The sequence below is a fragment of the Comamonas brasiliensis genome, from assembly GCF_018292285.1.
GTDB lineage: Bacteria > Pseudomonadota > Gammaproteobacteria > Burkholderiales > Burkholderiaceae_C > Comamonas > Comamonas brasiliensis.
Genome location: NZ_JAANES010000004.1, coordinates 111,716 through 224,322 on the forward strand (window position 1 = coordinate 111,716; position 112,607 = coordinate 224,322).

Here is a 112,607-nt window from a genome sequence, read left to right on the forward strand (position 1 = left end):
TGGGCCAGAAGATGGACCTGCTCGAAGGCGGCATCCGCGTGCCGTTGCTGGCACGCTGGCCGGCGCGCATGACGTCCGGTGCCGTCTGCGACACGCCCAGCCTGACCATGGACTGGTCAGCCACCTTCCTGGCTGCAGCGGGCGTAGCCGCACATGCCGACTATCCGCTGGACGGCATCAGCCTGCTGCCCCTGATGCAGGATCAAGGCTGGATGCCCGAGCGCGACCTGGCCTGGCGCATGAAGCACCGCGAGCAAAAGGCCTTGATACGCGGCGACTGGAAATATCTGCAGATCGAAGGCATCGAGTACCTGTTCCACATCGGCAACGACCCGCGCGAGCGTGCCAATCTGCGCGATCGCGAGCCCCGGAAGCTGGCCGAGCTGCGCAGCGCCTGGGAGCATTGGAATCAGGACTTGCCGCCGATTCCCGAGGAAGCCAAGGTCTCGCTGGTATTCACCAAGGCAGACCTGCCGCAGGCCAGCTTCTGAGCGACGCGCAACCTGCAAGCCCATCGCCCTGGCGGTGGGCTTTTTTGCGCCTGCGCTCAAACAAAGAGCATGCACTCACTTGCAAATCACCTGTTTGGTGCAAAAAGCCGCGCAAAAGCCGGGCCATGGCGGTGCATCACAAAAACGCACCATCTTGGTGCAATCCATCCAGCCCACCAGCCAGGTGGCGAAAGTTGCGCTCAGTGATTGTGAAAATTCGTAGCTTTTTGTACCCGGCAGCTATGGCCCGCTGCCTGTTTTAGGCCGATGGCTGCGAACCGCGCCGCCGCGGCCGCAGAGACTGGCACGGTCTGTGCTTTGAGAGTTCATCCGAGATTTTTGCCACGAAATTTTCAAACCGGAGGAACCCTGAATGCCCAGTCCCGCTGCTAGCCGTTTCAAGACTTTCGCCAAGACCGCCGCCCTGGCCTGTGCCGTTGTCGCCCCCATGTGGGCTCATGCCCAGCTCTCCGCCAACGTTGCCCTGACCACCAACTACAAGTTCCGCGGTCAGGACCAGGACGCCAGCCGCACCAAGGCCATCAAGCCTGCGCTGCAAGGCGGCTTCGACTACACGTTCGGCGACAGCGGCTTCTACGTCGGCAACTGGAACTCCTCCGTGGACTGGCTGCCCGGCAACTCGCTGGAAACCGACTTCTACGGCGGCTACAAGTTCAAGGCCGCCGATGTGGACTGGGACGTGGGCCTGCTGACCTATGTCTATTCCGGCAATGCCAATGGCAACACCACCGAGATCTACGGCTCCGGCACCTATGGCCCGTTCACGGCCAAGTACTCGCACACGGTGTCCAAGGACTACTTCGGCTGGGCCGGCGCCAAGGCGGGCTCGGGTCTCAAGGGTCGCAACACCGGTTATCTGCAGTTCTCCTACAGCCAGGAAGTGATGCCCAAGGTGACACTGAAAGCATCAGTTGGTTACACCCATTTCTCCAGCGACATCAAGGACCTGGGCGTTCCCAACTATGTGGACTACAGCGTCGGTGGTGCCTATGACCTGGGCGACGGCTTCTCTGCAGCAGCTGCGGTGACCGGCGCCAACAAGAAGGCCTACTTCGGCGATGTGAACAAGGCGCGTCTGATTCTGACGCTCTCCAAGACTTTCTAATTTTTCAGGAGCCCGTCATGAAAATGGTGATCGCCATCATCAAACCCTTCAAGCTCGACGAAGTGCGTGAAGCTCTTTCCCAAATCGGTGTCCAAGGCATCACCGTGACCGAAGTCAAGGGCTTTGGCCGTCAGAAAGGTCACACCGAGCTGTACCGCGGTGCCGAGTACGTGGTGGACTTTCTGCCCAAGCTGAAGATCGAGGCCGCGATTGCCGACGATCTGGTGGACGCCGCCATCGACGCCATCGAGGGCGCGGCCCGCACCGGCAAGATCGGCGACGGCAAGATCTTTGTGCAGGCGCTGGAGCAGTCGATCCGTATCCGTACAGGAGAAACCGGCGACGCGGCCCTGTAAAGGCTCAGTCTCTCTGGAACCGTTTTGAGAAAGATTGCCATGACCAAGAAATTATTGAGTGCAGGCCTGGGACTGGGCCTGCTGGCTGCAAGCGCTGCTGGCTTTGCCCAGGAAGCCGCCACCGCTGCCGCCGCCGCAGCACCTGTGGCCGAAGCCGCAGCCGAGGCTGTTCCCACCCTGAGCGCCGGCGATACCGCCTGGATGCTGACCTCGACCATGCTGGTGATCCTGATGGTCATCCCCGGCCTGGCGCTGTTCTACGGCGGCCTGGTGCGCAGCAAGAACATGCTGTCCGTGCTGGCGCAGGTCTTCGTGATCTTTTCGCTGATCACCGTGCTGTGGGCCATCTACGGCTACTCGCTGGCCTTTGGCGGCGAGGGCAAGTTCTTCGCGGGCTTCGACAAGCTGTTCCTCATGGGCATCACGCCTGACACGCTGTCGTCCATGCTCAAGACCATCCCCGAATACGTGTTCGTGGCCTTCCAGTCCACCTTCGCGGCCATCACCGTGGCGCTGATCGTGGGTGCGTTCGCCGAGCGCATCAAGTTCGCGGCCGTGATCGTGTTCTCCGTGCTGTGGTTCACCTTCAGCTACATCCCCATGGCCCACATGGTGTGGGGCGGCGGTCTGCTGGGTGCCGATGGCGCACTGGACTTCGCTGGCGGCACCGTGGTGCACATCAACGCAGCCGTCGCCGGCCTGGTGGGTGCCTACATGCTGGGCAAGCGCATCGGCTTCGGCAAGGAAGCCCTGCCTCCTCACAGCCTGACGCTGACCATGGTGGGCGCTTCCCTGCTGTGGGTGGGCTGGTTCGGCTTCAACGCCGGCTCTGCCGGTGCCGCCAACGGCATTGCCGGCCTGGCCTTCATCAACACCATCCTGGCGACCGGCGCTGCCGCCATCTCCTGGATCGTGGCCGAAGCGCTGCTGCGCGGCAAGGCCTCCATGCTGGGCGCCGCCTCGGGTGCCGTGGCGGGTCTGGTGACCATCACGCCCGCCGCCGGCTTCGTCGGCCCCATGGGCTCCATCGTCATGGGCATCATCGCAGGCCCTCTGTGCTTCTGGGGCGTCTCCGGCCTGAAGCACCTGCTCAAGGTCGACGACGTCTGCGACGTGTTCGGCGTCCACGGTGTCGGCGGTATCCTGGGTGCCATCCTGACCGGCGTGTTCTGCGCCAAGGGCCTGGGCGGTATCGAGCCCGAGGGCTACAACATGGCCCATCAGCTGTGGGTGCAGGTCGAGAGCGTGCTGGTGACCATCGTCTGGTCCGGCGTGGTCTCTTACGTGGCCTACAAGATTGCCGATCTGACCGTGGGTCTGCGTGTCTCGGAAGAGTCCGAACGCCAAGGCCTGGACATCACTTCCCATGGCGAGGTGGCCTACACCCGCTAATCGGCAGGCTCTTCGCAAGTTCAGTTTCATTACGTTGCCCCGCAGTGCAAGCTGCGGGGCTTTTTTTATTCACGCCTGCTTTTCAAAAAAATCAAAGATCGGCCCTTCCTGCCCCGGGGGCGCCCCGGCTACCATGCAGGCCATGGATTCAGCCACCAGCCAAATCAATCAGCTCAGCGAGCGCATTCGCGCCGCTGCCAGTGACAAGACCCCGCTGCGCATCTGCGGCGGCGGCAGCAAGGACTTCTACGGCCTGCGCCTGCAGGGTGAGCCGCTGTCCACGCGCGCGCTCAGTGGCATCGTCAGCTACGAGCCCAGCGAGCTGGTGGTCACCGTGCGCGCCGGCACGCCGCTGGCCGAGCTGGAAGCGAGCCTGGCCGCCCAGGGCCAGTGCCTGGCCTTCGAGCCGCCGCACCTGGGTGCCGGCAGCACCGTGGGCGGCATGGTCGCCGCAGGCCTGTCGGGCCCGTCGCGCGCCAGCGTGGGCGCAGTGCGCGATTTCGTGCTGGGCCTGGAGATGATCAACGGTCAGGGCGAGCTGCTGCGCTATGGCGGCCAGGTCATGAAGAATGTGGCCGGCTATGACGTCTCACGCCTGATGGCGGGCAGCTGGGGAACGCTGGGCCTGATCACCGAGGTCAGCCTCAAGGTCCTGCCCATAGCTCCGGCTGAGGCCACGCTGCGCTTTGACGCCTGCAGCCAGATGCAGGCATTGGACTGGCTCAATCACTGGGGCGGTCAGCCGCTGCCGCTCAATGCCAGCAACTGGCTGGAAGAAGACGGCAAGGGCACGCTGTATCTACGCCTGCGCGGCGCCCGCGCGGCCGTGCAGGCCGCCACGCTGCGCCTGGGTGGCGAGCGGCTGGACAACGATGCCGTCGCCGCCGACTGGAGTGCCAGCCGCGATCTGAGCCTGCCCTGGTTCCAGCAGCGCGCTGCCAATCATTGTCTGTGGCGTCTGTCCGTTCCCGCGACCGCAGCACCGCTGCCATTGCCCGGCGATGCCGTCGGCCCCTTGATCGACTGGCATGGCGCACAGCGCTGGGTGCAGGCCCCGCGTTCGGCCGCCGCAGCCTTGCAGCAGCTGGCGCAGGCAGCCGGTGGTTCCGCCTCGCTTTTCAGGGCCGAGGAAGGCAGCCAGACAAGCGCCAATAGCGATCTCGACACGCATGCACAGGCCAGCCCTGCAGGCCGCACATCGGCACAGCTGCATGCCCGCCTCAAGCAGGCCTTCGACCCCGCCAGCATTCTCAATGTGAACCGTCTCTCGGCGCATTGGTAAGAACAAGGACAGCACCCCATGCAAACCAATCTCGCGCCCGAGTACCGTGCCACGCCAGAAGGCCAGGAGGCCGAAGCCATTTTGCGCAAATGCGTGCATTGCGGCTTCTGCACCGCCACCTGCCCCACTTACCAGACCCTGGGCGATGAGCTGGACGGCCCGCGTGGCCGCATCTATCTGATCAAGCAAGTGCTCGAAGGCCAGACGCCCACGCGGGCCACACAGCTGCACCTGGACCGCTGCCTGACCTGCCGCAACTGCGAATCCACCTGCCCCAGCGGCGTGCAGTACGGCCATCTGGTCGATATCGGCCGCAAGATCGTCGATGAACAGGTCGAGCGCCCCACGGGCGAGAAGCTGCAGCGCTGGCTGCTCAAGGAGGGCATGAACTCCCCGCTGTTCGCCCCCGCGTTGAAGCTGGGCCGCGCCGTCAAAGGCCTGCTGCCCGAGTCCCTGGGCGAAAAAATACCGGCAGCCCAGGATGCCGGGGCCTGGCCCGCGCGGGAACATGCGCGCAAGGTGCTGCTGCTGGCAGGCTGCGTGCAGCCTGCCATGATGCCGCGCATCAACTACGCCACGGCCCGCGTGCTGGACGCCGTGGGCGTGCAGACCGTGATTGCCGACAAGGCCGGTTGCTGCGGCGCGGTGAAATTCCACCTCAACGACCAGGACGGCGGCAAGGCCCAGATGCGCGCCAATATCGACGCCTGGTGGCCGCTGGTGGAACGCGGCGAAGTCGAGGCGATCGTGATGAACGCCTCGGGCTGTGGTGTCACCGTCAAGGAGTACGGCCATCTGCTGCGGCTGGAGCCGCAATACGCAGACAAGGCCGCGCGCATCAGCGCCTTGACCCGCGACCTCAGCGAATTGCTGCCCGACATGCTGCCCGAGCTGGTGGACAAGCTCAAGGACCGCATCACGGCGCCCCGGGCTCCCGTGGCCTACCACCCGCCCTGCACGCTGCAGCATGGGCAGAAACTGCGCGGCGGCGTGGAAGCGGGCCTGCGCGAGCTGGGGTTCGATCTGCGCGTGGCGCGCACCGAATCCCATCTGTGCTGCGGCTCTGCCGGCACCTACTCGGTGCTGCAGCCCGAAATCTCGCACCAGTTGCGCGACCGCAAGATCGCCGCACTGGACGAACCGTTCGCGCCCGAAAAACCCGCAGCGATTCTCTCGGCCAATATGGGCTGTATCGTCCATCTGCAAAACGGCACCGAGGTCCCGGTCATGCACTGGGTGGAGCTGCTGGATCAGGCGCTGGCCACCGGCTGACACCCCCGCATGCCACTGCAGTTTGCAATGCTGGCATGATTGGGGGTTTTGTTTTCCCAGGCCCACGGGCTTTGCCATGACTGAAATCGTGTCTGAATCACAAGAGCAGAAAGCCACGCAAGCGGCATCGCAGCACAGCGTGCAGGACTCGCAGCCCGGCTCACGCTCGCGCCGAGGCGGCCGTGGCCGCCAGAACCCGGCTCCTGCAGCCAAAGCCGCCCCGCAGGCCGCACGTCCTCAACACCCCTTGCTGGAGCAGCTGGCGCAGTGGCACCCGGCCCTGTTCGGCGAGCAACTGCTGCCCTTCAAGCGCGGCATCTTTGAAGACCTGCTGGCCGCCCACCCGGAGCTGGACAAGGACGCGCTCAAGAGCGCGCTGCAGCAGCACACCCGCTCCGGTCGCTATCTGGCGGCCATGGCCAGCGGCCAGCAGCGCCATGACCTGAGCGGCCAGCCCGTGGAGGCCACGCTGCCCGAGCATGTTCACCACGCGCTGATCGAAGTCTTCCGCCGCCGCCAGCAGCGCACGCAGGAAGACCTGACGCCCAAGCTGCGCAACCGTATCGTCGTCGCCTACGAAGCCTCCGGTCTCACGCGCGAGGATTACGCCGAGCGCGTGCAGGGCCGTGACGAAAAGACCAATGCGCTGGTGGCCGATGCGCTGGCCGAGGCCGACGCCCGTGCCGCCAAGGACGAAGCGCTGCTGCGCTCCTTCCAGCTCAGCGGCCAGACGTCGGAGCAGGAGTTCGCCGAGATGTACGGCATGAATCCGCGCCAGGTCGCCCAGCAGCTGGAACGCGCACGTCGCCGCCAGCAGAATATTCAATAAAAAATAGTTGCTGACGCCTATCAGATGGGCGCCAGCAGCTATTGATTTTGAATAGATCAGACCGCGCCGTAACCCATGACAGCCTTGGTTTCCAGGAAATCGCGGAAACCGTGCTCGCCCCATTCACGGCCATTGCCTGACTGCTTGTAGCCGCCGAACGGCGCATTGAAGTCAGGCCCCGCGCCGTTGAGGTGCACCATGCCTGTACGCAGTCGCGCGGCCACGCGGCGCGCACGCTCCAGGCTGCCCGATTGCACATAGCCCGAGAGGCCGTACACCGTGTCGTTGGCCATGCGGATGGCGTCTTCCTCGTCGTCGTAGGGAATCATCACCAGCACGGGACCGAAGATTTCCTCGCGCGCAATGGTCATGTCGTTGCTCACGTCGGCAAACACCGTGGGTTTGACAAAGTAGCCCCGGGTCAGCCCCTCGGGGCGGCCCGTACCGCCCGCCACCAGGGTCGCGCCCTCTTCAATGCCCTTGCGGATCAGGGCCTGGATCTTGCCCCATTGCGCCTCGCTGACCACGGGCCCCATGTGCATGCCCTCCGCCAGCGCATCAGCCACGGTCGCTGCTGCGGCGACGCTGCGCGCGATCTCCACGGCCTGACCATGCAGGGCGCGCGGCACGAACATGCGCGTGGGAGCATTGCAGCTCTGGCCCGAATTCATCAGCACCGCCTGCACGCCCTGGGTCACGGCCTTTTGCAGGTTGGCGTCGTCCAGCACGATATTGGCGGACTTGCCGCCCAGCTCCTGGGCCACGCGCTTGACGCTGTCGGCCGCGGCCTTGGCCACGGCAATGCCTGCGCGCGTGGAGCCGGTGAAAGTCATCATGTCTATGCCCGGGTGGGAGGACATGGCCTCGCCCACGCCGGGGCCGTCGCCGTTGACGAGGTTGAAGACGCCGGGCGGCACGCCCGCCTCGTGCAGCACCTCGGCCACAAGCAGGGCATTGAGCGGAGCGACTTCCGAAGGCTTGAGCACCATGGTGCAGCCAGCAGCCAGGGCCGGAGCGACCTTGCACATGATCTGGTTGATGGGCCAGTTCCAGGGCGTGATCATGCCGACCACACCCACGGGCTCGTGCACGACGGCCGTGCTGCCCTGCACCTGTTCGAAGGCGAAGTTCTTGAGGACCTCGATGGTGGAGCCCAGATGAGCTACCCCCATGGCGGCCTGCGCCGCCTTGGACAGCCACAGCGGCGCCCCCATCTCCTGCGAGATGGTCTGCACAAAGTCGCCGTAGCGGCGCTGGTAGACCTCCAGCACCTTGGCCAGCAGGGCCAGGCGCTCTTCGCGGCTGGTGCGCGAGTAGCTCTCGAAGGCGCGGCGTGCGGCGGCTACGGCCTTGTCCACGTCGGCGGCCGAGCCCATGCTGATGCGGGCGATGGCCTGCTCGCTGGAGGGATTGATGACGTCCAGGCTGCGCGGGCTGACCGGATTCACCCATTGGCCGTCGATGTAGAACTGCAGATGGTCTTGCATAAGGCTGTTTCCTTGGTATCGAGTCAAAAGAAGAGGTTTGCAATCTGGGCCCGCCGGTGCTGGCTCGGACGCACCGGCGGGCCGGCGTGGTGAAGTGCAGGCTTCAGGGCTTGGGCCGAATGGCGTCCGCCGTGCCCTGGATGAAGGCCTTGAGGGACTCCACGTCATCGCCCGACAGCTTGCCCGTGAAGTCCGGCATGCCGCGCGCCATCGCCGGGCCCTTGAAGACGAAGTTGGGCAGGTTCTCGATATAGCTCGCGTCCATATAGCCCAGATTGGGAATGTTGCCGCCACGGTCCACGCCCGGCACGCCGTGACAGAACACGCAGTTGGCTACATACAGCATGGTGCCGGCCTCGACCTTGGCGGGATCGTATTTCACGCCCTGCAGCAGCTGGCCTGCGCGCTGGGCCACGAACTCCGGCATCCTGGCCTTGCCGCCCACAACGAAGGTATAGACCGTGCCCGGGCCCTGGCGCTCGGTGGCGCGTGCAGCCAGACCGTAGACACCGCCCCAGCCTACGGCCACCGAGACATACTGCTTGCCATCCACCATATAGGTGCTGGGCGCTGCCACCACACCGGTGCCCGTGGGCGCTTCCCACAGCTTTTCACCGCTGGCCGCGTGATAGGCCACGAGGCGGCCATCAGCCGTACCCTGGAACACCACATTGCCCGCCGTGGTCAGCGTGCCGCCGTTCCAGGGCGAGACATGCTCCACGCTCCAGGCGGCCTTTTGCGCAACGGGGTCCCAGGCCAGCAGGCGACCAAAAGGCTTGCTCTTGGGCGGCTCGGCGTTGAAGAACTTGGCCGTGTTCCAGCCCGTGCCCGACTGGGGCTTGCCCGGTCCGGCCTGGTTGAACTCCCATTTCTTGTCGTCCATCAGGTTGACGGGCACGTTCTGCGCAGGCAGATACACCAGGCCCGTCTGCGGGTTGAAGGACATGGGGTGCCAGTTGTGCGCGCCATACGGGCCCGGCACCGCGTCCTGGGGCTTGCTGCCGTCGCGCGCTGCGGCAATGCCGATGGGCTTGCCCTGCTTGTCGTAGCCGCTGGCCCAGTTCACGGGCACGAAGTTCTTGGCCGAGATGAACTTGCCGTTGGTGCGGTCGAGCACGAAGAAGAAGCCGTTCTTGGGCGCATGCAGTATGACCTTGCGCGGCTTGCCGGCGATCTTGATGTCAGCCAGGATCATGGGCTGGGTGGAGGTGTAGTCCCAGTTGTCGCCCGGTGTTTCCTGATAGTGCCACTTGTATTTGCCGGTGTCGGGGTCCAGCGCCACGATGGAAGCTAGGTACAGGTTGTCGCCGCCCTTGGGGCTGCGCACCTTGTGCGACCAGGGCGAGCCATTGCCCGTGCCCACATACATGGTGTTGAGCTCGGCATCGAAGGTCATGCTGTCCCACATGGTGCCGCCGCCGCCGGCTTCCCACCATTTGCCGCTGGGGTCCCAGGTCCTGGCGGCGCGCTTCATGGACTCGTCCTCGAAAGGTTTGGACGGATCGCCGGGTACGCTGAACCAGCGCCATTTCTGCTCGCCGGTCTCGGCGTCATAGGCCGTGATATAGCCGCGCACGCCATATTCGGCGCCGCCGTTGCCGATGATGACCTTGCCCTTGAACACACGCGGCGCGCCGGTGATGGTCAGCGACCCCTTCTGCCCCTCAAAGGTATTCTTGTGCCAGACCTCCTTGCCGGTGGCGGCGTCCAGCGCGATCAGGCGGCCATCCCACGCACCCACATAGACCTTGCCCTTCCACAGCGCCACGCCGCGGTTGACGACGTCACAGCACCCCTTGAAGCCGGTGCTGCGGTCGATCTGCGGGTCATAGGTCCAGATCCTGTTGCCGGTGCGGGTGTCGATGGCATGCACCACGCTCCATGAGGCGCTGACGTACATGATGCCGTCCACCACGACAGGCGTGGCCTCCACGCCGCGCGTGGACTCGAGGTTGTACGACCATGCCAGGCCCAGGTCCTTGACGTTGGCGGCATTGATCTGATCAAGGCGACTGTAGCGGGTCTCGGCATAGTCCACGCCGATGGTGGGCCAGTCAGGCGTCTTGGCAGCATTGGCGCGGATGAAGGCGCCGTCGACGCGCTGCACGGCGGCAGCAGCCTGCGCTGCGGGGTCGGTTTGCGCGAAAGCCGCTGCGCTCCCCAGGCAGGCGGCCAGCATCCAGGCCATGCGGCCGGGCCATCCATGAGAGTTGCCGATCAGCCGTTTCATCGATGTCTCCTGTTGTGATTGCTATGCCGCAAAGCATGGTGTATCGCCTGTTTTTCTTCATGATCGGGATTTCCCCAGGCTCGAACTGTTCCATTGCGGAACACATTGACCGCTCCTGCGAACAGCCTGGACATGACATGAGCGTTGATGAGCCACGCGCGATGGACGCGCTACAGCAGTGCTTCTCGAGCACCGGTGCGGAGCGTGCCCTGCAGGCTCGCCGCCAGTTCTTCGAGGCCGGCATACGTCCCTCGGGCCTGGTCAGCGAGGCGGTCATCCAGTCCTGGCTGCGCAGCCAGCGCCAGCATTGCAATGGACGACGGCTGGCTCTGGCTCCCGTCAGCCCCAGCCGGCTGCATGCCACGCAGGAGCGCTGCCGCGGCCTGCTGCTCGCGCTGCAGCACGAGCTGCCGACCCTGGAGCAGGCCCTGGCGGGTACCGGCACACGCGTGATGCTGACGGACGACAAGGGCATCGTGCTCCATGTCTCCCCGACATCCATGCGGCCCCGTGACGAGCGGGTCGGCCTGAACATGTCCGAGCAGGCCATGGGAACGACCGCACCGGGCATCGTCGCCGCCACCGGCCAGGCTTGCACCGTCACCAACGGCGAGCACTATTTCGACGAGCTGCACGCCTTCCGCTGCGCAGCAGCACCGATACGCGACGTGCACGGCCGCCTGGCCGGGGTGCTCAACCTGATGGTGGAGGAGCAGCATTTCAGCTTCGACGCCAGTCCCGTGGTCGGCATGTACGCCACGACCATCGAAAACACCTTGCTGCAGGCGCAGTCGCACGAGCATCTGGTGCTGCGCTTTCAGGTGACGCCAACCTTGCTGCATACGCCGCTGCAGGCGCTGATGGGCGTGGCCGCCGATGGCCGCGTCGCCTGGATGAACGGCACCGCCGCCCAGCTCATCGGCCAGCCCGGGCATGCAGCGTGCAGCGCGCTGGAGCTGCTGGGCCATGATCTGCCGCGCTTGCTGCAACTGAGCGGCCAGCCCGGCCCCGCGCCGCTGCGCCTGGCCAGCGGCCTGGGCGTCTGGATGCAGGCGCATCTGCAAACTTCGCATGGCCTTGGCACGCACCTGGAGACCAGCAGCGTGGAAGACCTGGCCTGCCCCGTCGCCCCCGAAGCAACGCATGTCGCCGAGGCACCGCCTCTCGCAACGCTGCGCGAGCACGGCGCGCAGCTGATCAGGGAGACGCTGGACCAGCATGGCGGCAATGTCTCCCAGGCCGCGCGCGCCCTGGGCATCTCGCGCGGCACGCTGTACCGCCGTCTGCGCGGCGGTCGGGATGGGGCGTTCTGAGCCCATTCCCGACCCACTGCGCAAGACTCTTTTGCGTTCACCCAGGGTTACGCCCTACCCCGCACGGCCCCACAATCCTCGCCGCGCTGCACCAGCCTGCAGCCAAGGAGCTTTTGTATGTGGTTGGGTTTGTCGCTGTTTTATGTGGGTGCCGTGCTGTTTCTCAACGGCCTGTGGATGCTGGGCAAGATTGCCGACAAGGAAATCTGGGTCATCAACATCTTCACCGGCGTGGTGTCGCTATGCATTGGCCTGGCCAGCATCTTCGGCCCGGCGGCCGACGCGGCATCGGTCAAGAGCGGTGCGCTGACCCTGCTGTTCGCCTTCACCTATCTCTGGGTGGCTTTCAATCGCTTCAGCGGTGCCGACGGCCGGGGTCTGGGCTGGTTCAGCCTGTTCGTGGCGGTCACCGCCGTTCCCGTGGCCCTGGATACGCTGACCAGCGCCAGCTCGGGGCTGGACTGGTGGATGGGCGTCAACTGGGCTGCCTGGGCCTTGCTCTGGGCCTTGTTCTTCGCACTGCTGGCCCTGAGGAAGAGCATTGAGCGCCCCACGGGCTGGCTGTGCATCGCGCAAGGCGTGCTCACGGGCTGGGTGCCCGGATACCTGATCCTGGCCGGCAAGCTCCTGTAACCCGGCCAGCGCTCAGCTGCGGCGCGGCTCCCGCAGGATGCTCTGGTGTCGCTGCGGGCTACTTTCTCTGGATTCTGCCCAAGGTCGCCAGCAAGGCCGCGCCCATGATGAGGGCGCCACCGGCCAGCGTGCGCACCGAAAGCGCCTCATGGGCGATCAGCACCGAGGAGACGCTGGCAAACACCACTTCGCTGAGCATGACCACCGAAGTCACGCCCGAAGGCAGATGGGCGGCACCGAACTGCAGGGCCCAGTTGCCCAGCATCAGCAGCACGGCCAGACCCAGCGCCACCAGGACCCAGCTGCCGTCGAAGGCCGGAAAGCCAGGCACCACGCCCAGGCTGCTGGCGCTCAGGGCTGTCAGCAGGCCCATGCTCATGCAGCCGGCAAACATGGCCAGCATGCGGGCCTGGGCCGGAATGCCTTGAAAGCGGCGCAGCAGCACATTGGTCAACGCGAACATGAAGCCGCCAAACACGGCCAGCGCATCGGCCAGGGTCAGTCCGGCAAACAGCCCCGACAGCGAGGCATCGGCGGGCAGCAACACCAGCACCACACCGCCAAAGGCCAGCAACAGCCGCAGCAGCGCCATCGGCGTGGGCTTTTCGCCCAGCAGCTTCCAGGCCAGCAGTACCGCCCAGGCCGGCATGAGATAGAACAGCAGAATGACGCGCACCACGTCACCCACGGTCACTGCCCAGTTGAAGGCCACGTTGTTCAGGCCCGAGCTGGCCGCCAGCAGCAGGAGCACCGGGTATTGCCAGGCCTGCCTCAGGCTAGCCGGGCGCAGCGTCAGCAGACCAGCCAGCACCAGTGCATACATCAGTGCCGTGGCCCATAGCGGATGCAGGCCGGCCTCATGCATGAGACGAAACGGCCACCATGACAAGCCCCAGATCAGGGCATTGAGCAGCAGCGCAAATACAGGCAGTGGGCTATGCATAAAAAAGGCTTCTAACGCTTACTCTGCAAGCGTTAGAAGCTATTGATTGTGTAGTGAATGCAGCGCGCTGGCTGCAGGGTTTCAATGGCAATCGCGACGAGCGATGTCCAGCAGTTTCTCGACCTCTTGCGGGTGCTTTTTGCAGTTATTCCAGTGCCAGAGGCCGATCAGCACCATGGTAGCGGCGACCAGCAGACCGAATACCGTGATCGCACCAAAAGCAGTCAATCCCATTTTGGTGGACAGGCTGTAGAAACCGCCCATGGCCAGGATGGCCAGCTGCTCGTTGAAGTTCTGCACCGCAATCGAGCGACCCGCACCCATGAGGTTGTGGCCGCGGTGCTGCAGCAGCGCATTCATGGGCACGACCAGGAAGCCGCCCAGACCGCCAAGCAGAATGAGGAAGGGCACGGCCACCCAGAGATTGTCGATAAAGATCATGCAGACCACGAGCAGGCCCATGAGCACGCCCATGGGAATCACCCGCGTGGCATTGTCCAGGCGCATGCGCATGGAGGCCAGCACCGCACCGACGGCCGTGCCTATGGCCACCACCCCTACCAGGGCCGATGCCTGGGTAGTGCTGTAGCCCAGGGCCGCAGCGCCCCAGGCCAGCACGATGTAGCGCAAATTGCCCGATGCGCCCCAGAACAGCGTGGTCGTGGACAGCGAGATCTGGCCCAGCTTGTCGGCCCACAGGCGTTTGCTGCAGCGCCAGAAATCGGGCAGCAGGCCCAGCAGATTGGCAAGCAGGCTCTTGCTCGGGTCTTCACGTAGCGGACGCATGGCCACGCCTGTCAGCGGGATGTGCAGATTGAACCAGGCCGCCACGATGTAGATCAGGATCAGCACGGCAATCGCGGCCTCGGCCGGGCTATCCACGCCGGTGCTGAAATACGGGAAGTCAAAGCCCAGCAGATGCTCGGAAATGGTCGGCCCCACCAACTGGCCGCCCACCAGCACTCCCAAAATGATGGAGGTGATGGTCAGGCCCTCGATCCAGCCATTGGCCTTGACCAGCTGGGAGGCCGGCAGCAGCTCGGTCAGGATGCCGTACTTGGCCGGCGAATAGGCCGCTGCGCCCAGGCCGATGACGGCGTAGGCGATCAGCGGATGATGGCCGAAAAGCATCATCAGACAGCCCACCACCTTGATGGCGTTGCTGATGAACATGACCCGTCCCTTGGGCAAGGCGTCCGCAAAGGCTCCGACAAAGGGCGCCAGAACCACGTAGAACAGTGCGAACATGGGCACCAGGGCAGCACGTTGCCACTCGGGGGCACCATTGGCACGCAACAGCTCTACAGCGGTCACAAACAAGGCGTTGTCTGCCAGCGAGCTGAAAAACTGCGCTGACATGATGGTGTAGAAACCGCGCTTCATGAATTAGCTGTAACTGGCACCGGGCGGACCGATGCCAAGAAATAAGAGACCCCGTGGCAAGTGACTGGCGGTTATATCACGCAGGCTCCGGCTGACAGTGCCAGAATCCCACTGGTCTGATTGAGAAAAACCATGCCTCGTCCCATTACTGTCACCATCCATCCTGAAGCCGTTCGCCACAATCTGGAGCGGGTACGGCAAGCCGTCCCTGATGCCAAATTGTGGTCCGTGATCAAAGCCAACGCTTATGGCCACGGTATCGAAAACGTGTTTGAGGGGCTGCGAGCGACGGACGGTTTTGCCATGCTGGACCTGGATGAAGCCCAGCGCGTGCGCCAACTGGGCTGGCGAGGCCCCATCCTGCTGCTCGAAGGCGTGTTCGAGCTGCGCGACCTGGAAATCTGCTCGCGCCTCGGTATCTGGCATGCCGTGCACTGCGACGAACAGATCGACTGGCTGGCCGCCCACAAGACCCAGGTCGGCCACCGTGTATTCCTCAAGATGAACAGCGGCATGAACCGGCTGGGCTTTACACCCGAGCGTTTTCGTGCGGCTTATGCGCGGCTGAACGCCCTTCCCCAGGTCGACGAGATTTCGTTCATGACCCATTTCAGCGATGCCGACGTGGCACATGGCATCGACCATCAGCTCAAGGTCTTCCACGAAACCACGCTGGACCTGCCCGGCGAGCGCAGCATCAGCAACAGCGCCGCCACCTTGCTGTATGGCGATGAGAGCAATGTGCGCTGCGACTGGGTGCGCCCCGGCATCGTGCTCTACGGCAGCTCGCCCGACTTCCCCGCTCACGACGCGGCCCACTGGGGGCTTGAGCCGACCATGACGCTGTCGTCCAAAATCATAGGCATTCAGGAGCTGCAGCCGGGCGATACCGTGGGCTATGGCTCGCGCTTCCAGTGCGACGCTCCGCTGCGTCTGGGCGTGGTGGCCTGCGGCTATGCGGACGGCTATCCGCGCGTCTGCCCCACAGGTACGCCGGTGCTGGTGGAAGGTGTGCGCACCCGCACGCTGGGTCGCGTCAGCATGGACATGATGGCCGTGGACCTGAGCCCCGTGCCCAAGGCCAGACTGGGCAGCGAGGTCACGCTCTGGGGCCGCGCCAGCAATGGCGCCGTGCTGCCCATCGACGAGGTGGCCGCTGCCGCCGGCACGCTGGGCTATGAGCTGATGTGCGCCGTGGCTCCCCGCGTGCCCAAGCTGGTGGAAGGTGTGGGCAGGTAGGCCGCGGGCAGCGACTTCTTGATGAACTCAGAAGGCGTGCGACATGCCTGCGCCCAGCGAGGTGCTGCCGCCCTTGTGGTCCAGCCGCTGGTGGCCCAGGCTGAGGTATAGCGTGGTGCGTCTGGACAGCGCATGGTCTGCGCCCAGCGAATAGAACAGACGGGTATCGTCATCGAGCTTCTGCCGCCCCACGCCGGCCCTGAGCGTGGTCTGTGCGGCCAGCTTGTGCGTAGCACCGACCGAGAGCACGCGCGAGCGCCCCAGGCCCTGTGCCCTGCGGCTGTCGTCGGTCGAAGCCATCAGCGTCGTTTCGCCCAGTGTGGTGACGCCCAGCCGGTACTTGACGGCCCCGAACAAGGCCCGGTCGCCGCTGCCGTTGCGGTCAAGCGCCAGCAGCCCTGACAGCGGGCCACGGGCATATTCCAGCGATGCCGCATAGGGCTTGCCACCGCCCGCTCCCTGGGTACGCTCGGGCGATCCGCTCAGGTGCAGGGTGAAGCCGCCAAGCGTGGGCGAGTCATAGAAAATGCCGTTCGGCGTACGGCCGAATTCGGGCGCGCCGTTGTTGCTGACACGATCCGTGGGCGCGTAATAGAACCACTGGTACCAGGCCGAGGAGGCCACGCGATTGATATGGCCCCAGGGATCGAACTTCCAGTCATGGGCCCAGAGTGCCGACAACGCCCGCCCCAGGCGCACATGCCCCCAGTCGCCGCGCAGGCCGACGGTGGATTCACCGTGCCAGAAGGGCTTCTGCCCAAAGCCTTCGTTCAGACCGGTGTCCAGATCCAGCCGGTGGCTGAGGCGAAACGTGGTCTTGAGTCCGCCTCCCAGATCCTCGACACCCGAAAATGTGATGTGGCTGCGTTGAATCGTGCCCAGTTGTGCCGTGCCCTTGAAGTCGCGATAAATGCCCAGATCAAGCAGACCGCTGATCTGGACCTGGGAAGACTGGCCCCATGCCGCACCCAGCGCAAACATGCCCAGCGACGCGGCCAGACCTCGAGAAAAACCCATCAAAATCGCTCCTGGCTGCGAGGTTGAGAATCAAGAATCCGCACGCGCCCAAGCGCGATCGCACCACCGGCCCACGAATGGACCAGCGGTCGTAGAGTTCGGTTTGTTAACGGTCAAATCGACGAAGGCCAGGGCCTTGTGCGACCCTGGCCTGACAGTGCAGGCCCCGCCGCCCGGCAGTGTCAGCCTGCCAGCTCCTGCAGCGCCGCCAGCAGTTGGTTCACGTCCGCCTCGGTGTGCAACGCCGACAGGGCGATGCGAAGCCGTGCCGTGCCCACAGGCACGGTGGGGGGACGGATCGCCGGCACCCATAGGCCATGACGGCGCAACCCCTCCATAAGGCTGAGCGCAGCGTCGTTGCCGCCCACCACCAGCGCCTGCACGGCGGTGTCCGATGGCAAAAGCCGCCAGCCCTTGCCCTGCAACAAGGGCTGCAGACCCGCGCGCAACTGGGCGATACGGGCCTGCAACTGCAGGCGCAAGGCGCTCTCCTGCTCTATCAGCTGCAGACTGGTTTGCAATGCACGCGCCAGCATCGCGGGTGCAGCTGTCGCAAAGGTGTAGCTGCGCGTTTTCTGCAGCAGCCACTCGATCAGCAGTTCGTGCCCTGCCACAAAGGCGCCCGAGACGCCGGCCGCCTTGCTCAGCGTGGCCATGTACAGCACGCGTGGCGAAGCCTTGGCCCCCGTCATCCCTGCGGCCGCCAGACTGCCGCGGCCTTGCGGGCCGAGCACGCCGAAGCCGTGGGCATCGTCGAGCAGCAGCAGGGCGTCGTAACGTTCGCACAGCGCCAACAAACCCTCGATATCGGCCACATTGCCGTCCATGCTGAAGACGGCGTCACTCACCACCAGCTTGCGCTGCATCGGGCAGGCAGCCAGCAACTGCTCCAATGCGGCCAGGTCGCCATGCCCGAAACGGTGGATCTGCGCGCGCGACAGGCGGCAGCCATCGATCAGGCTGGCGTGGTTCAGAGCGTCCGAAAAAATGGCATCGTCCGCGCCCACCAGCGCCGGAATGATGCTGGCGTTGGTGGCGAACCCGGCATAGAAGTAAAGCGCACGCGGCAGCTGCACAAAGCGGGCCAGCTCCTCCTCCAGCGCGGCATTGGCCGTGCTATGTCCGTTGACCATGGGAGAGCCGCCCGAGCCCACGCCAAAGTCCTGCGCACCGGCGCAGGCCGCCTCAACCATGGCCGGGTGCTGGGCCAGCCCCAGATAGTCGTTGCTGCAGAACTGCAGCATGGGCTGCCCGTCGACCAGAATGCGCGCGCCTTGCAGGGGGGCCACGGTACGGCGGGTGCGGCGCAGCGCGGCGGCGTCCAGGGCAGCCAGCTGCCGTGGAATATCCTGCAGCCAGAAATTGGAAGATGTGGTCATTGCCATTCCTTGGGCAAAGAGAAACTGGTCAGGCGAGGATCGGGATTGGCCTGCCAGGGAATATCGGCCAGCAGCGGCGCACCAAGCCGTCCCAACTGGTTGCGCAGCCAGTCCATGTTTTCCTCCGGCACCAGCATCTGCGGCTCCACACGGCTGGCCACCCAGCCCGCCAGCGGCAAGCCGGCGGCGCGAATCGCCTCGGCGGTCAGCACCGCATGGTTCAGGCAACCGAGCTTGAGGCCCACCACCAGCACCACCGGCAGCTGCAGCGCCACGGCCAGATCGGCAATGCACAGAGTCTCGGACAGCGGCACGCGCCAGCCGCCCGCGCCCTCGACCACCACGGCATCGGCCTGCGCCGCCAATTGCCGGTAGGCGTCCAGAATCGGCGCCAGCGTCACCTCCACGCCCGCGCGCCGGGCCGCGATATGCGGCGACATGGGATCTGGCAGCAGCACGGGGTTGTCCAGCGCTGCCGGTACGGCCAGCGTGGAGGCAGCGCGCAGGGCCACCGTGTCTTCGTTGACCCAGCCGCCCTGCCCGTCGGGATCGGCGCCTGCGGCCACAGCCTTCATGCCCACCACGCGCGAATGATGGGCTGCCAGCGCGTGCAGCAGTGCGCAGCTGGCCAGGGTCTTGCCCACACCGGTATCGGTGCCCGTGACGAAACAGCCGATCATGCTTTTCCCTTCTTCGCGGCAAGCTCCGCTTCCTGCAGCAAGGTGGTGTTCAGCGCGGTCAGCGCGGCCTGACCCAGGTGGGTGATATCGGCATCGTCCAGCACATAGGGCGGCATGCAGTACAGCGTGCGTCCTATGGGGCGCAGCAGCAGGCCCAGGTCCAGCGCCGCTTGGTTGTAGCGCTGTGCAAAGTCCGGCAAGGAGGTATCGATGTCCCAGGCCCAGATCATTCCCTGCCGGCGCGCGTTGCTGACGCGGGGGTGAGCATTCAGCCCGGCGAATGCAGCACTGATTTTTTCAGCCAGTTGCCGGTTGGCAGCCAGCTGGTCCAGCTGCTCGAACAGCTCCAGCGTGGCCACGGCAGCGCGGCAGGCCAGCGGGTTGCCGGTATAGGAGTGCGAGTGCAGAAAGCCGCGCGCAGCATCGTCGTCATAAAAGGCGGCATAGACCTCATCGGTCGTCAGCACGGCAGACAAGGGCAGCGTGCCGCCCGTCAAGCCTTTGGACAGGCAGATGAAGTCCGGCCTGATACCTGCCTGCTGATGGGCAAACAGGCTGCCGGTACGGCCAAAGCCCACGGCGATCTCATCCACCACCAGATGCACCGAATAGCGATCGCACAGCGCCCGGGCCAGACGCAGGTATTCGGCGTCATGCATGGCCATGCCGGCGGCGCACTGCACCAGCGGCTCCAGAATCAGGGCAGCAGTCTCCTGGTGATGCGCTTGCAGCCAGGCCTCCAGGCCCTCAGCTGCGCGGCGCGCCACATCGGCAGCGGATTCGCCGGGTCTGGCCTGGCGTGCATCGGGGCTGGGCACGGTGGCCGACAGACGCACCAGAGGACCGTAGGCGTCGCGGAACAGCGCAATATCGGTCACCGACAGCGCGCCTACAGTCTCGCCGTGGTAGCCGCCGGCCAGACCCACGAAACGGTGCTTGGCAGGCTGCCCCTGGTTGCGCCAGTAATGCGCACTCATCTTCAGCGCGATTTCGGTGGCCGAAGCGCCGTCGCTGCCGTAGAACGCATGGCCCAGGCCGGTCAGGCCGGCCAGGCGCTCGGACAACTCGACCACGGGAGCGTGGGTGAAACCGGCCAGTATCACATGATCGAGCTTCTGCAACTGCTCGGTCAGCGCCGCCCGGATATGCGGATGCGAGTGACCGAACAGATTGACCCACCAGGAACTGATTCCGTCCAGATAGCGACGGCCATCGGTATCCACCAGCCAGGGACCGACGGCATGGTCGATGGCAATCGGCGGTGCGGCTTCGTGCCGCTTCATCTGGGTGCAAGGGTGCCAGACATGGCGCACGCTGCGGCCGGCAAGACTGTGGTCCATCAAAAACTCCTGAGGCGAATCACCGCCTTGCCAGATCGCAGGCACGGCAGGGCCCAACCTGCGCAAGATGCCAGGCTAGGCAATCCGGAAAGAGAAGCCCCGGCGCAATGGCCAGGGGAGATTCAGGGATCAGCTTGCGGCCGATGTCCCCAGGCCCTTGAGGCCCAGCTTGCGCATCAAGCTTGTATCGGCCTCCACATCGGGATTGCCGGTCACCAGCAGCTTGTCGCCGTAGAAGATGGAATTGGCTCCCGCCATGAAGCACAGGGTCTGCACGGCCTCGCCCAGTTGCTGGCGGCCCGCCGACAGGCGCACACGGGCCTTGGGCATGGTGATGCGCGCCACAGCGATCACACGCACGAAGTCCAGCGGGTCCACCGGCTCGCTGTCGGCCAGCGGCGTGCCGGGCACGGGCACCAGGCTGTTGATGGGCACGGACTCGGGATAGGGCTGCATGTTCGCGAGCTGGGCAATCAGGCCGGCACGGTGGACCTCGGTCTCGCCCATGCCGATGATGCCGCCGCAGCACACGCTGATGCCCGCATCGCGCACGGCCGCCAGCGTGTCCAGCCTGTCCTGGTACTGGCGCGTGCTGACCACATCCTTGTAGTACTCGGGCGCGGTATCGAGATTGTGGTTGTAGTAGTCGAGACCCGCATCGCGCAGCGATGCCGCCTGGTGCGGCTGCAACATGCCCAGCGTGGCACAGGTCTGCATGCCCAGTCCCTTCACGGCACCGATCAGCTCGTTCATCTTCTCGATGTCGCGGTCCTTGGGCGCGCGCCAGGCGGCGCCCATGCAAAAGCGGGTGGCTCCGGCATCCTGAGCGGCCTTGGCGGCGCGGGTGACTTCCTCCACGCTCATCAGCTTCTCGGCCTTCACTCCCGTATCGAACTCGGCCGACTGCGGGCAGTAGCCGCAGTTCTCGGGGCAGCCGCCGGTCTTGACGGACAGCAGGGTCGCCAGCTCGATCTCGCCGGCAGGCCAGTGCTCGCGATGCACGCTCTGGGCGCGGTGCAGCAAATCCAGAAATGGCATATCCAGCAAGGACTGCACTGCCTCCACGGGCCAGCGCTGCGCTTCGGGGGCCGCGACGGGCTTGGCCGGCGCATGCCAGTGCATGGTCTGACTGCCGCAGGCGGCGGCTTGCTGCGCGTCGGCTGCGCGCACTGGGTTGTCTTGCTCGGGCACGGAATAGGACATCGCGGTCTCTCCTCAATCGGGGGAATGCCGCGCATTTTGGGCAAAAAAATCAAGGATTTACAGAGCCCGCATGCAAATAGTTGCCCACCAAAGAGTTGCCGCAAGAAGCGCTATCTTTGAATGCCATTTCATTGCATTTGACAGATTTTCAGCGCACATTCGAAACAGCCAGCCATAACTTCCGTCAACTGCCGCCCTTGTGCACTCAATTCAGCACAACGCATCGGGTTCATGCGTTGAATTTCAACGAGGAAGAGCGTAGATATCGGCAAAAAACACAGTATTTGGCGGTTTTTACCCGAGCAAAGCCTGGATCAAGGCCTAAAACAGTGCCGTGCCGTCCGGGCAAAGGCGGACAAACACCCCAAACTGGCGGATTTAATTCCCTCAACTCTTGTTGGACATTCGCGCCGGGCGCAAAAAAGCCGCAGCAAGGCTGCGGCTGGAGGGCGAGAGGCTGGGGTTCAGAAAGCGTGAGCCATGCCCACGCCGAACGAAGTTCCAGAGTCGGCGCCGTACTCGTAGCTCTTGCGCCCCAGGCTGGCATAGAGCGTGGTGCGCTTGGACAGCGCGTAGTCGGCCCCCAGGGAATAGAAATGATTGGTCTGCTCCTGCATGCGCTGGCGGCCATAGCCGGCCTTCAGCGTGGTCTGCCCCATCTGGTAGGTGGCGCCCAGCGTCAGGGCCTTGGCAGAGAGTGCCGTCTGGGCCACGCGCGAATAGTCCCAGGCGGCCATCACGGCGGCCGCGCCAAAGCGGTATTTACCAGCCACGAAAGTGTCCTTGTCACCGCTGCCGTTGCGCTCAAAGGCCAGCATGCCGCTCAGGCTGTCAGAGTCGTAGTTAAGGGAGGCCGAATAGCCACGCCCCTCACGACGCAAGGTCAACGGCACCTCGCCTCGCTCCGGCGAGGCGCTCAGATGCAGGGTGAAGCCGCCCACCGTGGGCGAGTCGTAGAAGATGCCGTTGGCCATGCGCCCATATTCGGCCGAGCCATTGTTGCTGTAGCGGTCGGTAGGCGTGAGGTAGTGCCACTGGTACCAGGCCGGCGAGGAAATGCGGTTGAAATTGGCCCAGGGGTCGAACTTCCAGTCCTGTGACCACATGGCCGACAGGGCGCGACCCAGGCGCAGATGGCCAAAGCCGCCTTGCAGGCCCACCGTGGACTCGTCGTGCCAGAACGGCTTGCTGCCCTGATCCTCCAGACGCCCGGTGTCGATATCGAAACGCGCGCTCAGACGGAAGGTGGCCTTGAGACCGCCGCCCAGATCTTCCCAGCCCGCAATCGCGAGATTGCTGCGCTGGATCGTGCCGGCCTGGGCCGTGCCATCAAAGCCGCGATAGATGCCGCCGTCGATCAGACCGCCAATGCTGACGTTGGAGGACTGGGCTGCCGCAGGAAGCGCGGCAGACAAAAGAGTCAAACATGTGGAACAAGCAATGCCAGTACGCAAGCGCATGCCGGTGGTTCTCCTTGAATTGTGAAGTCACTGCCCCCGCAGCCAGCCTATGGCACAGCAGAAGACAGAGAAGGTCGAAGACCTGTGAGATGAGGCGATGACAGGCAGTCAGGCACTGCCTGATGCACTGAAGACAGCCGGAACATGGCTGGCAGCGGGGCTGCCAATTCCGACCCGAGCAGCCTGCTCAAAAAGCAGGCAACGAGACGCATTATGAAAGTCTGGCCTGCGCAGCGTCCAGTCCGTCGTCAGCTTGGTTCAGCCGCTGCGCGCCACGCCGGAAGCGGCCCAGATGCGATTCATCTCGCTGCAAAAAGGCTGGGCACAGGGTGCCAGACCCTGGTACTGACAGCCTTCGGTCATGCACAAATGCGAACGGTGCTCGCTGTTGCGGCGCGGCACAGGCAGGGCATTGGCAGCCTGGGCCGCTGCCATCATCAGCCAGGGATCGGACTTGTTCTGCAGCAGCTGCTGCACCTCCTGCGCCAGCGCCGGTGCGGGCATGGCCAGAGGCAGACCAGCCATCTGTGCCGGCGTCGCCTGAGCAGCGCTCGCCGTGACGGGCTGCAACTCCAGCCACAGCAATGCGCTGGTAGCCAGCGTGCTGGTCGCCGCCGGCGACTGCGGCTGCACCACCAGGGCAAGAGGACCGCTACTCAAGACACCCGGATCCGCCATGGGCAGGCGCAGGGCCGTCCCCGTTCCTTGGGCTGTCGGAATGCTTGCCGCACCCACAGCCTGCGCCCAGGCGGCAGGCACCTGCAATGTCAGGGAAAAGCTGCGCTCGCCTTGCGGCGTGACCAGCGTGCCTTGCTGCACCAGCCAGTTCTGCAGCTGGGGCAGACGCGGTGCGGCAGCGCCGCCAGCAGCGGTTGCAGCCATGCCCTGCTGCGCCTGCTCCAGCGCCACGGCCGCCGTGGGCGACAGGGCTGCAGCCGTCTGCAAAGCCGAGCTGGGCGGCTGCGCGCCAGAAACCGCAGCCTTCGCCAAGGCCTGCATCAGCGCAACCGATCCCTGCTGGCCGGCCAGCAGTTGCAAGGGCTGGGCCTGTCCCTGCAGGCTGACCTGAACCTGCGCGAGCAGGTTTTGCACAAACTGCTGCACGGCCGCTGGCAGGCCCTGACTGGGCCAGTTCGCCGCAGGCGCGCCGGGTTGGGCCTGCACCTGCAGGGCCAGTTGCGCAATCAGAAGTTCAAAGGCCTGGAGCTTGAGGTTCTGCAAGGTTTGCGGCGACCACTGCACGATGCTGGTCGCCGGGGGCGTCGCCGGAGCGGCGGGCAGCTGCTGCGCTGCGGGAAGATCCGGGACAGCGGCTGCAGCCACATTGCCGGCCTGCGCAGCCGCCTGCCCCGTGGGCACGGACACGGGCAGTACGGAGGCAACGGGTTGCAGTGGTGCAGTCATGCGGTCGTCGGTGGCGGGGCATCAAAGCCGGAATCAGGCCATTGTGCCCGCCCCTGCAGATAAGCATCGGAAAAAGAGCTGCCAGTGCTTGTGGCTCAAGCACCAGGGCTGCCCAGGGCTGCCCTGGTCGTGCCGGGGCCGCACGGTTCACGCCCGCGATCCGAAGCGCGGGTCAGGGGCGAACCATTCCGGGCGGAATCAGGCTTCGGCCGGGTAGAACAGCTTGCGCGTGGCCGTGGCCTGCACGGCCTTGGCAATGGCACCGATATGGTCGGGTGTGGTGCCGCAGCAGCCGCCCACGATATTGACCAGACCTTCGGCCGCGAATTCGTGCACCAGACGGCTGGTGATCTCGGGCGTTTCGTCAAAACCGGTGTCGCTCATGGGATTGGGCAGACCGGCATTGGGGTAGCAGCTGATGAAGGTGTCGGGAGCCGCCTTGGCCAGCTCCTGTACATAGGGACGCATCAGCGTGGCACCCAGCGCGCAGTTCAGGCCCACGGACAGCGGGTTGCTATGGCGCACGCTGTGCCAGAAGGCCGTCACGGTCTGTCCGCTCAGAATCCGGCCCGAGGCATCGGTGACCGTGCCGCTGATCATGATGGGCAGGCGCTCGCCGGTCTGCTCGAAGGCTTCGTCCACGGCAAACAGCGCGGCCTTGGCGTTGAGGGTGTCGAAGATGGTCTCGACCAGGATCACGTCGGCACCGCCTTCAATCAGCGCCAGCGTCTGCTCCAGATAGGCCTGGCGCAGCTGCTCGAAGGTGATGTTGCGCGCAGCCGGGTCGTTGACATCGGGGCTGATGGAGGCCGTCTTGGGCGTGGGGCCCAGGGCGCCGGCCACATAGCGCTTGTGATCGGGCGTGCTGTACTTGTCGCAGGCCGCACGCGCCAATTGCGCGCTCTTGAGGTTCATCTCATAGGCCAGATCGGCCATGTGATAGTCCTCCTGCGCAATCGTGGTCGCACCAAAGGTATTGGTCTCGATCAGATCGGCGCCGGCAGCCAGGTATTTCTCATGGATGTCGCGAATCACGTCGGGACGGGTCAGCGACAGCAGCTCGTTGTTGCCCTTGACGTCATAGGCGAAGTCCTTGAAGCGCTCGCCCACAGCGTCGGCGCCGGCATAACCTTCGCCGCGGTACTGCGCCTCGCCCAGCTTGAAACGCTGAATCATGGTGCCCATCGCACCGTCAAGAATGACGAGGCGCTTGGCAAGCGTTGCGGGCAGCTCCTGGGCTCGGGTGTAGGCGGGGGTGGGGTGCGACTGGCTCATAGACCGCCATTGTAGGAAAGCTGGCAGGCTTTGCCGGGCAGCCGGGCATTGCCCCGCCGCCAGCGCCTATTCCGATGGCTGGCCTGCCGGGTAGCGAGCCTTGGCCATGCGGAACGTCAGATTCCAGCGCTCATTGCCAAGCAGCGGGTGCTGGCCCGGCTTGAGCGGGGCGACGCCATGAAACACCAGGCGCGAAGACCCGCCCCAGACCAGCACATCGCCATGGGTGAGCGCAAGGCTGCGGGTGGGACTCTGGCGGGCCAGTCCGCCCCAGAGGAAACGGCAGGGTAAGCCAAGCGAGACCGAAACTATGGGCGCCGCAAAGTCATGCTCGTCCTGGTCACGGTGCAAGCCCATGCGCGCACCCGGCTGATAGCAGTTGATCAGGCAGGCATCGGGCGCAAAGCCCGGATAGCCGGCCAGCGCCGCGGCCCTGGCGGCCTGCTCGCCCAGAAAAGCGGGAATGGCAGGCCAGGGCTTGCCGGTCTGCGGATCGGCAGCGCTGTAGCGATAGCCCTGCAGATCCGAAATCCAACCCCAGCCGCCGGCGTTGGTGATCGCCACCGACATGAACTTGCCGCCGGGCACCTGCATGGTGCGAAACGCTGCCTGTGTCTGCAAGACCCTCACCTCGGCCACCCAGCGCTGCTCCTCGGCTGTCGCAAAGCCGCGCAGCAGCACGGCACCGTCATCAATGATTTCGGCGGGCAGTGGGTCGTCAGGGAACAGCGAAAGCGTCATTGCAACGCCATCATAGGCCTGGCCGGTGGCTGCCCCTCCCAGCCGCCAGCCAGCGCCTGATACAGCGCCACGGCGGCACGCAGGCCACGCACGCGGCTGTCGGCCGCAGCGTCCTGGGCCGCGTAGAGGTCGCGCTGTGCATCCAGCACCTCGTACAGGCCCACGCTGCCCAGGCGGTAGCGGCGCTGCGCGAGCTGCTCGGCCCGTGCACGCTGCTCGGCGGCCTGGGCCAGATGGGCGTCCTCGCTGCGGGTGCGTGCCAGACCCACCAGGGCGTTCTCGGTGTCCTCCAGCGCCAGCAGCACGGTTTGCTGGTACTGGGCCAGCGCGACCTGGGCACCGGCCTCGCTGGCAGCAATGCGCGCACGCACGCGGCCCACGTCGAGGAAAGACCAGTCCACGCCCAGGAACACGCTGCGGCTGGCGCTGCCGGCCTCGAACAGCGCTCCCGTGCTGGGAGCAGAGCTGCCCAGCAGACCGCCCAGCGACAGGCGCGGGAACAGCTCTGCCGTGGCCACGCCCACCCGCGCCGTGGCGGCATGCAGACGCGCCTCGGCGGCGGCCACATCGGGGCGACGGCGCAACAGCTCGGCGGGCGTGCCGGGAACGATGCTCTGCGGCAACTGCGGCAACGCCGCCGGCGCGTCCAGCGCCGCGATCAGAGCCTCGGGCACCTGGCCGGTGAGCACGGCCAGCCGGTGCTGGGCCACGGCGATCCGGGCCTGCAGCGCCGGAATGCGCGAGTGCGTGCTCTCCAGCTGCGCCTGGGCACGCGCCAGGTCGAAGTCGGTGCCGCTGCCATGCGCCAGCCGCAGCTGCACCAGGCGCAGCGTGTCCTGCTGATTGGCGGCATTGGCCTCGGCCAGATGCAGGCGCTGCTGCCAGCCGCGCAGATCGGCGTAGCCGGCCGCGACCTGGGCCGCAATGGCGACCTGCAGCGCAGCCAGATCGGCGGCACTGGCGCGCAGGTCGGCGCTGCCGGCCTCGATGTTGCGACGCACACGACCGAAGAGGTCCAGCTCCCAGCTCGCGTTGATGCCGGCGCTGTAGCTGCGCTGGCTGCGCGGCCCGCTTGGTGCCTGGCTTTCGCTGCGTCGTTGCTGCAGCGCCTGACCCGACAGGGTGAGCGTGGGGAACTGATCAAGGCGGCTTTCTCCCAGCAGGGCCTGGGCCGCATCGAGTCGCGCCAGTGCACCGCGCAGCTCCTGGTTGGCCCGCAGGGCCTGCTCTACCAGCTGCGTCAGTTGCTCATCCTGGAACTGGCGCCAGAACGCGGCATCGGAGCCGGTCTCGGGGGATGCCAGCTGCGGGAATGCAGACGGCTCGGTCCGCGCGAACTGCGCGCCGGCTGCGGGCAACTCGGGCGCGCGGAAATCGGGGCCGACCGCACAGCCTGCCAGCAGGGCCGAAAGGCCCGCCAAGGCACATGCCAGCGCATGCCGGCGCAGAGGTTTGCAGATCTCAGACATGGCTGCCCTCCAGGGATCCGGGTGAAACAGCAGAGGCCGGCTGGACGGGCGCGCGAGCCGCCAGCGAACGGCCCGACAGACGGCGCAGCGTGACGTAGAACACCGGCGTGAGGAAGAGGCCGAACAGGGTCACGCCCAGCATTCCCGAGAACACCGTCACGCCCGTGGCCGCCCGCACCTCGCTGCCCGCACCGCTGCCAATCAGCAAGGGCACGGCGCCCGCGATGAAGGCGATGGAGGTCATGACGATGGGTCGCAGCCGCAGACGGCAGGCCTGCAGCGCGGCATCGACTGTTGCCGAACCGCGCATCTCCAGCTCGCGTGCGAACTCCACGATCAGAATCGCGTTCTTGCAGGCCAGGCCCATGAGCACCACCAGGCCGACCTGCACGAAGACATTGTTGTCCCCCCCGGCCAGCCATACGCCAAACAGCGCCGCGCAGATGCACACAGGCACGATCAGGATCACGGCCAGCGGCAGGGTCCAGCTCTCGTAGAGCGCAGCCAGCACCAGAAACACCAGCATCACGGCGATCACGAAGACCACGGCTGCGGCATGGCTCTGCTCGACCTGCTGGTAGCTCAGATCCGTCCAGGCCAGCTCGATGCCGCGCGGCAGCGTGCGCTGCGCGATCTCCTGCAGCTTGGTCAGCACCTCGGCCGAGGACAGCAGGCGCGGATCGGAGTCGCCGATCAGGTCGGCGGCCGGAAAGCCGTTGTAGCGCAGCACCGGATCGGGTCCGTAGCTGGGCACCACGGTGACCATGGAGCCTATGGGCACCATCTCGCCGCGCGCGTTTCGCGTGCGCAGCTGGGCAATGTCCTCCACGGCCTGGCGGTAGTCGGCATCGGCCTGCAGCATCACGCGCCAGACGCGGCCGAAGGCGTTGAAGTCGTTGACGTAGACCGAGCCCAGATAGGCCTGCAGGGTCTGGAACAGGTCGGTCAGCGCCACACCCTGGGCCTTGGCCTTGATGCGGTCCACCTTCACTTCCAGCTGCGGGATGTTGGACTGGTAGCTGCTGACCGGGTAGGTCATGCCCGGTGTCTTGGCAATCTCGGCCTGAAAGGCCTCAAGCGCCTGCTGCAGCGCTGCATAGCCCAGGCCTGCGCGATCCTGCAGGAACAGCGAATAACCCGATCCGTTGCCCAGGCCCTGGATGGGCGGCGGCATCAGCGCATAGGCGAAACCGCCCTCGATCTGCGCGAACTTGGCGCCCAGCTCGGCATTGATGGCCTCGGCGCTGCGTGTGCGCTCGCCGAAGGGCTTCAGCATGATGTAGGAGCTGGTCAGATTGGGCGTGGTCGTGGACTGCAGCGCATTGAAGCCCGCGAAGGCGGCGACCATGTCCACGCCATCCACGCTCTTGGCCGTCTCCACCATCTGGCGCGTGAGCGCATCGGTACGGTTCAGCGACGCGCCCTCGGGCAGCTTGGCACCGGCAAACAGGTAGAGCTTGTCCTGCATGGGGATGAAGCCCCCGGGCACGGCGTGGAACAGCACGGCGGTGCCGGCCAGCAGTGCCGCATAGACCGCGAACACCAGGCCGCGTCGACGCAACGAGCGCCCCACCGAATTCTGGTAGCCGTGGGCGCTGCGATCGAAGAAGCGGTTGAAAGGCCGGAAGAACCAGCCCAGGCCCTTGTCGATGACGCGTGCCAGCGCGTCGCGCGGTGCGCCGTGCGGCTGCAGCAGCTTGGCCGCCAGTGCCGGCGACAGGGTCAGCGAGTTGATGGCCGAGATCACCGTGGAAATGGCGATGGTCACCGCGAACTGCTGGTAGAACTGGCCCGTGACGCCGCTGAGAAAGGCCATGGGCACGAAGACCGCGCACAGCACCAGGGCGATGGCGATGATGGGCCCGGATACCTCCTTCATGGCCAGATGGGCCGCCTCCTGCGGGCTGTGACCCTGCTCGATGTAGCGCTCCACGTTCTCGACTACGACGATGGCGTCGTCCACCACGATGCCGATCGCCAGCACCAGGCCGAACAGCGTCAGCGTGTTGATCGAGTAGCCCAGCAGGTACAGGCCCGCAAAAGTGCCGATGATGGACACGGGCACGGCCAGCAGCGGAATGATAGAGGCGCGCCAGGTCTGCAGAAAGACGATGACCACCAGCACCACCAGGATCACGGCTTCGATCAGCGTGCTCTGCACGGCCTTGATCGAGTCGCGCACAAAGACCGTGGGGTCCCAGACGGATTCGAAGGCCACGCCTTCGGGCAGGTCCTTGGAGAGCCGGTCCATGGCCGCGTAGACCTGCTCGGCCACGCCCAGCGCATTCGCGCCCGGCGACAGGAAGATGCCCACGGCAGCCATGTTCTTGGTGTCGCTCCACGAGCGCAGCGTGTAGTCGCTGGCGCCCAGCTCGATGCGCGCCACGTCGGCCAGACGCACGACCTGGCCGCCTTCGCCGCTCTTGAGCACGATGTCCCCGAACTCCTCGGCCGTCTTCAGCCGCCCGCGCACATTGATGGACAGCAGCTTGTCGGACTTTTGCGCACTGGGCTCGGCGCCCAACTGGCCGGCCGAGACCTGGATGTTCTGCTCGCGGATCGCGGCGATCACCTCGCCGGCCGTGAGCTGGCGTGCCGCCACCTTGTGCGGGTCCAGCCAGACACGCATCGCATAGTCGCCTGCGCCGTAGATGCCCACGTCGCCCACGCCGGGAATGCGCGCCAGCACATCCTTGATCTTGAGCGTGACATGGTTGCGCAGATACAGCGCATCATGCGCGCCGTCCCGGGATACCAGGCCCACGTACATCAGCGGCGTGGACGCCTGTTTCTGCGTGGTCACGCCGAACTGCCGCACCTCCTCGGGCAGCCGGCTCTGGGCCTGGCTGACACGGTTCTGCACGCGCACGGCTGCGGTGTCCGGGTCGATCTCGGGGCGGAAGGTGGCAACCACCTGCAGGCTGCCGTCCGAAGCCGCGACCGACTTCATGTACATCAAGCCTTCGACCCCGTTGATGGCTTCCTCCAGCGGCACGGCCACCGACTCGGCGACCTCCTTGGGATTGGCCCCCGGATAGGTGGCACGCACCACCACGCTGGGCGGCACGACCTCGGGATATTCGCCCACCGGCAGCTGCGGAATGGCCACCAGGCCGACGGCGAACATGATGATGGAGAGCACGACCGCGAAGATGGGCCGGTCTATGAAGAATTTGGAGAAGTCCATGGCACTCCCCCTTACTGCGCAGCGGCGGGCACGGGCTGCGCGGCCGCTGATACCACCGGCCTGGGATTGACGGGCATGCCGGGGTAGTAGATGCGCTGCACGCCGCCCACCACCAGCCGGTCACCCGCCGCCAGGCCTTTTTCCACCAGGCGCCGGCCATCGACCATGCGACCCAGCGTAAGGTCGCGGCGCTCGGCCAGATTGCCTTCGCCCACCACATAGACGTACTTGCGGTCCTGGTCGGTGAGCACGGCCTTGTCGTCGATCAGCAGCGCCTGGGTCTCGGCCTCCTGCCGCTCCGGGCCGCTTTGCATCTGCACGCGTGCGAACAGGCCTGGCGTCAGCATCCGGTCTGGGTTGGCCAGGCGCGCGCGCAGGCGCATGGTGCCCGTGCCCGGCTGGAGCTGGTTGTCGCTGAAGTCCAGCGTGCCCGCATGGGCAAAGCCGCTGTCGCCGACCAGGGCGACGCGCACCGCGCGGCCCCGGCCGCTCAGGCCGGCCTTCTGGTAGCGCAGAAAGCTGTGCTCGTCGGCATCGAAATACGCATACACCGGGTCCTGCGAGACCAGGGTGGTCAGCACGCTCTGGTCGGCCTGGGCCATATTGCCCACGGTCAGCAGGGCGCGGCTGGCACGGCCCGTGATGGGCGCACGCACCTCGGTGAAGTCGAGCTGCAGCCGTGCGGTGGCCAGCTCGGCCTCTGCCGCACGCACCTGGGCCGTGGCCTGGGCCAGCGTTGCGGCCCGCGTGTCGGCCTCCTCGCGCGAGACCGCATTCTCGGCCACCAGCTGGCGCGCACGCTGGTCCTGCGTCTGCGCCAGCCCGGCAGCGGCACGCGCGCGTTCGAGCTGGGCCTGGGCGCTGGCCAGGGCCGCGCGGTAGGGCCGCTGGTCGATCACGAACAGCAGCTGGCCCTTCTTCACCTCCTGGCCCTCGGCGAAGGCGATGCGCTCGATATAGCCGGACACGCGTGAGCGCAGCTGCACCGACTCCACGGCCTCGATGCGGCCGTTGAACTCGTCCCAGGGGCGGATGGCCTGCAAGGCGACCTCGGCCACCTGCACCTCGGGCGCGGGCGGCGGGCCGTTGCTGGCATGGGCATCACCCGCGCCGGAACGGCCGCAGCCGGAAAGCAGGGCCAGCGCCGCGAGGCCGCCGGCCAGCAGCAAGGGCCGCAGCGGCGGCGTGGAATGAACTGACATATGGACTCTCCCTGAATGAATGCGCCCGCCCTGCTGGCGGCAGCAGGCCTGACGGAACGACCGCCTCTGCCGATAAGACGCAGGAGCGGCCATGCTTGTGACAAGCATTGGCAGGTGGCTGGAAGAGATTCAAGAAAGATAGCTGCTATCGCCTTTCAATAAACAACTTCAGGCATAAAACCACCTGAAATCGTTTTTCATAAAGCGGATGCAGCTATGAATATCAGAAGAACTCCGACCAGCGCATGGGCCGTTGATTGCGGCTCCACCGGCTATCGATCACAATGGCGGCATTCTTCAAGTTCAAGTGAACTTGAAGTCAAGCTCCGGAGAAAGACATCATGAAAATTGAGGATGATCCGCTGATGAGCATCAGCGACTTCGCGCAGCGCAGCGGCGTCAACGCATCGGCATTGCGCTACTACGAGTCGCTGGGTCTGATCGAATCGGTGCGAAGCAGCAGCGGAAGGCGGCGCTACCACCGTTCGGGCCTGCGGCGCATCGCCTACATCGTGTTTGCGCAGCGCGTGGGATTCACGCTGGAGGAGATCGCCGCGCAGCTGGCGCGGCTGCCGACGCGGCATGTGCCCACGGGCGGCGACTGGCAGAAGATGTCGCGCATCTGGCAGCAGCGGCTGGACGAGCGCATCGACGAGCTGCAGCGCCTGCGCGACAGCCTCAACCAGTGCATAGGCTGCGGCTGTCTGTCGCTCAAGGTCTGCAGCATGTACAACCCCGGCGACCAATGCCAGCGCGGCGGCCCGGGGCCGCGCCGCTGGCTAGGCGACGAGCTGCAGGCCGAGGGCCACTAGCCTCGGCTCAGCGGCCGCTGGCTTGGGCGAAGGCCAGCACGGCCTGCAGCAGACGCTGCATGGTGGGCTGGATGCGCGCCGCGACCTCGGGCAGGTAGTCGAACGGCATCTGCTCCTGCATATAGCTGGACTGCGTCATCTCCAGCTGCACGGCGTGGAAGCCCTGCTCCGGCTGACCATAGTTGCGCGTGATGAAGCCGCCCTTGAAGCGGCCATTGAGCACGCTGGTGTGGTCCGGTGCCTGCCGTGCAATGTCCAGCAGCTGCTGGGCCAGTGCCGGCGCGCAGCTCTTGCCATCGGCGGTGCCCAGGTTCAGGTCGGGCAGCTTGCCCTCGAAAAAGCGCGGCAGCACCGAGCGAATGCTGTGCGCATCCCACAGCATGGCCACGCCATGCTGGCTCTTGATGCGATCGAGCTCGGCGCGCAGCTGCGCATGATAGGGCTGCCAGTAGAGTTCGCGGCGGCGCGCGACTTCGGCCTCGTCGGGCTCCAGGTCCTTGCTGGCATAGAGAGGCTCGCTGTCGAAGCCGTCGACCGGGCACAGCCCCGTCACGCTCTGGCCCGGATAGAGGCTGGCACCATCGGGCGGACGATTCAGATCGATGACATAGCGCGAGTGCGTGGCGGCCAGAATGGATGCGCCCAGTGCCTTGGCGAAGTCGTAGAGCTGCGGCATGTGCCAGTCGGTGTCATGGACTTCGCGCCCTTCGGGCGTGAGCTTGGCCGCAATGTCGGCCGGCACATGGGTGCCGGTATGCGGCATGGAAATCAGCAGCGGTGCCGTACCCTGGTGAAAGACAAAGGGTGCGATGGCTTGGCTCATGGAGCGTCTCTCTTCTGTCAAAAATCTGAATGCAGCCGCCCTCAGGCGTTCTGCAGCAATGCCTTGCGGGTCTGCACAAAGCCTTGCTGAGCGACTTCGTGCAGCGCATGGCGGCCTGCCTGCACGCGCTGCTGGCCGCGAACCCAGACATCGGCAATGGCCGAAGTGCGATGGCTGGCAAACACATGGGCCGCATGACCGCTGTCGGCAGGCAGCCCGTTGAGGGCCACATGGCGGGCATCGAGCACCACGAAGTCGGCCTGCTGGCCCACGGCCAGACCGGCAATGGCACGGCCCGAGGCCTGGGCACCGCCGGCAACCGCCTGCAAGGTCATGGAGGTCGCCACCTGGGGCTGGGCCCCGCCGCCAAGCACATTGCGCTGGCGCAGGCTCAGGCGCTGGCTGTATTCGAGCATCAGCAGCTCTTCGGCGGCATTCACCGAAGCATGGCTGTCCGAGCCAATGCCCCAGCGGCCGCCATGCCTGAGCCACAGCGGCATGTCGAAGATGCCGTCGCCGAGATTGGCTTCGGTGGTGGGACAGATGCCAGCCACGGCCGCGCTGCGTGCCGCGCCTGCATATTCCTCGGGCGTCATGTGCGTGGCATGGATCAGGCACCAGCGCGCATCGACGGGTGCATGGTCGAGCAGCCATTGCACGGGGCGCTGACCGCTCCAGGCCAGGCAGTCATCCACCTCCTGGGTCTGCTCTGCGATATGGATGTGCACCGGAGCCTTGGGCAGCATGGCGTGCAGGCCTGCGAGCACGGTCTTGAGGCTGTCCGGCGGCACGGCGCGCAGCGAGTGCGGAGCCAGGCCCAGAGCTGCCTGCTGCGCCCTGGTCACGGGCTCCAGTTGCTGCAGCAGGGAGAGCATGCTGTCCGTGCTGCGAATGAAGCGGGCCTGATCCTCGCGAGGCGGCAGGCCCCCGAAACCGCTGGTCTGATAGAGCACGGGCAGCAAGGTCATGCCGATGCCGGTCTTCTGCGCCGCACGCAGCAGCGCCAGGGACAGGCTGGCATCGTTGGCATAGGGCTTGCCACCGGCATCATGGTGCACATAGTGGAACTCGCACACCGAGGTGTAGCCCGCCTCCAGCATCTCCAGGTACAGCCAGGTCGCAATCGCCTCCAGCGCCTCGGGCGTCATGCGATTGGCAAAGCCGTACATCAGCTTGCGCCAGCTCCAGAAGCTGTCCTGCGCCTGACCGCGGAATTCGGTCAACCCGCCGAACGCGCGCTGGAAGGCGTGCGAGTGCAGATTGGGCATGCCCGGGATCAGTGGGCCGGCCGCCTTGGCGGCGTCCTCCGCCTCCCCGGCCTCGCCGCTTTGCGGGTCCACATCGGTCAGCACTTCGGTCAGCTGGCCGCTCTCGTTCCAGCTCAGCAGAACATTGCGCGCCCAACCCGTGGGCAGCAAGGCGTCTGCGGCAAACAAGGTACGCGAAATGGATGAGGATGCAGTCATGGTGATGGTCTCTGTGAGGCGAAAAAGATCAAACCGCGCAGCTCATGCAGTCACGCGCTCAGTCTGCTCCATCGCAGCGAGCAACGCCAGAACAAAACGCGCGTTGTCCTTCTCGGTACCTATGGATACGCGCAGAAAATTCTCGAAACCGGGCTCCTTCCAGGGCTTGACAATCACGCCCTGTCTGAGCAGCGCCTCCGTCACCGGAGCATTGGGACGACCCAGGTCGAGAAACAGAAAGTTGGTTACCGAAGGCGCAATGCGCAGGCCTTGCAGCGGCTGGCCCGGCTCTGCCAGCGCCAGCAGCTGTCTGCGCAGATCCTCGCGCAGCGCCACCGTGGTCGCCACGCCGCTGCGCATGTGCGCAGGATCGTTCCAGGCAGCCAGCGCCGCGCGCTGGGCTGCCATGTTCACGTTAAAGGGCGAGCGCACCTTGTCCATCAGGTTCACCAGCTCGGCGCTGTCGGCCATGCCGTAGCCCACGCGCAGGCCGGCCAGGCCCCAGGCCTTGGAGAAGGTGCGCAGCACGATCCAGGGTCCGACCCGCGCATCCAGCATGGCCAGCACATCGGGGTAGTCGTCGTCATGCAGCGCGTATTCGTAATAGGCCTCATCCACCACCAGCACGGTGTTGGCGGGCGTGGCCTCCAGCACCTGTGCAAACTGCGCCGCATCCATCATGCAGCCCACGGGGTTGGACGGGTTGGGCAGGAAGGCGATCTTGGGGGCCTTGGCCACGGCAGCGCACCAGGCGCCCAGATCGAAGCCCAGCTCCTCGTTCAGTTCGAGGAGCTCGACCTCCGCGCCCATCATCTTTGGATAGATTTCGTGCAGGCCGAACACGGGACGCTGGGTCACCACCAGATCGCCGGGAGCGAGAAAGACCTCGCAGAGAATCTTGATCAGGTCTTCCGAGCCGTCGCCGAACACCAGACGCCCGGCGGGCAGCCCGGTGCGCTCGGCAATGGCTTCGCGCAAGGCCGTGCAATTGGCATCGGGATAGTTACCCACATCGTTGGCCACCTCGGCAATCGCCCGGCGCACCGAGGCGCTGGCACCGAAGGGATTTTCATTGCTGGCCAGTCGCGCGATATCGGTCACGCCATAGCGCGCCCGTACCGCTTCATTGGACAGGCCGGCGTTGTACGCGGGCAGCGGGCGCACCTGGGCACGAGCCAGCGAAGCCACCAGGGAATTCGTCATAGATCAAACACCTTTCCGGGATTCATCAGGCCCATGGGATCGAGGGCCAGCTTGATAGCACGCATCGCCGCCAGCTCTGCGGGCGTGCGGCTGTTGCTCAGATAAGGCTTTTTGTGCAGGCCGATGCCGTGCTCCGCGGAGACACTGCCCTGCATCTCGCCCACGATGCGGTAGAGAAGCTCCTCCACCTGCTCGCATTCGCCGTTGACGGTCTTGCCATCCACCGAGACATGGAGATTGCCGTCGCCCACATGACCGAAGTACAGCGCCTGGTGACCAGGCCAGCGAGTGGCAAAGGCCTGCATGCAGGCTTCGGCAAAGCGACCGATGTCGGCCTGGGGCAGGCTCACATCGAAGTTGATTGCGGGATGCATATTGTTGTTGAGCTCGGCCGGTGCCTCGCGCAGCTTCCAAAGCTGCTGCACCTGGGCGCCCGACTGGGCCACGATGGCATCGAGCACCTCTCCGGCTTCCATGGCTTCCTCTAGCACCTGCTGCACATCGCCTTGCAGCTGCGCCTCGTCCTTGCCGTCCACATTGATCAGGGCCAGCAAGGGGTAGCGCTGCTCAAAAGGCGCAGCGAGCTTGAGCCAGGCCATGGAGGCCTGCACAAAGCTGTCCCACATCAGCTCATAGGCCGCGACGCTGTTGCCGAAGTGCGATTGCATGCGCTTGAGCACGGCCAGCGCCGAGTCGAAATCGGGCATGGCCACCAGCGTCGTAGCCGTGGCCTGCGGCGCAGGACGCAGGCGCAGCAGCACGCGCGTGATGATGCCCAGCGTGCCTTCGGCACCGATGAAGAACTGCTTGAGGTCGTAACCCGTGTTGTTCTTGATCATGGGGCGCAGCATGGGCAGCACCGTGCCGTCGGCCAGCACCACCTCCAGGCCCAGCACCTGCTCGCGCATCATGCCGTGCTGCAGCACGCCGTTGCCGCCCGCGTTGGTGGAGACATTGCCGCCGATCTGGCAGCTGCCGCGAGCGCCGAGATCCACGCCGAACACCATGCCGACATCGACGGCAGCCTCCTGCACGGCCTGCAGGGTGACGCCGGCCTGCACCTGCATCAACCCGGTCTGGGCATCGATGCCCTCGATGCGGTTCATGCGATCCAGCGACAGCGCGACAGCGCCCTCCGTAGGAACTGCGGCACCGGCCAGCCCGGTCAGCCCACCCTGCGGAACCACCGCAATCCTGTGGGCGCTGCACAGACGCATGATGGCGCTGACTTCCTCCGTGGTGCGTGGGCGCACCAGCGCCAGCGGCTGCTGGGGCGGCGTGCCGCTCCAGTCGGTGCGGCTACGCTCCGGCGTGTCCGTGCCGCGCAGCGCCACATCGGCGCCCAGGGTGGAAATCAGTTCATTGAGAAATTGTTCGTGAGACATCAGCAACCTTTCGCGCTCCCCGCTTCAGGCTTTGGCTTGCTGCGCAATCCGGCCCTGACGCACCACCGTACAGTCCGGCTTGCTGCCGAACCAATAGGCCAGCTCTGCAGCCCGCTGCACGGGCCAGAGCACGAAATTGGCGGGACGGCCCACGGCAATCAGGCCTTGCTCGTCCTGCAGGCCCAGAGCATGCGCAGCGTGCCTGGTGATGCCGGCCAAAGCCTCGGGAACCGTCAGACGGAACAGCGTGCAGGCCATATTGGCCATGAGCAGCAAGCTCAAGCACGGGGAGGTACCCGGATTGTGATCCGTAGAAACGGCCATCGGGACCTTGGCAGCCCTTAATTCCTCAATCGGAGGCACTTTGGTGTCGCGCAGCGTGTAGAAGGCCCCTGGCAGCAGCACGGCCACGGTACCGGCCTTCTTCATCTCGGTGATGCCGTGCTCGGACAGGTGCTCGATATGGTCGCAGGACAGCGCGCCATAGCGGGCCGCGAGGGCAGCACCCTCCATATTCGACAGCTGCTCGGCATGGAGCTTGACGGGCAGGCCCAATGCCTTGGCCGCCTCGAAGACCTGCTCGGTCTCGGCCAGCGAGAAGGCGATGCGTTCGCAGAACACATCGACGGCATCGACCAGGCCTTCGGCGGCCAGCGCCGGCAGCATGACCTGACAGACCAGATCCGTGTATTCCTGGCTGCGGCCCGCATACTCTGGCGGCAGCGCATGAGCCCCCAGAAAGGTGGTGCGCACGGTCACGGCACACAGCTCGCCCAGGCGCCTTGCGGCACGCAGCTGCTTGCGCTCGTGCTCCAGGGCCAGTCCGTAGCCCGACTTGATCTCTATGGCCGTCACGCCTTCGGCCAGCAACTGCTCCAGACGCGGCAGCGCCAGCGCCACCAGTTCGTCCTCCGAAGCCTCGCGCGTGGCCCTGACGCTGGAGACGATGCCGCCGCCGGCCCGGGCCACTTCCTCGTAGCTGGCCCCGGCCAGGCGCATGGCGAACTCGCCCGCGCGTTCGCCGCCATAGACCAGATGGGTGTGGCAGTCGATCAGGCCCGGCGTGGCTAGGCGCCCTGCGCCATCGTGCCTGGGCAGTGCCTGGTATTCGGCAGGCATGGCATCCTGCGGTCCCACCCAGACCATTCGGCCCTGCTGCACCACGATGCAGGCCAGCGTGCCTTCGGGAATATCCGCCACCTCGGAGACATACAGCTCCGGCGCCAGACGCAGGTTATGCCAGCAGCCGTCGGCGGAGACTGCGGGATGGGGATTAGCTTGCGCCATGGCGATGCTCCTCGTGTTCGATGACGACAATCCAGGCCATGAAATTCCTGATTTCATAGCTACCAGCGCCTGCCCCTTTTAACTTTTCAGATCAATCTTCATTGAAACGTCCGTTACAAAGGCGCAAGCTGCTCCTGTTTCAGGTGTGCGCTGTCAGGCTGACCAGGATCAGCCTGGCATCCTCGCCCTGCGCCACCAGCGGCTCGGCCCCTGTACTGCTCCACCACAGGCCCTGACCGGTCTCCAGTACCCGGCCGTCGGCAGCTTTCCAGCTGCCCTGCAGCACCATGCACAGACCCGCAGCGCTCAGCCCCGCCTCGGCCTGCCCGGCGAGCAGCTCCAGCCGTGCCGACCATTGTCCACGCCGGGTCATGACATTGAAATCGCTGGACGGCCCGCCCTGCAGATCGCAATCGAGAGCCGTATCGCCCGAAAAGGCGAAGGGCTGCCAACGATCAGTCAATGCGTGCTCGATCTGGCCCTGGACGCTGTGCAGCCGCACCCCGTCGCCATCGAGCAGCATGATCTGGCGGTCTATGCCCGGGAATGCCGAAAACGGGCCGGCCTGGGCAATCGTGGCCACGCTCACGCGCCAGCCAAAGCTGTCCATGCCCGCGCCCTGCGGCCAGCAGGCAATCTCGCGCGTACTGCCGCCCCCGTTCTTCCAAGGGCTGGGCGCAATCTGGTTCAGGTCAAAGCGTTGCATCGAAGACTGTTGTGAGTGAGACAGAAGCTCAAAAAACAAGCACGCCCCAGGTGCGGGACGCCCAGCAAGGGCCGTCCCGCAGCAAAGGGCGTCGTCCCCCTGGGGGGAAGCGGCGCAGCCGCTCAGGGGGGACGACGTTACTTAACCATCGGCAAGTTGAGCCCATGACGCTTGGACGCTTCCACGGCAATCTCGTAGCCTGCATCGGCATGGCGCATCACGCCGGTGGCGGGATCGTTCCAGAGCACGCGGTTCAGGCGGGCCGCAGCCTCGTCCGTACCATCGGCCACGATCACAACGCCGGCGTGTTGCGAGTAGCCCATGCCCACGCCACCGCCGTGGTGCAGGCTGACCCAGGTGGCGCCGCCCGCCGTGTTGAGCAGGGCGTTGAGCAGCGGCCAGTCGGAGACGGCGTCGGTGCCGTCCTTCATGGCTTCGGTCTCGCGGTTGGGGCTGGCCACCGAGCCGCAGTCCAGGTGGTCGCGGCCGATCACGATGGGCGCCTTGAGTTCGCCGTTCTTGACCATTTCATTGAAGGCCAGGGCCGCCTTGTGGCGCTCGCCCAGACCCAGCCAGCAGATGCGCGATGGCAGGCCCTGGAAGGCGATGCGTTCCTTGGCCATGTCCAGCCAGCGGTGGGTGTGCTTGTTCTCTGGGAACAGCTCCTTGATCTTGGCATCGGTCTTGTAGATGTCCTCGGGATCGCCCGACAGCGCCACCCAGCGGAACGGGCCCTTGCCTTCGCAGAACAGCGGACGGATGTAGGCGGGCACAAAGCCGGGGAAGTCGAAGGCGTTCTTCACACCTTCGTCCAGGGCCACCTGGCGGATGTTGTTGCCATAGTCCACCGTGGGAATGCCCATGGCCTGGAAGTCCAGCATGGCCTGAACATGCTGGGCGCAGCCCTGGGCGGCGGCCTTCTTGAGCGTGGGGTGCTGGCCGGGGTCGGCCGCAGCGGCGCTCCATTGCTCCACGGTCCAGCCCACGGGCAAATAGCCGTTGATCAGATCATGGGCGGAGGTCTGGTCGGTCACGATGTCGGGACGGATGCCTCCTGCCTTGGCGCGCCTGACCAGCTCGGGCAGGACTTCGGCCGCATTGCCCAGCAGCGCGATGGAGACGGCCTCGCCCTTTTCGGTGTGATGCTTGATCAGGGCCAGCGCGTCGTCGATATCCTTGGCCTGCTTGTCCACATAGCGGGTGCGCAGGCGGAAGTCGATGCTGGACTGCTTGCATTCGATAGCCAGCACGCAGGCGCCGGCCAGCACGCCGGCCAGCGGCTGGGCACCACCCATGCCGCCCAGGCCGGCGGTAAGAATCCACTTGCCGGTCAGGTCGTTGTTGTAGTGCTGGCGGCCGGCCTCGACAAAGGTTTCGAACGTGCCCTGCACGATGCCCTGGGCACCGATGTAGATCCAGCTGCCGGCCGTCATCTGGCCGTACATGAACAGGCCCTTCTGATCGAGCTCGTTGAACTTCTCCCAGTTGGCCCACTTGGGCACCAGGTTGGAGTTGGCCAGCAGCACGCGCGGCGCATCGGGGTGGGTCTTGAACACGCCCACGGGCTTGCCCGACTGGATCAGCAGCGATTCGTCGGCTTCGAGCTTCTTGAGCTGGGCCAGGATCTCGTCATAGCACTCCCAGTTGCGGGCCGCGCGGCCGATGCCGCCGTAGACGACGAGCGCCTTGGGATTCTCGGCCACATCCGGGTCCAGGTTGTTCTGGATCATGCGATAGGCCGCTTCGGCGAGCCAGTTCTTGCAGTGCAGCTCGCTACCGCGAGGAGCGCGGATTTCTCGGCTGGCGTCGTAGCGGGGGTCTTGCTTGGCCGCGCTGATGATGGCGTCGTTGGCGTTCATGGTCGTATCCTTCAAGAATGGGTGGGAGGATTCAGCCGGCTTGCACGGCGTAAGTGGCACCAGCAAAGTTCCTGTCTGCGCCTGTGGTAGCGGCAGGAGCCGGGCTGGGGTAAATCATCTGGCCGGGCACGTTCATGCTTCTCCTGGCCAGCGGGTAGTAGACGAGCGAGGTGACGATCAGGCTCACGATCCAGGAGATGTCGGCACCGTTCATGGCCTTGGCCAGCGGGCCCACATACATGGCCTGGTTGATGAAGGGAATCTGCACCACAACGCCCATCACATAGCAGGACAGGGCCGTCCAGTTGTAGGCGCCATAGCGGCCCTGGCTGTCATAGAGCGCCGGGATGTCCACTTTTTCCTTGGAGACCAGGTAGTAGTCCACCAGATTGACGGCGCTCCAGGGAACGAAGACGGTGAGCAGCAGCAGCACGAAATTCTTGAACGTGGCCAGGAAGTTGGAGCTGGCCAGCAGGGCCACCAGCACCGTCACCAGCACAAAGCCCAGGATGTAGAGCAGGCGCGATGTCGCGGTGAACTGCGTTTTCCGGTTGAAGGCGCTGACCGTTGTCAGCACGGTCATGAAGCCGCCATAGGCATTGAGGCAGTTCACGGTGAGCTTGCCGGTGACGATGACCAGGTAGATCACCACCGCCAGCGGGCCAGCCAGTTGGCCCATGAAGCCGACCTGGTTCTTGATGAAGTTGGCGCCCAGGGCGGCGACCAGCACACCGAAGGTCATGGCCAGCTGCGAGCTGATGACGCTTCCGCTGAACGTGGTCCAGAAGGTGGCGGCGGTCGAGGTCTTGGTGGGCAGATAGCGCGAATAATCGGCCACATAGGGGGCAAACGTCATCTGCCAGCCTGCCGACAGGGCCATGGCCGTGAGAAAGCTGACCCAGGTGAAAGGCTTCTGGCCGAACGCAGAGACCACATCGAACTGGTGGCACAGCTGCCAGGCCAGATAGCCAAAGCCCAGAATGCCGACCACGGTGGAAATGCGCCCCACCACATGGATGAGCCGGTAGCCCACCACGGCGACCAGGGCCGTGAGCGCACCGAAGATGATGATGCCGACCGCAGGGCTGTGGAAACCGAACATCAGATTGATGGCCTGACCCGAGAGCACGGTGCCCGTGGCGGCGAAGCCCACATACATCAGGATCACCAGCACCAGCGGCAGGGCCGCGCCCTTGACGCCGAACTGCACGCGGCTGGAGATCATCTGGGGCAGACCCAGACGCGGCCCCTGGGCCGAGTGCAGCGCCATGACGATGCCGCCGAGAATGTTGCCGATCAAAAGACCGAGGATGGCGGTCATGGCTTCGGCGCCGAACACCACGGCCAGGGCGCCGTCCACCACCGCCGTGATCTGCATGTTGGCACCGAACCAGAGAGTGAACTGGCTGGAGGGCGTGCCGTGGCGCTCGCTCTCCGGAACCATGTCGATGGTTCTGCTCTCGATGGCGCCAGAGGAACCCAGCGTTGCTGTATCAATACTCATGAAATTGCTCCGTCAATCCCTCTGGATGTCTCTTATATGTCCGAACAACTTTCAGTAATTTCCATAAAGTTGTCTATACGAATTTTGTGATTTACTCCTGCCAACGTCAATCATCTAGACAGCTTTTCTAATCCGAACAAACCCTATGTCGCGAACCGATACCACCGCCGCCGTACCTGCGTTCCAGCGCATCAAAGACCATGTGCTGCAGCAGATCCACAGTGGCGTATGGCAGGAAGGCCAGGCCATTCCCAGCGAGGCTGCGCTGGTCAAGCAGTTCAATGTGGCGCGCATGACCGTCAACCGTGCCTTGCGCGAGCTCAGCGACGAAAAGACACTGACGCGTGTCCAGGGCTCGGGCACCTTCGTTGCCCAGCAGAAGTACCAGGCCACTCTGGTCGAGCTGCGCAATATCGCCGACGAAATTGCGGCTCGCGGCCACCGCCATCGGGGGGAGCTGCAGCGTCTCGAGCGCAGTAAGGTCGACACCGCCCTGCTGCGCCAGTTCGAGCTGAACGCCGCCCCCCATCTGTTTCACTCCGTGGTCGTGCACTTCGAAAACGATGTCCCCATCCAGGTCGAAGACCGCTATGTGAACCCGGCCGTGGCTCCCGACTATCTGAGCCAGGACTTTGCAAGCCAGACGCCGAATGCCTATCTGGTGCGCGTGGCTCCGCTGCAGGGCGTGAGTTTCTCCATCGAGGCGAGCATGCCCACGCCAGAGGTGGCGGAGCTTTTGCGCATGGAGGTCACCGAACCCTGTCTGGTGCTGCGCCGCAGAACCCGCTCCCAGGGCCAGGTGGCCTCGGTTTCGGCCCTGTGGCACCCGGCATCGCGCTACCAGTTCGCGGGCAGCTTCTGACCCGCCGCCCCGGAAAGCGCTGCCGGAATGCTGCCCTGCCGCAGCGAGAACCGCTACTGCCCGATGCTTGCGGCGTGACGACATGGCGCTGGCTCAGGCCGCGTTGCTCGGCAGAATGCTCTGCAACACCTCGGGCCAGGCGGTTTCCAGCGCCCACAGTCGCATGATTTCGATATCGGGCGCCAGGTAGCGGTCCTTGTCCAGATAGGGCACCTGACTGCGGATCAGCGCGTACTGCTCCTCGATCAGCGGCGAGCTCTTGAGTCGGCGGTCGAAGTCCATGCCCTGGACTGCTGCCATGGCCTCCACACCCACGATCACCGCCGTGTTCCTGGCCATGTCGGCCAGGCGACGCGCACCATAGGTGGCCATGGAGACATGGTCTTCCTGGTTGGCCGAAGTGGGCAGACTGGTCACGCTGCTCGGGTGCGCCAGACACTGGTTTTCGGCCGCCAGGGCGGCTGCCGTGACCTGGGCAATCATGAAGCCCGAGTTGACGCCGCTGTCCTCGATCAGGAAGGCCGGCAGGCGCGACAGTCCGGTGTCCAGCAGCAAGGCCATGCGACGTTCGGAGATGGCGCCGATTTCAGCGATCGCCAGGGCCATGATGTCGGCCGCAAAGGCAACGGGTTCGGCATGGAAGTTGCCGCCCGAAATCACGTCGCCGTTGTCGAACACCAGCGGATTGTCCGAGGCGGCATTGGCTTCTATGACCAGCACGCGCGCAGCATGGCTGAGGTTGTCCAGACAGGCACCCATGACCTGCGGCACGCAGCGGATGGAATAGGGATCCTGCACACGTCCGCAATTGGGGTGCGAGGGATCGATGGCACTGCCGTCCAGCAGGGAGCGCACGGCGGCGGCCACGGCAATCTGCCCCAGCTGGCCTCTGGCCTCGTGAATGCGCGCATCGAAGGGCTTGATGGAGCCCTGTATGGCTTCCAGCGTCAGGCAACCGGCCACCAGGCCTGCGGCCAGAACGCTTTCAGCCTGGAACAGACCCGCCAGCGCCAGCGAGGTGGAGACCTGGGTGCCGTTGAGCAGTGCCAGCCCTTCCTTGGGGCCCAGCACAAAGGGCTCCAGGCCGATATGTTTCATGGCTTCGCGGCCGGAGACGAGCTTGCCGTCCACCTTGGCCTGCCCCTCGCCGATCAGCACGCAGGCCAGGTGCGACAGCGGCGCCAGATCGCCCGAAGCGCCCACCGAACCCTTGGAGGGAATCACGGGCAGGACATCGGCATTGGCCAAAGCCAGCAGCGCGTCCACCAGCGCTGTGCGGGCTCCCGAATGCCCGCGGGCCAGACTCACGGCCTTGGTGGCCAGCACCAGGCGCACCACATGGTCCGGCAGCGGATCACCCGTGCCCACGCTGTGCGAAAGCACCAGATTGCGCTGCAACTCGGCCAGACGCTCATGCGCGATCTTGGTCGAAGCCAGTTTGCCGAAACCGGTGTTGATGCCGTAGACCACCTGGTCTTCATCGACGATGTGCTGCACATGCGCTTCGGCCTTGCGCATGGCGCCATAGGCGGCCTGCGCCATGCTGAGCTGCACGCCGCCGTCCTGAATGCGGCGCAGCTGAGCCAGCGTGAGCTCGCCGGGATGCAGTTCCAGTTCGGAGTTCGAGAGCTCTTGGGTGGTGGTAGTGTTCATGGCTATACCTGTCTATACAGTCAAGAGAAACAAAAACGTACTGAGGGATTCAAGGGCCTGGCCGGGATCAGCCGCCGTGCACTGAATCGGTTCGGAAACGGCTACCGAGTCGGTAGCGCATGCCTGGATGCACGCAATGCACCCAGGTGATCGGGACGCCGCGCAGCCAGGTACGGCGCGTGAGCATCAGGCAAGGCTGGTCGATAGCCATCTGCAGCAGCCGGGCCTGTTCGGCCGTCGGCAAGATCGCATCGACCACATGTTCGATCTGGTCGTACTGCACATTGCGCACCAGATAGACCGAGGGCTGCACGGCAGAGAAATCCTGGTCCATGAAGTCAGGGACCAGGCGGGGGTTCACATAGCGGTCTTCGATCTGGACCGGCAGCTCGTTTTCGAAGTGCACGCCGTGCAGATGAAAGACCGAGGCGCCGACTGCAAGATCCAGCGCCGCAGCGACTTCGGGCGAGGCGGACTCGCGGCGCATGTCGAGCAGCTCGAAGCGGTGATCATGGCCGCGCTGGGTGATCTCTTCACCGATATTGGCAATGCGCAGCAGTGTCGATTGCGGCTTTTCTTCGGCCACGAAGGAGCCGACCCCCGCCACACGCACGATCACGCCCTGCTCGGCCAGCTCGCGCAGTGCGCGGTTCACCGTCATGCGCGCCACGCCGAACTCGTTGACCAGTTCCTGCTCGGAAGGCACGCGCGCACCGGCCGCCAGCGAGCCGTCGCCGATCTTGCGCAGTACATGGTCCTTGACCTGCTGATACAACGCGAGCGGCATCTGGGCTGCAGGAGCCGTTTTGCGCTGGGCAGGATCTCGGACATTCATGATGCAGGCCTCAGTGAGCAGCCGCAGCCAGTGACTCGGCGCGAATCTCTTCCGTCAACCGGGCCTTGAGCTCCATGAACTCGGGCGAGGTCTTGACGGTGTAATGCCGAGGGTGCGGCAGATGGACCGGAATGTCCGCCTTGATGCGGCCCGGACGCGCGCTGAACACGGCCACGCGATTGGCCATGAAGATGGCTTCATCGATATCGTGTGTCACGAACATCACCGTCTTGCGTTCGGCCTCCCAGATGCCCAGCAGCAATTCCTGCATCAGCACCCGGGTCTGGTTGTCCAGCGCACCGAAGGGCTCGTCCATGAGCAGGATCTTGGGGTCGTTGGCCAGCGCACGCGCGATCGCCGTGCGTTGCTGCATGCCGCCCGACAGCTGCTTGGGATAGTGATTCTCGAACCCGCGCAGGCCCACCTTGGCAATGAAGTAGTCGCTGCGCTCTTTCTGGACGGCTTCGCTCACACCTTTCTCGCGCAGCCCGAAGCGGATGTTCTGAGCCACGGTCAGCCAGGGGAACAAGGTATAGCTCTGAAACACCATGCCGCGGTCGGCACCGGGCTCCTGCACCAGCTTCCCGTCCAGCAGCACCTGCCCCGTCGTCGGGAAATCCAGACCCGCAACAATGCGCAGCATCGTCGATTTGCCGCAGCCGGAGGGCCCGAGAATGGTCACGAAATCGTTCTCCCGGACCTCGAAATCCACCGGCAGCAGCGCCTGTGTGCTGACGCCTTTGTGGCTGGTGAAGGTGCGCGAAACGCCTTGAATGGACAGCTGGTTCATCACAGGGAACTCCATTCGAACATGCGACGGTTGACGGTTTTGAAGATGAAATCCGACACCAGACCGATGAGCCCGATGATGATGATGCCGAAGATGATCTGTCCGGTATTGAGCAGTGCCTGACTGTCGGTGATCATGTGTCCGATGCCCGAGGACGAGCCGATCAGCTCGGCAACGATCACATAGGTCCAGGCCCAGCCCAGAACCAGGCGCAGGGTTTCAGCAATGCCCGGTGCGGCACCGGGAATCAGCACCCGCTTGACGATGCCGGTATTGCTGGCGCCCAGGGTATAGGCGGCCTCCACCAGGTCCTTGCGCGCACCGCCTACGGTCACGGCCACCATGAGGGTGATCTGGAACACGGAGCCGATGAAGATGACCAGCAGCTTCTGGGCCTCGCCCACGCCGGCCCAGAGGATCAGCAGCGGAATAAAGGCCGAGGCGGGCAGGTAGCGGCAGAACGAGACAAAGGGCTCGAAGAACGCCTCCACGGGCTTCCAGGCCCCCATGGCAATGCCCAGCGGCACGGCCACGATGCTGGCCAGGATGAAGCCGCCCATGACGCGCCATACGGTCATGCCAATGTCATGGTGAAAGTCGAACTCCGTGAACAGCAGAATGCCTTCGCGCAGCATCGTCAGCGGGCTGGCGAGAAAGGTCGGCGAGACCAGTCCGCCAAAAGTGACGGCCGACCAGATCAGCAGGAACAGCAGGAAGAAGCCTGTGCCCAGCAGCCATTTGGCCTTGGGGCTGACAGGCTCCAGAGGGGCCATATAGCGCCGGCGAGCCGGCCTCACGGAAGGCGATGCCACCTGAACCGATGCGGGTGATGCAGACTTGATAGAAGGTGATACCGCTTCCATGTGCAACCTCTTTGCGCTTACTTGATGAAGCTGGCGTCGTACATGACGCCGTAGTTCTCAGGAATGCTGCGAATCACGCCGGCTTCCTTGAGGATGGCGGCAGACTCCTTCATGAAAGGCAGCAGATCGCTGGCAAAGAACTTCTGGTTGGCCTCCTTGTCCGACCATTTCAGAAAGGCTGCCGACTTGCCGAACTGCTCGCCGCTTTGCTTGACGGCCGCGCCCATGATTTCGTAGCTCTTTTCCTTGTCGGAGTTGATCATGGCGATGGCATCGAAGTAGGACTGGGTCAGCGCCTTGGCGGCTGCCGTGTTGGCCTTGAGCCACTTGGGATCGCAGCCCACGGTATCCATCACCATCGGGTAGTCGATGGTGGTGGCCAGAATCTTGCCGGCGCTGGGGTTGGCGCGCACCGTGGAGAGATAGGGCTCATAGGTCATGGCCGCATCGTTCTGCCCGGAGACAAAGGCCTGGGCCGCAGGCTGGGGCTCCAGCGACACGGTCTTGATGTCCTTCATGGTCATGCCGTTCTTGTTCAGCATCCAGGCCAGACCGAAGTAGGGAGCCGTGCCCGGTGCGCTGACGGCGACGGTCTTGCCTTTCAGATCGGCGAAGTTCTTGACGTCGTTGCGCACGGCAATGCCATCTGCGCCATAGGACTTGTCCATCTGGAAGATCTGCACAATGGGCACGCCATTGGTGTTCCAGGCCACATGCGTCTCCACGGTGGTGGCGGCGCATTGCACGGCACCCGAGGCCAGAGCCAGATGCCGGTCCTTCTGGGGAATCATCTTGATTTCGACATTAAGGCCGTTCTTCTTGAAGATCCCGGCCTTGTCCGCAAGCGTCAGCGGCGCGAAGCCTGTCCATCCCGACATACCCAGGACGATCTTGGTCTCCTGAGCCGCTGCATGTTGTGCAGCAGACACTAGAACGGTTGCGGCTAATGCCAGTTGCCAGATTGGAACGCGACGTGTCGATTTCATGGGACTCTCCTCGGTCGATGCCAGAGCAGTTCGGTTGTTGATGCGGACTTCAAGCCTTGCACGACAGTGCAGACAGCGAAGTTTGCGATTGCTGATTGAACATGTATATACAGGCTTACCCGAGCGTCATAGTTGCCGCATTTCCCAGCTGTATAGACATGAGTCAACAATCCACAAGAGCAAGCTATGTGCCAACTCGCTCGCCCAGAGACCGCGTCCGCCGGCTCCTGAGGACGCGCACCAAAACAGCACCCGCGTTGCGCTAGTCGGGTGCAATCACGCTTTTTGCCACGGTCAGAAATGGTGCAATCAGCGCCGAAGCATTGCTCCTGGGTACCGACAGCACCACGGCCTGCTTGGCGACGCGGCCCTTGATTCTTTTGCAAACCAGCCGCTTGCCGTCGTGGGTTCGGTCGACCACCGGCCGCGTGGTCAGAACGCTGACGCCATGCCCGTTGGCGACCATGGAGCGGACAAGCTCTATCGACGCCAGTTCATAGTTCACCGTGGGAACCACGCCCGCTTCCCGAAACAGCGAGAGAAAGTACTCGCGGCTCTGCGGCAGGTTGATCAGCAGCAACGGCGACTGGGCCAGCTCCGCCAGGCTCACGCTGGGCGCCGCAGACAGGGCATGCCTGGCAGGCAGCAAGGCATAGGGCGGCAATGCGGCAACCGGGTGCATGGTCAGCAGAGGGCGGGCCAGGCCCAGGTCATATTGCAATGCGGCATGGATCTCCCCGCGCTCCACTTGCCGCGTCAGGGAGGCGATGTCCCCTTCGATCAGCTCAATGTCTATGGACGGGTGGCGCTTTTGCATCTGGGTGAGCAACTGCGGAATCCACAGCGCGCCCAAAGTGCTCAGAAAGCCCAGCCTCAGCGTGCCGGAAACCGCCTGCTTGCGTGGCTCCTGAAGCAGTTGCGCTGCTTCGAGCAGGCTCAGGGCCTCCCGGCTTCTGGCCAGCCCGGCCGCGGTCAGATCCAGCCCGACGGCATGTTTGCGCACGAACAGCTGCTCGCCCCATTGGGCTTCGAGGTCGGCAATCGCCTTGGAGATGGAGGGCTGTGAAACATTGATGGCAAGCGCCGCCCTGGCCGTGCTGCCGTGGCGTGCCGCAGCCACGAAGTACTCCAGCTGTCGCAGATTTATCTGAATCAATTTTTTGAATCCAGTGAATGGGAAATGAATATTTTCCATTGATTCATGTTTTGGGCAGCATGCAGACATCGCTTCAGATCAACAGCGGGAATCCCATGCCTGAATCCACCGAAAAAACTGCCTCCCGTCCGCTGGACGGCATCCGCATCCTCGACTTCACCCGGGTTCTGGCGGGCCCCATGTCCACGGCCTTGCTGGCCGATCTGGGCGCGGAAGTCGTGAAGGTGGAGCCGCCTCAGGGCGACGACTACCGCGCCATCGGCCCCATGAAGAACGGGCAAAGCGCCTTGTTCACGGTCATGAATCGCAACAAGCAAAGCCTGGTGCTGGACCTCAAGCATGCCGACGCGGTCGCCGTGGTGCATGAGCTGGCCCGGCAGGTCGACGTGGTGGTCGAGAACTTCAGGCCTGGCGTGGCCGAGCGCCTGGGCATCGGCCCCGAAACGCTGCGCGCCCTCAATCCCCGGCTGGTGTATGTCAGCGTCTCCGGCTTCGGCCAGACCGGCCCGCTGGCCCATCGCCCTGCCTACGACATCACTGTTCAGGCCATGAGCGGCCTGATGGAGGCCACCGGCGAGCCTCAAGGCGCGCCCACCCTGGTCGGCGAAGCGGTCAGCGATGTGGTTGCCGGCCTGTTTGCCTCCTGGGCGACACTGGCAGCCCTGCTGCAGGCGCAGAGAACCGGAGTCGGCCAGCATGTCGATGTCGCCATGTTCGACACCACGCTGAGCTTTCTGGCGACATCGATGTCGCGCTATCTATTCACCGGCCAGCCTGCGCGGCGTGTGGGCAACCGGCATCCGCTCTCGGCGCCGTTCGGCGTCTACAGGGCACGTGACGGCCATTACGCCCTGGCCGTGCTCAACAAGAAGCTGTTCGATGCCACCGCAGCCGCCATGGATCTGCCCGAGCTGGCCAGCGATCCGCGCTTTGCCAGCGACGAAGCCCGCTCGACCAACGAACCCGCCTTGCGCGCCGCGCTGGAGAGCTGGAGCACGCAGCACGATGTGGCCGATGTGGTCGCGCGGCTGGAGAGCGCAGGCGTTCCCGCTGCCCCCATCTGGAATATCGAGCAGGCCCTGAGTTCCGAGCAGATCCGCTCGCGTGGCCTGCTCTGCGAGGTCGAGGACGAACGCCTTCCGGGCCTGCGGCTGCCGACACAGCCCGTGCATTTCAACGGCGCTCTGCCCAATCGTGCGCAACGCGCACCGGCACTGGGCGAACACACGGAGCTGCTGCTGCAAAGCTGGCTCGGTCGCAGCACGGACGCCATTGCCGCCTTGCGCGAAGCAGGCGCCCTGGGTTGATTTTGATAGCAAGAAAACAAGGAGAGACCGCCATGTCAATGATTCGTCTGGGCGCGACCGAAGAAGATCAGGCCGTTGCCGATGCCGTTGCACGCTTTGCCGAGGAAACCCTGGCGCCCTTGGCCCAGGCCATGGACGAGGAAGCCTTTTCCGCCACGCGCCATGTGCCCGGCCTTTCCGCGCTGGGCGTGATGGGCATGAATCTGCCGGAGCGCTTCGGTGGGCCGGGCGTCACCCCCACCGCCATGCTGATGTCGCTGGTCGCCATCTCGCGTGCCTGTGCAGCGACCTCGTCCATGATCGGTGCCCACTACCTGGGCACGGATGCCGTTCTCATTGGCGGCGATGACAGCCAGCGTGAGCAATGGCTGCCGCGCTGCGCCAGCGGGGAATGGCTGGCGGCCTTCGCGTTGACCGAGCCGCGTGGCGGCTCTCACCCTGCAGACATGCGCACCCGGGCCGTGCGCGACGGCGACGACTATCTGATCACGGGCGTCAAGCACTTCATCTCGAATGCGGCAGAGGCCCGCTTCATGGTGGTCTTCGCCAAGACCGATGCGGAGGCTGCGGCACGCGGTGTCAGCGCCTTCATCGTGCCGCGCGAGCTGCCCGGCATACAGATTTCGTCGCCCGAAAAGCTCATGGGCATCCGCGGCGGCCATGCTTTTGAAGTTTCGCTGGACGGCGTACGCGTCCCGGCGGCCAATCGCCTCGGCGCCGAGGGCACCGGCTTCAAGACCGCCATGAAAGTGCTGGACAACAGCCGCCTGGACGTGGCGGCGACCTCTCTTGGCATCGCTGAGGCCGCGCTCAAGGCGGCGGCCGACTGGGCCAACCAGCGCCTGGTGGGCGGCGAACCGATCGCCAACAAGCAGGGCATACAGTTCAAGCTTGCCGACATGAAGCTGCGCCTGGAAGCTGCCTGGGGCCTGACCATGCAGGCCCTGGCATTGCGCCAGCAGGGCCAGCCCTTCACCCAGCAGTCGGCCATGGCCAAGCTGTTCGCCTCGGAGATGGTGAGCTTCGTGACCGACGAGGCGCTGCAGATCCATGGCGGCTACGGCTATACCCGTGAAATGCCGCTGGAGCGCTATGTGCGCGACGCCCGCATCCTGCGCATCTACGAAGGCTCTTCCGAGATTCAGCGCACCATCATCGCGCGCTCCGTATTGAACGCATAGAAAGGCGCAGCGGCATCCGGCCGGATTTGCTGGTGTAATCCACTCCATGGACAAACACTCTTCCATGTCGCTGCACGGGAAAATTCTCACCGAGATCGAACAGAACATTCTCAGTGGCCGCTGGCCGCCCGGCTATCGCATCCCGTCGGAGATGGAGCTGACCGTCCATTACCAATGCTCGCGCATGACGGTGAGCAAGGTGCTCAACAAGCTGGCAGAGGCCGGTCTGCTGGTGCGCAAGCGCAAGGCCGGAAGCTTTGTGACGCGCCCACAAACCAGCTCTGCCGTGCTCGAGATCCCCGATCTGCGCCAGGTGGTGCTGGGCATGGGGCAGGAGTATTCGAGCAGGCTGCTCGGCCGCACGCAGCGGCGCAGCACGCGCGAGGACATGGAGGCCATGCGCATGGTCCGGCCGGCCTCCATCGTCCATGTGCTGTGCCTGCACATGGCGGGATCCCGGCCGTTCTGTATCGAAGACCGCCTGATCAATCTCGAATCCGTGCCGGACGCCGAGCACGAGCCGTTCACCGAACACAGTCCCAGCTCCTGGATGGTCAACCATGTGCCCTGGAGCTCGGCCGAACATCGCATTCGCGCCGAGGCCGCCAGCGAGGAAACCGCCGGCCTGCTGGAGATCAAGCCCGGCTTTCCCTGCCTGGTGATCGACCGCCGCACCTGGACCGGGCAGCTGCCCATCACCTTTGTGCGCCTGACCTATCCCGCCGACCTCTACGAGCTGGATGCGCATTTTTCGCCCTCCACCATAGGGCAGGCCGGTTGATTGCGCATAACCCGGCCCGGGCAGCGCGTCGGGTCGCGGCGCACAATAGGGCCAGTCCTGATGCTTGCATCTGAGGTCAAATCCGCCTCAAACACATACACAGCAAGCGCTACCAGCTATCGATTCAAGAGTACCCGGTGTCTTCCGCGCAATCCATTCTGCAAGCCGTTTTTGGCTACGAGCAATTCCGTGGCCCCCAGCAGGCCATCGTCTCGCATGTCATCAACGGCGGCGATGCGCTGGTGCTCATGCCCACGGGCGGCGGCAAGTCGCTGTGCTATCAGGTCCCGGCCATTGCGCGCCAGCAGCTCGGCCATGGCGTGACGATCGTGGTCTCGCCGCTGATCGCGCTCATGCACGACCAGGTCGGCGCACTGCATGAGGCCGGCATCAGCGCCGCCTATCTGAACTCCACCCTGAGCTACGACGAGACGCAGGAGGTGGAGCTGCGCCTGCAAAGCGGCGACATCACCCTGCTCTACGCCGCGCCCGAGCGCCTCAACACACCGCGTTTTCTGGGTCTGCTCGACGACCTGCATGCCCAGGGCAAGCTGTCGCTGTTCGCCATCGACGAAGCGCATTGCGTGAGCCAGTGGGGACACGACTTCCGCCCCGAATACCGCGCGCTGAGCGTGCTGCACCAGCGCTATGCCGAGGTGCCGCGCATCGCGCTGACGGCCACTGCCGATGCGCTGACGCGCGCCGACATCATCGAGCGCCTGCAGCTGGAAGAAGCCCAGCATTTCATCAGCAGTTTCGACCGCCCGAACATCCGCTACAAGATCGCCGAGAAAAAGGACGTCAGCAACCAGCTGCTGCGCTTTATCGAGCGCGAGCACGAGGGCGAAGCCGGCGTGGTCTATTGCCAGTCGCGCAAGCGTGTCGAGGAGCTGGCCCAGACCCTGGTGCAAAACGGCATCAATGCCCTGCCCTATCACGCGGGCCTGCCCCAGGAAATGCGCCAGAACCATCAGGACCGTTTTCTGCGCGAAGAAGGCGTGGTGATGTGCGCCACGATTGCCTTCGGCATGGGCATCAACAAGCCCGATGTGCGCTTTGTGGCCCATGTGGACATGCCCAAGAACATCGAGGGCTACTACCAGGAAACCGGCCGTGCTGGCCGCGACGGCCTGCCCGCCGATGCCTGGATGGCTTACGGTCTCAGCGACGTGGTCAACCAGCGCCGCATGATCGACGAAAGCCCGGCCGAGGAACAGTTCAAGCAGGTGATGCGCGGCAAGCTCGATGCCCTGCTCGGTCTGGCCGAGGCCACGGACTGCCGCCGTGTGCGACTGCTGGCCTATTTTGGCGAGCAGTATGGACAGGAGCCGAGCCTGGATGGCAAGCCATTGCAGGCCGTTGCCCGCACCCATTGCGGCAACTGCGACAACTGCCTGGAGCCGCCCGCGCTCTGGGACGGCACGGATGCGGCGCGCAAGCTGCTGTCCACCATCTTCCGCGTGCACGAGGCCAGCGGCCTGACCTATGGTGCGGGTCACATCATGGACGTGCTGCGCGGCAAGGAGACGGACAAGGTCGCCCAGTACGGGCATGACAAGGTGTCCACCTTCGGCATCGGCAAGGAGTATTCGGAGCCGCAGCTGCGCGCCGTAATGCGCCAGTTGCTGGCCACGGGGGCCCTGGGCCTGCACAAGGTGGTGAGCGAGAACAGCGGCCATGTGTTTGACACCCTGTGTCTGGCCGCCGGCTCGCGTGCCGTGCTCAAGGGCGAGATACAGGTGCAGCTGCGCGAAGCCGTGGCCGCTTCACGCAGCAAGAAGCAGAGCAAGAAGTCTGCGGCCAATGCGGCGGCGGTCAATCTGGGCCCCGATGCACAGGTTCGCTTCATCAACCTCAAGGCCTGGCGCGCCGAAGTGGCCAAGTCTCACAATCTGCCGGCCTATGTGATCTTCCACGACGCCACGCTGGCATCGATTGCCGAACTCAATCCCCAGAGCCTGCAGGAGCTGCAGGGCGTGAGCGGCATGGGCACCAAGAAGCTCGATGCCTATGGAGCCGAGGTGCTGCGCGTGGTGGCCCTGGGCTGATCGGCCCGCCGCGGCGGCCTCCGCGCCACTTGGCCAGCCTGTGGCGACTCGGCCCCGGGGCCTTGGGCCTGCAGAAACCGCAGCGGGAGGGCTGCCATGCCGGTTTCAAGTCCTTGATGCCGCAGGAAGCCGGCAATAAGGACCTCTCCACAATTCCCACACAAATGCTCGACAGCCCGGAAATATTGCAAACGCACACTGCTGCCGCATACCGTTGACCGAATCCATTTTTGCGGAGCGCTTTCTGCTGTGATCAATACTGCCCAATTGCTGGCTGACGAAGCCAAATACTGCTCGTTTGGCGACACCGTCCACTACGTCAATCCTCCGAAGATCTTCACGGGCTGCGAAGGCAGCTATATGTACGACGATGCCGGCACGTCCTACCTCGATCTGCAGATGTGGTATTCAGCCGTCAACTTCGGCTACAAGAACAAGCGTCTTGAAGCCAAGATGATCGAACAGCTGCAGGAGCTGCCCCAGGTGGCCAGCCAGTATCTGCACCCCACCAAGATCGAACTGGCCAAGTTCATTGCCGAAGACGCCAAGGGCAAATGGGGCCATGACGGCCGCGTGCACTTCAACGTGGGCGGCGCGCAAGCCATCGAGGACTCGCTGAAGGTCGTGCGTAACGCCAGCGGCGGCAAGAGCCTGATGTTCGCGTTCGAAGGCGGCTACCACGGCCGTACGCTGGGTGCTTCCTCGATCACCTCCAGCTACCGCTATCGCCGCCGTTTCGGCCACTTCAGCGACCGAGCACAGTTCATCCCCTTCCCCTACCCCTTCCGTCGCCCCAAGGGCATGACGGCAGAGGAGTACGCGGAATCCATCGTGGCCGACTTCCGTCGCAAGTTCGAAAACGAATACCACGCGGTCTGGGACCCCAAGACCAACCAGTGCGAATACGCAGCCTTCTACATCGAGCCCATTCAGGGCACCGGTGGCTACGTGATTCCGCCGGCCAACTTCTTTACCGGCCTGAAGAAGGTACTGGACGACCACGGCGTACTGCTGGTGGTCGATGAAATCCAGATGGGCTTCTGGCGTACCGGCAAGCTGTGGTCGGTGGAAAACTTCGGCATCCAGCCCGATGTGCTGGTGTTTGCCAAGGCCCTGACCAATGGTCTGAATGCGCTGTCCGGCCTGTGGGCTCGCGAAGAGCTGATCAACCCCACGGTGTTCCCGCCCGGCTCCACCCACTCCACCTTTGCCTCCAACCCGCTGGGTACGGCCCTGGGCCTGGAAGTCATGAAGATGACCCACGAGATGGACTTCGGTCGTCAGGTGCGCGAATCGGGTGCCTACTTCCTCGAAGGCCTCAAGGAGCTGCAGAAGCGCCACAAGGAAATCGGCGATGTGGACGGTCTGGGCCTGGCACTGCGTGCCGAAATCTGCACCGAAGACGGCTTCACGCCCAACAAGGCGCTGCTGGACAAGATGGTGGACATCGGCCTCGAAGGCGGCCTGGAGTACCAGGGCCAGAAGCGCGGCCTGGTGCTGGACGTGGGCGGCTACTACAAGAACGTGATCACCTTCGCTCCGTCGCTGATGATTTCGCGCAGCGAGATCGACGAAGCCATGGTGCTTCTGGATCAGTTGCTGACCAAGGCCAAGAAGGCCTGATTCCCCGAAACGGCTTTGCCTGGGCGGCCCCGCCGCTTCCCCCTCTCTCTTCGGGAAGGGGACGACAGCCTCGCTGTGCGGCGGCGGGGGCCGCCCAGGTCTTGCTCGCTGTCTCTTGCTTGGGTTGTGCCAGTTTTCTGCGTTGCAGACACACTCAGGCGCCATCAAAACCGACTACAAAAAGGCGAAATGGCGACGGAAAATTTCCGCAACCAGCTCGAACCCAGTGGCTTGCTGCAGCAGTTCACCAACCATCCTCCAGAAGGCTTTGCCTTGCTGAAGGAATGGCCGGCTCCAGCATTCACCGCCCCCTTCGATTTGCTGACCACCGCAGATGACGCGCTCAAGGCGCGTCTTTTGTCGTGGCCGGGCGGCCGCTGGCTGAGCGCCAGGCTCAGGCTGACCACGGACTTCATCGGCACCACCGTCAGCGAATATGCGCCGCTGCCGCGCGTCGTGGATGCCGCGACGCTGGCCCGGCAACTGCGCGCCGTTGCGGGCCGGACCATGCTCACCATCGTCAAGGATCTGCCCCAGGCATCGCCCTTGCTAAGCGAGGAGGACAACTGCTTTGCGCAGGAGTTGGCTGACGCGCTTTCGGAGCAGGGGTTCATTGCCCTCGAAGGCCAGGCCCTGGCCTATGTGCCCATCAGCTTTGCCAGTGCGGACGAGTATCTGGCCGGCCTGTCCAAAAACCGCCGCAGCAGCCTCAGGCGCAAGCTCAAAAGCCGCGCACAGCTCTCCGTCCAGCGTATCCCTACCGGCGCTGCCTTTGCCGCTGATGCCCAGGTGGATGCCTACTATGCGCTGTTTGATGCGGTGTACGCGCAAAGCGACATTCACTTCGACAAACTCACGCGCGGCTTCTTTGCCGACTTGCTGCGCGATGCGGACAATGGCGGCATGGTGTTCGAGTATCGCGACGCGCAAAGCGATGCGCTGCTGGGCTGGAATCTGTGCTTCGAGCATGACGGCAGGCTGATCGACAAATACATAGGCCTGTCCTACCCCGCAGCGCGTGAGGCGAATCTCTATTTCGTGAGCTGGATGGTCAATCTCGAATACGCACTGGAGCGGGGTCTGTCCCACTATGTGGCGGGCTGGACCGACCCCGAGGTCAAGGCCCAGCTCGGCGCCAGCTTCACCATGACGCAGCATCTGGTCTTCATCCGCAACCCCTTGCTGCGCGCTTTGGGCCGGCGCTTTTCCGGTCTGTTTGAAAGCGATCGCCAGTGGAGTGACAAGCCATGATGCAACAAACACCTGTGGTGCTGGATGTCGACGGATCGGTTGGCCCGCTGACCCAGGAAAGGCGCTTGCCGCTCGCTGATTGGCAGGAGCTGGTGCGCTTTGGCTGCGGCCTGCGCAGCTTCAGGCGCTTCAGCCAGGCCATGCAGGAGCAGTTGCCCGCGCAGCACGGCACCGTGCTCATGGGCAGCGGCGACTTTCACCATCTGAGCTGGCCGCTGATCGAGCGCTGCATCGCCCAGAAGGACTTCAGTGCCAAGCATCCGCTGCGCGTGGTGGTGCTGGACAACCACCCCGACAACATGCGCTTTCCCTGGGGCGTGCACTGCGGCTCCTGGGTGCGGCGCGTGGCCATGCACCCCGCCGTGTCGCAGGTCCATGTGGCAGGCATTACCTCGCAGGACATAGGCTCGGCACACGCCTGGGAAAACTATCTGCGGCCGCTGCGCGCCGGCAAGCTCACCTACTGGAGCTGCGGCGTGGACACCGGCTGGGCCAGGCGCGTGGGCGCGGGCAAGGCGTTTCGCAGCTTTGCCGATATCTCGCAGCTGGTACAGGCGCTGTCCAGCCATCTGCATGACTGGCCGCAGGACACCTATCTGAGCATAGACAAGGATGTGTTCGCCGCCGAAGTCGTGCGCACCAACTGGGACCAGGGCCGGATGCTGGAAGAGCAGGCCGTGCAGCTGATCGATGCGCTGCGCGGACAGATCGCGGGCAGTGACATCACGGGCGACGTGTCGTCATGGCACTATGGCACCTGGTGGAAACGACTGATGAGCGCAGGCGACGGCCAGGACACACAGATTGACGCCGCTACGCTGGCCGGCTGGCAGGCCGGGCAACATGCATTGAACCAGCGGCTGATACAGCGCATAGCGCTCAGCAGCACGAGTTAGAGCGATTTCACCGACCACTTTTCAACACTTCGCTTCAAGGAGCTGACATGCTGGATCGGTTGACCGAAAAATTGCTGCAACACGCATTTGCACCTCTGGTCACCACGGGACGGCTCGAAGTCATCACTCCTTCAGGAAAGGCGCTGATCTTCGGCGACGGCGGCCAACCCCAGGCGCGCCTGCGCTTTGCCGACAGACGCGCCGTCCTTGCGCTGCTGCGCGACCCCGACCTCAACTTTGGCGAGCTGTTCATGCAGCAGCGCCTGCTGGTCGAGCAAGGCACGGTCTACGACGTTCTGGAGCTGGTGCTGCGCGGTGCCAGGCATGTGCCCGTCAGCGCCACGGTGCGCGTGCTCGATGCCTGGCGCATGAAGCTGAGGCCCTTGCTGCAGAACAATCTGCGCGGCAAATCGCGTGCCAACGTGGCGCATCACTACGATCTGGACGACCGGCTCTATCAGCTGTTTCTCGACAGCGAGCGCCAGTACTCCTGCGCCTATTTCGAGCAGGGCAACGAAGACCTGGAAACGGCACAGCTGGCCAAGAAGCGCCATATCGCCGCCAAGCTGCTGATCGAGCCGGGCCAGCGCGTGCTTGATATCGGCTGCGGCTGGGGCGGTCTCTCGCGCTATCTGGCCGAGGTGGCCGGCGCCGACCATGTCACCGGCATCACGCTGTCCACGGAGCAGCTGGCCGGCGCGCGGTCCAGGGCCTCGCAGTCCATCCATGGCGAGCGGCTGGAGTACCGCCTGGAAGACTACCGCGATACCCAGGGCCCCTTCGAGCGCATCGTCTCGGTCGGCATGTTCGAGCATGTGGGCACGAGATTCCATGACGCCTTCTTCCGCAAATGCCATGAGCTGCTCAGCGAGGACGGCGTGATGCTGCTGCACTTCATCGGCAACAGCGATGTGCCCGACTTCAACAATCCCTGGATAGAGCGCTACATCTTTCCCGGCGGCCATATTCCGTCGATGTCGGAATTCACGCCGGCCATCGAGCGCGCGGGGCTGGTGATCTGCGATATCGAGGTGCTGCGCCTGCACTATGCCCAGACCCTGCGCCTTTGGCGCGAGCGCTTCATGGCACGCCGTGCCGAAGCCGCAGCCCTGTATGACGAGCGCTTCTGCCGCATGTGGGAGTTCTATCTGTCGATGTCGGAAACCGCGTTCCGCTACCAGGACATCGCCATCTTCCAGGTTCAGCTGGCGCGCAGGCAGGATGCCGTGCCGCTGACGCGCGACTATGTGCACCAGCGCGAAGGGACACTCAAAAGCAGGGAGGCGGCCCTGGGCCTGACCGCACCATCCATGGCGGGCGCTGCAAAAATCAAAGCATCTACCGCTTGACTGGTATCGATTTCAACATCAAAAAGGCTTGAAATCTTTTCATATCAAGCGCAACAAGCTATCGTTTCCTAAACATCAGGCATGCTGAACCACGGACCGGAGGTGGCCCGCCAGTTGGGCAAACCGTGCCTCATCCAGCCACGGGCTGTTGCTGATGGCCAGCAGGCGCTGCGCCCAGTCACGCGCCTGGCCGACGGTGTCGCCCCGCGCAGCACCCAGCACATGGTCGTAGCGGCCATAGTCGGGCAGCGCATGGACAAAGGGCAGGGACAGACCCCAGCCACTACCCCAGTGCGCGCGCAGCACAGCGTCCCTTGCCTGCTGGCTGGGCATGCGCAGCAGGATCACCGGCCACACGCCCTGCGCCCCGGGAACGGCATCCTGCACGACTTCCAGCCCGCAGGCCTGCAACCGGGCGATGCGCAGACCGGCCTGCTCGGAGGTCTGTTGCTGAAATGCTGCCAGCCGCCGCAATGCCTTGGCACCCACGCTCTGGCGCCAGCGCCCAAGACGGTGCTGAGGAATGAGATCGTCGAAGTCATCGCCTGCGGCCTCTATCCAATCACCGCGGGACAGTGATTTCTCCAACGGCTTGCCATACGCCATGCGCAGCCCACAGGGCCGGTAGAGCATGGCATAGCCCAGCAGCTCGATGCTGCGGCGCAGCTCCCACCACGGGCTGAGGCGCGTGGCGGCGCCGGCGGCGTGCAGCGCGGCACGCATGGAGGGCTCGCGTGCCATCAGCACGCCGCCTTCAAAAGTGCTCAGCCCCTTGCCGACGGCCAGGCTGAAGAAACCGATATCGCCCTTGAGGCCAACCGAAGCTGCATCGCAGCGTGCGCCCAGCGCCTGGGCCGCATCCTCGATCACATAGGCACCCACGACACGCGCGCATTGCAGGGCGGCATCCACATCGGCAACACGCCCGCACAGGTGGGTTGGCAGCACGGCCAGTGTCCGGTCGCTGCACAGGCGCTGCAGGCAGACCGGGTCCATGTCCAGCGCATCGGCGCGCAGATCGCACAGGCGCAGCTGCAGCCCGCACTGCGCAATCGCCAGCGCCACCAGCGGACAGGTATAGGCCGGCGCAACGACTTCGCTGCGCCCCGGACTGAGGGCCTGCAGGCTGCGCAGAGCCACCATCAGGGCCGAGGTGCCCGAGCATTCGAGCTGCACCGCCTCCACGCCCAGCCATGCGGCCAGCTGCGCTGCCAGGCTGCCCGCCCCCGAGGGCCAGAGATCGCCGAGCTGCAGTGGCAGGCCTGCCGTTGGCGGCACGGTGGGCTGGCGCATCTCAGGCAGCCTGCTCGGCCTCTGGCTTCTCGCTCACGGCCAGGCACATGATGCCGGCCACGATGAACAGACAGCCAATGATCTGCGGCCAGCCAATGGGCTCGTTGAACAGCCAGTACGAGATCGCCAGCACCGAGATGATCTCCAGATGCGAGGCGGCGAACGCCGGGCCGATGGGAGCGTGCTTGAGCAGGCTCATCCAGGTGAAAAAGGCCCCGATGTAGCCTACGAAGGCACCGTAGATCCAGGGCTGGCTGAACACGCGCAGCAGCCAGCCGGTCGAGAACTCCAGCGGCAATGCGGAATCACCGGCCTGCTTGAAGCTGAGCTGCGCCAGCGTGTCAAAGGCCATGAGTACCAGAAAGCCGACAATGTAAAAACGCTTCATAGCCGACGGCCCTCAATGCAATCCAACGATGGCCACGCCTATGGACACCAGCACGATGCCGGCCACGCGCATGGGCGCGAGCTTTTCACGAAACAGCACCCGGCCCAGAATCATGATGGCAACGATGTTGATCGAGCCCAGCAGCACCCCGTCCGACAGCGGCACCAGCGACAGAAACGCCAGCCAGACCAGAAACTCCGCGACATAGCAGGCAATGCCCACCCACAGCCAGGGCCTGGCCAGCATGAAGCGCCAGCGCTCCGTGCCATTGCGATGCCCGGGCTCACTGGCCGCGGCCTTGAAAGCCAGCTGTCCGCCACTGTCCACCAGCACATTGAGTATCCACAGCGTCACCACCAGGGGCGAGAGATCACTACCCATTCGCACCCCTGGCAGGCGCCGCCGAGCTGGCAATGCGCGCGATGAATTCGTTGAGTTTGGCAATCACGGTACGGCGCTCGCGGTCGATGGTGATCATGTGATAGCAATTGTCCAGCAGCACCAGCTCGACATGGGCGTTGACCGCGCCGCGCTGGATATCGTGGGCATTGCCGACCGAGGAAATATCGTCTTCCCGGGCATGAATGACCAGACAGGGCGAGCGCAGCTGCGCCAGTCGGGTCTGCACATTCGCAGACAGGGCGCGCAGCTCGATGACGCTCCACCAGGGATTGCCGGGCAGACCTGCGGCAGAGCTGTCGCCGCTGTTCATCTGCTCGACCACGCGCGCGCGCAAGGCCTCGTCCTTGATGCCATAGGGCGGCGCCTCCATGAAGACGCTGTTGCGACCGATGCCCAGCAGGCGGAACAGCGGCAGCAGGAACGCCAGCTTGGTATAGGCCGGAATGCTCCAGCCGTCATAGCGGAAGGTGGTGGACAGCGCACAGACGCCGGCCACCTTGTCGGGATGGCGCTCGGCCACGGCCAGCGACAGCAGCGCCCCCATGGACAGACCGCCGACCACCACATGGTCCACATGCAGCGAAAAGCGCTGCAGCCCCGACTCCACACTTGCCAGCCAGTCCGTCCAGCGCGCTGCCACCAAGTCTTCCATGCTGCCGCAATGTCCTGCCAGTTGCACCCCGTAGACCGTGAAGCCCTGCTTGTTCAGACCTTTGGCGAGCAGGCGCATCTCGGCCGGCGTGCCGGTCAGGCCATGAATCAGCAACACGCCCGTGCGGGCATTGCGGCCTTCGCCGGGCATGACGAACTCATGCGGCGTCACGCACAGCTGCTGCAAATCCGGCTGCTGCAGCAGCCCCAATCCATCGGCGGCATTCATGCAGTCTGCTCCATGCCGAGCAGGACCTGCTCCAGCAGCTGGGTGGCCTGCGCAAAATGCTCGAAGCGCGCATGGGCAATCCCCTGGCTCTCGCAATAGTCGATGAGCTTGTACTTGGCCAGCACAAAATCCGCCTTGCCGGAGACGCAGAAGTCCGACGTGCTGTCGCCGATATAGAGCACCCGCCCGTGCACCGCCTGCTGCTCGGCAAGGCGTTCGCACTTGCAGTTGCCGCTGGCTCGTGCGCAGCGATTGCTGGCCCAGGGCGAATCCAGTCGCCAGCTGCGCTCGCCCGTCTGCACCAGATGATTGGCGATGACTTCCAGATCCCCGAGACCATGGCGTGCGAGCACATGTCGAATCGCATAGTCGATGCCGTCGCTGACGACCTGCACCTTGATGCCATGAAGCCTGGCCTCGGCCACAAAGCCGGCAAAGTGCTCGTCGATCGCTATGCCGTCCAGATGGTTCTGCAGCTCGGCCTCGCTCATGTCCAGCAGGGCCACCTGACCCTTCATGCATTCGCGCGAGCCGATCTCGCCACGTTCCCAGGCGTCTTCCAGCTCCTGCCAGCCCGGCTTGCCAAAGCGGTTGAGCAGGGTATCGGTCACGTCCAGCAAGCTGATGGTGCCGTCGAAATCGCTTTGCACCATCCAGCCGGTCGAAGCTGTACCCGCAGGCGACGGGAAAATCTGAATGCGCTTATTCATGGAAACTGACCCTCACGTTCTGACCGACCTTGACATTGGCGGGCGGCTGGTCAAATGCCAGCACGCATTCCACAACTCTTACCGGGCCCCGCTGCGCGTCGTCCTGCAGCCGGGCCGTGCCGTAGACGGGACTGATGCGCAGCACGGTTGCAGCAGGAAGTTCCTGGCGGGCAGCGCTGCCGTCTGCGTCAACGACCACCTGGGCTTTCATGCCTTCGCGAATCGCCGTCACATAGCTCTCGTTGACTTCGGCCCGCACGATCAGGGGGCGCTTGGGCAGCAGCACCGCCACCGGGCTGCCGCTTTGCAGCATGCTGCCGCCCTGGGCCAGCAGGCGCACCACGACGGCGGCCTCGGGCGCACGCAGCTCGTGGCGCTGCAGCAGGGCCCGCAGCTGCTCTGCCTTGCGCTTGGCGACCGTGACTTCCGCAGCTGCAATATCCACTTCGGACTGTGCGTCGCGCAGGGCCTGCACGGCCTCGTCCACGCTCTGCAGATCCGCCGCGCCCTGTTTGGCTGCAGCCTGCCAACGCGTCAGCGTGGCCTTGAGCGCGGGCAGGCGATCCTGGCGCGTCTTGAGCTTGGTCTGTGCCAGCTGCAGCTCGGACTCCGCCACCGCCAGATCGGCACGCGCCGCATCGTCCGCGAGACGCAGCACCAGCTGGCCTTTCTGTACGCTCTGACCTTCCTTGACCAGCAATTGCTGCACCATGCCCGATGCGGTCGACGACAGATCGAGCAGACCGCCTTCGACGTCGATCTTGCCCCTCGCAACCGCCACCTGGCTTTGAGGCTTGGTCTGGGCTGCAGCCGGTGTGACCACGGAGGCCGCGTCCTGAGACGGAGAGCACCCGCCCAGCATCAGCACGGCCGCCGCCAGCAGCGGCGCGCCCGACACAATGCTGAGACGAAATGGGCTTGGGTTCATGTTTATTCCTTGATGGGGCTGTTCTGGCGCCAGTCGCTGCGAATGGCGCCGTCTTCCATGCCCAGCACACGATCAGCGTGGCGCACCAGACGCGGGTCATGGCTGACGCAGAGCACCGTGGTGCCGTGCGTGCGCGCTGCGCGGTGCAGCAAGTCAATGACGCGCTGACCGCTCTCGGCATCCAGCGCACTGGTGGGCTCGTCGGCGAACAGCAGACGGGGCTGCTTGGCCATGGCACGTGCGATGGCCACACGCTGCTTCTCGCCGCCCGACAGCTGGGCCGGGCGCATATGACTGCGGTGCGAGAGCCCCACTTCATCAAGCGCCTCCTTGGCGCGGCGCAATGTCTCGGCGCTTCTGAGGCCCATATAGCCCAGCGGCAGCTGCACCTGCTCCAGTGCCGTCAAGGCCGGAAACAGATTGAAGCCCTGGAAGACGAAGCCCGTATGGCGCAGACGAAATTTCTCCAGCGCCGCCGTGCCGAGCCTGGCCAGGTCCTCGCCCAGTGCCAGCGCATGGCCGGCATCGGGCTTTTGCAGTCCCGACATCAGCGACAGCAGCGTGCTTTTGCCGCAGCCCGACGGGCCGGAGATCAGGCTCAGCTCCCCCGCATAGAGACTGACGGACAGCCCTTGCAGCACGTGCACCTGGACGATGCCCGACACAAAGGATTTGTCGAGGCGAACGGCCTCGAGGCTGGGCACAGCCTCCTTGGCTGCAGCAGGTGTTTTGACGCGTTCCATGGTCTCGGCTTGCATGTTTTTCAGGCCTTAACGCAACAGGGTTGCCGGGTCGGCACGCAGCAGGCTGCGCATGGCGCCCAGACCTGACAGCAGCGACAGCACGGCCACCAGAAAGCCGCAGGCGATTACTGCGGACAGGTTGAGGGCCACAGGGACGCGATAGGCGGCAGCAATGCTGAGCAGCACCGCGCTGGCCAATGCCGCCAGCACAAAGCCCAGACCGCCAATCCAGCAGGCCTGCTCGACCACCACGCGGCCCAGGGCCGCCCGGCTCACGCCCAGGGCATTGAGCACCGCATACTCGCGGGCGGATCCTGCCACCACCGCCTTGAGCGACTGGCTGGTCACGATGGCGCCCACCAGGCAGACGATGACGGCCATGAAGAGCACGCCGGCACCGGCGCCGGTATCGAGCATCCAGTAACGCTGAGAGCGGCGCGCAAAGGCATCCGCCGTCCAGACCTCGTACGGGCCGAAGCTGCTGCTGGACTGGCTCAATCTCGCCTGGGCCTCGCTTGCCTTGGCTCCTTGCTTGAGACGCGCCACGAAATAGGTGCTGCCATGCTCGGCACTGGTTTCTGCAATTTCGCGGGCCGTGCTGAGCGAGGCGATCACGTTGACGCCACCCAGCCCGCGTAAGCCGTCGACGGCAGCCACGATCTTGACCGCATGGTTGTTGATCCATGCCGTGCTGCCTTCCTGCGCACCCAGAGTCCCCCGGTCCGCCCTGTCCACAATCACGGCACCGGGCTCGCGCAGCAGCTGTCGCTGCCAGGAGGTGAGCACCTTGGTGAACATCATGGAGTTGTCCGCAGTGCTGACGCCCGAGAGATAGACCGAGACTCCGCCTCCGGTCGCGCCCTGGGCGCCGGCGCGAGCGCGCCAGTCGCCATCGACCCAGACATAGGATTCCACGGCCGCGACATCGGGGTCCATGCGCAGACGCATCTCCACATCGCTGCCGATATTGCGCCCGAAGTTCACACTTTGCGTACCCGGGTAGCCCACCCAGAGGTCGGCCGAAGAAGCCGTCACGTAGATCGCGGCAGAGCCGAAGATGCCCAGCACCAGGGCAGCCTGCATGGCCAGCAGAACGCCCGAAAAGCCCACGGCGAACACCGAGGGGACAAAGCGTCTCCACTCATAGATCAGCGTCTTGCGCGCCAGGGCAATCATGGCTGGACCTCGGAGACCGCGGCATCTATGGGCGCAGCACCCACGGCCTTGTAGAGCGCCACATAGGCCAGCGCCTCGGCAGCCCTGGCGGTTGCCAGCTCGCTCTGGTTGAGCAGGCTGGCGCGGGCGTTGTCGATACCCGCAAATTCGCTGGACAGGCCGAGTTGCTGACGCACTGCCTGGGCCTTCTCGCGCCCGGCATGAATCTGCCTCTCGGACTGCAACTGCTGCTGCCTTTGCTGCTGGGCGGCAACCGCCGCCAGCGCCGATTCCGCCTCGGCAATACCGTTGAGCACAGCCTGGCGGTAGGCCTTGATGCTGGCCTGCAACGCCAGCTCCTTGCCGTCCGCGACGGCACGGCGGCGACCCCAGTCAAAGAGCGGAATATCGATCTGCGGACCGACCATGGGGATGGAGTCCGAAGTCGTGCGGTGATTGCGCGTCAGGTTGTAGGCATACAGCAAGGACCCCGTCAGGGTCAGCCGCGGATAGAGCGCCGCGCGCGACACGCCGACCTCGGCCGCGGCCTGCTCCACCGCAGCCTCGGCACTTTGAATATCGGGGCGATTGCGCAGCAGGTCTGCCGGCAGCACGGCAAGCGCCTGCACTGCGGGCAACGCGGCATCGGCACTGGGCTGCAGCCATTGCGGCTCGGCGCGCTCGCGCCCCAGCAGGGCTGCCAGCGCATGGGCGGCACGCGCCTGGGCTTCGTTCAGGGTGGACAACTGGGACTCTGCGGTGCGCAGCTGCAGCTGTTGCTGCTCCAGAGACTGGGCATCGGCCAGCCTCTGCGCATGCCGAACCTGCAAGAGCTGCAGCTGTCGCTGTGCCTGCTGCAACTGCTTTTCGGCGAGACTGCGCTGCACCTGGGCCAGCCGGATATCGAGATAGCGGTGCACCACATCGGCCACCAGGGCCACTCGCGCCGCATGCAACTGGGCTTGCGCGTCCTGCACACCGGCTGCGCCTGCACGGCGTGCTGCGGCGGAATCGCCAAACAGGCCCAGATCCCAGCTCACATCAATGCTGGCATGAAAGTAGGTGTCAACTGCTGCAATATCCTGCAGGGTCCGCGCTCCGGTATTGACCGTGGGACGAAAAGCCGCATCAGCCGTACCTGCCAGCAAGCGCTGCTGACGCAGGCGCAGCACGGATTGAGCCACATCAAGGTTCTGGGACAGCGCCTCGTCCACCAGCGCATTCAGCGCGGGGTCATTCCAGGCACGCCACCAGCGGGCCAGCTCCGCAGGGTCCGACTTTTGAGCCGATGCCTGCTGCTGCCACTGAGGTGGCGTGGTCCGGTCCAGCCTGACTGCCTCGGGCGCAGCACAGCCTGCCAGCAACGACAAGGCGCACAGACACAGGCTGCCCATGCGAAGACGCGAGACGTGGGAGGGAAATATCACAGCGCAGTTGGCTCAAGCTATAGGTGTCACCCGGGAACCTGCAGAAAGCGGAAACAGCTTTCCATCTTCGCTATTGGACGGCAGCAAGCTTTCGCCAGATTGCAGGGTTTATGTAGGAATTATGGAGAGCCGCTGCCATTCGTTTATTGCAGCGGCAACGCACATAATGTGCAAACAACAAGATTCAGGGAGTCCCGCAGATGCATGACTTTGCTGCACACAAAACCATGGCTACTTTTGCTCAACCTGCTTCCACGCCCCTGGTGCTTGTAGTCGAAGACGAACCCGCCATTGCCGGCGTGCTCAGCGCCTATCTGGAACGCGACGGCCTGCGCATCCGCATGGCGCAGGACGGCGAGGAGGCCCTGCAGAGCTTTCGCCAGCTGCGCCCGGACCTGGTGCTGCTCGACATCCATCTGCCCAAGGTCGATGGCGTGGATGTGCTGCGCATGATTCGCAACGACAGCGACGTCCCCGTCATCATGGTGACGGCCCTGGCCGACGATGTGGACAAGCTGCTGGCACTGCGCCTGGGGGCGGACGACTATGTGGTCAAGCCTTTCAACCCTCCCGAGGTGGTGGCACGGGTACGTGCCGTGCTGCGCCGCACCCAGGCCAAGCCCGCGCCGGTGGCAGCCCCCATCCGCGTCGGACCTATAGAGATCGACGTGGAAGCCCATAGCGCAGCCGTCTACGACGATGCGGGCCAGGCCGTTCCCCTGGCGCTGACGCTCACGGAATTTCGACTGCTGGCCTGTCTGGCGGCCCAGCCGCGCCGCTGTTTTTCACGCGCCTACCTGATTGAGAACTGCCTGCCGGAAAGCGACGCGCTGGAGCGGGTGATCGACTCCCATCTCTCCAAGCTGCGCCGCAAGCTGCAACTGGCCGGACAGGACGGACTGATCGAGACCGTGCGCGGTATTGGCTATCGTCTATGGCCCTGGGACTGAACCGCATCTGGGTCCGCTTTGGTCTGTGGATCACGGCGGCCGTGCTGCTGGCCATTGCCTCGCTGGCAATTGGCGTGCTGGCGTTTTCCGAGCTGCAGTACCGCGAGTTCTATCGCCACCTGCCAAGCCCCGTCAAGACCGAGCTGGAAGCGCTGAAGTCCCAGGATCTCGAGGACAGCCCCAGAGCCTTGCAGATCTACTCCGAGTACTGGGAAGGCGACCGCCTGTTCGGCGAGAAATGGTCGCTGGTCATCGGTCTGGCCGTCAGCCTGCCTTTCGGCATGGCCGTGGGTTTCTGGATCTCCCGCCGCATCACCAGTCCGCTGGCCTCCATGGTGGAAGTGGCTGCGCGCGTGGAGCGCGGCGACCTGGCCTCCAGGGCCGTCAAGGGCAATGCCCATGGCGAGATGGCAGAAATGATCGATGCCTTCAACGGCATGGTCGATTCGCTGGAGACCCTGGAAGCGGAGCGGCTGGCCACGGCAGCCTCCATCTCCCATGAGCTGCGTACCCCTTTGACGGTGCTGCAGGCAAGACTGCATGCGATCTGCGACGGCGTCATCGACTCCAGCCAGGCCGAAATGAAGACACTGCTGGCCCAGGTCGAGCACCTGGGACGGCTGGTCGGCGACCTGCACACCCTGTCCATGGCCGACGCCGGACAATTGTCCCTGCGCAAGGAACGCATAGACCTCGCCGCACTGGTCGGCGATGTCGTCGAGGAGCTGCACCCGCAGCTGCAAAAGCTGGACATGGCTTTGTCACTGGATCTGCCCATGCAGGACGGCGATGGCAGCACCGACATCAAAGCCGACACCGACCGCTTGCGCCAGATCACCACCAACCTGATCAGCAATGTGCTACGCCATGCCAGCAGCGGCCATTGGCTGAGCATCCGGGTGCATGCGAGCTCAGACCACCAGAACCAGTCATGGGTGATCCTGGAAGTGGGCGATGCGGGCCCCGGCCTTGCCGCCGAGGTCCAGGCCCATCCGTTCCAGCGCTTTGTCCAGGCCCCAGGCAAGCGCCGCCGGGAAGGCTCGGGGCTGGGCCTGTCCATCGTCAAGGCTCTGGTGACCTCACAGGGCGGCACCGTCAGCACGGGCGTCTCCGAGCGCGGCGGTGCCCTGTTTACGGTGCGCTTTCCGCGTCTCTGACTCCGGAGTCCGCGTTCAGCCCCGGATAGAGATCGGCCATGATCTGCTGCAGGCTTTGCGAGAGCAGTTCCGTGATGGCGACTCTTTGCGCATCGGTGGCCGCCCCTGCGGCATTTGCTTCGCGCAACTGCGCCCAGAGCGCCGCCCATTGCGCAGCATGTGCCTGCACCGTGACCTGGGCCAGCTCACTCCATTGGCTGGGTGCCGCAGGGCTGGTGTAACGTCCGCGACCGCGGCCAAAATGCGAGATCAGCAGGTACTTGAGCAGTACCTGGCTCACGCTGGCGTTCAGATAGTCACCAGAGAGTCGAAAGCTCTGCTGCTCCTGGTCGAACATCTTGTTCGCTCCCCAGGCTGCGCCGCCAAAGGTGAGGGCCCCCAGCAGCGCGCCCACCAGGGCACCGGCACCCAGCGTCAAGCCTCCGGCCATCAGATCGGCCCCCAGTCCTGTGGCCGCACCGGCAGTCAACGCACCCCACAAGCTGGCCGCCTGCGCATCCACAGGCGTGGTGATCTGAAGCTGGCTGCGCAGTTGCTCCTGAATCTGACTGGCCGCCTGACCGTCGAGTCCATGAATCTCGAGCAAGCGCTGCGTGGCCTGCACATCGGCCTGACGCAAAGTCTGCAGCAGCCGCTGCACGGCCGCCCTGGCCTGGGCTCCGAGCCGCTCTTCACCCTCTGCCGATTTGCCCAGCTTGGCGGAGAGCTGGCTCAGGCTTTGCCAGGCACGCGCCAGCAGCCGGCCTTGCTCGGGATCGAGCTTTTCATGCAGCCCCGCAGCCGTCAGCAGCTGCTCTGCCATGACCGCCAGACTCGCCTGCTCGCGCTGTTGCTGTTGCCAGGCCCGTTGCTCCAGCAGACGCTGGTAGGCGGGCTGTTTGGAGCTGGGCAACAGTGGCGCAATGCTCTGCATCATCCTGCGCTCATGCCACCAGCTGCGCGTGAAGGCGTCGAGCACGAGCACGTCGCGCACCACGCTGTGAAAGCTCTGCGTCGCCTGCTGCCAGCGCCGCAGATCCTGCTGCGTCTGAGCGGCCGTGGTGTCGCTGCCGATCTGGTTGAGCAGCACGATGACCGGCTTGTTCAGCCAGGCCAGTATGTTCATCTCGGCGCTCCAGTAGCCGGCATCGGCCGGGTCTTCTGCGGCGTTGACAAGGTAGAGCATCACATCCGCATGATCGCGCGCGGCGAGCAGGGCACGCTGGCTCAGGTAAAAAGGCTTGTCGCGCCAGCGGTCCCAGACATTGCTGAGAAACCAGCCCAGCGGATTGCCTTGCTGCCGCAGGCGCTCATAGAGCCGCACGGAGTCACCGAAACCCGGTGTGTCCCAAAGCCACAGCTCATCACCCTGCTGCGTTTTCTGAAGCAGATAGCGCTGTGACTGCGTGGTCACATGGGCGGCATCGTCAATCTCGCCGACGTCGTCGGCCATCAGCGTACGGGTCAGCGTGGTCTTGCCGATATTGGTGTGCGACAGCAGACACCACTGAACGCTGCTGTCGATCGGAACCAGTTCCTTGCTCTCGCTCATCATCACACTCCTGCACCGGGCACCAGGGTCGCGTTCAATCCCGCGCTGCGCACAAATTCCCGCCACAGCTGCTCGCGCTCCTGCACGCGCGCCGGGGCACCGCTGTTGCGCGCACGAAAGTCCGCCGCCCATAGCCACACATCGGTCTGCGCACCCCAGCGGTTCAATACCTGCGCCAGCAGCACGCCATGGATTTCCGCCTCGGGCGTAGCGGCCAGGTTGAGCAGCAGCACCTGCTGTGCGTCAACGGCCGCAGCGTCCGGCAAGGGCGATCCATAGGGCAGCACCGGCAGCAGCGCAAGCTGCGCCCCGGCGCCGTAGCTCCGGGCCACATGGTTGCGCAGGGCGGCTTCGCGCTCGGGCGTGATGTCCAGGCTGTAGGGCTGCACCAGCAGCTCCGTGGCGCGCCCCGCCCAGTCACGCTGCAGCTTCTGGAAATAAGGCTGCTGCAGCGGCAAGGTCAGATGCTGGCTCAACCACCAGACCCTGGCACCCTGCCACAGCGCCAGCAGCAGGCGCGGCGCCACCACCATCAAGCCCAGCAGCCAGCTGTAGAGCTGCACCCAGCGCGGCCCCGCATCTGCCGCATCACCGGCCGACCAGCCCTGCAGCGCCTGGATCTGGGCCAGACTCCACGGCACCAGACCCAGCAGATGCTGTACCGGCGCAAACAGCAGATTCAGACAGGTCTGTACGGCGGAGGGCGAGAGAAACGTGCTCTCCCAGCCCACTTGATAAGCCCTGGTCAGGCCGGTCAGCCATAGCGATGCCAGCGCACCCAGCGCCAGCATGGCGGCTCCGAGATGCAGGCACACAAGCCATTGCGCATGGCGCGGCCGCTGGTTGACCTGCCACCAGTTGCGCTCGAAGTTCAGCGCCATCTTGCGCAACCCCGTGCCGCGCGAAACACTCCACTTCCTTGCCTGCAGCTTCTGCAGCCAGCCGCCGGGCGCTGCCGCGGCGCCCTGCCCCTGTTCGGGCTCCAGCGGAGCAATCACCGCCTTCTTGTGCCGCACCAGACTGCGCAGCCAGGTCAGCAGCAACAGCGCATAAACCAGCAGATTCCACAGCACGATACCGATCAGGGAGGCAGAGAGCAGGTCCACACGATGCGGGTCGGTGATCGCATGGCCCGCAAAACCCAGCGCAAACGCCGCAGCCATTACGGCCAGCACCATCCAGCGCGAAATGCCGGCGCGCTGCCGGGCCATCGCGCGTATGTCGGCAGGCAGCTGCGCCGCAGCAATCACGCGCTGCGCCCGCTCATGCAGAAAGCCTTCGAACGCCGCACGGCCTCCGCCCCTGGTCTTGCCCTGGGCGTGCAGACACTCCTGCGTGATGGCAGTGCAGCGCTCGGCCGTTGGCAGCGCCTCGTGCGCAGCGGCGGTTTCCAGAGCATGGGCAAAGACAATATCGCGGGCTGAGCTGGCTTTCATGCCCTTATTGTGTTTCAGAGCAAGAGAGGGCGTCGCAAATATCAAAACAATAGCTGTCAGCACATTCTTCGTGAGGGCTGCCGGCATTTTTCACGACTCTTCCATCGGGACTTGCCTGCAAGCGCCCCAAGCCCGCCATGTGCTATGAATGCAGCTTTGCTGCACAACACCCCAGGAGACAAGCCATGACCCAGAACCCCCAAGCCATGCCCGATGCCCAGGGCTTCTTCGGCCCCTATGGCGGCCAGCTCGTGCCGCCCGAGCTCAAGCAATGCATGGACGAGATCACCGCAGCCTATGAAGAGATCGTCAAACGCCAGGATTTCCAGGACGAGCTGGCCGCACTGTTTGCCGACTATGTGGGCCGACCCAGCCCCATCTTTCACGCCAGACGCCTGTCCGATCAGCTGGGCGGCGCGCAGATCCATCTCAAGCGCGAGGATCTGAATCACACGGGGGCGCACAAGATCAACCACTGCCTGGGCGAGGCACTGCTGGCCAAGTTCATGGGCAAGAAAAAAGTCATTGCCGAGACCGGCGCCGGCCAGCACGGCGTAGCCCTGGCCACGGCCTGTGCGCTGGTGGGCATTCCCTGCGAGATTCACATGGGCCAGGTGGATATCGAGAAGGAACACCCCAACGTCACCAAGATGCGCATCCTGGGCTGCAATCTGGTGCCCGTCACGCGCGGCGCAGCCACGCTGAAGGAGGCGGTGGACAGCGCCTTCGAGGTCTATCTGCAAGACCCCGTCAACACCATTTACGCGATTGGCTCGGTGGTCGGCCCGCACCCCTTTCCCATGATGGTGCGGGACTTCCAGTCCATCGTCGGTCGCGAGGCACGCGAGCAGTTCCAGTCCCGGCACGGCAAGCTGCCCGACCATGTGGCGGCCTGCGTCGGCGGTGGCAGCAATGCCATGGGAATCTTCACGGCCTTCCTGGGTGACGCGTCCGTGCATCTGGTGGGCGTGGAGCCTGCCGGTGAGGGCGTGGACAAGCCCGGCCGCCATGCCGCCACGCTGTCGGTTGGCAAGCCCGGCGAGATTCACGGCATGAAGTGCTATGTGCTGGAGAACGCCGACGGTACGCCGGCCGCCGTGCACAGCATTGCCTCTGGCCTGGACTACCCCGGCGTGGGCCCGCAGCACAGCTATCTCAAGGACATAGGGCGCGTGGACTACCAGTCCGTGGACGACAAGGAATGCCTGAATGCCTTCATGACGCTGTCGCGTGTGGAGGGCATCATCCCGGCACTGGAAAGTGCGCACGCCGTGGCCTGGGCCATGCGCGAAGCGCCGGGGCTCGGCAAGGACCAGCATATTCTGGTCAATCTCTCGGGACGCGGCGACAAGGATGCCGATTACGTCGCCAGGAAGCTGGGGCTGTAACAGCCGTATCCCGCACAGTGCTGCCACCCCGCAGCCCTGTGCTTCGGAGCGTGAAATGCTCCGAGGGCACGGTCACACAACCGTCATCAACAACCGCAAGCATGAGGCGATCTCCATCCATGCCTGAAACCATGTCCCATACCCGCCACCCCGTCTTTGCCCTGACCTTGCTTGCCGCCCTTGCCCTGAGCGCCTGTGGCGGTGGAGACGGCCCGACGCCGGCACCTGCGCCGCAGTTTCTGACGCTGGATGGCAAGCAGCCCCAGGTCATCGCCCACCGCGGCTATTCGGGGCTGTACCCCGAGCAGACACAGATGGCGTATGAGAAAGCCATCGATGCCGGTGCCGACATGATCGAGCTGGACATGCACCTGAGCCGCGACTGCCAGCTGGTGGCACGCCACAACGCCTGGCTCAGCGACAGCACCAATATCGCCGAAGTCGCCAAGATCAATGCCTATGTGGCTGGCCGCAAGCGCAACACGCCCGGCGTGCTGGTCAACGTGAAGTACCCGCCCATTGCCGCCAACGGCCCCGCGCAGTACCTGAGCGACCGCATCGATCCGAACAATCAGAAGTCGGTGCTGCAGGCTCTGGTGGTCGATGGCGAGGACCACACCGGCGACTGGTCCATCTCGGACTTCACCCTGCATGAGCTGCGCACGCTGTTTGGCGGCACCACGCTGGACAACCGCGCCGATCGTCCCAGCGAATGGAATGGCAAGCTGCCGCTGATCAGCGCACAGGATGTGATCGATATCGCACTCGCCAAGGGCAAGGCGGCAGGCCGCACGATTGCCGTCTACGCCGAGACCAAGAACCCTTACTGGAACAACCAGCAAGCCATTGCCAACAGCTGCGGCACGGGTGAGCACCCCTTCGAAGACGCCGTAATGGCGCTGCTGGACAGGAACAATCTCAACCGCAAGGAAGCGCCCATCTACATCCAGAGCTTCGACCCCGCCAGCCTGAAGTATCTGCGCAAGGCAGGCATGCGGGCCAAGGGAGTGCAGCTGATCGATGGCAACGACTACAACTTCAGGGACGGTTCCGTCGGCTATATCACTGCCGACGAATGGACCTTCATCAGCGGCCGCCCCTATAGCTGGACTCTGGCCGGCGATGCGCGCACCTTCGCGGTCATGCAGACGCCGGCAGGCCTGGCCGAGATCAAGACCTATGCCGACGGCATCGGTCCCTGGAAACCCCAGGTGCTGGCCCATTCCGTCGTTCCCTACAAGGACGGTGCAGGCCTCAAGGACGTCAACACGCTCAAGGACACCGGCCTGATCGCCAATGCGCACAAGGCCGGTCTGGTGGTGCACAGCTTCACCTTCCGCAGCGAGGCCAGCCGGCTCGCGGGCATCTTCAAGGGCGACCCGCTGCAGGAATATCTGGCTTACTACCGTCTGGGCATTGACGGCGTGTTCACCGACTTCACGGCCGATGGCGTGAAGGCTCGCGATGCCTATATTGCCGAACTGAAAAAGCAATAGGCCTGGCTCGTTGCCGCCGCAGCCTGCGGCGGCGGACGGCCACGGCTCACAGGCATTGTGATCCGTGACGCCAAGCCTTCCCGGCCTCAGATCCGGCTTGTGCCTCAGCGCAGCCCGCCGATATAGCGTGCCGAGGTGCGCAGTATCTCGGCAGCCTTGGTGGTGACCGAGCTATCGCTCTGTGCGGTCTCGGCAGGCGCTGCATGCCGGGGCTTGTCGCCGCTCCAGCTGTCCTGCAGACGCCGGGCCAGGCGCGCCAGCTCTTCGTCCTGTTGCTCTCGCGCATGCTCCAGTGCAAAAGCCACCATGGCCTGTGCATAGGCCTGGTTGCAGGCCATCCATTCGGTATCGGTCACCCGGCCCGTCTTGCGGCGCAACACCACATGCAGATGTGCAGCCACTGCCACTCGCTCGCTGTCCTCCATACACCGCTCCTGTCTTTGATGGATCACTAGTGCTGACGCTCCAGATGCAGGCTGATATCCAGTCCTTCCATTTCCTGCACGGCATCCACCCGCAACGGCATCAGCAGACGGATCAGCACCAACACCCCGGCCGTGGCTGCCGCGCTGTAGGCAGCCACCGCCGCCACTGCAATCAGCTGATTCAGCACCGTGGCGCCCGTGCCCGCGATCAGGGGATCAGCAAAAACCGCCGTGAGGATGGAGCCGGCAATGCCGCCCACGCCATGCACGCCGAAGACATCAAGCGAGTCGTCGGCCCCCAGCCGGCGCTTGAGCCAGGTTGCGCCCCAGAAGCAGACAGCGCCCGCAATCAGGCCTATCCACACCGCACTGCCCACCTGCACAAAGCCGGCTGCAGGAGTGATAGCCACCAGTCCGCCCACCATGCCCGAGAGCAGGCCCAGCAAGGTCGGAGCGCCGCGCACCAGCCACTCCACCACCATCCATGCCAGTCCCGCGGCCGAGGCCGCCACCAGCGTGACCACAAAGGCCAGCGCTGCACGCCCGTCGGCGGACAGGGCCGATCCGGCGTTGAAGCCGAACCAGCCGAACAGCAGCAACGCCGTGCCCATGGCCGTCCAGCCCAGGCTGTGCGGCTCGAAGGGCTCGGTGCCATAGCCACGCCTGCGCCCCATCATGAAGGCACAGACCAGCGCCGCCACACCCGCGTTCACATGCACCACGGCACCGCCGGCAAAGTCCAGTGCGCCCAGCTGGTTCAGCCAGCCGCCGCTCTCCCACACCCAGTGCGCCACCGGGGCATAGACCACCACGCTCCACAGTGCGGCAAACACCAGCAGGGCCGCAAAGCGCATGCGCTCGACCACAGCCCCCACGATCAGCGAGGTGGTGATGATGGCGAATGCGGCCTGGAACAGGGCATAGGCAGCTTCGGGCAGATGCGGTGCCAGGTGGCTGACCGAGATCACACTGCGCCGGCCATCAAAGTGCAATGAGGCAAACCAGGCGCGCCCCAGATTGCCAAGCCAGGGAGAGTCGGCAGTAAACGCGAGCGAGTAGCCGAGGCCGAACCAGGTCAGGGTCACCACACAGGCCACCGCGAACACGGCCACCATGGTGTTGACCACATTCTTGCGACGCACCAGCCCCGCATAGAACAGGGCGATGCCCGGCAAGGTCATCAGCAAGACCAGCGCCGACGCAACCATGACCCAACCGGTATCTGCCTTGTCGATGGCAGTCAATGGCACCATTTCCATGCACTCCCCCCTGCTTGTTTGCTTTGACAAGAAAAGGAAGCAGGTTCCATGCCAGTGCCATGTCTATCTTCTGTCGCTGCATTACTGATAGCAGTCCGCGCTTTTTCATCACAGAGTTCAAGCTCGTTGCATATGAATCAGGGCTTGCAGCTTGTGCTTGGGCCTGAGCCCGTTATGCTCGACAAGGTCCATCGTTGCTGCACTGATTCATGACCTGGCTGCTGCTGACTCTTCATGTATTGCTGATCACCGGGTTCGGCCTGCGTATCCTGCTGCGCCGGGACATGCGGCCCGACGTGCGACTGGCCTGGCTCATGGTCATCGTGCTGCTGCCCTATGTGAGCTGCCTGCTGTACTACCTTTTTGGCGAGGTAGCCCTGGGCCGCGTACCAGGCCGCAGAAGACTCAATGTGCGCGAGTTCTGCCAGTCCCACAGCAGCGCAGCTACCGATGCCGACCGCAGCCCGCAGGCACTGCCGACCATTCCCGGTCAATGGCTGCCGGCCTTCCGCTATGCCTCGTCCATCAACGGCTTTGCGCCGCTGCCCGGCCACAGAGCCGAGCTGATGCGCGATGGCGCGCATGCCCGGGCGCAGATGCTGGCCGACATGGATGCCGCACGCCACGAGATCAATGTGCTGTACTACATCTGGCTGGACGACAGCACCGGCACCGATATGGCCCATGCCCTGATACGCGCCGCGCAGCGCGGCGTGACCTGCCGTGCCATGGTCGACGGACTGGGATCGCGCGCACTGACGCGCTCGCCACTGTGGCAGCAGATGCGGCAGGCCGGCGTGCACCTGGCGATTGCCCTGCCCATCAGCAATCTGCTCAAGGTCATGCTGACCAGTCGCATCGACCTGCGCAACCACCGCAAGATCACGCTCATTGACGGCAGGATCAACTATTGCGGCAGCCAGAACTGCGCCGACGAGGGCTTTCACATCAAGGCTCGCTATGCACCCTGGGTGGACATCATGCTGCGCCTGCAGGGACCCGTGGTCATGCAGATGCAGCAGGCCTTTGCCAGCGACTGGGCGCAGTCCGATGCGAGCTTTGCACCACCGGCAATAGAGGCCGAGGCTGCTGCCGCTGACGACGGCTTTCATGCCGTTGCGATTGCCGAAGGGCCGACGGAAAGAGCACGCTCAACACCCCAGCTGGTTGCCAGCCTGCTGGCCTGCGCGCAGCGCGAGGTCGTGATCTCCACCCCCTACTTCGTGCCCGACAGCACGGTGCTCGATGCCTTGTGCGCCGCCGCGCTGCGCCAGGTGCAGGTCACGCTGATCCTGCCCGCCCGCAATGACTCCTGGATCGTCGGCGCCGTCAGCCGCAGCCATTACTGGCGGCTGCTGAGCGCCGGCGTCCATATCCACGAATTCCGCCCCGGCCTGCTGCATGCCAAGACACTGTGCCTGGACGGCTCGGTCAGCCTGATCGGCTCCACGAATCTGGATCTGCGCAGCTTTGACCTGAACTTCGAGAACAATGTGCTGCTGCATGACGAAGCCATCACCGAGGCCATCCGTCAGCGCCAGCAAAGCTATCTGCGCGAGTCCGATGCAGTGACGCTGGAACAGGTGCGTGCCACCCGCTGGTGGAAACGCATCTGGGACAACCTGCTGGGTGCCCTGAGCCCTCTGCTGTAGACCCTGGTGCCCAAACTTTGGGCATGCTCACCGCCCGCGCACCACGCACGTGCACACAGGCTGCCGATCTCGCACCAGGACGGACAGCCACCCCGATTTCATGCATGAAAGTCAGGGCTGACCCTCTTCGAAATTACGGAAATCTGCAGGAATACCCTCTGCTGGCACGCCTTTCGCTTGCCTACATTCTTGTATGCAAGTTGCAGTCAACTTGCATACAAGATTCCACAACTTGCGAAAGACGACTATGCGCCGCTTTGTCAGATCACTGTTCGGACAGGTGGTGATCGCACTCATACTGGGTGTGCTCGCCGGACTACTGGCCCCTGAATGGGCCGTGAAACTCAAACCCCTGGGTGATGGCTTCATCAAGCTCATCAAGATGATCATTCCCATCCTGGTGTTCTGCGTGGTCGTGCACGGCATTGCCGGCGCGGGCGACCTCAAGCGCGTCGGTCGCGTGGGCGTCAAGGCCCTGATCTATTTCGAGGTGCTGACCACCATCGCCCTGGGCATGGGCCTGGTGCTGGCCTTTGTCTTCGAGCCCGGCGTGGGCATGAACGTGGACACCAGCAAGCTCGACGCCTCGGCCATGGCGGCCTACGCCAGCAATGCCGACAAGCTGACCAGCGGCGGCACGGTGGATTTCCTGATGAAGCTCATTCCCACCACCGTGGTGGAAGCCTTCGCCAAGGGCGACGTCCTGCAGGTGCTGCTGTTCGCCGTGCTGTTCGGCTGCGCGCTGACCATGCTGGGTGAGCGCGGCAAGCCCGTTTCCGAACTGGTGGACACCTTGTCCATGGCCCTGTTCAAGGTCATGGGCATCATCATCAAGCTGGCACCGCTGGGCGTGCTGGGCGCCATCTCCTTCACCGTGGGCCAGTACGGCATAGGCTCGCTCAAGCAGCTGGGCATGCTGGTGGCGCTGTTCTACGTTTCGGTGCTGATCTTCGTCTTCGTGGTGCTGGGCCTGGTGATGCGCCTGTCGGGCTTCAGCCTGATCAAGCTGCTGCGCTATCTGCGCGAGGAACTGACCATCGTCTTCGCGACCACCTCCTCCGACAGCGTGCTGCCCCAGATCATGGCCAAGCTGCGCAACATGGGGGTGCGCGACTCTACCGTGGGCCTGGTGATTCCCACCGGCTACTCGTTCAACCTGGACGCGTTCTCCATCTACATCACACTGGCAGCGGTCTTCATCGCCCAGGCCACCAACACCCCGATCAGCATGTCCGACCTGCTGACCATCCTGGCCATCGCGCTGGTGACCTCCAAGGGTGCGCACGGCGTACCGGGCTCGGCCATCGTGGTACTGGCCGCCACCCTGCATGCCATTCCCGCCATCCCTGCGATCGGCCTGGTGCTGGTGCTGTCGGTGGACTGGTTCATGGGCATTGCACGCGCTCTGGGCAATCTGATCGGCAACTGCGTGGCCACCGTGGCCATCGCCGCCTGGGAAGGCGACATCGACCGCGAACGTGCCCATGCGGTACTTGACGGCAGAGCTGAGCCACGGACCGAGAACGAAGAGCCTGCATCTGCTATGGTGCCGCCTGCCATAGTCCCCATCCCTCAGTCCAGCCATTAATAAAGCCAGCAATGACTCCTGCCTCTCCCCAGCACATCGCGGAACGCGTCGTCGAAGCCATCCTGGCCCAGAAACTGGCACCCGGCGAACGACTGGGAGAGCAGGAGCTGGCCAACAACTTCGACGTCAGCCGCACCGTGGTGCGCGAAGCACTGATGCAGCTGCAGGCCCGCGGCTTTGTCCAGGTCCAGGCCCGCAGGGGCTGGTACGTGGTCCAGCCCTCGGCTGCCGAGGCCATGGACGCGTTCTCTGCCCGGCGGATCATCGAGACCGGCATCTTGCAGGAGGCCGGCAAGCCGCTGCAGCGCGTCATCACCAGGCTGCGCCGCCATATCGCCCAGGAGCAGAAAGCCATCGCCGGTGCGGACAGCGCCACGCGTTCCTTCCTGCTTGCGGATTTCCATGTCTGCCTGGCCGAACAGATGGGTCACCGGCTGCTGGCCGACACGCTGCGCGATCTGACGGCACGCACCACCCTGGCTGCCACGCTCTATCAGTCCACGCACAGCGCCAGCCAGTCCTGCGCCGAACACGAACGCATCGTGGCCGCCCTGGAACGCGGCGACACCGAGGGTGCCAAGGCGCTGCTGCTGGAACATATAGGCATGGTGGAGCGCTCGCTGGAAATCCGCGCAACCGGGACCGAGGAGCCCGGCGACCGACTGCGTGCCACGCTCGCACCTGTGCTCAGGAAGTAGCCTCTGAGCGGCGCACTCCAAACCAAAAAGCCAGGGTCGTCCCTGGCTTTTTTCATTCGCAAAGCATGCCCGCGAAGCGGGTTCAGCCCAGATTTGGCGCCAGATAGCGACGCAGCTCCTCGATATCCATAGCGCGTCGCTGAGCCATGTCGGCGAGCTGGTCTTCGCCGATCTGACCCACGTTGAAGTAGCTGGCCTCGGGATTGCCGATGTAGAAGCCGCTCACGCTGGATGCCGGGTTCATGGCCAGGCTCTCGGTCAGCGTCATGCCGATCTCATCGGCCTGCAGCGCCTTGAACAGGTCGATCTTGGCCGTGTGATCGGGGCAGGCAGGGTAGCCGGGCGCGGGGCGAATGCCCTTGTAGGCTTCCTTGATGAGTTCCTCGTTGCTCAGGTCCTCGTCTTCGGCATAGCCCCACAGATCCTTGCGCACGCGCTGGTGCAGGCATTCGGCAAAAGCTTCGGCCAGGCGGTCGGCCAGGGCCTTGAACATGATGCCGCTGTAGTCGTCCAGCGCAGCTTCGAATTCCTTGTCCTTCTTTTCGGCGCCGATACCGGCTGTCACGGCAAACAGGCCGGCATAGTCGGCAATGCCCGACTCCTTGGTGGCCACAAAATCGGCCAGGCAGCGGCTGGGGCGCATCACGGGCCGGCCATCCGGGCCGTCCACGGCCTGCTTTTCGGTCTGCTGGCGCATGCCGTACCAGGTAGTCAGCACCTGGCTGCGCGATTCGTCGGTGTAGAACACGATGTCGTCGCCCACGCGATTGGCCGGGAACAGGCCCATCACGCCATTGGCCTGCAGCCAGCGGCCGTCGATGATCTTCTGCAGCATGAGCTTGGCATCGGCCAGCACCTTGCGCGCTTCCACGCCCACGACCTCATCGTCAAGGATGGCCGGATAGGGACCCGCCAGATCCCAGGTCTGAAAGAACGGGCCCCAATCGATGTACTGGGCAATTTCGGCCAGGTCGAAGTTCTTGAACACGCGGCGGCCCAGGGTGCGCGGCACCACGGGGGCATGGTTCACCACGGCAGCATTGGCGCGGGCCTGCTCCAGCGTCCACAGCGGCGTCTTCTTCTTGTTGGCATGCTGGGTGCGCACCTTGTCGTAGTCGGCGCTCAGCTCGTCCAGATAGGCCTGCTTGCCTTCGCCCAGCAGGCTCTGCGCCACGCTGACCGAGCGCGAGGCGTCGGGCACATAGACCACGGGGCCGTCGTACTTGGGTGCAATCTTCACGGCCGTATGCACGCGCGAGCAGGTCGCACCGCCGATCAGCAGCGGAATCTTCTTGATGCGGAAGTAGTCGTCCTTGTCCATCTCACCGGCCACATACTGCATCTCCTCGAGGCTGGGAGTGATCAGGCCCGACAGGCCGATGATGTCCGCACCCTCGGCCTTGGCCCTGGCCAGGATCTCGTGGCAGGGCACCATCACGCCCATGTTGATGACTTCGAAGTTGTTGCACTGCAGGACCACGGTGACGATGTTCTTGCCGATGTCGTGCACATCGCCCTTGACGGTGGCGATGACGATCTTGCCCTTGCTGGTCACGTCCAGGCCCGCCGCTTCCTGCTGGCGCTTCTCTTCCTCGATATAGGGCACCAGGTGGGCCACGGCCTGCTTCATCACGCGCGCGGACTTGACCACCTGGGGCAGGAACATCTTGCCGGCACCGAACAGGTCGCCGACGATATTCATGCCGTCCATGAGCGGGCCTTCGATCACGTGCAGCGGGCGGCCGCCGCCCTGCACCACGATCTTCTGGTAGGCCTCTTCGGTGTCTTCGGTGATGAAGTCGGTGATGCCGTGCACCAGGGCGTGCGACAGACGCTCGCCCACGGTCTTCGGTGCCTCGGCCGTGCCGCGCCACTCGAGCTTCTTGCTGTCGTCCTTGGCCGCGCCCTTGGCGCTGTCGGCGATCTCCAGCAGACGCTCGGCCGCATCGGGGCGGCGGTTGAGCACCACATCCTCCACGCGTTCGCGCAGCTGTGGCTCCAGGTCGTCATACACACCGACCATGCCGGCATTGACGATGCCCATGTCCATGCCAGCCCCGATCGCGTGATAGAGGAATACGGTGTGGATGGCCTCGCGCACGGGGTCGTTGCCGCGGAAGGAGAAGCTCACGTTGGAGACGCCGCCCGAGACCTTGGCACCGGGCAGGTTCTGCTTGATCCAGCGCACGGCCTCAATGAAATCGACGCCGTAGTTGTTGTGCTCTTCGATGCCGGTGGCCACGGCAAAGATGTTGGGGTCGAAGATGATGTCCTCGGGCGGGAAGCCCACTTCGTCGACCAGAATGCGGTAGGCGCGTTCGCAGATCTCGATCTTGCGCGCAAAGGTGTCGGCCTGGCCTTTTTCGTCAAACGCCATCACCACGGCGGCCGCGCCATAGCGCTTGACCAGCTTGGCGTGCTTCTTGAACTCCTCGACGCCCTCCTTCATGGAGATCGAGTTGACGATGCCCTTGCCCTGCAGGCAGCGCAGGCCGGCCTCGATCACGTCCCATTTGGAACTGTCCACCATCACCGGCACCTTGGCGATATCGGGCTCGGAGGCAATCAGATTCAGAAAGCGCACCATGGCGGCCTTGCTGTCCAGCATGGCCTCGTCCATGTTCACATCGATCACCTGGGCACCGTTTTCCACCTGCTGGCGCGCCACGGCCAGCGCTTCCTCGTACTGCTCGTTCAGGATCAGGCGTGCAAAGGCCTTGGAGCCTGTGACGTTGGTGCGCTCGCCCACGTTGACGAACAGCGTCTCATCGCCGATGAAGACAGGCTCCAGGCCCGACAGGCGCATGGGAGGAATGGCGGTGGAAGGGGTAGCAGCGGACATCAGCTCACCTGTGTGAAAACCAGAAACAGAATCGAAAACAGGTGAGCGCCGTTGTCAGTACGGGCAGATCGCCAACCGGATCTGCCACCCCGAGCCTGACGGGTCAAACATCTGTGGGATGACCGGCTGCAGCGCTCCTCGGGGTGAAGCCCGACATTCTACGGCGAGGCCGGACAATCAGGGCTTCAAGGCGCTTTGCCCATTGGCGGCAGAGGCGCGCTGCCTGCGGATGGCTATAGCAGATTCGACTTTACGCACTCCAGAAACAGGAGCACGGCAAAAGGTAATTTCGCAAAACACGAATGTAGCCATCTCATTTCAAGCATATTCGTGGCATGGTGCGCGTCCGCAAGGAATGACGCACACCGCTTTCCTGCTCTCAGGCAGCCCGGCACCGACGGGCCGGCCATGAGTGGGCAAGCACCTACAGTCCCTATCTTTGAGTCTTTGGCACCATCGACAGCAAATGTCCGGTCCATGTGCTCAGTCATGCACAGCCGATGGCCTGCCATTAGCGGACAGGCAATCCGGCCGTCGCATGGAACCCCCTGGAGATCCTCATGAACGTGACCTTCGGCGCGTACTACACCCTCATCATGGCCGTGCTTGTGCTCATGCTTGGCAAGCTCATGACCAGACATATCCGCTTTCTGCGCGACTTCAATATTCCCGAGCCGGTGTCCGGCGGCCTGGTCGTGGCGGCCATCATCTTCATGCTGCATCAGACCACGGGACTGGCGCTGAGCTTCGAAAGCAGCCTGCAGTCGGCGTTCATGCTGGTGTTCTTCTCGTCCATCGGCCTGAGCGCGAACTTCGCCAAGCTGCGCGAGGGCGGCTCGGCGCTGTTCCTCTTCCTGGGTGTGATTGCCGTCTTCATCATGATGCAGAACATCGTGGGCGTGAGTCTGGCTTCCTTGCTGGGACTCGATCCGCTGATCGGCCTGGTCGCGGGCTCCATCACGCTGGTGGGCGGTCACGGTACAGCCGGAGCCTGGGGCTCGGTGCTGGAAAACCAATACGGCCTCACGGGAGCCACCACCCTGGGCATTGCCTGCGCCACTTTCGGCCTGATCATCGGCGGCCTGGTGGGCGGCCCGCTGGCCAAGCGGCTGATCACGCGCCATCAGCTGGCCCAGCCGCTGACCGAGTCCGAACAGCTGCGCGCCGATGCGCCCACCGTGGGCGAAGGCAGCGCGGTCGCCAACTTCGAGTCGCCCAACAAGGCTCCGCGCCTGATCACGGCCGATGCGGCGGTGGAGACGCTGGCCCTCTTCGCGGGCTGCCTGGCCTTTGCCGAATTCATGACCGGCCTGACCATGGGAACGGTCATCCAGCTGCCTACCTTTGTCTGGGCGCTGGGCGGCGGCGTGGTCATCCGCAACGTGCTGGACTATATGTTCGGCTTCAAGGTCTTTGACCGCGCCATCGACGTGTTCGGCAATGCCGCGCTGTCCATCTATCTGGCCATCGCGCTGCTGTCGCTCAAGCTGTGGGAGCTGACCGACCTGGCCGGTCCGCTGATGGTCATTCTGGCCGCGCAGGCCATCGTCATGACGCTGTATGCGGCCTTCGTGACTTTCCGCATCATGGGCCGCAACTACGACGCCGCCGTGCTGGCAGCCGGCCACTGCGGCTTCGGCATGGGCGCCACACCCACGGCCGTGGCCAATATGCAGGCCATCACCAACCAGTACGGCCCTTCGCACAAGGCCTTTCTGATCGTGCCCCTGGTCGGAGCCTTCTTCATCGACATCATCAACGCCTTTGTGCTGCAGGCCATGCTCAGCATTCTTCGCTGACCGCTGCATCAGCCCCAAAAAAAGCGTGTTCCTGCCAGACAGGAACACGCTTTTTTCATGGCTGCCCACGCCTGGCAGGCAAGCGTCACACGCAGCTCAGACCGGGATCAGGCAGCCACTGCCTGGGCCGAAGCCGGCAGACCGAAGATGCGGTCGAACGCCCAGTTGAAGGCAAAGGTGTAGACCATGAAGAACACCAGCAGGCCGGCTTCCATGACGGCGGCTTCCCACAGCGAGATGCCGAACCACCACGCCATCAGCGGAATCAGCATGGCGGCGATGCCGCCTTCGAAACCGATGGCATGCACCACACGGCGCATCAGGGAACGGCCCTTGACGCTCTGGCGCGCTTCCCATTTCTCGAACAGGTAGTTGAAGCTCAGATTCCAGCAGATCGCGATCACCGAGGCGGCCACGGCCATGACGCCGGAATCGCTGGCCTTCTGACCGATGGCCATGAAGATCAGGCTGGAGACGATGATGGCGATGGTTTCGTACAAGCCCACGTAGAGGATGCGACGCTTGGGGCCCTGGAGGCCCGTGGCTTTGATGGGGGCTGCAAAGGCAGCGGTATTTTTGAGAGACGCGGCAGAGGAGGAAGCGGATGCCATCGCTGAGGCTTGTTGAGACATGGGCCGCAGTGTATGTTCTGGAAATTGAAGATAAAAGTCAGTTCCTATCAATGTTTCTGACAGATCGACACCATGCCCTTTAGCGCCGACCAGGTCCCGCTGTTTCTCGCCGTGCTCGATGCCGGCTCCTTTTCGGCGGCTGCACGCAAGCTGGGGCGTGTGCCGTCGGCCGTCAGCATGGCCATTGCCCAGCTGGAGGCAGAGCTGGACCTGCAGCTATTCGACCGCAGCGGACGCGAGCCCGTGCCCAGCGCCGCGGCCCGCGCACTCGAGCCCCAGGCGCGCCTGCTGGCCGAGCAGCTGCAGCTGCTGAACTGGCAGGCCCAGAGCCTGCACGCAGGGCTGGAAGAGCGGCTGACGCTGGCCATCGCCCCCGAGCTGCTGGCCACGCACTGGAGCGAGCCGCTGCACCAGCTGGTGCACGAGTTTCCGGCCCTGCCCATCGAGGTGCTCGCAGCGCCCCAGGTCGATGCGCTGGAGCTCTTGCATGCGGGCCGCGCCCATCTGGCCCTGGTGTTCGAGCGGCCCGCCATGGACGGGCGCGAGGGTTTCCAGGAAATGGGCCGCGAGACGCTGGTGGCCGTGATGTCGCCGCAGTTCGAGCCCTGGCAGCAGGCGCTTGCCGAGCATGGACCGGGTCGCACCGCACCGCCGCAGCTCACGGTGGAGCAGCTGGCCGCCACACGCCAGGTGCTGGTGGCCAGCCGCGACCCGCAGCAGACGGATCCGCGCTTTGTGTTTGCACGCCAGCTCTGGCGCACGGACAGTCACCAGGCAGCGCTATCGCTGATCGGCGCAGGCCTGGCCTGGGGCTGGCTGCCCAAGGGCCTGGTGGAATCGCATATCGGCAGCGGCGCGCTGATGGAGATTCCCGTGCTCAACCTCAGCAACGGCACGACCTTGTTTGTGGACTGGGTCTGGTCCAAGGAGCGCCCCCAGGGCCTGGCCACGCGGCGCTTTGTGGAACTCATGGGCAGGCAGCCCACGGGTCGCTGAGCCCGGCGCTAGACTTCTCGTCCCAGGCTGGCGCGCGCCGCGGGCGCCAGCAGCGCGGCGAACTCGCGCGCCGCAGCGCTGTAATGGCTGCCGCGACGCCACAGCAGTCCGGCCGTACGCACCAGCTGCGGGCCCACCAGGTGTATGGCCACCATATCGCTGGCCTGCTGGGCCGCGCGCTCGGGCACGATGGTGGCCATGTCGCCCCAGCGGCACAGCGCGATCAGCGATTCCACCGAGCCCATTTCCACACGCAGGCTGGGCGTGACGCCCGCGTCGCGCAGGCCGTTGTCGATCAGACTGCGCGTGTAGAAGCTGCGCGGCAGCAGCGCCAGCGGCACGTCGACCAGCGACTTGACCGCCAGCGTGCGCCGTCCGGCCAGCGCATGCGAAGGATTGACCAGCAGCATCATGCGTTCATCGAACAGCGGCAGAGCCTCGAGTTCGGTGCGCTGCGGCGGATGAAAGCTCACGCCCAGGTCCAGGCTGCCATCGAGCAGGCCGGCCTCCACGGGCGGCGCCAGCAGCTCGCGCACCACCACGTTGACCTTGGGATAGGCGCGCGTGAAGGCCGCCACGGCCGGCGCGACCAGGGTGTTGAGAAAGGTGGGGATCACGCCCAGGGTAAGGGCGCCGGTCTGCAGCTCGCTGAGATCGGCCAGCGCCATGCGCCCGGCCTCGACCTCGTGCAGTGCGCGCTCGGCATAGTTGCGGAACACCACGCCGGCCTGCGAGAGCTTGAGCCCACGGCCTATGCGCTCGAACAGCACCATGCCCAGCTCCTCCTCCAGCTGACGCAGGCCGTGCGACAGCGTGGACTGGGTCACGAACAGATTGCGCGCCGAGGTCGTCAGGTGCTCGGTCTTGGCAATGTCGACAAAGTAGCGCAGCTGGCGCAATTCCATGGGCGGCTTCCGGGTAGATACATCGATGCTATCGAACAGTACCTCAAAAATAATTCAGTAGATCAACAGCATTCATGGATTTACGCTGGCGACCATCGCAGCCATGCAGCTGCCCGCCCCAACGCCTTCCGCCCTCACGGCCTCTTGCCCATGACCACCAGTTTCCCCATCGAACGCATTACCGCGCGCATCCTGGACATTCCCACCATACGCCCGCACAAGCTGTCGTTCGGCGCCATCAACCGCCAAAGCCCGGTCATCGTCCAGCTGTGGCTGCGCAACGGCGCCACAGGCTTCGGCGAGGCCGCCACCATCGGCGGCCCGTCGTGGAACGAGGAGTCGCCCGAGAGCATCCACCACGCCATCACCAACCATCTGGCCCCGGCCCTCGCGGGCCAGGACGGCGCGCGCATCGAGGCTTGTCTGGCCCGCATGGACCTGGCCTGCCGCGGCAATGCCTTTGCCAAGAGCGCCGTGGAAATGGCCTTGCTCGACGCCGTGGCACGCAGCCTGCAGGTTCCCGTGTGGCAGCTGCTGGGCGGCAAGCAGCACGACAGCCTGCCCCTGGCCTGGACGCTGGCCAGCGGCGATGTGGAACGCGACCTGGCCGAGGCCCAGCTGCGCCTGGACCAGGGCCGCCACCGCATCTTCAAGCTCAAGATCGGTGCCCGAACGCCCGAGGCCGATCTGGCCCACGTGAGCCAGATCGCGCGCGGCCTGCAGGGCCGCGCCACGCTGACCGTGGACGTGAACCAGGCCTGGGACGGTGCCACCGCACGGCGTTTTCTGCCCCCCATGATCGAGGCCGGCGTCAGCCTCATCGAGCAGCCCGTGGCCCAGTGGAACGTGCCCGCGCTGCGCGAGCTCACGGCCACGCTGCCGTCCACTGCCCTGGTCATGGCCGATGAGAGCGTGTGCACGCCGCACGACGCCATGCGCCTGGCGCGCGAGCAGGCCTGCCACGTGTTCTCGCTCAAGGTCGCCAAGCACGGCGGTCTGCTGCGCACGCGCCAGGTCGCCGCCATCGCCCAGGCCGCCGACATCGGCTGGTACGGCGGCACCATGCTCGAAACCTCGATAGGCTCGGCCGCCTCGGCCCACGTGTTCGCCACGCTGGGCGGGCGCCACCACAACTGCGAACTGTTCGGCCCCCAGCTGCTGGTGGACGACATCGTGACCGAGCGCATGCCGATTGCCGACTTCGCCCTGCAGTTGCCCGACGGCCCCGGCCTGGGCGTGGAAGTGGATCCGGCCCAGCTCGACCGTTTCGACCGCGCGCGCCAGGGCCTGCAACCCACGCACATCGACCTCGCCGCCGCAGCTTCATCCGCCCCCGTGTCTGCGCCTGCCCCTTCAGCCCGCTGACACCGCACCAACTACAACATTCATCTTCAGGAGACATCCACCATGCAACGCCGCCTTCTCTGCACCCTCGCCGCCCTGCCCGCCGTCCTCGGCCTGAGCGCCCTGACCTCCGCCGCCCATGCCCAGACGCCCGAAGCCAACTGGCCCAGCAAACCCATTCGCTGGATCGTGCCCTTCCCGCCGGGCGGCGCCATGGATGCCATCGCCCGCACCCTGGGCGAGAAGGCCGCGCGCACGCTGGGCCAGCCCTTCGTCATCGAGAACCGACCCGGCGCGGGCGGCAACATCGGCGCCGACTTCGTGGCCAAGTCCCCAGCCGACGGCTACACGCTGATGATCACCTCCATCGGCATGGCCACCAACAAGCCGCTGTACCGCAAGCTCAGCTATGACCCGATCAAGGACTTCGCGCCCGTGGGCGTGCTGGCCGTGGTGCCCAACATCCTGGTCACCAACTCCACCCAGCCCCAGATCAAAAGCGTGGCCGACGTGGTGGCCGCGGCCAAGGCCGCGCCGGGCAAGCTGACCTATGCCTCGGCCGGCAACGGCACCTCCATCCACCTGGCCGGCGAAGTCTTCACCTCGCTGGCGGGCGTGGACATGCTGCACATCCCCTACAAGGGATCGGGCCCCGCCGTCTCCGACCTGCTGGGCGGCCAGGTCAACTACATGTTCGACTCCATCACCTCGGCGCGTCCCCACATCCAGTCGGGCAAGCTGCGCGCGCTGGCCGTGACCACGGTCAAGCGCTCGACCAGCATGCCCGACGTACCCACCATGGAGGAAGCCGGCATCAAGGGCTATGAAGTCTCGCCCTGGTTCGCCGCCTTCATGCCCGCCGGCACGCCGCCGGCCATCGTGAAGAAGCTCAACCAGACCTTTGTGGCCGCCATGAAGCAGCCCGACGTGATCGAGCGCTTCCGGGCCATAGGTGCCGAGGTCGTCGGCTCCACGCCCGATGAAGCGGCGCGTCACCTGCAGGCCGAAAGCCAGCGCTGGACACGACTGATCAACGAGCGCGGCATCCACATGGACTGAATGCTCCACGCCCGTGCGGGTCGGCCGCCGCTTGAGCAGCCGCCGGCCATGCGCTAGGCTGGACGCTTCGTCACACCATTGAGGGCCGCCGCCCATGCCGCAATCGATCTTCACCAGCAGCGATGCCGCGCTGCGCGAACGCTGGAAGGCCCTGCAACCGGGCGCCGCTGCCGTCAAGGCCGGGCGCTGCGAGCTGGCCGGGTTCGATCCCGGCGCCAAGCCCTTCTCGGGCGGCAGCAAGGCCCAGGACAAGGCCGGCGTCGAAGCCCTGGCCGAGGAGCTGGACGCGCTGCAGAACCTGTTCTATGCCGATCGGCGCTTCAAGCTGCTGGTCATACTGCAGGGCATGGACGCGGCCGGCAAGGACGGCACGCTGCGCGCTGTCTTCGGTCGCATGTCGCCGCTGGGCGTGCGTTCCGTGGGCTGGAAGGCGCCCACCGACGTGGAGAAGTCCCACGACTACCTGTGGCGCATCCACCAGCAGACGCCGGGGGCGGGCGAGATAGTGCTCTTCAACCGCAGCCAGTACGAGGATGTGCTGGTGCCCGTGGTCAACGGCTGGCTCACGCCCGAGCAGCAGACGCAGCGCTATGCGCAGATCAACGACTTCGAACGCATGCTCAGCGAGACCGGCACAGTGATCGTCAAGTTCATGCTGCACATCAGCAAGGACGAGCAGCGCGAGCGGCTGCAGCAGCGGCTGGACGACCCCTGCAAGCACTGGAAGTTCGACGAGAACGATCTCAAGGTGCGCGCCCAGTGGGACGACTACCAGCAGGCCTACGGCCGACTGCTGGCTGCCACGCACACGCCATGGGCGCCCTGGACGATTGTGCCCGCCGACTCCAAGACGCACCGCAATCTGATGGTGGCCACGGTGCTGCGCGAGGTGCTGGGCAATCTGGAACTGAAATACCCGCCCGGCGCTCCGGGGCTGGATCACATCCAGGTCCGGTGACACGGACAGCGCCCGCAGCCAGCGGACATCGGCGCCCGCGCTTCGCTCTCATAAAAGGAGCTTATATCGCCTGTGATCAATGACTTTCAGAATGAAAAGTATCTGAAATCATTCATCAACAAGCGGTAGAAGCTCCTTTTTTTATTCCGCCAGGATGGATCAGAACTGCCAGCCCAGTCCGCCCAGGCCGTCGAACTCCATCTCGAAGCGATCGCCGGCCTGTAGCGGCATGCAGCCGCACCAGGTTCCCGTCGTCACCACGGTGCCGGCAGGCACGCTGCCGTATTCGCGCGCCACATGCTGCAGCCAGTCCACCAGCAGCCAGGCCGGATCGCCCAGGCTGTGCGTTCCGGTGAAGCGCTGCGGCGAGCCGCCATTCACGGTCACCGTGCACAGCTGCTGCGCCCAGTCGCGCCCGGCGATGACGGAAGCGCTCTGCCACTCGCCCAGCGCCAGTCCGCCATGGCACTGGCCGTCCGCCAGCAAGGCCAGGGCCGGGGCCTTGGTGCCGTCGCGCCAGCGCACATCCACCCATTCCACGGCCACGCAGACGGCGTCCACCAGCGCCAGCGCGCTGTCGTAATCGAGGGCTGCGGCCTGCTCTGCGCTCACCTCCCGGCCTATGCGCAAGGCGATCTCGGCCTCGGCATTGCGCAGATTGAAGACGGTGGCCGGCGCAGGCACCGGATTCAAGCCCTGGCGAATGCCGTCCTCGGGCAGCGGCACATGCAGCATTGCAGCGTTGCGCCCAGGCCCGCCGGACTTCCAGTAGCGCGGCGCGCGATCGGCGGGCCACCAGTTCCAGCTGCGCGCCAGCGCGCTCTGCACGGCACGGGCATCGGCGGCATCGCCCATCAGCACTGCCACGTCGGCGCCCCGGGCCTGGGCCGTGCCCAGCTTGCGCGACCACCACAGCGCATCGGCCGTGGCATAGCTGTCTTCGGGCAAATCGGGCCACAGTGCCTTCCAGTCAGGCAGCACCTCGTCCTGCGTCTGCAGCTCGGGCGCCAGGCCTATGGGCGGGGTATTCGCAAACGGTGCAGGGCCGCACCAGCCGCTTTGGCAATCTTGGTTTTCAGACATGACGGCAATGATGGCAAATTTCCTGTCCCCCCGCCACTCATCCGGCACCCGGACCGCATCCAGAGCGGCTCTCCGATGGTTATGCACAAAACGCATAGCATCTCAAACAAGAAGCCTTGGACAGGAAAATTCGGCGCGCGCACACTGTGAATCCCGGACAGCAAGGGCTTACAACGACCTTGCTCCACTCAGTCAACCAGGCCTACATCATGCAAGCCAAAGACTCTTCAGCGCTGTCCACAGCGCATGCTCTGCCTTCCTACCTCAACCCCGATCATCTCGGTCCCTGGGGCATTTATCTGCAACAGGTCGACCGTGTCACCCCCTATCTGGGCTCGCTGGCCCGCTGGGTGGAAACGCTCAAGCGCCCCAAGCGCATCCTGGTCGTCGATGTGCCCATCGAGATGGACGATGGCCGCATCGCCCACTTCGAAGGCTACCGCGTGCAGCACAACCTGAGCCGCGGTCCCGGCAAGGGCGGTGTGCGCTTCCACCAGGATGTGACGCTGTCCGAAGTGATGGCCCTCTCGGCCTGGATGAGCATCAAGAATGCAGCCGTGAACGTGCCCTACGGCGGCGCCAAGGGCGGCATCCGCGTCGATCCGCGCCAGCTGTCCAAGGCCGAACTGGAGCGTCTGACACGCCGCTACACCAGCGAAATCGGTCTGCTGATCGGCCCCACCAAGGACATTCCGGCACCTGACGTGAACACCAACGGCCAGGTCATGGCCTGGATGATGGACACCTACTCCATGAACACGGGCGCCACAGCCACCGGCGTGGTCACGGGCAAGCCCGTGGACCTGGGCGGTTCGCTGGGTCGCGTCGAGGCCACGGGCCGCGGCGTGTTCACCGTGGGTGTGGAAGCTGCCAAGCTGACTGGCCTGAATGTGCAGGGCGCACGCGTGGCCGTGCAGGGCTTCGGCAATGTGGGCGGCACGGCAGGCAAGCTGTTTGCCGACGCCGGTGCCAAGGTCGTGGCCGTGCAGGACCATACGGGCACCATCCGCAACGCCAACGGCCTGGATGTGGCGGCCTTGCTGGAGCATGTGGGCAACACCGGCGGCGTGGGCGGCTTTGCCGGCGCCGAGGCCATGGATGCAGCCGACTTCTGGGGCGTGGATTGCGACATCCTGATCCCCGCGGCGCTGGAAGGCCAGATCACCAAGGACAACGCAGGCCAGATCAAGGCCAAGCTGGTGATCGAAGGCGCCAACGGCCCCACCACACCCGAAGCCGACGACATCCTCAACGAAAAAGGCGTGCTGGTTCTGCCCGACGTGATTGCCAATGCCGGCGGCGTGACCGTGAGCTATTTCGAGTGGGTGCAGGACTTCTCCAGCTTCTTCTGGACCGAGGACGAGATCAACGCCCGCCTCGTGCGCATCATGCAGGAAGCCTTTGCCGGCGTCTGGGCCGTGGCCCAGGAGCACAAGGTGACGCTGCGCACCGCCACCTTCATCGTGGCCTGCAAGCGCATTCTCCACGCCCGCGAAGCACGCGGCCTGTATCCATAAGCAGCCCCTGAGGCGCTACGCGCCTTCCCTGGCCGGGCGCCCCCTCCCCACACGCTTCGCGCCAACGGAGAGGGCGATGCCTTCGCCGGGGCAGCCGGGCCGCGAGGCGGCAGTTGCTCGGCATCTCTTTTGGGATGTACCTGTTTAGTGCGGGCACAACGAAAAAAGCCTTCTGTTTCCAGAAGGCTTTTTTGTTGGTTGCGCGAGAAGGATTTGAACCTCCGACCTTTGGGTTATGAGCCCAACGAGCTACCAGACTGCTCCATCGCGCGGTAATTTGTTTCTCAACAACAGTTACTGTGTCGATAGGCGCAATTGTAGCCTAAATCGGCCTGTCATGCGAAGCAGTTATATAAACGCGCGCTTTTCATGGTTACTGGCTCTGAAATTTGTCGCCCGCCCCGCATGGGCGGCAGCATTTGCGGCCCGGGCCAGTCGGTATAGTTGCCGCCCATGGCCAAAGAGAAAACCACTTTCACCTGCAACGCCTGTGGCGGCACCAGCCCGCGCTGGCTGGGCAAATGCCCGGGCTGCGGCGCCTGGAACAGCCTGGTCGAGACCGTGGCCGACTCCGCCTCGGGCGGCAAGAACCGCCTGAGCCAGCCCCAGGGCTACGCAGGCCTGGCCAATGCCCAGCCCGTCACCCCGCTGTCGGCCATCGAGGCCCAGGATGTGGCGCGCACCCCCAGCGGCATCGAGGAGCTGGACCGGGTGCTGGGCGGCGGCGTGGTCGAAGGCGGCGTGGTGCTGATCGGCGGCGACCCCGGCATAGGTAAGTCCACACTTCTTTTGCAGGCCATGGATGCATTGCACCGTATCGGCCTGCCCACGCTCTATGTGACGGGCGAGGAAAGCGGCGCCCAGGTGGCGTTGCGCTCGCGCCGGCTCGGGCTGGACAACAGCCAGGTCAATGTGCTGGCCGAGATCCAGCTCGAGAAAATCCTGGCCACCGTGGAGGCCACCCAACCCGCCGTGGTGGTGATCGACTCGATACAGACCGTGTATTCGGACCAGCTCTCCTCGGCTCCGGGCTCCGTGGCCCAGGTGCGCGAATGCGCGGCCCATCTCACGCGTGCGGCCAAGACCACGGGCATCACCATCATTCTGGTGGGCCATGTGACCAAGGACGGCGCGCTGGCCGGCCCGCGCGTGCTCGAGCACATGGTGGACACGGTGCTCTACTTCGAAGGCGACACGCACAGCAACTTCCGCCTGGTGCGCGCCATCAAGAACCGCTTTGGTGCCGTCAACGAGATCGGCGTCTTCGCGATGACGGAAAAAGGCCTCAAGGGCGTGACCAACCCCAGCGCCATCTTTCTGAGCCAGCACAGCGAGCCCGTGCCCGGCAGCTGCGTGCTGGTGACGCTGGAGGGCACGCGCCCCATGCTGGTGGAAATCCAGGCCCTGGTGGACCAGGGCGGCCCGGCTGCGCGTCGCCTCTCGGTCGGCCTGGACCGCGACCGGCTGGCCATGCTGCTGGCCGTGCTCAACCGCCATGCAGGCGTGGCCTGCGCCGACCAGGATGTCTTCGTCAATGCCGTGGGCGGCGTGCGCATCAACGAGCCGGCAGCCGACCTGGCAGTGATGTTGGCAATCACTTCCAGCCTACGCGGCAAGTCACTGCCCAAGGGCTTTATCGCGTTTGGCGAGGTCGGTCTGGCCGGCGAGGTGCGTCCCGCCCCTCGCGGTCAGGAACGACTCAAGGAGGCGGCAAAGTTGGGATTCACTATCGCCGTGGTTCCGAAGGCCAATGCCCCCAAGAAGCCCATCGCCGGCCTGACCATTCATGCCGTGGAGCGCGTGGATGAGGCCATCAACATCGTGCGCGGCATTGGCTGATGTATTTTGATAGCTGCTTGTGCCTTTCAGCCCTAGATTTCAGCTAATAAATTAGCTGAAATCGTTGATTGAAATACGCATACAGCTACTGTTTTTGAAAACCCCCTGGTCACAGCAGCCTGTACGGGCATACGCACTGTCCGCAACCTCAAACCCATACCCTCGTAAGACAATAAGCCCATGAATTTGCGCAATATTTTGGTTCCCCTGGGCTTGATCGTGCTCATGATCGCGGCCTACAACTCTGCGGGCTGGCCTGGCGTGGCGGCCGTGGCAGGCGGCATCCTCATGTGGGGGTTGCTGCACTTCACGCGCCTGATGACCATCATGAAGAAGGCGTCGGACCGGCCTATCGGCTATGTGGGCAGCGCCGTGATGCTCAATGCCAAGCTCAAGCCCAAGGTCCCGCTGGTCCATGTGGTGGCCATGACCCGCTCCCTGGGCCAGCGCCTGTCCGAAGAAGGCCAGAGCCCCGAGATTTACCGCTGGACCGACGGCACACAGTCCCATGTGACCTGCGAATTCGTCGGCGGCCGTCTCATGAAATGGGAGCTGCAGCGTCCCGAACCCAAGGAAGAGCTGAACCCGACTACTACGGAAGCAACAGCCCGAACATCGGAGCCGACCTCCCCCTAAAATGGCAGCTTCAGGAGACAAGCGCTGCCGCCTATCCGGCAGCAGCGCCCGCCGAACACACAACCCATAGAGGATGGTTTTATGAGCCCTGTTGTTCCCTCGATGTCCGACCGCGACGGAAAGATCTGGATGGATGGCCAGTTGGTGGAGTGGCGCGATGCCAAGATCCATGTGCTGACCCACACGCTGCACTATGGCTGCGGCGCCTTTGAAGGCGTGCGCGCCTACGAAACCGAACAAGGCACGGCCATCTTCCGCCTTGAAGAGCACACCAAGCGCCTGTTCAACAGTGCCAAGATCCTGCGCATGCAGATCCCGTTCAGCCAGGAGCAGGTCAATCAGGCCCAGGTCGAGGTGGTCAGGGCCAACGGCCTCAAATCCTGCTATCTGCGCCCGCTGACCTGGATTGGCGACCGCAAGCTGGGTGTTTCGCCCAAGGGCAATACCATCCACCTGATGGTGGCGGCCTGGGCCTGGGGCGCCTATCTGGGCGAGGAAGGCATGCAGCGCGGCATCCGCACCAAGATTTCCAGCTTCACCCGCCACCATGTGAATATCACCATGAGCCAGGCCAAGGCGGTGAGCAACTACACCAACTCCATCCTGGCCAATACCGAGGCTCTGGACGACGGCTACGACGAGGCCATCCTGCTGGACGCATCGGGCTTTGTCTCCGAAGGCTCGGGCGAGAACATCTTTGTGATCAAGGATGGCGTGATCTACACCCCTGACCTGTCCGCCGGCGCACTCAACGGCATCACGCGCAACACTGTGCTGCACATCTGCAAGGACCTGGGCCTGGAAGTGGTGCAAAAGCGCATCACCCGCGATGAGCTGTATATCTCGGACGAGCTGTTCTTCACCGGCACCGCCGCAGAAGTCACGCCCATCCGCGAAGTGGACCGCGTGCAGATCGGCGAAGGCCGCCGCGGCCCGATTACCGAGAAGATCCAGGCGGCCTATTTCGACATCGTCAACGGCCGCAACCCCAAATACGCACACTGGCTCACCAGAGTGTGAATTCCCCTGAGCGGCTTTTCCGCTTCCCCCTTGGGAGGCGCATCGTCGCTCAGGGATGGCCCTTGCTCGGTGCTTCTGACCTCAGTTGCGCCCGCATTGCCGGCCATGCTTCATTTTTGAAAACACGAAAGACACGAGAAATGACCACGAACGCCGTCGTCGAACTGGCCGCCAAAGACCTGAATGCCCAGGGTGGTGTGTTCTGCCCCAGCCCCAAGGCCGATATGAAGCTGTGGAACAGCCACCCCAAGGTCTACCTGGATGTGGCCAAGACCGGCGACGCCAAGTGCCCTTATTGCGGCACGACCTACCGCCTCAAGGCCGGCGAGGTGTTTGCCGGCGGGCATTGATTCCCCCGAGCCCCAAGGCATCTGGTCGCTCCAGCGAACGACCAGATGCTTTTTTCATTTGCGAGCCACGATAGCGAGCCATGCGCATTCTTCACTTTGTTACCGGAGGCTTCTCCGGCGCCACCCAGGTCGCCGTGGACCTGAGCCTGGCCGCGCTGCGCGCGCCCGGCCATGAGGTTCTGCTGGTGCTGCGCCGCAAGCCAAGCACGGATGAGCGCAAGATCGAGGCCCTGCGCCAGCAAGGCCTGCAGGTCGTCGTGGTGTCCAACTGGCTGCATGCGCTCACCGTCTGGGAGCTGCGCAAGATCATTCGCGGCTTCAAGCCCGATGCGGTGTTCGCCCATGGTTTCAGCGACCATATCTGGGGCCGCCGCGCGGCTGCGGCCGAAGGCGTGGCGCATATCTTTCATGTGGAGCACAACTCGCGCGAGCGCTACACGCCGCGTCGTCTGCGCCAGGCCCTGGCGCTGGAGCCGTTCACCCAGGCCCATATCGGCGTCTCCGAAGGCGTCAGGACCAGCCTGGTCGAGCGGGGTTTCCCGGCCGAAAAATGCATTGCCATCTGCAACGGCATCGATCTGACGCGCTTTGCCCAAGATGCCATGCCCCAGCACTGGCAGGAGCGCGAGCCGGCGATTTACATGGCTTCACGCTTTGCGCGCCAGAAGGATCACGACACGCTGATCAGGGCCATGGCCGCTCTCAGGCAACGCGGCCTGACGCCCACACTCTATCTGGCCGGCGCAGGCAAGAGTTCGCTCAGGGCCAGAGCCGAGCGGCTGGTGGCCGAGCTGGGACTTGAGCAGCAGGTTCGCTTCCTGGGCAATGTCTCGGACCTGCCCCAGCGACTTTCCAGGACGCAAATCTTTGTTCTGGCCACGCATTGGGAAGGCATGCCTCTGGCCCTGGTGGAGGGCATGGCTGCAGGCTGTGCCTGCGTCGTCTCCGACGTCATCGGAGCCCGGGAAGTCGTCACCCCCGAGGTGAACGGCCTGCGGGTGCAGGAGTCAGACCCCGACTCCATGGCGGATGCACTGCAAAGACTGCTCCAGGACCCAGACCTGGCCCAGCGCCTGGGCTCGGCAGCGCGTGCTCATGCACTCAGCCACTATGGGCGCGAGCAGATGTGGGGCCAATATCAAAGGCTGCTGCCGGTCAAGGCTTGAGCACCGCCGAGACCTGAGGTTTTGCGGCCCGGAAATTGCCCCAGTTCAATGCCAGCTTCATCTTGAATTTGCGCATTTTCTGCAGGCGGCTCGTCGGTGCCGCCTGCTGGGCCCAGATGCTGCTGACCTCGCTGGTGTCGTCCAGGGCAATGACCGAGGGATAGACACCGTAAACACGCAGGTCGTTTTCAAACCAGAAGCGGATATCCACATCCACCGGCCGGTCGAAGGGAACGCGCGCCTCCAGCATCTTGCGGGCACCGGAGCGGCTGATGACGTAACCAGCGGCAAAACTAGGCACCCGCTGATAGGAGATCAGCTGCAAAGACCCTTCTACCAGCGGCCCTTGGTTGGCTATCTTTTCCGGCTCGCGCCCATAGAGCTTGATCATGTCCCAGCTGCCATCGACGGGCAGGGCTTCGATCGCCGCCAGCGCCTGGGGCAAATCCGGCAGAAGCCGCACATCGTCCTCGAAGACCACCATGGCAGGCGAATCGCCATCCAATAGCTGCTGCCATGACCGCAGATGGCTGGCGTAGCAGCCCTTCTCTCCGTTGCTCAGGGGTTTGAAGTAGCGACCATGGCTTTGAGGGGCACAGAAGTAATGTCTTTGCTCGGCCTGCGACAGATCCGCCCACCACACGGCAGGCAGGCGCGATGCCGCCAGCCCCATTTGCGCGAACTGCGCAGTCATGCGCTCGCGACGCTCCGCGTCCTTGGACAAATTGATAAAGACAATGGGTAATGACGACATACACTTCTGCACCGAACACAAGACCTGCAGTGTAGGTTGAAGCCCATTGCCTCGCAGAAGAACCCGATTACAACTATGAATGTGCCTACATCCGTCGCGCCTCAACCCGGCCAGCCCGGCAAGCGGGCGGCTGCCCTTGCTCATGCCCTGGATGCCGCCTGCTTTGCATTCTTTGCACTGAGCCTTTGCGTGCCTTCGGGCTACTCCTACGGATCCACGGCCCTGGCTCTTCTGGCTCTGGCCGGTTCCATCGCCGCTCGCCCCAAAGGCCCTGCTCGGCGTGAAACCTGGGTGCTGGTGGGGCTGATGCTGGTGCTGGGACTGCTCTGGAGCCTGTCCTTTGATCGCTGGTTCTCGGCGGCAGGCTGGGGCTACGGCGCGAAATATGCCTTGGCCGCTCTCAGCCTCTGGTATCTGAGCAAATCGGGCGTCCGGCTCTCGGCCATTGTCTGGGGCCTGGCCCTGGGCTGCGCAGGCGCCCTGGCCATTGCCGTGTACCAGGCCGGCGTGCTCAAGATGCCGCGTGTATCCGGCTTTACCAATGCCATCCAGTATGGCGGCATCGCCATGTACCTGGGTTTTGCCACCTTGTCGCTGGCCGTGCTGGGCCGCTGGAGCAAGTCCCGGGCCGCTGTCCTGGGCCTGCTGGGTGCATGCGGTGTCTTTGCGTCCTTTCTTTCCGACTCCCGCGGCTCCTGGGTCGTGATACCGCTGCTGATCGCGGCCATCTGGCTGATGGCCTGGCTCAATGGCTACAAGCGTCTGGCCAGCATGGCTGCGGCAGCAATGCTCATGCTGGGGCTGATCGTGGCAGTGCCTGCCTACCAAAAGCTGGAACAACGCAGCGCCGAAGCCGCCCGGGAAGTCTCACAGTATCTGCAGGATCCCCAGAAATATGCGGTGACCTCGGTCGGCCAGCGCCTGGAGCAATGGCGGCTTGCGATTCATCTGATTGAACAGCGCCCCTTCAGTGGCTGGGGACTGGCCGGCTACCCTGCGGCCAAGAAGCAGATGGTCGATCAAGGCCTGGCCCATCCCTCGGTCATGGAGTATGGGCATGCGCACAACGAAATCCTGGACATGTGGGTCAAGCGCGGGCTGCCCGGTCTGATCCTGCTGCTGGCGTTCTATGCCGTGCCTGCCGCCATTTTCTGGCCCACGCCGCGCCGTCTGGCACGTACCGATGCGGCTCAGCGCCCCAGACTGCTGGCTCTGCGTGCAGCAGCCACCCTGCTGCCGCTGGCCTACTTCGGCTTTGGCTGGACCCAGGTATTCTTCGCGCACAACAGCGGCAACATGTTCTACATCTTCAGCCTGGCCGTGCTCTGGGGCGGTATCTGCAGACTGGAAGCCCGGGCTCCCGCAGCATCGGCTCAGTCCTGAGCCCTGCCCGGCAAGCCCAGGGCCAGGGCTCCCAGAGCCCCCTGGCCCAAGGCAAAGACACCATACAAGAGGCCGACCCCGACGGCCAGAACCGCAGGCACGCCGAACGGAGCCAGCGCCGCAACGGCTGCGGCTTCACGGGTGCCCCAGCCGCCCACACTCACAGGCAGTGCCGCCATCAGGAATATGGGGGCGATGACGAAGCCCCAGGCAGCCGGCGGCAAATGCAGGCCCAGAGCCATGGCCCCACAGGCCAGCGCTGCGGCGGACAGCAATTGGACCAGGGCCGAGGATGCGGCTTGCAGCCAAAGCTGGGACAGAAAGTCGGGGCTGTCGGCCGCCATACGCACAGGCTCCAGCCAAGCACCAGGCAGCCTGAACCAGTTGCTGCGCAGACCCTGCAGCAAGGCCCAGGGCAGCAGCAGCCAGATCACGGTGACGGCAAGCAGCAGCGTGATGAAGAGAGCGGTATTCAGGCGCACCCAGGGAGCCAGGGTGGAAGCGCACGCCACCGCACCCAGACCGCCGATCGCGCACAGCATCCACAGGCCGCTGACCCTATCGAGAATCACCGAGAGATTGCTGGCCGCCTTGGCCTGCCCGGTCTTCTGCAGCGCTATAGCGCGATAGACATCACCGCCCACCACTGCGCCGGGCAGCAGCACATTCAGGCCGATGGCCTGAAAGTACCAGCGCATGCTTGAGGCCACCGACATCTGGGCACCCAGCCACCGCGCCATGGCACGCCAGCGCCATGCCGAGACGACGTTGGAGGCGATGGAAATCCCGAAACCTCCCAGCAGCCACCAGGGGTTGGCCTGCTGCAGCCGGCCCCAGAGCTGAACGGGGTTGGCGAAGTAGACAACGGCGGCCAGCAAAGCGATGCCCATCAGGGCCCGGACAAACGCCTTACGCGTCTTGCTCACAGGAGCGTGGTCTCGGTTTTCGCAGCCTTGTTTTCGGCCCTGTACTCGACGGAGCCGTAATCCTTGGCGTAGTACTGAAGACCGCTGCCCGACTCGTAATAGATACGCGTCAGCAGCTCGCCGATCAGACCTGCCACGATGAACTGCATGCCCATCAGCACCAGCATGACCCCTGCCATCAACAGGGGGCGGCCGCCAATCGATTCGCCCATGATCTTCTGCGCCAGCAGCCACAGCAGAATCAGCACGCCAGGCGTGGCCATCCACAGTCCCATGCCGCCGAAGGCATGCAGCGGGCGCTGGCGAAAGCGCATGAAGAAGACAATGAAGATCAGATCCAGGATCACCCGGAAAGTGCGATCTATGCCGTACTTGGAGACACCGCGCGTGCGTGCATGGTGACGCACCGGAATCTCCGTGATACGCGCGCCGGCATCACGCGCCAGCGAGGGAATGAAGCGGTGCATCTCGCCGTAGAGGCGAATGCGGTCGATGATTTCGCGGCGGTAGGCCTTCAGTGCGCAGCCGTAGTCATGCAGCTGCACATTGGTGAATTTGGAAATCAGGCGGTTGGCCAGAACCGAGGGCAGGCGGCGCGACAGCGCCTTGTCCTGGCGGTTCTTGCGCCAGCCAGAGATCATGTCCACATCGGGATCGTTTTCCAGACGCTCCAGCAACAGCGGAATGTCGCCGGGTTCGTTTTGCAGGTCGGCATCCAGCGTGACCACATAACGGCCGCGCACGCGGTCAAAACCGGCCTGCAGGGCGCTGGACTGACCGTAGTTGCGTACCAGACAGACGGCACGCACCCAGGGATGCTGTTCGGCCAGCTCGCGCAGACGCTTGGCACTGCCATCCGTCGAGCCATCGTCCACCGCAATCAGTTCGTAGCTCAGCGGCTGGGTGCGCATGGCCTCGTCAATACGGGCCACCAAGTCGGGCAGATTATCGAACTCGTTATAAACAGGAACAACGATGGAAACTTCGGGATTGGAATCGTGCACGGACGTCATGCTCAATGATTTTGGATAACAGTCACCTATACTAACTGAATACCCTAGGTGCCATTTGCGCCAGGCCCATTGTTTGGCCTGCAAAGCCAAGCGCAATCGTAAGTGCGCACTATCAAAACATGTGCACTCGCCAAATCCTATGGCATCAAACTCCTCGACTTCTATTCGCCCCGACTGGCAGCAAGCCCTATATGCCAAGCCATGGATATGGCTGGCTCTTTTAGTTTGTGCCCATATCGTTTCCCGCATCAGCATTTCCGCGGGCATGAAATGGGATGAGTCCGAACAGATTCTCTGGGCCCAGCAATTGCATCTGGGTTATGGCCCGCAGCCGCCTCTGTATACCTGGATGCAATGGGCGGTCTGCCAGATTCTCGGCCCTTCGGTGCTGGCACTGGCCCTGCTCAAACATCTGCTGATCGCCCTGACCTATTGCCTGGCCTGGCTGGCGGGCCGGGAGTTGCTCGATCGCAAGGGCGCTTGGTGGGTGGCCGCAGGTCTGCTGCTGATGCCGCCTTTCGGCTGGGACTCGCTGCGTGACCAGACCCATACGGTGATGGTGACGGCCATGACCATGGGCTTGTGGTGGGCGGTACTGCGCCAGGTGCAAAAGCCGCAGGCCATCAATTTTGTCTGGATCGGCCTCTTCTGCGGTCTGGGCATGCTGTCCAAATACAGCTATGCCATGCTCATTGGCGCCTTGTTCGTGGCTTCCATGACGGTGACGCAGGTACGTCGCGCCATCTTCGCCAGGGGCTGGTGGCTGGCGCCGCTGGTGGGCTTGCTGGTGTTTGCGCCCCATGCCTTCTGGCTGGCCTCGCACTGGGGCATGGCAACCACCGAGACCGTACAGAAGATGTCCATCTCCACCGAGGCTTCGCATCTGAAAGGTCTGGGCAATCTGCTCAAGGCCCTGCTTTCCACCCTGGGCCTGTGGCTGATTGCCGCCGTGCTCAGCTATCGCTCCAGACTCTGGAAGCCCGGCACCGACGCGTCTTTGCCCAGCCAGGAATGGGCCAGGCCTTTGTTGCGCAACTACCTGCTCATCATTGCCGTCTGCCTGCTGGGAATGGTGCTGGCAGCTGATGTCACGGACTTCAAGCAGCGCTGGATGCTGCCTCTGACGGCCATTGCACCCTTGGCCCTGTATGTCTGGCGCCCGGCACTGCTGGAACAGGGCGTGGGCCGCATGTTCACCGTCTTCGTCATCGTCTTTGCCCTGATCTTTCTGATCATGGCCACGCTGCGCCCCTGGCTGGGCGGTCGCAAGAACGACCCCGACGAGCTCAACCATCCGGTCAAGACACTGGCCCAGGAACTGCGCAAGGCCGGTTATGACGGCAAGGGCGTCATCGTCGGCTCGGACCATATGATGGCTGCCATGCTGCATTCGCAGTTCCCGCAAACCTACGCCCTGGGCTGCTCCGATGGTGCACAGCTGAGGCAGTGCCTGTCTCAGGCCGGCGCCGATACCGCAGGCGGCCTGCTGTTGATCACACGCGCCGACAAGCCCGTCGCGAACTGGTGGGACGGCATCTTCACCACCCAGGCAAAAACCGCGCTGCAGACACTGAGCATGCCTTTCGAGAAAATGCCTGCCAGCGCAACACCTGCGCAATACCAATATCTCTGGATTGCCCCATGAATCCCGTTCTGATCACCGGCTGTGCCGGCTTTATCGGCATGCATTGCGCCAAGCGACTGCTTGAGCAAGGTGTGCCCGTGGTTGGCATCGACAACCTCAACAACTACTACGACGTGGCGCTCAAGCATGCCCGCCTCGCCGAGTTGCGCCCACACGCCCACTTCCGCTTTGTGGAACTCGATCTGGCGGATCGACAAGGCATGGCCGACCTGTTTGCCGAGGTAGCCCCCAGCAAAGTTCTGCACCTGGCCGCACAAGCCGGTGTGCGCTACTCCATCGATCAGCCCGACGACTACACCGACTCGAATCTGCTGGGCTTTGGCAATGTCCTGCAAGGCTGCCGTAAGCACCAGGTGGAGCATCTGGTCTATGCCAGCAGCTCCAGCGTCTATGGTGGCAACACCAAGATGCCGTTTGCCGAAAGCGATGCTGTGGACCACCCCATCAGCTATTACGCAGCCACCAAGAAGGCCAATGAGCTGATGGCCCATAGCTATGCGCACCTGTACGGCATTCCCACCACAGGCCTGCGCTTCTTCACGGTATATGGTCCCTGGGGCCGCCCCGACATGGCCTTGTTCAAGTTCACCAAGGCCATGCTGGCCGGCGAGAGCATCGATGTCTATGGCGAAGGCAAGCTGGTGCGCGACTTCACCTATATCGACGATATCGTCGAAGGCATCATGCGCGTGCTGGACAAGCCCGCCACGCCAGACGCTAGCTATGACAGCCAGAACCCCAACCCTGGCACCAGCACCGCGCCCTATCGCATCTTCAACATCGGCAACAACGCCCCCACCGTGCTGATGGACTACATCGCCGCCTTGGAGGGCGCCCTGCAAATTACCGCTCGCAAGCAAATGCTGCCCATACAGCCCGGAGACATGCACAGCACGTCGGCGGACACACGAGCCCTGCAAGCCTGGGTAGGCTTCTCGCCAGCCATGCCCGTGGCCACCGGCGTGCAGAATTTTGTGGATTGGTATCGCTCTTTTTATCGCGTATGAAAGTTACTGTCTTTGGTACCGGCTATGTCGGTCTTGTGCAAGGCGCCGTGCTGGCCGACGTAGGCCACCAGGTGCTTTGCGTGGATGTGGATGAGAAGAAGGTCGCAGCACTCAAGGCCGGCCAGATCCCCATCCATGAACCAGGCCTCGATGCACTCGTCATCAACAATCAGCAACTGGGGCGTTTGCAGTTCACCACCAATGCCGCCGAAGGCGTGGCGCACAGCGAGTTGATCTTTCTGGCCGTGGGCACGCCGCCCGATGAAGACGGCAGCGCCGACCTGCAATATGTGCTGGCCGTGGCCCGCACCATCGCCGAGCACATGGACGGACGGCGCATCGTCATCAACAAATCGACCGTGCCCGTGGGCACCGCGGACAAGGTCTCGGCCGTGATTGCCGAAGGCCTTGCACAACGCAATCTGCAGCATGCGTTCGACGTGGTGTCCAACCCCGAGTTCCTCAAGGAGGGTGCGGCCGTGGGCGATTGCCAGCGCCCGGACCGCATCATCATCGGCACCGGCAACCCGGCTTCCGAAACCAAGCTGCGCGAGCTGTACGCGCCCTTCAACCGCAACCGCGACAAGATCGTGGTGATGGATGTCCGAAGCGCAGAGCTGACCAAATACGCGGCCAATGCCATGCTGGCGACCAAGATCAGCTTCATGAACGAAATCGCCAATCTGGCGGAAAAGCTGGGGGCCAATGTGGAGGCCGTGCGCCGCGGCATTGGCAGCGACCCGCGCATTGGCTATCACTTCATCTACCCGGGCGTGGGTTATGGCGGCAGCTGCTTTCCGAAGGATGTGAAGGCGCTGATCCACACCGCCAGGGAAGTTGATTTCGAGCCTCTGCTGCTCAACGCCGTGGAAGACCGTAACCACGCCCAGCGCAATGTGCTGTTCGAGCGCATCAGCGCCTTCTACGACGGCCAGCTTGAGGGCAAGACCATCGCCGTCTGGGGCCTGGCCTTCAAGCCCAATACCGACGATATGCGCGAAGCGCCCAGCCGCAATCTGCTGGAGTCGCTCTGGGCCGCCGGCGCCAAGGTGAAGGCCTACGATCCCGTGGCCATGAAGGAAGCCCACCGGATCTACGGCGAGCGTGCCGACCTGCAGTTGGCGGATAGTCCGCTGGCTGCCGTGCAGGATGCAGACTGCCTGGCCATCGTGACCGAATGGCAGATCTTCCGCGCTCCGGACTTTGACCTGTTGGCCTCAACACTGCGCGACAGAATGATTTTTGACGGCCGCAATCTCTACGAGCCTGCCCTGCCTGCCAGCCATGGCCTGGGCTATGTCTCGATAGGCCGACCCGCCCAGCGGCCACGCTGAAACGCAAAAACCCCGCAGGCCGAAACCTGCGGGGCTTTTTTTTGGGGGTACGGATCAGACCAGAGGCAGACAGATCACAAAGCTCGCACCGCTACGGCCGTCCTGGCGTGCCTCGCAGTGCACCGTGCCACCATGCCGCTCGGCGATCGAGCGCACCAGCGACAGGCCAAGACCCACACCGCCGGAGCGCTCGCTGGCGCCAGGCAGGCGATAGAACTTTTCGAAAATACGCTCACGCTGCGCCTGGGGAACGCCAGGGCCGTGATCCTCGACGCGAATCACGGCCATGCCGTCCTGCCTGGACAGGGACAGCGTGATCTCGCCCTCGCTGTAGCGGCGCGCGTTCTCCAGCAGATTGCGCACGGCGCGGCGCAGCAGTTTCGCGATACCTTGCACCTCAAGCGGACCATCGGTCTGCATCTCCAGATCGGCATCGATGCGTGCACATTCCTCGGCCGCAAGACCGATCAGATCGACCGACTCCACCGTGCCCACATCGACCTCGCTGGAGTCCAGCCGGCTGGCCAGCAGGATCTCGTCGACCAGTTGATCCAACTCGCCAATATTGCGCTGGATCTCGGCCTTGGCACGTGCACTGGCCGGGTCGTCGCCCATGAACTCCAGTCCCATGCGGATGCGCGTCAGCGGCGAACGCAGCTCATGCGAGGCATTGGCCAGCAGAGACTTGTGAGAGGTCATCAAGGTCTCGATGCGCGCGGCAGCGGCATTGAACTGGTGTGCAAGATCCGCCACCTCGTCATGGCCATGCTCGGGTACGCGCACCGACAGATCGCCCTCGCCGAAGCGCTTGACGCCGCGCTGCAGGTTTTCCAGACGCTTGAGCAGGCGACGAATGATGGGGAACACGCCCACAACCACCGCCACGCCGACCAGGCCCAGCATCCACAGAAAGCCGAACGGTGGCCGCAGCCAGAAGGCCACGGCACCATCACGCGGCGGAGGACGGCCCTCACGCCACTCGCGCGGCGCCATCCACAGCTCATAGACCTGCCCGTCCCTGGCGGCAATTTCAAAACGCACGCCATCTACGGGCGAGCCGGAGATGCGGTTGCCACGCCCCTCCACCAGCACCTCGCCCTCGGGGCCTTTGAGCACCATCTCGCGCGAGGGCGGTGTGGTGCTGTTCTGCGCGCGCTGTTCCTCGGCAATATTCCAGGCCCAGGCCACGCAGAGCGTGAGCACGGCCACGCCGACCACTACGGCCAGCCAGATGCGCAGATACAGGCGCTGAGAGAAGACATGCAGCAGCTTCATCAGTCTTGTTGCTTGGCAAAAACATAGCCCACACCGCGCACCGTGAGAATGCGCTTGGGAGCCTTGGGGTCGGCCTCGATCGCGGCACGGATACGGCCCATGTGCACGTCGATCGAACGATCGAAGGCCTCCAGTTCGCGCCCTCTCACGGCTTCCATGATCTGGTCGCGCGTCAGCACGCGACCGGCGCGCTCGGCCAGCGCCACCAGCAAATCGAACTGGTAGGAAGTGAGATCGGCCTGCTGCTCTCCCACCGACACGGTACGGGCATCACGATCGATTTCCAGGCTGCCGAAGCGCATGACGGCATTCGCGGGCGCCGCCTGGCTCTCGCCACCTTTGCGGCGCAGGATGGCGCGAATGCGGGCCAGCAGCTCGCGCGGCTCGAAAGGCTTGGGCAGATAGTCGTCGGCGCCCAGCTCCAGGCCGATGATGCGGTCCATGGGATCGCCCTTGGCGGTCAGCATCAGCACCGGGACCTGAGCGGGGGCTCCAGGCATGGAACGTATGCGGCGGCAGACTTCAAGGCCGTCCATATCGGGCAGCATCAGGTCCAGGATCACCAGATCGGGCAGCTCGACCGATCCGCCATCGCTGGGCTGCAGCTGTTCCAGGCCGCTCTTGCCGTCGGCCATATGGGTCACTTCCAGGCCGTTATTGCCCAGATAATCGCTCACCATTTGCGCCAGGCGAACGTCGTCCTCAATCATCAGAAGTTGGTGCGTGCTCATAGGGGGCAGTGTAGTCATGCTCGCGCCTCGATATTTCTTCAAGGCACCATGCTGCAGCACGCAGATGATCTGCTCTTGTCTGGCGCGTAAAGTTCGGTAAACGCCACACGCATCAAAAAACAATAGCTAACAGCACTTTCCCATCAAGCGCTGGAGCCTGTTTTCACTCTTGATGCCAGGAAAATCAGCAACAGCACGGGGAAGCCCATCAGCGCCGTGGTATGGAAGAACGCCTCGTAACCATAAGTATCGACAAACACCCCAGAGAAGCCCGCCAGCCACTTGGGCGCCAGCAGCATCATGGAGCTGAACAGCGCATATTGCGTGGCCGAGTACTGCACATTGGTCAGGCCCGAGAGATAGGCAATAAAGGCTGCCGACGCGATCCCCCCGGCGAGATTGTCGGCACTGACCACCCAGACCAGCGCCGCGACGTCATGGCCGCGCGTGGCCAGCCAGGCAAACAGCATATTGGTGCAGGCCGACAGCACGGCACCCAGCATCAGCACACGCATCACGCCCCAGCGCACGGCCATGGTGCCGCCCACGAAGCCGCCCAGCAGCGTCATGATGACGCCGAACACCTTGGTCACGGCGGCCACCTCTTCCTTGGTGTAGCCCATGTCCACATAGAACGGGTTGGCCATGATGCCCATGACCACGTCGCTAACGCGATACAGGCCGATCAGCGCCAGCAGCAGCAGCGCCTGCCAGCGGTAGCGGCCGATGAAGTCGGCAAACGGCGCAATCAGTGCGCCCTTGATCCATTCGGCGGCATTGCGTGCCGGTGCCATGGGGCGGGTTTCAGGCTCGGGCGAGAGCAGCACCGTGATCATGCCCACCAGCATGCTTGCCGCCATGGCCGTATAGGCCACATGCCAGGCCTGCACCATATAGCCCTGCACATCCCCCTGCACCTGTGCCGCCACCCACAGAACGCCGGCTCCGGCCCAGATCATGGCCAGGCGATAACCGGTCTGGTAGGTGGCCGCCAGGGCCGCCTGGTCGTCGAGCTTGGCGGACTCTATGCGATAGGCATCAAGCGCAATATCCTGCGTGGCCGAGCCGAAAGCCACCAGCACTGCGCACCACACCAGGGGCTGCAGCGATTGCTTGGGGTCCATGAACGACATGCCGAGCAGGCCCGCCACGATCAGCAGCTGCGAAAACAGCAGCCAGCTGCGGCGGCGCCCCAGCATCCGCGTCAGCGCCGGCAGGGGCAGGCGATCCACCAGCGGAGACCATACCCATTTGAAGGCATAGGCCAAACCCACCCAGCTCAGAAATCCGATCGTCGTGCGGTCGATATCGGCCTCGCGCAGCCAGAAGCTCAGGGTACCCAGCACAAGCAGCAAGGGCAGGCCGGCCGAAAAGCCCAGAGCCAGCATGCGCAGGCTGGTGGGCTGAGCGTAGACCTTGAAGGCCTGGCTCCAGCTGCGCTTGGGCTTGAGTGCGACGTCTGCGGAAGAAGAATTGCTGCTTGTTTGGGACGACTCGGTCATGGTCTGATTCTCTGAGGCAGAGGGCATTATCGGTTGCCCGTGCCAGTCGCCGGGCGCTACCATTGCCCCGACCGCCGTCTCTTTCTGTAAGCAGGATTGACCCATGAGCCGTGACACCGCATCCCCGCGCCCTGTGCTTGACCAGGCACAGGCATCGGTGCGCAGTTACAGCGGCGAGCATCAGGCCCATGCCCACGACTATGCCCAGATCCTTTTTGCGCTGCAGGGCCGCATGGAGCTGGAGGTGGCCGGCAGACCCAGCTTTGTAGACAGCGCCTGCGGCATGGTCATCCCTGCAGGGGCCGACCATGGCTATCTGGCCGCGCCGCAAACCCAGGTACTGGTGATCGATGCGCCCATGGCCGAGGGGCTGGACAAGCTGCGCCGCTTTGCCGTGCCACCGGCGCTGCGCTTTCCTCAGTCGAG

The 112,607-nt window shown here is 64.4% G+C and carries 96 protein-coding genes, 1 tRNA gene and 1 riboswitch (2 of these 98 running past the window's edge); of the genes, 43 read left to right on the plus strand and 54 right to left on the minus strand.

Features of this window, described 5'->3' with window-relative positions; all coding sequences use genetic code 11:
• The 7 genes from DJFAAGMI_RS17030 to DJFAAGMI_RS17060 all read left to right on the plus strand — a co-directional run.
• Positions 1 to 491: the end of a sulfatase family protein gene (locus tag DJFAAGMI_RS17030; protein ID WP_211458039.1), read on the plus strand. It extends 838 nt beyond the left edge of the window; 491 of the gene's 1,329 nt are visible here — the last part of the coding sequence; the start codon falls outside the window, past its left edge; it ends in the stop codon at positions 489 to 491.
• 373 nt (positions 492 to 864) lie between these two features.
• The gene (locus tag DJFAAGMI_RS17035; protein WP_211458040.1) at positions 865 to 1,617 is read left to right on the plus strand and encodes a TorF family putative porin; all 753 of its coding nucleotides are present in this window, start codon (positions 865 to 867) and stop codon (positions 1,615 to 1,617) included.
• A 17-nt stretch (positions 1,618 to 1,634) separates the two neighbouring features.
• Entirely contained in the window at positions 1,635 to 1,973 is a 339-nt protein-coding gene (gene glnK, locus DJFAAGMI_RS17040) for a P-II family nitrogen regulator (RefSeq protein WP_003059648.1), read from the plus strand.
• 39 nt (positions 1,974 to 2,012) lie between these two features.
• Entirely contained in the window at positions 2,013 to 3,365 is a 1,353-nt protein-coding gene (locus DJFAAGMI_RS17045; protein ID WP_043007067.1) for an ammonium transporter, read from the plus strand.
• Between the two features lie 133 nt (positions 3,366 to 3,498).
• Positions 3,499 to 4,647, plus strand: a complete 1,149-nt coding sequence (gene glcE / locus DJFAAGMI_RS17050; RefSeq protein ID WP_211458041.1) for a glycolate oxidase subunit GlcE — start codon at positions 3,499 to 3,501, stop codon at positions 4,645 to 4,647.
• An 18-nt stretch (positions 4,648 to 4,665) separates the two neighbouring features.
• A complete protein-coding gene (gene glcF / locus DJFAAGMI_RS17055) occupies positions 4,666 to 5,919 on the plus strand; it encodes a glycolate oxidase subunit GlcF (protein ID WP_211458042.1) in 1,254 nt (417 codons plus the stop codon).
• 76 nt (positions 5,920 to 5,995) lie between these two features.
• Complete coding sequence (locus DJFAAGMI_RS17060; RefSeq protein ID WP_211458043.1) at positions 5,996 to 6,748, plus strand: ProQ/FinO family protein; 753 nt, start codon at positions 5,996 to 5,998, stop codon at positions 6,746 to 6,748.
• Between the two features lie 56 nt (positions 6,749 to 6,804).
• Here the strand turns inward: DJFAAGMI_RS17060 and DJFAAGMI_RS17065 are convergent, their stop codons facing one another.
• On the minus strand, positions 6,805 to 8,235 hold the full coding sequence (locus DJFAAGMI_RS17065) for an aldehyde dehydrogenase family protein (protein ID WP_211458044.1): 1,431 nt from the start codon (positions 8,233 to 8,235) through the stop codon (positions 6,805 to 6,807).
• 103 nt (positions 8,236 to 8,338) lie between these two features.
• The gene (locus tag DJFAAGMI_RS17070) at positions 8,339 to 10,465 is read right to left on the minus strand and encodes a PQQ-dependent dehydrogenase, methanol/ethanol family (RefSeq protein ID WP_211458045.1); all 2,127 of its coding nucleotides are present in this window, start codon (positions 10,463 to 10,465) and stop codon (positions 8,339 to 8,341) included.
• A gap of 161 nt (positions 10,466 to 10,626) precedes the next feature.
• Between DJFAAGMI_RS17070 and DJFAAGMI_RS17075 the strand changes: the two genes are divergently transcribed.
• Together DJFAAGMI_RS17075 and DJFAAGMI_RS17080 are read left to right on the plus strand one after the other, a co-directional pair.
• On the plus strand, positions 10,627 to 11,778 hold the full coding sequence (locus DJFAAGMI_RS17075; RefSeq protein ID WP_211458387.1) for a helix-turn-helix domain-containing protein: 1,152 nt from the start codon (positions 10,627 to 10,629) through the stop codon (positions 11,776 to 11,778).
• A gap of 117 nt (positions 11,779 to 11,895) precedes the next feature.
• Entirely contained in the window at positions 11,896 to 12,411 is a 516-nt protein-coding gene (locus DJFAAGMI_RS17080; RefSeq protein WP_211458046.1) for an AmiS/UreI family transporter, read from the plus strand.
• 58 nt (positions 12,412 to 12,469) lie between these two features.
• Here DJFAAGMI_RS17080 and DJFAAGMI_RS17085 read toward each other — a convergent pair whose 3' ends face one another.
• Positions 12,470 to 13,354, minus strand: coding sequence for a DMT family transporter (locus DJFAAGMI_RS17085; RefSeq protein ID WP_211458047.1), 885 nt, complete (start codon positions 13,352 to 13,354; stop codon positions 12,470 to 12,472).
• Positions 13,355 to 13,435: 81 nt separating this feature from the next.
• Positions 13,436 to 14,737 (minus strand): lysophospholipid transporter LplT, encoded by a 1,302-nt coding sequence (gene lplT / locus DJFAAGMI_RS17090; RefSeq protein WP_211458048.1) that lies wholly within the window; start codon positions 14,735 to 14,737, stop codon positions 13,436 to 13,438.
• Positions 14,738 to 14,869: 132 nt separating this feature from the next.
• On the opposite strand from lplT, the gene alr reads away from it, so the two are divergent.
• Positions 14,870 to 15,976 (plus strand): alanine racemase, encoded by a 1,107-nt coding sequence (alr, locus tag DJFAAGMI_RS17095; protein ID WP_211458049.1) that lies wholly within the window; start codon positions 14,870 to 14,872, stop codon positions 15,974 to 15,976.
• 27 nt (positions 15,977 to 16,003) lie between these two features.
• Here the strand turns inward: alr and DJFAAGMI_RS17100 are convergent, their stop codons facing one another.
• The 12 genes from DJFAAGMI_RS17100 to DJFAAGMI_RS17155 all read right to left on the minus strand — a co-directional run bounded on the left by DJFAAGMI_RS17100 (position 16,004) and on the right by DJFAAGMI_RS17155 (position 32,333).
• Positions 16,004 to 16,993, minus strand: coding sequence for a porin (locus DJFAAGMI_RS17100; protein WP_249334491.1), 990 nt, complete (start codon positions 16,991 to 16,993; stop codon positions 16,004 to 16,006).
• 182 nt (positions 16,994 to 17,175) lie between these two features.
• Complete coding sequence (bioF, locus tag DJFAAGMI_RS17105) at positions 17,176 to 18,372, minus strand: 8-amino-7-oxononanoate synthase (RefSeq protein ID WP_211458050.1); 1,197 nt, start codon at positions 18,370 to 18,372, stop codon at positions 17,176 to 17,178.
• A complete protein-coding gene (gene bioD / locus DJFAAGMI_RS17110; RefSeq protein WP_211458051.1) occupies positions 18,369 to 19,052 on the minus strand; it encodes a dethiobiotin synthase in 684 nt (227 codons plus the stop codon). Before bioD ends, bioF begins: the two co-directional genes overlap by 4 nt.
• A complete protein-coding gene (gene bioA / locus DJFAAGMI_RS17115) occupies positions 19,049 to 20,392 on the minus strand; it encodes an adenosylmethionine--8-amino-7-oxononanoate transaminase (protein WP_211458052.1) in 1,344 nt (447 codons plus the stop codon). The genes bioD and bioA overlap by 4 nt, the downstream gene beginning before the upstream one ends.
• A 129-nt stretch (positions 20,393 to 20,521) precedes the next feature.
• The gene (gene bioB, locus DJFAAGMI_RS17120; RefSeq protein WP_211458391.1) at positions 20,522 to 21,514 is read right to left on the minus strand and encodes a biotin synthase BioB; all 993 of its coding nucleotides are present in this window, start codon (positions 21,512 to 21,514) and stop codon (positions 20,522 to 20,524) included.
• Positions 21,515 to 22,059: 545 nt separating this feature from the next.
• Positions 22,060 to 23,055: a porin gene (locus tag DJFAAGMI_RS17125; protein WP_211458053.1), complete on the minus strand. Its 996-nt coding sequence runs from the start codon at positions 23,053 to 23,055 to the stop codon at positions 22,060 to 22,062.
• 258 nt (positions 23,056 to 23,313) lie between these two features.
• The gene (locus tag DJFAAGMI_RS17130) at positions 23,314 to 24,459 is read right to left on the minus strand and encodes a Fe-S oxidoreductase (RefSeq protein ID WP_211458054.1); all 1,146 of its coding nucleotides are present in this window, start codon (positions 24,457 to 24,459) and stop codon (positions 23,314 to 23,316) included.
• Positions 24,460 to 24,657: 198 nt separating this feature from the next.
• Positions 24,658 to 25,734 carry a homocysteine S-methyltransferase family protein gene (locus tag DJFAAGMI_RS17135; RefSeq protein ID WP_043007031.1) on the minus strand — a complete coding sequence of 359 codons (1,077 nt, stop codon included), beginning with the start codon at positions 25,732 to 25,734 and terminating at the stop codon, positions 24,658 to 24,660.
• A gap of 66 nt (positions 25,735 to 25,800) precedes the next feature.
• Entirely contained in the window at positions 25,801 to 26,475 is a 675-nt protein-coding gene (gene alkB / locus DJFAAGMI_RS17140; protein WP_211458055.1) for a DNA oxidative demethylase AlkB, read from the minus strand.
• Positions 26,472 to 27,944 (minus strand): efflux transporter outer membrane subunit, encoded by a 1,473-nt coding sequence (locus DJFAAGMI_RS17145; protein ID WP_211458056.1) that lies wholly within the window; start codon positions 27,942 to 27,944, stop codon positions 26,472 to 26,474. Before DJFAAGMI_RS17145 ends, alkB begins: the two co-directional genes overlap by 4 nt.
• Positions 27,937 to 31,131: an efflux RND transporter permease subunit gene (locus tag DJFAAGMI_RS17150; RefSeq protein ID WP_211458057.1), complete on the minus strand. Its 3,195-nt coding sequence runs from the start codon at positions 31,129 to 31,131 to the stop codon at positions 27,937 to 27,939. The genes DJFAAGMI_RS17145 and DJFAAGMI_RS17150 overlap by 8 nt, the downstream gene beginning before the upstream one ends.
• Positions 31,132 to 31,142: 11 nt before the next feature.
• Positions 31,143 to 32,333, minus strand: coding sequence for an efflux RND transporter periplasmic adaptor subunit (locus tag DJFAAGMI_RS17155; protein WP_211458058.1), 1,191 nt, complete (start codon positions 32,331 to 32,333; stop codon positions 31,143 to 31,145).
• A 341-nt stretch (positions 32,334 to 32,674) separates the two neighbouring features.
• On the opposite strand from DJFAAGMI_RS17155, the gene soxR reads away from it, so the two are divergent.
• Positions 32,675 to 33,145, plus strand: coding sequence for a redox-sensitive transcriptional activator SoxR (gene soxR / locus DJFAAGMI_RS17160; protein WP_043002921.1), 471 nt, complete (start codon positions 32,675 to 32,677; stop codon positions 33,143 to 33,145).
• Between the two features lie 7 nt (positions 33,146 to 33,152).
• On the opposite strand, the gene hutG is transcribed toward soxR, so the two are convergent.
• The 8 genes from hutG to DJFAAGMI_RS17200 all read right to left on the minus strand — a co-directional run bounded on the left by hutG (position 33,153) and on the right by DJFAAGMI_RS17200 (position 43,378).
• The gene (gene hutG / locus DJFAAGMI_RS17165; protein ID WP_211458059.1) at positions 33,153 to 33,968 is read right to left on the minus strand and encodes an N-formylglutamate deformylase; all 816 of its coding nucleotides are present in this window, start codon (positions 33,966 to 33,968) and stop codon (positions 33,153 to 33,155) included.
• Positions 33,969 to 34,009: 41 nt separating this feature from the next.
• Positions 34,010 to 35,434: a formimidoylglutamate deiminase gene (locus DJFAAGMI_RS17170; protein ID WP_211458060.1), complete on the minus strand. Its 1,425-nt coding sequence runs from the start codon at positions 35,432 to 35,434 to the stop codon at positions 34,010 to 34,012.
• Positions 35,435 to 35,476: 42 nt separating this feature from the next.
• Positions 35,477 to 36,637, minus strand: coding sequence for a histidinol-phosphate transaminase (locus tag DJFAAGMI_RS17175; protein WP_211458061.1), 1,161 nt, complete (start codon positions 36,635 to 36,637; stop codon positions 35,477 to 35,479).
• Positions 36,634 to 38,022 (minus strand): FAD-binding oxidoreductase, encoded by a 1,389-nt coding sequence (locus tag DJFAAGMI_RS17180; RefSeq protein WP_211458062.1) that lies wholly within the window; start codon positions 38,020 to 38,022, stop codon positions 36,634 to 36,636. The genes DJFAAGMI_RS17175 and DJFAAGMI_RS17180 overlap by 4 nt, the downstream gene beginning before the upstream one ends.
• 24 nt (positions 38,023 to 38,046) lie before the next feature.
• Positions 38,047 to 39,309 carry an imidazolonepropionase gene (gene hutI, locus DJFAAGMI_RS17185; RefSeq protein ID WP_211458063.1) on the minus strand — a complete coding sequence of 421 codons (1,263 nt, stop codon included), beginning with the start codon at positions 39,307 to 39,309 and terminating at the stop codon, positions 38,047 to 38,049.
• A gap of 139 nt (positions 39,310 to 39,448) precedes the next feature.
• Complete coding sequence (locus DJFAAGMI_RS17190; RefSeq protein WP_211458064.1) at positions 39,449 to 40,015, minus strand: HutD/Ves family protein; 567 nt, start codon at positions 40,013 to 40,015, stop codon at positions 39,449 to 39,451.
• Between the two features lie 137 nt (positions 40,016 to 40,152).
• Complete coding sequence (gene hutU, locus DJFAAGMI_RS17195) at positions 40,153 to 41,874, minus strand: urocanate hydratase (RefSeq protein ID WP_211458065.1); 1,722 nt, start codon at positions 41,872 to 41,874, stop codon at positions 40,153 to 40,155.
• A gap of 31 nt (positions 41,875 to 41,905) precedes the next feature.
• Positions 41,906 to 43,378 (minus strand): purine-cytosine permease family protein, encoded by a 1,473-nt coding sequence (locus tag DJFAAGMI_RS17200; protein ID WP_211458066.1) that lies wholly within the window; start codon positions 43,376 to 43,378, stop codon positions 41,906 to 41,908.
• 145 nt (positions 43,379 to 43,523) lie between these two features.
• On the opposite strand from DJFAAGMI_RS17200, the gene hutC (DJFAAGMI_RS17205) reads away from it, so the two are divergent.
• The gene (hutC, locus tag DJFAAGMI_RS17205) at positions 43,524 to 44,240 is read left to right on the plus strand and encodes a histidine utilization repressor (protein WP_211458067.1); all 717 of its coding nucleotides are present in this window, start codon (positions 43,524 to 43,526) and stop codon (positions 44,238 to 44,240) included.
• Positions 44,241 to 44,333: 93 nt separating this feature from the next.
• On the opposite strand, the gene hutH is transcribed toward hutC (DJFAAGMI_RS17205), so the two are convergent.
• From hutH to DJFAAGMI_RS17235, 6 genes are all read right to left on the minus strand, one after another.
• A complete protein-coding gene (gene hutH, locus DJFAAGMI_RS17210) occupies positions 44,334 to 45,893 on the minus strand; it encodes a histidine ammonia-lyase (RefSeq protein ID WP_211458068.1) in 1,560 nt (519 codons plus the stop codon).
• A gap of 67 nt (positions 45,894 to 45,960) precedes the next feature.
• Entirely contained in the window at positions 45,961 to 46,728 is a 768-nt protein-coding gene (gene hutC, locus DJFAAGMI_RS17215; RefSeq protein ID WP_003059699.1) for a histidine utilization repressor, read from the minus strand.
• A gap of 10 nt (positions 46,729 to 46,738) precedes the next feature.
• Complete coding sequence (locus DJFAAGMI_RS17220; RefSeq protein ID WP_034375140.1) at positions 46,739 to 47,518, minus strand: ABC transporter ATP-binding protein; 780 nt, start codon at positions 47,516 to 47,518, stop codon at positions 46,739 to 46,741.
• The gene (locus tag DJFAAGMI_RS17225; RefSeq protein WP_043002909.1) at positions 47,518 to 48,381 is read right to left on the minus strand and encodes an ABC transporter permease; all 864 of its coding nucleotides are present in this window, start codon (positions 48,379 to 48,381) and stop codon (positions 47,518 to 47,520) included. Before DJFAAGMI_RS17225 ends, DJFAAGMI_RS17220 begins: the two co-directional genes overlap by 1 nt.
• A 17-nt stretch (positions 48,382 to 48,398) precedes the next feature.
• Complete coding sequence (locus DJFAAGMI_RS17230) at positions 48,399 to 49,367, minus strand: ABC transporter substrate-binding protein (RefSeq protein WP_034363122.1); 969 nt, start codon at positions 49,365 to 49,367, stop codon at positions 48,399 to 48,401.
• Positions 49,368 to 49,629: 262 nt separating this feature from the next.
• Positions 49,630 to 50,562, minus strand: a complete 933-nt coding sequence (locus DJFAAGMI_RS17235) for a LysR substrate-binding domain-containing protein (protein WP_080757769.1) — start codon at positions 50,560 to 50,562, stop codon at positions 49,630 to 49,632.
• Here DJFAAGMI_RS17235 and DJFAAGMI_RS17240 point away from each other — a divergent pair.
• From DJFAAGMI_RS17240 to DJFAAGMI_RS17275, 8 genes are all read left to right on the plus strand, one after another.
• Positions 50,541 to 51,830, plus strand: a complete 1,290-nt coding sequence (locus DJFAAGMI_RS17240; protein ID WP_211458069.1) for a CaiB/BaiF CoA transferase family protein — start codon at positions 50,541 to 50,543, stop codon at positions 51,828 to 51,830. The genes DJFAAGMI_RS17235 and DJFAAGMI_RS17240 overlap by 22 nt on opposite strands.
• Positions 51,831 to 51,862: 32 nt before the next feature.
• The gene (locus DJFAAGMI_RS17245) at positions 51,863 to 53,011 is read left to right on the plus strand and encodes an acyl-CoA dehydrogenase family protein (protein ID WP_211458070.1); all 1,149 of its coding nucleotides are present in this window, start codon (positions 51,863 to 51,865) and stop codon (positions 53,009 to 53,011) included.
• A 46-nt stretch (positions 53,012 to 53,057) separates the two neighbouring features.
• Complete coding sequence (gene hutC / locus DJFAAGMI_RS17250; RefSeq protein WP_249334493.1) at positions 53,058 to 53,792, plus strand: histidine utilization repressor; 735 nt, start codon at positions 53,058 to 53,060, stop codon at positions 53,790 to 53,792.
• Between the two features lie 137 nt (positions 53,793 to 53,929).
• A complete protein-coding gene (gene recQ, locus DJFAAGMI_RS17255) occupies positions 53,930 to 55,840 on the plus strand; it encodes a DNA helicase RecQ (RefSeq protein ID WP_211458071.1) in 1,911 nt (636 codons plus the stop codon).
• Between the two features lie 249 nt (positions 55,841 to 56,089).
• Positions 56,090 to 57,463, plus strand: a complete 1,374-nt coding sequence (locus DJFAAGMI_RS17260; RefSeq protein ID WP_012836646.1) for an aspartate aminotransferase family protein — start codon at positions 56,090 to 56,092, stop codon at positions 57,461 to 57,463.
• A gap of 189 nt (positions 57,464 to 57,652) precedes the next feature.
• On the plus strand, positions 57,653 to 58,714 hold the full coding sequence (locus DJFAAGMI_RS17265; protein WP_211458072.1) for a GNAT family N-acetyltransferase: 1,062 nt from the start codon (positions 57,653 to 57,655) through the stop codon (positions 58,712 to 58,714).
• Positions 58,711 to 59,610: an arginase family protein gene (locus tag DJFAAGMI_RS17270; RefSeq protein ID WP_211458073.1), complete on the plus strand. Its 900-nt coding sequence runs from the start codon at positions 58,711 to 58,713 to the stop codon at positions 59,608 to 59,610. Before DJFAAGMI_RS17265 ends, DJFAAGMI_RS17270 begins: the two co-directional genes overlap by 4 nt.
• A gap of 47 nt (positions 59,611 to 59,657) precedes the next feature.
• The gene (locus DJFAAGMI_RS17275) at positions 59,658 to 60,959 is read left to right on the plus strand and encodes an SAM-dependent methyltransferase (RefSeq protein WP_211458074.1); all 1,302 of its coding nucleotides are present in this window, start codon (positions 59,658 to 59,660) and stop codon (positions 60,957 to 60,959) included.
• Positions 60,960 to 61,034: 75 nt separating this feature from the next.
• Here DJFAAGMI_RS17275 and DJFAAGMI_RS17280 read toward each other — a convergent pair whose 3' ends face one another.
• Genes DJFAAGMI_RS17280 through DJFAAGMI_RS17320 form a run of 9 tightly spaced genes read right to left on the minus strand, consistent with a single transcriptional unit; the run spans position 61,035 to position 68,852 of the window.
• Complete coding sequence (locus DJFAAGMI_RS17280) at positions 61,035 to 62,252, minus strand: DegT/DnrJ/EryC1/StrS family aminotransferase (RefSeq protein WP_211458075.1); 1,218 nt, start codon at positions 62,250 to 62,252, stop codon at positions 61,035 to 61,037.
• A gap of 1 nt (position 62,253) precedes the next feature.
• Positions 62,254 to 62,640 carry a DMT family transporter gene (locus DJFAAGMI_RS17285; protein ID WP_003069549.1) on the minus strand — a complete coding sequence of 129 codons (387 nt, stop codon included), beginning with the start codon at positions 62,638 to 62,640 and terminating at the stop codon, positions 62,254 to 62,256.
• A gap of 12 nt (positions 62,641 to 62,652) precedes the next feature.
• Positions 62,653 to 63,021, minus strand: coding sequence for an EamA family transporter (locus DJFAAGMI_RS17290; protein WP_003071857.1), 369 nt, complete (start codon positions 63,019 to 63,021; stop codon positions 62,653 to 62,655).
• Positions 63,014 to 63,922: an alpha/beta hydrolase gene (locus tag DJFAAGMI_RS17295; RefSeq protein ID WP_211458076.1), complete on the minus strand. Its 909-nt coding sequence runs from the start codon at positions 63,920 to 63,922 to the stop codon at positions 63,014 to 63,016. The genes DJFAAGMI_RS17290 and DJFAAGMI_RS17295 overlap by 8 nt, the downstream gene beginning before the upstream one ends.
• Entirely contained in the window at positions 63,919 to 64,632 is a 714-nt protein-coding gene (locus DJFAAGMI_RS17300; protein ID WP_211458077.1) for an MtnX-like HAD-IB family phosphatase, read from the minus strand. The genes DJFAAGMI_RS17295 and DJFAAGMI_RS17300 overlap by 4 nt, the downstream gene beginning before the upstream one ends.
• Entirely contained in the window at positions 64,625 to 65,560 is a 936-nt protein-coding gene (locus DJFAAGMI_RS17305; protein WP_211458078.1) for an HlyD family secretion protein, read from the minus strand. The genes DJFAAGMI_RS17300 and DJFAAGMI_RS17305 overlap by 8 nt, the downstream gene beginning before the upstream one ends.
• 2 nt (positions 65,561 to 65,562) lie before the next feature.
• Complete coding sequence (locus DJFAAGMI_RS17310; RefSeq protein WP_003059734.1) at positions 65,563 to 66,318, minus strand: ABC transporter ATP-binding protein; 756 nt, start codon at positions 66,316 to 66,318, stop codon at positions 65,563 to 65,565.
• A 12-nt stretch (positions 66,319 to 66,330) separates the two neighbouring features.
• Positions 66,331 to 67,479, minus strand: coding sequence for an ABC transporter permease (locus DJFAAGMI_RS17315; RefSeq protein ID WP_211458079.1), 1,149 nt, complete (start codon positions 67,477 to 67,479; stop codon positions 66,331 to 66,333).
• The gene (locus DJFAAGMI_RS17320; RefSeq protein WP_211458080.1) at positions 67,476 to 68,852 is read right to left on the minus strand and encodes an efflux transporter outer membrane subunit; all 1,377 of its coding nucleotides are present in this window, start codon (positions 68,850 to 68,852) and stop codon (positions 67,476 to 67,478) included. The genes DJFAAGMI_RS17315 and DJFAAGMI_RS17320 overlap by 4 nt, the downstream gene beginning before the upstream one ends.
• A gap of 233 nt (positions 68,853 to 69,085) precedes the next feature.
• Here DJFAAGMI_RS17320 and DJFAAGMI_RS17325 point away from each other — a divergent pair, with 233 nt between their 5' ends.
• Both DJFAAGMI_RS17325 and DJFAAGMI_RS17330 read left to right on the plus strand, forming a co-directional pair.
• Positions 69,086 to 69,835, plus strand: coding sequence for a response regulator (locus tag DJFAAGMI_RS17325; protein ID WP_003059738.1), 750 nt, complete (start codon positions 69,086 to 69,088; stop codon positions 69,833 to 69,835).
• Entirely contained in the window at positions 69,820 to 70,992 is a 1,173-nt protein-coding gene (locus DJFAAGMI_RS17330; protein ID WP_211458081.1) for a sensor histidine kinase, read from the plus strand. Before DJFAAGMI_RS17325 ends, DJFAAGMI_RS17330 begins: the two co-directional genes overlap by 16 nt.
• Here DJFAAGMI_RS17330 and DJFAAGMI_RS17335 read toward each other — a convergent pair.
• Together DJFAAGMI_RS17335 and DJFAAGMI_RS17340 are read right to left on the minus strand one after the other, a co-directional pair.
• Positions 70,967 to 72,526, minus strand: coding sequence for a DUF3482 domain-containing protein (locus DJFAAGMI_RS17335; protein WP_211458082.1), 1,560 nt, complete (start codon positions 72,524 to 72,526; stop codon positions 70,967 to 70,969). The genes DJFAAGMI_RS17330 and DJFAAGMI_RS17335 overlap by 26 nt on opposite strands.
• A complete protein-coding gene (locus DJFAAGMI_RS17340; RefSeq protein WP_211458083.1) occupies positions 72,526 to 73,959 on the minus strand; it encodes a DUF2868 domain-containing protein in 1,434 nt (477 codons plus the stop codon). Before DJFAAGMI_RS17340 ends, DJFAAGMI_RS17335 begins: the two co-directional genes overlap by 1 nt.
• Before the next feature lie 185 nt (positions 73,960 to 74,144).
• Between DJFAAGMI_RS17340 and trpB the strand changes: the two genes are divergently transcribed.
• Together trpB and DJFAAGMI_RS17350 are read left to right on the plus strand one after the other, a co-directional pair.
• The gene (gene trpB / locus DJFAAGMI_RS17345) at positions 74,145 to 75,347 is read left to right on the plus strand and encodes a tryptophan synthase subunit beta (protein ID WP_211458084.1); all 1,203 of its coding nucleotides are present in this window, start codon (positions 74,145 to 74,147) and stop codon (positions 75,345 to 75,347) included.
• A gap of 119 nt (positions 75,348 to 75,466) precedes the next feature.
• Entirely contained in the window at positions 75,467 to 76,843 is a 1,377-nt protein-coding gene (locus DJFAAGMI_RS17350; protein WP_249334497.1) for a glycerophosphodiester phosphodiesterase family protein, read from the plus strand.
• Between the two features lie 104 nt (positions 76,844 to 76,947).
• Here DJFAAGMI_RS17350 and DJFAAGMI_RS17355 read toward each other — a convergent pair whose 3' ends face one another.
• Both DJFAAGMI_RS17355 and DJFAAGMI_RS17360 read right to left on the minus strand, forming a co-directional pair.
• Positions 76,948 to 77,268, minus strand: coding sequence for a hypothetical protein (locus DJFAAGMI_RS17355; protein WP_003071883.1), 321 nt, complete (start codon positions 77,266 to 77,268; stop codon positions 76,948 to 76,950).
• Positions 77,269 to 77,294: 26 nt separating this feature from the next.
• A complete protein-coding gene (locus DJFAAGMI_RS17360) occupies positions 77,295 to 78,527 on the minus strand; it encodes an ammonium transporter (RefSeq protein WP_167007316.1) in 1,233 nt (410 codons plus the stop codon).
• Positions 78,528 to 78,736: 209 nt separating this feature from the next.
• On the opposite strand from DJFAAGMI_RS17360, the gene cls reads away from it, so the two are divergent.
• From cls to DJFAAGMI_RS17375, 3 genes are all read left to right on the plus strand, one after another.
• Positions 78,737 to 80,179 carry a cardiolipin synthase gene (gene cls, locus DJFAAGMI_RS17365; protein WP_211458085.1) on the plus strand — a complete coding sequence of 481 codons (1,443 nt, stop codon included), beginning with the start codon at positions 78,737 to 78,739 and terminating at the stop codon, positions 80,177 to 80,179.
• Between the two features lie 247 nt (positions 80,180 to 80,426).
• Positions 80,427 to 81,767 (plus strand): C4-dicarboxylate transporter DctA, encoded by a 1,341-nt coding sequence (locus DJFAAGMI_RS17370; protein WP_043002890.1) that lies wholly within the window; start codon positions 80,427 to 80,429, stop codon positions 81,765 to 81,767.
• An 11-nt stretch (positions 81,768 to 81,778) separates the two neighbouring features.
• Positions 81,779 to 82,465: a GntR family transcriptional regulator gene (locus DJFAAGMI_RS17375; protein ID WP_211458086.1), complete on the plus strand. Its 687-nt coding sequence runs from the start codon at positions 81,779 to 81,781 to the stop codon at positions 82,463 to 82,465.
• Positions 82,466 to 82,547: 82 nt separating this feature from the next.
• On the opposite strand, the gene metH is transcribed toward DJFAAGMI_RS17375, so the two are convergent.
• Complete coding sequence (gene metH / locus DJFAAGMI_RS17380) at positions 82,548 to 85,307, minus strand: methionine synthase (RefSeq protein WP_211458087.1); 2,760 nt, start codon at positions 85,305 to 85,307, stop codon at positions 82,548 to 82,550.
• 36 nt (positions 85,308 to 85,343) lie between these two features.
• A riboswitch (S-adenosyl-L-homocysteine riboswitch) is annotated at positions 85,344 to 85,453 on the minus strand.
• Positions 85,454 to 85,867: 414 nt separating this feature from the next.
• On the opposite strand from metH, the gene gltS reads away from it, so the two are divergent.
• Positions 85,868 to 87,106 carry a sodium/glutamate symporter gene (gltS, locus tag DJFAAGMI_RS17385; RefSeq protein WP_211458088.1) on the plus strand — a complete coding sequence of 413 codons (1,239 nt, stop codon included), beginning with the start codon at positions 85,868 to 85,870 and terminating at the stop codon, positions 87,104 to 87,106.
• 107 nt (positions 87,107 to 87,213) lie between these two features.
• Here the strand turns inward: gltS and DJFAAGMI_RS17390 are convergent, their stop codons facing one another.
• Positions 87,214 to 87,717: a PACE efflux transporter gene (locus DJFAAGMI_RS17390; protein WP_211458089.1), complete on the minus strand. Its 504-nt coding sequence runs from the start codon at positions 87,715 to 87,717 to the stop codon at positions 87,214 to 87,216.
• Between the two features lie 93 nt (positions 87,718 to 87,810).
• Here DJFAAGMI_RS17390 and DJFAAGMI_RS17395 point away from each other — a divergent pair, with 93 nt between their 5' ends.
• On the plus strand, positions 87,811 to 88,734 hold the full coding sequence (locus DJFAAGMI_RS17395; RefSeq protein WP_211458090.1) for a LysR family transcriptional regulator: 924 nt from the start codon (positions 87,811 to 87,813) through the stop codon (positions 88,732 to 88,734).
• An 8-nt stretch (positions 88,735 to 88,742) separates the two neighbouring features.
• On the opposite strand, the gene DJFAAGMI_RS17400 is transcribed toward DJFAAGMI_RS17395, so the two are convergent.
• Positions 88,743 to 89,639 carry a LysR substrate-binding domain-containing protein gene (locus DJFAAGMI_RS17400; protein ID WP_211458091.1) on the minus strand — a complete coding sequence of 299 codons (897 nt, stop codon included), beginning with the start codon at positions 89,637 to 89,639 and terminating at the stop codon, positions 88,743 to 88,745.
• Between the two features lie 150 nt (positions 89,640 to 89,789).
• On the opposite strand from DJFAAGMI_RS17400, the gene DJFAAGMI_RS17405 reads away from it, so the two are divergent.
• The 3 genes from DJFAAGMI_RS17405 (at position 89,790) to DJFAAGMI_RS17415 (ending at position 93,000) form a co-directional block, all read left to right on the plus strand.
• Positions 89,790 to 91,004, plus strand: a complete 1,215-nt coding sequence (locus tag DJFAAGMI_RS17405) for a muconate cycloisomerase family protein (protein ID WP_211458092.1) — start codon at positions 89,790 to 89,792, stop codon at positions 91,002 to 91,004.
• A 42-nt stretch (positions 91,005 to 91,046) separates the two neighbouring features.
• On the plus strand, positions 91,047 to 92,042 hold the full coding sequence (locus DJFAAGMI_RS17410) for a tripartite tricarboxylate transporter substrate binding protein (RefSeq protein ID WP_211458093.1): 996 nt from the start codon (positions 91,047 to 91,049) through the stop codon (positions 92,040 to 92,042).
• 94 nt (positions 92,043 to 92,136) lie between these two features.
• The gene (locus tag DJFAAGMI_RS17415) at positions 92,137 to 93,000 is read left to right on the plus strand and encodes a PPK2 family polyphosphate kinase (protein ID WP_211458094.1); all 864 of its coding nucleotides are present in this window, start codon (positions 92,137 to 92,139) and stop codon (positions 92,998 to 93,000) included.
• Between the two features lie 159 nt (positions 93,001 to 93,159).
• On the opposite strand, the gene DJFAAGMI_RS17420 is transcribed toward DJFAAGMI_RS17415, so the two are convergent.
• Positions 93,160 to 94,083: a fumarylacetoacetate hydrolase family protein gene (locus tag DJFAAGMI_RS17420; protein ID WP_211458095.1), complete on the minus strand. Its 924-nt coding sequence runs from the start codon at positions 94,081 to 94,083 to the stop codon at positions 93,160 to 93,162.
• 209 nt (positions 94,084 to 94,292) lie between these two features.
• Here DJFAAGMI_RS17420 and DJFAAGMI_RS17425 point away from each other — a divergent pair, with 209 nt between their 5' ends.
• Positions 94,293 to 95,600, plus strand: a complete 1,308-nt coding sequence (locus tag DJFAAGMI_RS17425) for a Glu/Leu/Phe/Val family dehydrogenase (protein WP_043003323.1) — start codon at positions 94,293 to 94,295, stop codon at positions 95,598 to 95,600.
• A 195-nt stretch (positions 95,601 to 95,795) separates the two neighbouring features.
• Here DJFAAGMI_RS17425 and DJFAAGMI_RS17430 read toward each other — a convergent pair.
• Positions 95,796 to 95,872 (minus strand) — tRNA-Met (locus tag DJFAAGMI_RS17430).
• A gap of 181 nt (positions 95,873 to 96,053) precedes the next feature.
• On the opposite strand from DJFAAGMI_RS17430, the gene radA reads away from it, so the two are divergent.
• The 5 genes from radA to DJFAAGMI_RS17455 all read left to right on the plus strand — a co-directional run bounded on the left by radA (position 96,054) and on the right by DJFAAGMI_RS17455 (position 100,611).
• On the plus strand, positions 96,054 to 97,439 hold the full coding sequence (gene radA / locus DJFAAGMI_RS17435; protein WP_003059793.1) for a DNA repair protein RadA: 1,386 nt from the start codon (positions 96,054 to 96,056) through the stop codon (positions 97,437 to 97,439).
• Between the two features lie 180 nt (positions 97,440 to 97,619).
• On the plus strand, positions 97,620 to 98,075 hold the full coding sequence (locus tag DJFAAGMI_RS17440; RefSeq protein ID WP_211458096.1) for a glycerate kinase: 456 nt from the start codon (positions 97,620 to 97,622) through the stop codon (positions 98,073 to 98,075).
• Positions 98,076 to 98,156: 81 nt separating this feature from the next.
• Positions 98,157 to 99,095, plus strand: coding sequence for a branched-chain amino acid transaminase (locus DJFAAGMI_RS17445; RefSeq protein ID WP_211458097.1), 939 nt, complete (start codon positions 98,157 to 98,159; stop codon positions 99,093 to 99,095).
• A 140-nt stretch (positions 99,096 to 99,235) separates the two neighbouring features.
• Positions 99,236 to 99,445, plus strand: a complete 210-nt coding sequence (locus tag DJFAAGMI_RS17450; RefSeq protein WP_003059801.1) for a zinc-finger domain-containing protein — start codon at positions 99,236 to 99,238, stop codon at positions 99,443 to 99,445.
• 80 nt (positions 99,446 to 99,525) lie between these two features.
• On the plus strand, positions 99,526 to 100,611 hold the full coding sequence (locus DJFAAGMI_RS17455) for a glycosyltransferase (RefSeq protein ID WP_211458098.1): 1,086 nt from the start codon (positions 99,526 to 99,528) through the stop codon (positions 100,609 to 100,611).
• Here the strand turns inward: DJFAAGMI_RS17455 and DJFAAGMI_RS17460 are convergent.
• On the minus strand, positions 100,601 to 101,365 hold the full coding sequence (locus DJFAAGMI_RS17460; protein ID WP_211458099.1) for a glycosyltransferase family 25 protein: 765 nt from the start codon (positions 101,363 to 101,365) through the stop codon (positions 100,601 to 100,603). The genes DJFAAGMI_RS17455 and DJFAAGMI_RS17460 overlap by 11 nt on opposite strands.
• Positions 101,366 to 101,440: 75 nt before the next feature.
• On the opposite strand from DJFAAGMI_RS17460, the gene DJFAAGMI_RS17465 reads away from it, so the two are divergent.
• Entirely contained in the window at positions 101,441 to 102,748 is a 1,308-nt protein-coding gene (locus DJFAAGMI_RS17465) for an O-antigen ligase family protein (protein WP_211458100.1), read from the plus strand.
• Here DJFAAGMI_RS17465 and DJFAAGMI_RS17470 read toward each other — a convergent pair.
• Both DJFAAGMI_RS17470 and DJFAAGMI_RS17475 read right to left on the minus strand, forming a co-directional pair.
• Positions 102,739 to 103,638 carry a lysylphosphatidylglycerol synthase transmembrane domain-containing protein gene (locus tag DJFAAGMI_RS17470; RefSeq protein WP_211458397.1) on the minus strand — a complete coding sequence of 300 codons (900 nt, stop codon included), beginning with the start codon at positions 103,636 to 103,638 and terminating at the stop codon, positions 102,739 to 102,741. The genes DJFAAGMI_RS17465 and DJFAAGMI_RS17470 overlap by 10 nt on opposite strands.
• A gap of 32 nt (positions 103,639 to 103,670) precedes the next feature.
• Positions 103,671 to 104,687 carry a glycosyltransferase family 2 protein gene (locus DJFAAGMI_RS17475; protein WP_211458101.1) on the minus strand — a complete coding sequence of 339 codons (1,017 nt, stop codon included), beginning with the start codon at positions 104,685 to 104,687 and terminating at the stop codon, positions 103,671 to 103,673.
• 265 nt (positions 104,688 to 104,952) lie between these two features.
• Between DJFAAGMI_RS17475 and DJFAAGMI_RS17480 the strand changes: the two genes are divergently transcribed.
• The 3 genes from DJFAAGMI_RS17480 to DJFAAGMI_RS17490 are packed head-to-tail and all read left to right on the plus strand — an operon-like array spanning position 104,953 to position 108,673.
• Positions 104,953 to 106,332: an ArnT family glycosyltransferase gene (locus DJFAAGMI_RS17480; protein WP_211458102.1), complete on the plus strand. Its 1,380-nt coding sequence runs from the start codon at positions 104,953 to 104,955 to the stop codon at positions 106,330 to 106,332.
• A complete protein-coding gene (locus tag DJFAAGMI_RS17485; protein WP_211458103.1) occupies positions 106,329 to 107,339 on the plus strand; it encodes an NAD-dependent epimerase in 1,011 nt (336 codons plus the stop codon). Before DJFAAGMI_RS17480 ends, DJFAAGMI_RS17485 begins: the two co-directional genes overlap by 4 nt.
• On the plus strand, positions 107,336 to 108,673 hold the full coding sequence (locus DJFAAGMI_RS17490; RefSeq protein ID WP_211458104.1) for a UDP-glucose dehydrogenase family protein: 1,338 nt from the start codon (positions 107,336 to 107,338) through the stop codon (positions 108,671 to 108,673). Before DJFAAGMI_RS17485 ends, DJFAAGMI_RS17490 begins: the two co-directional genes overlap by 4 nt.
• 54 nt (positions 108,674 to 108,727) lie before the next feature.
• Here DJFAAGMI_RS17490 and DJFAAGMI_RS17495 read toward each other — a convergent pair whose 3' ends face one another.
• The 3 genes from DJFAAGMI_RS17495 to DJFAAGMI_RS17505 form a co-directional block, all read right to left on the minus strand.
• Complete coding sequence (locus DJFAAGMI_RS17495; protein ID WP_043003212.1) at positions 108,728 to 109,948, minus strand: HAMP domain-containing sensor histidine kinase; 1,221 nt, start codon at positions 109,946 to 109,948, stop codon at positions 108,728 to 108,730.
• Positions 109,948 to 110,697 (minus strand): response regulator, encoded by a 750-nt coding sequence (locus DJFAAGMI_RS17500; RefSeq protein ID WP_003059830.1) that lies wholly within the window; start codon positions 110,695 to 110,697, stop codon positions 109,948 to 109,950. The genes DJFAAGMI_RS17495 and DJFAAGMI_RS17500 overlap by 1 nt, the downstream gene beginning before the upstream one ends.
• Before the next feature lie 125 nt (positions 110,698 to 110,822).
• Entirely contained in the window at positions 110,823 to 112,181 is a 1,359-nt protein-coding gene (locus DJFAAGMI_RS17505) for an AmpG family muropeptide MFS transporter (protein ID WP_211458105.1), read from the minus strand.
• A gap of 103 nt (positions 112,182 to 112,284) precedes the next feature.
• Between DJFAAGMI_RS17505 and DJFAAGMI_RS17510 the strand changes: the two genes are divergently transcribed.
• Positions 112,285 to 112,607, plus strand: the beginning of a protein-coding gene (locus DJFAAGMI_RS17510) for a helix-turn-helix domain-containing protein (RefSeq protein WP_211458106.1). Its footprint extends 373 nt past the window's final position; the window shows 323 of its 696 coding nt (coding positions 1-323); the start codon lies at positions 112,285 to 112,287; its stop codon lies beyond the right edge, outside the window.

Excerpts from the sequence above, each read along its gene's own strand:
- DJFAAGMI_RS17035 (WP_211458040.1), top strand. The coding sequence starts at position 865 with ATGCCCAGTCCCGCTGCTAGCCGTTTCAAGACTTTCGCCAAGACCGCC.
- glnK (WP_003059648.1), top strand. The coding sequence starts at position 1,635 with ATGAAAATGGTGATCGCCATCATCAAACCCTTCAAGCTCGACGAAGTG.
- DJFAAGMI_RS17045 (WP_043007067.1), top strand. The coding sequence starts at position 2,013 with ATGACCAAGAAATTATTGAGTGCAGGCCTGGGACTGGGCCTGCTGGCT.
- glcE (WP_211458041.1), top strand. The coding sequence starts at position 3,499 with ATGCAGGCCATGGATTCAGCCACCAGCCAAATCAATCAGCTCAGCGAG.
- glcF (WP_211458042.1), top strand. The coding sequence starts at position 4,666 with ATGCAAACCAATCTCGCGCCCGAGTACCGTGCCACGCCAGAAGGCCAG.
- DJFAAGMI_RS17060 (WP_211458043.1), top strand. The coding sequence starts at position 5,996 with ATGACTGAAATCGTGTCTGAATCACAAGAGCAGAAAGCCACGCAAGCG.
- DJFAAGMI_RS17065 (WP_211458044.1), bottom strand. The coding sequence starts at position 8,235 with ATGCAAGACCATCTGCAGTTCTACATCGACGGCCAATGGGTGAATCCG.
- DJFAAGMI_RS17070 (WP_211458045.1), bottom strand. The coding sequence starts at position 10,465 with ATGAAACGGCTGATCGGCAACTCTCATGGATGGCCCGGCCGCATGGCC.
- DJFAAGMI_RS17075 (WP_211458387.1), top strand. The coding sequence starts at position 10,627 with ATGGACGCGCTACAGCAGTGCTTCTCGAGCACCGGTGCGGAGCGTGCC.
- DJFAAGMI_RS17080 (WP_211458046.1), top strand. The coding sequence starts at position 11,896 with ATGTGGTTGGGTTTGTCGCTGTTTTATGTGGGTGCCGTGCTGTTTCTC.
- DJFAAGMI_RS17085 (WP_211458047.1), bottom strand. The coding sequence starts at position 13,354 with ATGCATAGCCCACTGCCTGTATTTGCGCTGCTGCTCAATGCCCTGATC.
- lplT (WP_211458048.1), bottom strand. The coding sequence starts at position 14,737 with ATGAAGCGCGGTTTCTACACCATCATGTCAGCGCAGTTTTTCAGCTCG.
- alr (WP_211458049.1), top strand. The coding sequence starts at position 14,870 with ATGCCTCGTCCCATTACTGTCACCATCCATCCTGAAGCCGTTCGCCAC.
- DJFAAGMI_RS17100 (WP_249334491.1), bottom strand. The coding sequence starts at position 16,993 with ATGGGTTTTTCTCGAGGTCTGGCCGCGTCGCTGGGCATGTTTGCGCTG.
- bioF (WP_211458050.1), bottom strand. The coding sequence starts at position 18,372 with ATGACCACATCTTCCAATTTCTGGCTGCAGGATATTCCACGGCAGCTG.
- bioD (WP_211458051.1), bottom strand. The coding sequence starts at position 19,052 with ATGATCGGCTGTTTCGTCACGGGCACCGATACCGGTGTGGGCAAGACC.
- bioA (WP_211458052.1), bottom strand. The coding sequence starts at position 20,392 with ATGGACCACAGTCTTGCCGGCCGCAGCGTGCGCCATGTCTGGCACCCT.
- bioB (WP_211458391.1), bottom strand. The coding sequence starts at position 21,514 with ATGCACTGGCATGCGCCGGCCAAGCCCGTCGCGGCCCCCGAAGCGCAG.
- DJFAAGMI_RS17125 (WP_211458053.1), bottom strand. The coding sequence starts at position 23,055 with ATGCGCTTGCGTACTGGCATTGCTTGTTCCACATGTTTGACTCTTTTG.
- DJFAAGMI_RS17130 (WP_211458054.1), bottom strand. The coding sequence starts at position 24,459 with ATGACTGCACCACTGCAACCCGTTGCCTCCGTACTGCCCGTGTCCGTG.
- DJFAAGMI_RS17135 (WP_043007031.1), bottom strand. The coding sequence starts at position 25,734 with ATGAGCCAGTCGCACCCCACCCCCGCCTACACCCGAGCCCAGGAGCTG.
- alkB (WP_211458055.1), bottom strand. The coding sequence starts at position 26,475 with ATGACGCTTTCGCTGTTCCCTGACGACCCACTGCCCGCCGAAATCATT.
- DJFAAGMI_RS17145 (WP_211458056.1), bottom strand. The coding sequence starts at position 27,944 with ATGTCTGAGATCTGCAAACCTCTGCGCCGGCATGCGCTGGCATGTGCC.
- DJFAAGMI_RS17150 (WP_211458057.1), bottom strand. The coding sequence starts at position 31,131 with ATGGACTTCTCCAAATTCTTCATAGACCGGCCCATCTTCGCGGTCGTG.
- DJFAAGMI_RS17155 (WP_211458058.1), bottom strand. The coding sequence starts at position 32,333 with ATGTCAGTTCATTCCACGCCGCCGCTGCGGCCCTTGCTGCTGGCCGGC.
- soxR (WP_043002921.1), top strand. The coding sequence starts at position 32,675 with ATGAAAATTGAGGATGATCCGCTGATGAGCATCAGCGACTTCGCGCAG.
- hutG (WP_211458059.1), bottom strand. The coding sequence starts at position 33,968 with ATGAGCCAAGCCATCGCACCCTTTGTCTTTCACCAGGGTACGGCACCG.
- DJFAAGMI_RS17170 (WP_211458060.1), bottom strand. The coding sequence starts at position 35,434 with ATGACTGCATCCTCATCCATTTCGCGTACCTTGTTTGCCGCAGACGCC.
- DJFAAGMI_RS17175 (WP_211458061.1), bottom strand. The coding sequence starts at position 36,637 with ATGACGAATTCCCTGGTGGCTTCGCTGGCTCGTGCCCAGGTGCGCCCG.
- DJFAAGMI_RS17180 (WP_211458062.1), bottom strand. The coding sequence starts at position 38,022 with ATGTCTCACGAACAATTTCTCAATGAACTGATTTCCACCCTGGGCGCC.
- hutI (WP_211458063.1), bottom strand. The coding sequence starts at position 39,309 with ATGGCGCAAGCTAATCCCCATCCCGCAGTCTCCGCCGACGGCTGCTGG.
- DJFAAGMI_RS17190 (WP_211458064.1), bottom strand. The coding sequence starts at position 40,015 with ATGCAACGCTTTGACCTGAACCAGATTGCGCCCAGCCCTTGGAAGAAC.
- hutU (WP_211458065.1), bottom strand. The coding sequence starts at position 41,874 with ATGAACGCCAACGACGCCATCATCAGCGCGGCCAAGCAAGACCCCCGC.
- DJFAAGMI_RS17200 (WP_211458066.1), bottom strand. The coding sequence starts at position 43,378 with ATGAGTATTGATACAGCAACGCTGGGTTCCTCTGGCGCCATCGAGAGC.
- hutC (WP_211458067.1), top strand. The coding sequence starts at position 43,524 with ATGTCGCGAACCGATACCACCGCCGCCGTACCTGCGTTCCAGCGCATC.
- hutH (WP_211458068.1), bottom strand. The coding sequence starts at position 45,893 with ATGAACACTACCACCACCCAAGAGCTCTCGAACTCCGAACTGGAACTG.
- hutC (WP_003059699.1), bottom strand. The coding sequence starts at position 46,728 with ATGAATGTCCGAGATCCTGCCCAGCGCAAAACGGCTCCTGCAGCCCAG.
- DJFAAGMI_RS17220 (WP_034375140.1), bottom strand. The coding sequence starts at position 47,518 with ATGAACCAGCTGTCCATTCAAGGCGTTTCGCGCACCTTCACCAGCCAC.
- DJFAAGMI_RS17225 (WP_043002909.1), bottom strand. The coding sequence starts at position 48,381 with ATGGAAGCGGTATCACCTTCTATCAAGTCTGCATCACCCGCATCGGTT.
- DJFAAGMI_RS17230 (WP_034363122.1), bottom strand. The coding sequence starts at position 49,367 with ATGAAATCGACACGTCGCGTTCCAATCTGGCAACTGGCATTAGCCGCA.
- DJFAAGMI_RS17240 (WP_211458069.1), top strand. The coding sequence starts at position 50,541 with ATGGGAAATGAATATTTTCCATTGATTCATGTTTTGGGCAGCATGCAG.
- DJFAAGMI_RS17235 (WP_080757769.1), bottom strand. The coding sequence starts at position 50,562 with ATGGAAAATATTCATTTCCCATTCACTGGATTCAAAAAATTGATTCAG.
- DJFAAGMI_RS17245 (WP_211458070.1), top strand. The coding sequence starts at position 51,863 with ATGTCAATGATTCGTCTGGGCGCGACCGAAGAAGATCAGGCCGTTGCC.
- hutC (WP_249334493.1), top strand. The coding sequence starts at position 53,058 with ATGGACAAACACTCTTCCATGTCGCTGCACGGGAAAATTCTCACCGAG.
- DJFAAGMI_RS17265 (WP_211458072.1), top strand. The coding sequence starts at position 57,653 with ATGGCGACGGAAAATTTCCGCAACCAGCTCGAACCCAGTGGCTTGCTG.
- DJFAAGMI_RS17270 (WP_211458073.1), top strand. The coding sequence starts at position 58,711 with ATGATGCAACAAACACCTGTGGTGCTGGATGTCGACGGATCGGTTGGC.
- DJFAAGMI_RS17275 (WP_211458074.1), top strand. The coding sequence starts at position 59,658 with ATGCTGGATCGGTTGACCGAAAAATTGCTGCAACACGCATTTGCACCT.
- DJFAAGMI_RS17280 (WP_211458075.1), bottom strand. The coding sequence starts at position 62,252 with ATGCGCCAGCCCACCGTGCCGCCAACGGCAGGCCTGCCACTGCAGCTC.
- DJFAAGMI_RS17285 (WP_003069549.1), bottom strand. The coding sequence starts at position 62,640 with ATGAAGCGTTTTTACATTGTCGGCTTTCTGGTACTCATGGCCTTTGAC.
- DJFAAGMI_RS17290 (WP_003071857.1), bottom strand. The coding sequence starts at position 63,021 with ATGGGTAGTGATCTCTCGCCCCTGGTGGTGACGCTGTGGATACTCAAT.
- DJFAAGMI_RS17295 (WP_211458076.1), bottom strand. The coding sequence starts at position 63,922 with ATGAATGCCGCCGATGGATTGGGGCTGCTGCAGCAGCCGGATTTGCAG.
- DJFAAGMI_RS17300 (WP_211458077.1), bottom strand. The coding sequence starts at position 64,632 with ATGAATAAGCGCATTCAGATTTTCCCGTCGCCTGCGGGTACAGCTTCG.
- DJFAAGMI_RS17305 (WP_211458078.1), bottom strand. The coding sequence starts at position 65,560 with ATGAACCCAAGCCCATTTCGTCTCAGCATTGTGTCGGGCGCGCCGCTG.
- DJFAAGMI_RS17310 (WP_003059734.1), bottom strand. The coding sequence starts at position 66,318 with ATGCAAGCCGAGACCATGGAACGCGTCAAAACACCTGCTGCAGCCAAG.
- DJFAAGMI_RS17315 (WP_211458079.1), bottom strand. The coding sequence starts at position 67,479 with ATGATTGCCCTGGCGCGCAAGACGCTGATCTATGAGTGGAGACGCTTT.
- DJFAAGMI_RS17320 (WP_211458080.1), bottom strand. The coding sequence starts at position 68,852 with ATGGGCAGCCTGTGTCTGTGCGCCTTGTCGTTGCTGGCAGGCTGTGCT.
- DJFAAGMI_RS17325 (WP_003059738.1), top strand. The coding sequence starts at position 69,086 with ATGCATGACTTTGCTGCACACAAAACCATGGCTACTTTTGCTCAACCT.
- DJFAAGMI_RS17330 (WP_211458081.1), top strand. The coding sequence starts at position 69,820 with ATGGCCCTGGGACTGAACCGCATCTGGGTCCGCTTTGGTCTGTGGATC.
- DJFAAGMI_RS17335 (WP_211458082.1), bottom strand. The coding sequence starts at position 72,526 with ATGATGAGCGAGAGCAAGGAACTGGTTCCGATCGACAGCAGCGTTCAG.
- DJFAAGMI_RS17340 (WP_211458083.1), bottom strand. The coding sequence starts at position 73,959 with ATGAAAGCCAGCTCAGCCCGCGATATTGTCTTTGCCCATGCTCTGGAA.
- trpB (WP_211458084.1), top strand. The coding sequence starts at position 74,145 with ATGACCCAGAACCCCCAAGCCATGCCCGATGCCCAGGGCTTCTTCGGC.
- DJFAAGMI_RS17350 (WP_249334497.1), top strand. The coding sequence starts at position 75,467 with ATGCCTGAAACCATGTCCCATACCCGCCACCCCGTCTTTGCCCTGACC.
- DJFAAGMI_RS17355 (WP_003071883.1), bottom strand. The coding sequence starts at position 77,268 with ATGGAGGACAGCGAGCGAGTGGCAGTGGCTGCACATCTGCATGTGGTG.
- DJFAAGMI_RS17360 (WP_167007316.1), bottom strand. The coding sequence starts at position 78,527 with ATGGAAATGGTGCCATTGACTGCCATCGACAAGGCAGATACCGGTTGG.
- cls (WP_211458085.1), top strand. The coding sequence starts at position 78,737 with ATGACCTGGCTGCTGCTGACTCTTCATGTATTGCTGATCACCGGGTTC.
- DJFAAGMI_RS17370 (WP_043002890.1), top strand. The coding sequence starts at position 80,427 with ATGCGCCGCTTTGTCAGATCACTGTTCGGACAGGTGGTGATCGCACTC.
- DJFAAGMI_RS17375 (WP_211458086.1), top strand. The coding sequence starts at position 81,779 with ATGACTCCTGCCTCTCCCCAGCACATCGCGGAACGCGTCGTCGAAGCC.
- metH (WP_211458087.1), bottom strand. The coding sequence starts at position 85,307 with ATGTCCGCTGCTACCCCTTCCACCGCCATTCCTCCCATGCGCCTGTCG.
- gltS (WP_211458088.1), top strand. The coding sequence starts at position 85,868 with ATGAACGTGACCTTCGGCGCGTACTACACCCTCATCATGGCCGTGCTT.
- DJFAAGMI_RS17390 (WP_211458089.1), bottom strand. The coding sequence starts at position 87,717 with ATGGCATCCGCTTCCTCCTCTGCCGCGTCTCTCAAAAATACCGCTGCC.
- DJFAAGMI_RS17395 (WP_211458090.1), top strand. The coding sequence starts at position 87,811 with ATGCCCTTTAGCGCCGACCAGGTCCCGCTGTTTCTCGCCGTGCTCGAT.
- DJFAAGMI_RS17400 (WP_211458091.1), bottom strand. The coding sequence starts at position 89,639 with ATGGAATTGCGCCAGCTGCGCTACTTTGTCGACATTGCCAAGACCGAG.
- DJFAAGMI_RS17405 (WP_211458092.1), top strand. The coding sequence starts at position 89,790 with ATGACCACCAGTTTCCCCATCGAACGCATTACCGCGCGCATCCTGGAC.
- DJFAAGMI_RS17410 (WP_211458093.1), top strand. The coding sequence starts at position 91,047 with ATGCAACGCCGCCTTCTCTGCACCCTCGCCGCCCTGCCCGCCGTCCTC.
- DJFAAGMI_RS17415 (WP_211458094.1), top strand. The coding sequence starts at position 92,137 with ATGCCGCAATCGATCTTCACCAGCAGCGATGCCGCGCTGCGCGAACGC.
- DJFAAGMI_RS17420 (WP_211458095.1), bottom strand. The coding sequence starts at position 94,083 with ATGTCTGAAAACCAAGATTGCCAAAGCGGCTGGTGCGGCCCTGCACCG.
- DJFAAGMI_RS17425 (WP_043003323.1), top strand. The coding sequence starts at position 94,293 with ATGCAAGCCAAAGACTCTTCAGCGCTGTCCACAGCGCATGCTCTGCCT.
- radA (WP_003059793.1), top strand. The coding sequence starts at position 96,054 with ATGGCCAAAGAGAAAACCACTTTCACCTGCAACGCCTGTGGCGGCACC.
- DJFAAGMI_RS17440 (WP_211458096.1), top strand. The coding sequence starts at position 97,620 with ATGAATTTGCGCAATATTTTGGTTCCCCTGGGCTTGATCGTGCTCATG.
- DJFAAGMI_RS17445 (WP_211458097.1), top strand. The coding sequence starts at position 98,157 with ATGAGCCCTGTTGTTCCCTCGATGTCCGACCGCGACGGAAAGATCTGG.
- DJFAAGMI_RS17450 (WP_003059801.1), top strand. The coding sequence starts at position 99,236 with ATGACCACGAACGCCGTCGTCGAACTGGCCGCCAAAGACCTGAATGCC.
- DJFAAGMI_RS17455 (WP_211458098.1), top strand. The coding sequence starts at position 99,526 with ATGCGCATTCTTCACTTTGTTACCGGAGGCTTCTCCGGCGCCACCCAG.
- DJFAAGMI_RS17460 (WP_211458099.1), bottom strand. The coding sequence starts at position 101,365 with ATGTCGTCATTACCCATTGTCTTTATCAATTTGTCCAAGGACGCGGAG.
- DJFAAGMI_RS17465 (WP_211458100.1), top strand. The coding sequence starts at position 101,441 with ATGAATGTGCCTACATCCGTCGCGCCTCAACCCGGCCAGCCCGGCAAG.
- DJFAAGMI_RS17470 (WP_211458397.1), bottom strand. The coding sequence starts at position 103,638 with ATGGGCATCGCTTTGCTGGCCGCCGTTGTCTACTTCGCCAACCCCGTT.
- DJFAAGMI_RS17475 (WP_211458101.1), bottom strand. The coding sequence starts at position 104,687 with ATGACGTCCGTGCACGATTCCAATCCCGAAGTTTCCATCGTTGTTCCT.
- DJFAAGMI_RS17480 (WP_211458102.1), top strand. The coding sequence starts at position 104,953 with ATGAAATGGGATGAGTCCGAACAGATTCTCTGGGCCCAGCAATTGCAT.
- DJFAAGMI_RS17485 (WP_211458103.1), top strand. The coding sequence starts at position 106,329 with ATGAATCCCGTTCTGATCACCGGCTGTGCCGGCTTTATCGGCATGCAT.
- DJFAAGMI_RS17490 (WP_211458104.1), top strand. The coding sequence starts at position 107,336 with ATGAAAGTTACTGTCTTTGGTACCGGCTATGTCGGTCTTGTGCAAGGC.
- DJFAAGMI_RS17495 (WP_043003212.1), bottom strand. The coding sequence starts at position 109,948 with ATGAAGCTGCTGCATGTCTTCTCTCAGCGCCTGTATCTGCGCATCTGG.
- DJFAAGMI_RS17500 (WP_003059830.1), bottom strand. The coding sequence starts at position 110,697 with ATGACTACACTGCCCCCTATGAGCACGCACCAACTTCTGATGATTGAG.
- DJFAAGMI_RS17505 (WP_211458105.1), bottom strand. The coding sequence starts at position 112,181 with ATGACCGAGTCGTCCCAAACAAGCAGCAATTCTTCTTCCGCAGACGTC.